The 115343-nt window shown below is 72.0% G+C and carries 96 protein-coding genes and 2 pseudogenes (1 of these 98 running past the window's edge); 57 read left to right on the top strand and 41 right to left on the bottom strand.

Annotation, left to right across the window (positions count from 1 at the left end; translation table 11 throughout):
* Positions 1-55 precede the first annotated feature (55 nt).
* A complete protein-coding gene (locus RM779_RS10175) occupies positions 56-1597 on the bottom strand; it encodes an MFS transporter (protein WP_311617350.1) in 1542 nt (513 codons plus the stop codon).
* A gap of 212 nt (positions 1598-1809) precedes the next feature.
* Here RM779_RS10175 and RM779_RS10180 point away from each other — a divergent pair, with 212 nt between their 5' ends.
* Positions 1810-3669 (top strand): phosphoenolpyruvate carboxykinase (GTP), encoded by a 1860-nt coding sequence (locus RM779_RS10180; protein WP_311617351.1) that lies wholly within the window; start codon positions 1810-1812, stop codon positions 3667-3669.
* 47 nt (positions 3670-3716) lie between these two features.
* Here the strand turns inward: RM779_RS10180 and RM779_RS10185 are convergent, their stop codons facing one another.
* Complete coding sequence (locus tag RM779_RS10185; RefSeq protein WP_311617352.1) at positions 3717-4928, bottom strand: pyridoxal phosphate-dependent aminotransferase; 1212 nt, start codon at positions 4926-4928, stop codon at positions 3717-3719.
* Positions 4929-4998: 70 nt separating this feature from the next.
* Positions 4999-5595 carry a TetR/AcrR family transcriptional regulator gene (locus RM779_RS10190; RefSeq protein WP_311617353.1) on the bottom strand — a complete coding sequence of 199 codons (597 nt, stop codon included), beginning with the start codon at positions 5593-5595 and terminating at the stop codon, positions 4999-5001.
* Between the two features lie 64 nt (positions 5596-5659).
* On the opposite strand from RM779_RS10190, the gene RM779_RS10195 reads away from it, so the two are divergent.
* The 3 genes from RM779_RS10195 to RM779_RS10205 are packed head-to-tail and all read left to right on the top strand — an operon-like array spanning position 5660 to position 8948.
* Positions 5660-6157, top strand: coding sequence for a PH domain-containing protein (locus RM779_RS10195; RefSeq protein ID WP_311617354.1), 498 nt, complete (start codon positions 5660-5662; stop codon positions 6155-6157).
* Positions 6154-7632, top strand: coding sequence for a PH domain-containing protein (locus RM779_RS10200; RefSeq protein WP_311617355.1), 1479 nt, complete (start codon positions 6154-6156; stop codon positions 7630-7632). Before RM779_RS10195 ends, RM779_RS10200 begins: the two co-directional genes overlap by 4 nt.
* A gap of 47 nt (positions 7633-7679) precedes the next feature.
* The gene (locus RM779_RS10205; protein WP_311617356.1) at positions 7680-8948 is read left to right on the top strand and encodes an alanine racemase; all 1269 of its coding nucleotides are present in this window, start codon (positions 7680-7682) and stop codon (positions 8946-8948) included.
* 34 nt (positions 8949-8982) lie between these two features.
* Here RM779_RS10205 and RM779_RS10210 read toward each other — a convergent pair whose 3' ends face one another.
* Positions 8983-10017: a chitinase gene (locus RM779_RS10210; protein ID WP_394813264.1), complete on the bottom strand. Its 1035-nt coding sequence runs from the start codon at positions 10015-10017 to the stop codon at positions 8983-8985.
* 216 nt (positions 10018-10233) lie between these two features.
* Between RM779_RS10210 and RM779_RS10215 the strand changes: the two genes are divergently transcribed.
* The 12 genes from RM779_RS10215 to RM779_RS10270 all read left to right on the top strand — a co-directional run bounded on the left by RM779_RS10215 (position 10234) and on the right by RM779_RS10270 (position 19814).
* Complete coding sequence (locus RM779_RS10215) at positions 10234-11115, top strand: hypothetical protein (RefSeq protein WP_311617357.1); 882 nt, start codon at positions 10234-10236, stop codon at positions 11113-11115.
* A 34-nt stretch (positions 11116-11149) separates the two neighbouring features.
* Positions 11150-11896 carry a Flp pilus assembly protein CpaB gene (cpaB, locus tag RM779_RS10220; RefSeq protein ID WP_311617358.1) on the top strand — a complete coding sequence of 249 codons (747 nt, stop codon included), beginning with the start codon at positions 11150-11152 and terminating at the stop codon, positions 11894-11896.
* Positions 11897-11911: 15 nt separating this feature from the next.
* The gene (locus RM779_RS10225) at positions 11912-13135 is read left to right on the top strand and encodes an AAA family ATPase (RefSeq protein ID WP_311617359.1); all 1224 of its coding nucleotides are present in this window, start codon (positions 11912-11914) and stop codon (positions 13133-13135) included.
* Entirely contained in the window at positions 13132-13539 is a 408-nt protein-coding gene (locus RM779_RS10230) for a TadE/TadG family type IV pilus assembly protein (protein ID WP_311617360.1), read from the top strand. The genes RM779_RS10225 and RM779_RS10230 overlap by 4 nt, the downstream gene beginning before the upstream one ends.
* Positions 13536-13928, top strand: a complete 393-nt coding sequence (locus RM779_RS10235) for a TadE/TadG family type IV pilus assembly protein (RefSeq protein ID WP_311617361.1) — start codon at positions 13536-13538, stop codon at positions 13926-13928. The genes RM779_RS10230 and RM779_RS10235 overlap by 4 nt, the downstream gene beginning before the upstream one ends.
* 25 nt (positions 13929-13953) lie before the next feature.
* Positions 13954-15294 carry a CpaF family protein gene (locus RM779_RS10240; protein ID WP_311617362.1) on the top strand — a complete coding sequence of 447 codons (1341 nt, stop codon included), beginning with the start codon at positions 13954-13956 and terminating at the stop codon, positions 15292-15294.
* 2 nt (positions 15295-15296) lie between these two features.
* The gene (locus tag RM779_RS10245) at positions 15297-16259 is read left to right on the top strand and encodes a type II secretion system F family protein (protein WP_311617363.1); all 963 of its coding nucleotides are present in this window, start codon (positions 15297-15299) and stop codon (positions 16257-16259) included.
* Between the two features lie 18 nt (positions 16260-16277).
* Entirely contained in the window at positions 16278-17168 is an 891-nt protein-coding gene (locus RM779_RS10250) for a DUF5936 domain-containing protein (RefSeq protein ID WP_311617364.1), read from the top strand.
* A gap of 453 nt (positions 17169-17621) precedes the next feature.
* The gene (locus RM779_RS10255) at positions 17622-17825 is read left to right on the top strand and encodes a hypothetical protein (protein WP_311617365.1); all 204 of its coding nucleotides are present in this window, start codon (positions 17622-17624) and stop codon (positions 17823-17825) included.
* A gap of 53 nt (positions 17826-17878) precedes the next feature.
* Positions 17879-18418, top strand: a complete 540-nt coding sequence (locus RM779_RS10260; protein ID WP_311617366.1) for a hypothetical protein — start codon at positions 17879-17881, stop codon at positions 18416-18418.
* Between the two features lie 36 nt (positions 18419-18454).
* The gene (locus RM779_RS10265; protein ID WP_311617367.1) at positions 18455-19072 is read left to right on the top strand and encodes a hypothetical protein; all 618 of its coding nucleotides are present in this window, start codon (positions 18455-18457) and stop codon (positions 19070-19072) included.
* Between the two features lie 13 nt (positions 19073-19085).
* Positions 19086-19814 carry an OmpA family protein gene (locus RM779_RS10270; protein ID WP_311617368.1) on the top strand — a complete coding sequence of 243 codons (729 nt, stop codon included), beginning with the start codon at positions 19086-19088 and terminating at the stop codon, positions 19812-19814.
* 6 nt (positions 19815-19820) lie between these two features.
* On the opposite strand, the gene RM779_RS10275 is transcribed toward RM779_RS10270, so the two are convergent.
* Entirely contained in the window at positions 19821-21554 is a 1734-nt protein-coding gene (locus RM779_RS10275) for a serine/threonine-protein kinase (RefSeq protein WP_311617369.1), read from the bottom strand.
* Positions 21555-21635: 81 nt separating this feature from the next.
* Here RM779_RS10275 and RM779_RS10280 point away from each other — a divergent pair, with 81 nt between their 5' ends.
* The 6 genes from RM779_RS10280 to RM779_RS10305 all read left to right on the top strand — a co-directional run bounded on the left by RM779_RS10280 (position 21636) and on the right by RM779_RS10305 (position 28752).
* Positions 21636-22181: a DUF1990 family protein gene (locus RM779_RS10280; protein ID WP_311617370.1), complete on the top strand. Its 546-nt coding sequence runs from the start codon at positions 21636-21638 to the stop codon at positions 22179-22181.
* A gap of 268 nt (positions 22182-22449) precedes the next feature.
* Positions 22450-23211 carry an A24 family peptidase gene (locus RM779_RS10285; protein ID WP_311617371.1) on the top strand — a complete coding sequence of 254 codons (762 nt, stop codon included), beginning with the start codon at positions 22450-22452 and terminating at the stop codon, positions 23209-23211.
* Between the two features lie 229 nt (positions 23212-23440).
* Positions 23441-24229 (top strand): isoprenyl transferase, encoded by a 789-nt coding sequence (locus RM779_RS10290; protein WP_253194691.1) that lies wholly within the window; start codon positions 23441-23443, stop codon positions 24227-24229.
* 303 nt (positions 24230-24532) lie between these two features.
* A complete protein-coding gene (locus tag RM779_RS10295; protein WP_077063279.1) occupies positions 24533-25834 on the top strand; it encodes a PhoH family protein in 1302 nt (433 codons plus the stop codon).
* A 477-nt stretch (positions 25835-26311) separates the two neighbouring features.
* Positions 26312-27025 carry an aggregation-promoting factor C-terminal-like domain-containing protein gene (locus RM779_RS10300; protein ID WP_449657294.1) on the top strand — a complete coding sequence of 238 codons (714 nt, stop codon included), beginning with the start codon at positions 26312-26314 and terminating at the stop codon, positions 27023-27025.
* Positions 27026-27195: 170 nt separating this feature from the next.
* Positions 27196-28752 carry an AI-2E family transporter gene (locus tag RM779_RS10305; RefSeq protein WP_311617373.1) on the top strand — a complete coding sequence of 519 codons (1557 nt, stop codon included), beginning with the start codon at positions 27196-27198 and terminating at the stop codon, positions 28750-28752.
* On the opposite strand, the gene RM779_RS10310 is transcribed toward RM779_RS10305, so the two are convergent.
* Positions 28749-30722 (bottom strand): alpha/beta hydrolase, encoded by a 1974-nt coding sequence (locus RM779_RS10310; RefSeq protein ID WP_394813265.1) that lies wholly within the window; start codon positions 30720-30722, stop codon positions 28749-28751. The genes RM779_RS10305 and RM779_RS10310 overlap by 4 nt on opposite strands.
* A 183-nt stretch (positions 30723-30905) precedes the next feature.
* Between RM779_RS10310 and RM779_RS10315 the strand changes: the two genes are divergently transcribed.
* The 3 genes from RM779_RS10315 (at position 30906) to RM779_RS10325 (ending at position 34648) form a co-directional block, all read left to right on the top strand.
* Entirely contained in the window at positions 30906-31430 is a 525-nt protein-coding gene (locus RM779_RS10315) for a PadR family transcriptional regulator (protein WP_311617374.1), read from the top strand.
* A complete protein-coding gene (locus RM779_RS10320; protein ID WP_311617375.1) occupies positions 31427-32149 on the top strand; it encodes an ABC transporter ATP-binding protein in 723 nt (240 codons plus the stop codon). Before RM779_RS10315 ends, RM779_RS10320 begins: the two co-directional genes overlap by 4 nt.
* 192 nt (positions 32150-32341) lie before the next feature.
* Positions 32342-34648 (top strand): FtsX-like permease family protein, encoded by a 2307-nt coding sequence (locus RM779_RS10325; RefSeq protein ID WP_311617376.1) that lies wholly within the window; start codon positions 32342-32344, stop codon positions 34646-34648.
* Between the two features lie 67 nt (positions 34649-34715).
* On the opposite strand, the gene RM779_RS10330 is transcribed toward RM779_RS10325, so the two are convergent.
* Complete coding sequence (locus RM779_RS10330) at positions 34716-36434, bottom strand: hypothetical protein (RefSeq protein WP_311617377.1); 1719 nt, start codon at positions 36432-36434, stop codon at positions 34716-34718.
* 97 nt (positions 36435-36531) lie between these two features.
* Here RM779_RS10330 and RM779_RS10335 point away from each other — a divergent pair, with 97 nt between their 5' ends.
* The 4 genes from RM779_RS10335 to RM779_RS10350 all read left to right on the top strand — a co-directional run bounded on the left by RM779_RS10335 (position 36532) and on the right by RM779_RS10350 (position 42003).
* The gene (locus RM779_RS10335) at positions 36532-37851 is read left to right on the top strand and encodes a serine/threonine-protein kinase (RefSeq protein ID WP_311617378.1); all 1320 of its coding nucleotides are present in this window, start codon (positions 36532-36534) and stop codon (positions 37849-37851) included.
* A gap of 31 nt (positions 37852-37882) precedes the next feature.
* A complete protein-coding gene (locus RM779_RS10340) occupies positions 37883-39277 on the top strand; it encodes a class II fumarate hydratase (protein WP_077059314.1) in 1395 nt (464 codons plus the stop codon).
* 53 nt (positions 39278-39330) lie between these two features.
* The gene (gene fomD, locus RM779_RS10345) at positions 39331-40050 is read left to right on the top strand and encodes a cytidylyl-2-hydroxypropylphosphonate hydrolase (protein WP_311617379.1); all 720 of its coding nucleotides are present in this window, start codon (positions 39331-39333) and stop codon (positions 40048-40050) included.
* 93 nt (positions 40051-40143) lie between these two features.
* Complete coding sequence (locus RM779_RS10350; RefSeq protein WP_311617380.1) at positions 40144-42003, top strand: ATP-binding SpoIIE family protein phosphatase; 1860 nt, start codon at positions 40144-40146, stop codon at positions 42001-42003.
* A 38-nt stretch (positions 42004-42041) separates the two neighbouring features.
* Here RM779_RS10350 and RM779_RS10355 read toward each other — a convergent pair whose 3' ends face one another.
* The gene (locus tag RM779_RS10355) at positions 42042-42389 is read right to left on the bottom strand and encodes a hypothetical protein (RefSeq protein ID WP_394813266.1); all 348 of its coding nucleotides are present in this window, start codon (positions 42387-42389) and stop codon (positions 42042-42044) included.
* Positions 42386-43360, bottom strand: a complete 975-nt coding sequence (locus tag RM779_RS10360; RefSeq protein WP_311617381.1) for an SPFH domain-containing protein — start codon at positions 43358-43360, stop codon at positions 42386-42388. The genes RM779_RS10355 and RM779_RS10360 overlap by 4 nt, the downstream gene beginning before the upstream one ends.
* Positions 43361-43450: 90 nt before the next feature.
* Here RM779_RS10360 and RM779_RS10365 point away from each other — a divergent pair, with 90 nt between their 5' ends.
* Positions 43451-44134 carry a DUF1707 SHOCT-like domain-containing protein gene (locus tag RM779_RS10365; RefSeq protein ID WP_311617382.1) on the top strand — a complete coding sequence of 228 codons (684 nt, stop codon included), beginning with the start codon at positions 43451-43453 and terminating at the stop codon, positions 44132-44134.
* Between the two features lie 185 nt (positions 44135-44319).
* Entirely contained in the window at positions 44320-44685 is a 366-nt protein-coding gene (locus tag RM779_RS10370; RefSeq protein WP_171987695.1) for a WhiB family transcriptional regulator, read from the top strand.
* 216 nt (positions 44686-44901) lie between these two features.
* Here RM779_RS10370 and glpX read toward each other — a convergent pair whose 3' ends face one another.
* The gene (glpX, locus tag RM779_RS10375; RefSeq protein ID WP_311617383.1) at positions 44902-45933 is read right to left on the bottom strand and encodes a class II fructose-bisphosphatase; all 1032 of its coding nucleotides are present in this window, start codon (positions 45931-45933) and stop codon (positions 44902-44904) included.
* Positions 45934-46075: 142 nt separating this feature from the next.
* Here glpX and RM779_RS10380 point away from each other — a divergent pair, with 142 nt between their 5' ends.
* A complete protein-coding gene (locus RM779_RS10380) occupies positions 46076-46714 on the top strand; it encodes a DUF4245 domain-containing protein (RefSeq protein WP_311617384.1) in 639 nt (212 codons plus the stop codon).
* Between the two features lie 71 nt (positions 46715-46785).
* Here RM779_RS10380 and RM779_RS10385 read toward each other — a convergent pair whose 3' ends face one another.
* Complete coding sequence (locus RM779_RS10385) at positions 46786-47091, bottom strand: exodeoxyribonuclease VII small subunit (protein WP_311617385.1); 306 nt, start codon at positions 47089-47091, stop codon at positions 46786-46788.
* Between the two features lie 5 nt (positions 47092-47096).
* Complete coding sequence (gene xseA, locus RM779_RS10390; RefSeq protein WP_311617386.1) at positions 47097-48329, bottom strand: exodeoxyribonuclease VII large subunit; 1233 nt, start codon at positions 48327-48329, stop codon at positions 47097-47099.
* A gap of 61 nt (positions 48330-48390) precedes the next feature.
* On the opposite strand from xseA, the gene RM779_RS10395 reads away from it, so the two are divergent.
* On the top strand, positions 48391-49374 hold the full coding sequence (locus tag RM779_RS10395) for a 4-hydroxy-3-methylbut-2-enyl diphosphate reductase (protein WP_077059307.1): 984 nt from the start codon (positions 48391-48393) through the stop codon (positions 49372-49374).
* Positions 49375-49503: 129 nt separating this feature from the next.
* On the top strand, positions 49504-50196 hold the full coding sequence (locus RM779_RS10400; RefSeq protein ID WP_311617387.1) for a hypothetical protein: 693 nt from the start codon (positions 49504-49506) through the stop codon (positions 50194-50196).
* On the opposite strand, the gene RM779_RS10405 is transcribed toward RM779_RS10400, so the two are convergent.
* Positions 50186-50686, bottom strand: coding sequence for a DUF6542 domain-containing protein (locus RM779_RS10405; RefSeq protein ID WP_311617388.1), 501 nt, complete (start codon positions 50684-50686; stop codon positions 50186-50188). The two genes, RM779_RS10400 and RM779_RS10405, sit on opposite strands and share 11 nt — an antisense overlap.
* Before the next feature lie 154 nt (positions 50687-50840).
* On the opposite strand from RM779_RS10405, the gene ychF reads away from it, so the two are divergent.
* The 3 genes from ychF to RM779_RS10425 all read left to right on the top strand — a co-directional run bounded on the left by ychF (position 50841) and on the right by RM779_RS10425 (position 54057).
* Positions 50841-51929 carry a redox-regulated ATPase YchF gene (ychF, locus tag RM779_RS10410; RefSeq protein ID WP_311617389.1) on the top strand — a complete coding sequence of 363 codons (1089 nt, stop codon included), beginning with the start codon at positions 50841-50843 and terminating at the stop codon, positions 51927-51929.
* A gap of 792 nt (positions 51930-52721) precedes the next feature.
* On the top strand, positions 52722-53270 hold the full coding sequence (locus RM779_RS10420; RefSeq protein ID WP_311617390.1) for a Fur family transcriptional regulator: 549 nt from the start codon (positions 52722-52724) through the stop codon (positions 53268-53270).
* 58 nt (positions 53271-53328) lie between these two features.
* Positions 53329-54057 carry a class I SAM-dependent methyltransferase gene (locus tag RM779_RS10425; protein ID WP_311617391.1) on the top strand — a complete coding sequence of 243 codons (729 nt, stop codon included), beginning with the start codon at positions 53329-53331 and terminating at the stop codon, positions 54055-54057.
* Between the two features lie 271 nt (positions 54058-54328).
* Here the strand turns inward: RM779_RS10425 and RM779_RS10430 are convergent, their stop codons facing one another.
* A complete protein-coding gene (locus tag RM779_RS10430; protein ID WP_311617392.1) occupies positions 54329-54580 on the bottom strand; it encodes a hypothetical protein in 252 nt (83 codons plus the stop codon).
* A gap of 3 nt (positions 54581-54583) precedes the next feature.
* On the opposite strand from RM779_RS10430, the gene RM779_RS10435 reads away from it, so the two are divergent.
* From RM779_RS10435 to RM779_RS10445, 3 genes are all read left to right on the top strand, one after another.
* Positions 54584-56371, top strand: coding sequence for an ABC transporter ATP-binding protein (locus RM779_RS10435; protein ID WP_311617393.1), 1788 nt, complete (start codon positions 54584-54586; stop codon positions 56369-56371).
* Positions 56368-58119, top strand: coding sequence for an ABC transporter ATP-binding protein (locus tag RM779_RS10440; RefSeq protein ID WP_311617394.1), 1752 nt, complete (start codon positions 56368-56370; stop codon positions 58117-58119). The genes RM779_RS10435 and RM779_RS10440 overlap by 4 nt, the downstream gene beginning before the upstream one ends.
* Positions 58120-58240: 121 nt before the next feature.
* Entirely contained in the window at positions 58241-59206 is a 966-nt protein-coding gene (locus RM779_RS10445; protein WP_311617395.1) for an SAM-dependent methyltransferase, read from the top strand.
* On the opposite strand, the gene RM779_RS10450 is transcribed toward RM779_RS10445, so the two are convergent.
* Positions 59203-59541, bottom strand: a complete 339-nt coding sequence (locus RM779_RS10450) for a chorismate-binding protein (RefSeq protein ID WP_311617396.1) — start codon at positions 59539-59541, stop codon at positions 59203-59205. The genes RM779_RS10445 and RM779_RS10450 overlap by 4 nt on opposite strands.
* Here RM779_RS10450 and RM779_RS10455 point away from each other — a divergent pair.
* Positions 59536-60813: a GTP-binding protein gene (locus RM779_RS10455; protein WP_311617397.1), complete on the top strand. Its 1278-nt coding sequence runs from the start codon at positions 59536-59538 to the stop codon at positions 60811-60813. The two genes, RM779_RS10450 and RM779_RS10455, sit on opposite strands and share 6 nt — an antisense overlap.
* Before the next feature lie 219 nt (positions 60814-61032).
* A complete protein-coding gene (locus RM779_RS10460; RefSeq protein ID WP_311617398.1) occupies positions 61033-63450 on the top strand; it encodes a choice-of-anchor M domain-containing protein in 2418 nt (805 codons plus the stop codon).
* 180 nt (positions 63451-63630) lie between these two features.
* Here RM779_RS10460 and RM779_RS10465 read toward each other — a convergent pair.
* Positions 63631-63717, bottom strand: a pseudogene (locus tag RM779_RS10465) (Uma2 family endonuclease); the annotation flags it as partial.
* Between the two features lie 72 nt (positions 63718-63789).
* Positions 63790-64761, bottom strand: coding sequence for a helix-turn-helix domain-containing protein (locus RM779_RS10470; protein ID WP_311617399.1), 972 nt, complete (start codon positions 64759-64761; stop codon positions 63790-63792).
* A 101-nt stretch (positions 64762-64862) separates the two neighbouring features.
* Here RM779_RS10470 and RM779_RS10475 point away from each other — a divergent pair, with 101 nt between their 5' ends.
* The gene (locus RM779_RS10475; protein WP_311617400.1) at positions 64863-65894 is read left to right on the top strand and encodes a saccharopine dehydrogenase family protein; all 1032 of its coding nucleotides are present in this window, start codon (positions 64863-64865) and stop codon (positions 65892-65894) included.
* 208 nt (positions 65895-66102) lie between these two features.
* Here RM779_RS10475 and RM779_RS10480 read toward each other — a convergent pair whose 3' ends face one another.
* Together RM779_RS10480 and RM779_RS10485 are read right to left on the bottom strand one after the other, a co-directional pair.
* Positions 66103-66528 carry a hypothetical protein gene (locus tag RM779_RS10480; RefSeq protein WP_311617401.1) on the bottom strand — a complete coding sequence of 142 codons (426 nt, stop codon included), beginning with the start codon at positions 66526-66528 and terminating at the stop codon, positions 66103-66105.
* 5 nt (positions 66529-66533) lie between these two features.
* On the bottom strand, positions 66534-67502 hold the full coding sequence (locus RM779_RS10485; protein ID WP_311617402.1) for an SMI1/KNR4 family protein: 969 nt from the start codon (positions 67500-67502) through the stop codon (positions 66534-66536).
* 220 nt (positions 67503-67722) lie between these two features.
* Between RM779_RS10485 and RM779_RS10490 the strand changes: the two genes are divergently transcribed.
* The 6 genes from RM779_RS10490 to RM779_RS10515 all read left to right on the top strand — a co-directional run bounded on the left by RM779_RS10490 (position 67723) and on the right by RM779_RS10515 (position 75251).
* On the top strand, positions 67723-68859 hold the full coding sequence (locus tag RM779_RS10490; protein ID WP_311617403.1) for a substrate-binding domain-containing protein: 1137 nt from the start codon (positions 67723-67725) through the stop codon (positions 68857-68859).
* 90 nt (positions 68860-68949) lie between these two features.
* Entirely contained in the window at positions 68950-70281 is a 1332-nt protein-coding gene (locus tag RM779_RS10495) for an ABC transporter substrate-binding protein (protein ID WP_311617404.1), read from the top strand.
* A 46-nt stretch (positions 70282-70327) separates the two neighbouring features.
* Positions 70328-71332, top strand: a complete 1005-nt coding sequence (locus RM779_RS10500) for a carbohydrate ABC transporter permease (RefSeq protein WP_311617405.1) — start codon at positions 70328-70330, stop codon at positions 71330-71332.
* Positions 71329-72201, top strand: coding sequence for a carbohydrate ABC transporter permease (locus RM779_RS10505; protein WP_311617406.1), 873 nt, complete (start codon positions 71329-71331; stop codon positions 72199-72201). Before RM779_RS10500 ends, RM779_RS10505 begins: the two co-directional genes overlap by 4 nt.
* Before the next feature lie 120 nt (positions 72202-72321).
* On the top strand, positions 72322-73350 hold the full coding sequence (locus RM779_RS10510) for a hydroxyacid dehydrogenase (RefSeq protein ID WP_311617407.1): 1029 nt from the start codon (positions 72322-72324) through the stop codon (positions 73348-73350).
* A complete protein-coding gene (locus tag RM779_RS10515; RefSeq protein ID WP_311617408.1) occupies positions 73347-75251 on the top strand; it encodes a DUF2264 domain-containing protein in 1905 nt (634 codons plus the stop codon). Before RM779_RS10510 ends, RM779_RS10515 begins: the two co-directional genes overlap by 4 nt.
* A 59-nt stretch (positions 75252-75310) precedes the next feature.
* Here RM779_RS10515 and RM779_RS10520 read toward each other — a convergent pair whose 3' ends face one another.
* The 6 genes from RM779_RS10520 to RM779_RS10545 all read right to left on the bottom strand — a co-directional run bounded on the left by RM779_RS10520 (position 75311) and on the right by RM779_RS10545 (position 90197).
* Entirely contained in the window at positions 75311-76018 is a 708-nt protein-coding gene (locus RM779_RS10520) for a hypothetical protein (RefSeq protein WP_311617409.1), read from the bottom strand.
* 267 nt (positions 76019-76285) lie between these two features.
* Positions 76286-77719, bottom strand: coding sequence for a cytochrome P450 (locus RM779_RS10525; protein WP_311617410.1), 1434 nt, complete (start codon positions 77717-77719; stop codon positions 76286-76288).
* A gap of 118 nt (positions 77720-77837) precedes the next feature.
* On the bottom strand, positions 77838-80279 hold the full coding sequence (locus RM779_RS10530) for a KR domain-containing protein (protein ID WP_311617411.1): 2442 nt from the start codon (positions 80277-80279) through the stop codon (positions 77838-77840).
* Positions 80276-86323 carry an SDR family oxidoreductase gene (locus RM779_RS10535; RefSeq protein ID WP_311617412.1) on the bottom strand — a complete coding sequence of 2016 codons (6048 nt, stop codon included), beginning with the start codon at positions 86321-86323 and terminating at the stop codon, positions 80276-80278. The genes RM779_RS10530 and RM779_RS10535 overlap by 4 nt, the downstream gene beginning before the upstream one ends.
* 43 nt (positions 86324-86366) lie before the next feature.
* A complete protein-coding gene (locus tag RM779_RS10540; RefSeq protein ID WP_311617413.1) occupies positions 86367-87887 on the bottom strand; it encodes an acyltransferase domain-containing protein in 1521 nt (506 codons plus the stop codon).
* Between the two features lie 492 nt (positions 87888-88379).
* Positions 88380-90197, bottom strand: a complete 1818-nt coding sequence (locus RM779_RS10545) for a flavin-containing monooxygenase (RefSeq protein ID WP_311617414.1) — start codon at positions 90195-90197, stop codon at positions 88380-88382.
* Between the two features lie 221 nt (positions 90198-90418).
* Between RM779_RS10545 and RM779_RS10550 the strand changes: the two genes are divergently transcribed.
* A complete protein-coding gene (locus RM779_RS10550; protein ID WP_311617415.1) occupies positions 90419-91435 on the top strand; it encodes an SMP-30/gluconolactonase/LRE family protein in 1017 nt (338 codons plus the stop codon).
* Between the two features lie 14 nt (positions 91436-91449).
* On the opposite strand, the gene RM779_RS10555 is transcribed toward RM779_RS10550, so the two are convergent.
* Both RM779_RS10555 and RM779_RS10560 read right to left on the bottom strand, forming a co-directional pair.
* On the bottom strand, positions 91450-92040 hold the full coding sequence (locus tag RM779_RS10555) for a helix-turn-helix domain-containing protein (protein ID WP_311617416.1): 591 nt from the start codon (positions 92038-92040) through the stop codon (positions 91450-91452).
* Between the two features lie 293 nt (positions 92041-92333).
* A complete protein-coding gene (locus RM779_RS10560) occupies positions 92334-92903 on the bottom strand; it encodes a TetR/AcrR family transcriptional regulator (protein WP_311617417.1) in 570 nt (189 codons plus the stop codon).
* 65 nt (positions 92904-92968) lie between these two features.
* On the opposite strand from RM779_RS10560, the gene RM779_RS10565 reads away from it, so the two are divergent.
* Positions 92969-94510 (top strand): MFS transporter, encoded by a 1542-nt coding sequence (locus RM779_RS10565; RefSeq protein WP_311617418.1) that lies wholly within the window; start codon positions 92969-92971, stop codon positions 94508-94510.
* Positions 94511-94548: 38 nt separating this feature from the next.
* On the opposite strand, the gene RM779_RS10570 is transcribed toward RM779_RS10565, so the two are convergent.
* From RM779_RS10570 to RM779_RS10580, 3 genes are read right to left on the bottom strand one after another with little or no spacing between them, the layout of a single operon-like run.
* Entirely contained in the window at positions 94549-94980 is a 432-nt protein-coding gene (locus RM779_RS10570; RefSeq protein WP_311617419.1) for an SHOCT-like domain-containing protein, read from the bottom strand.
* A 21-nt stretch (positions 94981-95001) separates the two neighbouring features.
* A complete protein-coding gene (locus tag RM779_RS10575; RefSeq protein ID WP_311617420.1) occupies positions 95002-95262 on the bottom strand; it encodes a hypothetical protein in 261 nt (86 codons plus the stop codon).
* A complete protein-coding gene (locus RM779_RS10580; protein WP_311617421.1) occupies positions 95259-95621 on the bottom strand; it encodes a DUF2089 domain-containing protein in 363 nt (120 codons plus the stop codon). Before RM779_RS10580 ends, RM779_RS10575 begins: the two co-directional genes overlap by 4 nt.
* Positions 95622-95926: 305 nt before the next feature.
* Here RM779_RS10580 and RM779_RS10585 point away from each other — a divergent pair, with 305 nt between their 5' ends.
* On the top strand, positions 95927-96802 hold the full coding sequence (locus RM779_RS10585) for a serine/threonine-protein kinase (protein WP_394813267.1): 876 nt from the start codon (positions 95927-95929) through the stop codon (positions 96800-96802).
* Between the two features lie 77 nt (positions 96803-96879).
* Here RM779_RS10585 and RM779_RS10590 read toward each other — a convergent pair whose 3' ends face one another.
* From RM779_RS10590 to RM779_RS10615, 6 genes are all read right to left on the bottom strand, one after another.
* The gene (locus RM779_RS10590) at positions 96880-97260 is read right to left on the bottom strand and encodes a peptidase inhibitor family I36 protein (protein WP_311617422.1); all 381 of its coding nucleotides are present in this window, start codon (positions 97258-97260) and stop codon (positions 96880-96882) included.
* Between the two features lie 197 nt (positions 97261-97457).
* On the bottom strand, positions 97458-98372 hold the full coding sequence (locus RM779_RS10595; protein WP_311617423.1) for an SDR family NAD(P)-dependent oxidoreductase: 915 nt from the start codon (positions 98370-98372) through the stop codon (positions 97458-97460).
* A gap of 175 nt (positions 98373-98547) precedes the next feature.
* On the bottom strand, positions 98548-102903 hold the full coding sequence (locus RM779_RS10600) for a golvesin C-terminal-like domain-containing protein (protein WP_311617424.1): 4356 nt from the start codon (positions 102901-102903) through the stop codon (positions 98548-98550).
* 106 nt (positions 102904-103009) lie between these two features.
* A complete protein-coding gene (locus tag RM779_RS10605) occupies positions 103010-103420 on the bottom strand; it encodes a peptidase inhibitor family I36 protein (RefSeq protein WP_311617425.1) in 411 nt (136 codons plus the stop codon).
* A 41-nt stretch (positions 103421-103461) separates the two neighbouring features.
* The gene (locus tag RM779_RS10610; RefSeq protein ID WP_311617426.1) at positions 103462-104427 is read right to left on the bottom strand and encodes a hypothetical protein; all 966 of its coding nucleotides are present in this window, start codon (positions 104425-104427) and stop codon (positions 103462-103464) included.
* The gene (locus tag RM779_RS10615) at positions 104427-104969 is read right to left on the bottom strand and encodes a hypothetical protein (protein ID WP_311617427.1); all 543 of its coding nucleotides are present in this window, start codon (positions 104967-104969) and stop codon (positions 104427-104429) included. The genes RM779_RS10610 and RM779_RS10615 overlap by 1 nt, the downstream gene beginning before the upstream one ends.
* Positions 104970-105312: 343 nt before the next feature.
* Between RM779_RS10615 and RM779_RS10620 the strand changes: the two genes are divergently transcribed.
* Positions 105313-107118, top strand: a complete 1806-nt coding sequence (locus RM779_RS10620; protein WP_311617428.1) for a protein kinase domain-containing protein — start codon at positions 105313-105315, stop codon at positions 107116-107118.
* A gap of 62 nt (positions 107119-107180) precedes the next feature.
* Positions 107181-107786, top strand: coding sequence for a flavodoxin family protein (locus RM779_RS10625; RefSeq protein WP_311617429.1), 606 nt, complete (start codon positions 107181-107183; stop codon positions 107784-107786).
* Positions 107787-107840: 54 nt separating this feature from the next.
* Here RM779_RS10625 and RM779_RS10630 read toward each other — a convergent pair whose 3' ends face one another.
* Positions 107841-108899, bottom strand: a complete 1059-nt coding sequence (locus RM779_RS10630) for a TIGR03086 family metal-binding protein (RefSeq protein ID WP_311617430.1) — start codon at positions 108897-108899, stop codon at positions 107841-107843.
* A gap of 152 nt (positions 108900-109051) precedes the next feature.
* On the opposite strand from RM779_RS10630, the gene RM779_RS10635 reads away from it, so the two are divergent.
* Positions 109052-110251 (top strand): RNA-guided endonuclease InsQ/TnpB family protein, encoded by a 1200-nt coding sequence (locus RM779_RS10635; RefSeq protein WP_311617431.1) that lies wholly within the window; start codon positions 109052-109054, stop codon positions 110249-110251.
* A 28-nt stretch (positions 110252-110279) separates the two neighbouring features.
* Here RM779_RS10635 and RM779_RS10640 read toward each other — a convergent pair whose 3' ends face one another.
* On the bottom strand, positions 110280-110660 hold the full coding sequence (locus RM779_RS10640; protein WP_311617432.1) for an ArsR/SmtB family transcription factor: 381 nt from the start codon (positions 110658-110660) through the stop codon (positions 110280-110282).
* Between the two features lie 111 nt (positions 110661-110771).
* Positions 110772-111293 (bottom strand): GNAT family N-acetyltransferase, encoded by a 522-nt coding sequence (locus RM779_RS10645; RefSeq protein ID WP_311617433.1) that lies wholly within the window; start codon positions 111291-111293, stop codon positions 110772-110774.
* A 162-nt stretch (positions 111294-111455) separates the two neighbouring features.
* Between RM779_RS10645 and RM779_RS10650 the strand changes: the two genes are divergently transcribed.
* The gene (locus tag RM779_RS10650) at positions 111456-112328 is read left to right on the top strand and encodes a hypothetical protein (RefSeq protein WP_311617434.1); all 873 of its coding nucleotides are present in this window, start codon (positions 111456-111458) and stop codon (positions 112326-112328) included.
* Positions 112329-112452: 124 nt separating this feature from the next.
* Here RM779_RS10650 and RM779_RS10655 read toward each other — a convergent pair whose 3' ends face one another.
* Positions 112453-112872, bottom strand: a complete 420-nt coding sequence (locus RM779_RS10655) for a CBS domain-containing protein (RefSeq protein ID WP_311617435.1) — start codon at positions 112870-112872, stop codon at positions 112453-112455.
* A gap of 231 nt (positions 112873-113103) precedes the next feature.
* Here RM779_RS10655 and RM779_RS10660 point away from each other — a divergent pair.
* Positions 113104-113920 (top strand): annotated as a pseudogene (locus RM779_RS10660) (GNAT family N-acetyltransferase).
* Between the two features lie 122 nt (positions 113921-114042).
* On the opposite strand, the gene RM779_RS10665 reads toward RM779_RS10660, so the two are convergent.
* Positions 114043-115343: the 3' portion of a glycoside hydrolase family 16 protein gene (locus RM779_RS10665; protein WP_311617436.1), read on the bottom strand. The gene runs 124 nt beyond the window's last position; only the last 1301 of its 1425 coding nucleotides appear in the window; the start codon falls outside the window, past its right edge — the gene reads right to left on this strand; it ends in the stop codon at positions 114043-114045.

Below are 115343 nucleotides of genomic sequence, written 5' to 3' on the forward strand. Positions count from 1 at the left end.
GGGGTGGGGGGGGGGGGGGGGGGGGGGGGGGGGGGGGGGGGCGCGGGCGTGCGGGTCATGTGCGGGTTTCTCCCTCGGCGGGAGCTTCGACGGCCAGGACCCCGGCCGGTGCGCGCCGCTGCGGCAGCAGCAGTCCGGCGAGCAGCGCGGCGGCCAGGGCGGCGATGGCGCAGACGTACAGCGTGACGCTCATGGCGTGGACGAACGCGGTCCGCGCCGCCTCCGTCAGTTCGGCGGAGCCGGTGCGGGCCGCGAGGAGGCGGGCGGCGGAGACGGACTCCTGGCTGGTGGCGGCGGCCTCGGGGGACAGTCCGCCGGTGTCGAGGTGGCCGCGGTAGACGCGGGCGAGGAGGCTGCCGAGCAGGGCGACGCCGAGTGCGCCGCCGACCTGCCGCAGCGTCATCAGCAGTCCGGCGCCGACGCCCGAGTGGGCGGCGGGCAGCGCGTCGATCGCCGCGTCCGTGGCGGGGACGAGGGCGAGTCCGGAGCCGAGCCCGGCGACGGCGAGCCAGACGGCGGTCAGCCCGTAGCCGGAGTCGACCTGCGTGGTGCTGCCGAGCACGCCGGCGAAGCAGAGCAGCACCAGGCCGGTGGCTATCACCCCGCGGGACCCGAACTGCCGCACCAGCGGCTGGCAGCCGCGGGCGGCGAGCACCACGCCGCCGAGCATCGGCATCAGCCGCAGCCCGGCGCCGAACGCGTCGTGGTCGTGGACCGACTGGAGGTACTGGGGCAGGACGAAGATCAGCGCGGCGAGGATGAAGCCGGTCAGGGCGCCGACCGCCGCGTTCCAGCCGAATCCGGGGTTGCGCAGCAGGCCGATCCGGAGCAGGGGCGCGGCGGCCCGGCGTTCCCTGGCGGCCAGCAGAGTGAGCAGGACGACGGCGGTGGCGAGCGCGCCGGCCACCAGGGGGTCGGCGAAGCCGCGGGCCGGTCCTTCGGTCAGGCCGAGGACGAGGGCGCCGAGGCCGCCGGCGCTCAGGGCGCAGGTCAGCGGGTCGAACGAGGGCGCGGCCGGGTTGCGGGTCTCCGGGAGCAGCAGCAGGCAGGCGGCGATGCCGAGGGCGATCAGCGGCACGTTGATGAGGAAGATGGCGCCCCACCAGTAGTGGTCGAGGAGCCAGCCGCCGATGAGCGGGCCGATCGGCATGCCGAGGGCGAGTGCGGTGGTGAGGGTGGCGATGGCCCGGGTGCGTTCCCCAGGTCCGAACAGGGACGGCAGGACGGCGACCGACAGGGCGCTGACGAGTGCGGCCCCCAGGCCCATGACGGCGCGCGCGGCGATCACGAGTCCCGGGCCGTCGGCGCACATGCCGAGCAGGGAGCCGGCCAGCAGGATGACCAGCCCGGTGACGAGCATGCGGCGGCGGCCGTGGCGGTCGCCGAGGAGCCCGGCGGGCAGCAGTGCCGCGGCGAAGACGACGAGGAACGCGTCGATCATCCACTGCTGGGCGGCGGTGTCCGCGCCGAGGTCGACGGCGAGCGTGGGCAGCGCGACGTTGAGGATGGTCAGGTCGAAGCCCAGGACGAGCATGGTGACGGTCAGGGCGCCGAGCGCCCACCAGCGCCGCGGTCCTTGCGGCGGGGGATCGTTCACAGCTCACCTCCTTGGAAGTGACCATCAAAAGACAGTGACTCTCAAACCTGAGCGACTGTCAACCCTCTTCGGGGGCGCGTTGCCTCTTCCGGGTGGTCATTCGCTCACATGAGCCGCACTGGACACAGACGTGAGAAGGCGGCACCATCAGATGAGCGCCCGTCTTGTCGGATGAGCGCAGAACGTAAAACCCTCAACCCTCTGGAGCGAACGTGACGCTGACTCCAGCCGCTCCCGTCGCCGCCCATGCCCCGACTCGGCACCACAAGCTCATCACCTGGGTCGAAGAAATCGCCGCACTGACCGAACCGGACGAGGTGGTCTGGTGCGACGGCTCCCAGGAGGAGTACGACCGCCTGTGCGCGCGGCTCGTCGAGAAGGGCACCTTCATCCGGCTCAACGCCGAGAAGCGGCCGGGCTCCTACTACGCCGCATCCGACCCGACCGACGTCGCCCGGGTCGAGGACCGCACCTACATCTGCTCGGAGCAGCCGGAGGACGCCGGTCCCACCAACAACTGGATGGACCCCGCCGACATGCGGGAGACCTTCACCGGGCCACAGGGTCTGTTCCGCGGTGCGATGCGCGGCCGGACCATGTACGTCGTGCCGTTCTGCATGGGCCCGCTCGGCTCCCCGCTCTCCGCGCTCGGCGTGGAGATCACCGACTCCGCGTACGTCGCCGTCGCGATGCGCACCATGACCAGGATGGGCCGGGCGGTGCTCGACGAGCTGGGCGAGGACGGCCAGTTCGTCCGCGCCGTCCACTCCGTCGGCGCGCCCCTCGCGCCCGGGGAGCGGGACGTGCCCTGGCCGTGCAACTCGGTCAAGTACATCTCGCACTTCCCCGAGACCCGCGAGATCTGGTCCTTCGGCTCCGGCTACGGCGGCAACGCGCTGCTGGGCAAGAAGTGTTACGCGCTGCGCATCGCCTCCGTCATGGCCCGGGACGAGGGCTGGCTGGCCGAGCACATGCTCATCCTCAAAGTGACCCCGCCCGCGGGGGAGGCCAGGTACGTGGCCGCGGCGTTCCCCTCCGCCTGTGGCAAGACCAACCTGGCGATGCTGCAACCGACGCTGCCCGGCTGGCGGGTGGAGACCGTCGGCGACGACATCGCCTGGATGCGGTTCGGCGAGGACGGGCGGTTGTACGCCATCAACCCGGAGGCCGGGTTCTTCGGCGTCGCGCCCGGCACGGGCGAGAAGACGAACGCGAACGCCATCCGCACGCTGTGGGGCAACTCCGTCTTCACCAATGTCGCGCTCACCGACGACGGTGACGTCTGGTGGGAGGGCCTGACCGAGGAGCCGCCCGGGCATCTCACCGACTGGCGCGGCAACGACTGGACGCCGGCGGCCGGTTCACCGGCCGCGCACCCCAACGCCCGGTTCACCGTGCCGGCGGCGCAGTGCCCGACGATCGCGCCGGAGTGGGAGGACCCGGCGGGGGTGCCGATCTCCGCGATCCTCTTCGGCGGGCGCCGCGCGACCGCGGTGCCGCTGGTCACCGAGTCCCGCTCCTGGCAGCACGGCGTGTTCCTCGGCGCCAACGTCGCCTCGGAGAAGACGGCGGCGGCCGAGGGCACCGTGGGCGAGCTGCGCCGGGACCCGTTCGCGATGCTGCCGTTCTGCGGCTACCACATGGGGGACTACTTCGCGCACTGGCTGCGGACGGGGGAACGGGCGCCCGACCAGGCGAAGCTGCCGCGGATCTACTACGTCAACTGGTTCAAGAAGGACGCCGACGGGGTGTTCGTCTGGCCGGGCTTCGGCGAGAACATCCGGGTGCTGAAGTGGATCGTCGAGCGGCTCGACGGCCGGGCGGCGGGCGTGGAGACCCCGATCGGCACGGTGCCCGCGCCGGCGGCGCTCGACACGGACGGGCTCGATCTGACGCCGCGGCAGCTGGCGTTCCTGCTGGAGGTCGATCTGGAGGTCTGGCGCCGGGAGGCCGCCCTGATCCCCGAGCACCTGCACACCTTCGGCTCCCGCGCCCCCGAGGAGCTGTGGGCCGAGTACCGGGCCCTCACCGACCGCCTGGACCGCGTGGAAAGGACAGCGCGCGCGGGCTGACGGGGAACGGGCCCCGCACAACGGCGTGCGGGGCCCCGCCCGCGAGGTCAGTACTGGTTGTAGCCGTCGAGGAACGAGCCGATGCGCTGGACCGCGTCGGCCAGCTCGCTGGCCCGCGGCAGCGTCACGATGCGGAAGTGGTCGGGCTCCGGCCAGTTGAACCCGGTGCCGTGCACGATCATGATCTTTTCGGCCCGCAGCAGGTCGAGGACCATCTGCCGGTCGTCCTTGATCTTGTACACCTTCGGGTCGAGCCGCGGGAACGCGTACAGCGCGCCCTTCGGCTTCACGCACGTCACCCCGGGGATCCGCGTCAGCATCTCGTAGGCGGTGTCGCGCTGCTCCAGGATGCGCCCGCCGGGCAGCACCAACTGCTCGATCGACTGGCGCCCGAAGAGGGCGGCGGCCACGGCGTGCTGGGCGGGCACATTGGCGCACAGCCGCATGTTCGCGAGGACGGTCAGGCCCTCGATGTAGTTGGCCGCGTGCTCCTTCGGCCCGCACACGGCCAGCCAGCCGCAGCGGAACCCGGCCACCCGGTAGTTCTTCGACAGGCCGTTGAACGTCAGCGTCAGCAGGTCGGGCGCGATGGCCGCGGTCGAGGTGTGGACGGCGCCGTCGTACAGGATGCGGTCGTAGATCTCGTCGGAGCACAGCACCAGCCGGTGCCGCCGGGCGATCTCGGCGAGCTGCTCCAGCATCTGGGTGCTGTACACGGCGCCGGTGGGGTTGTTCGGATTGATCACGACCAGCGCCTTGGTGCGGTCGGTGATCTTCCGCTCGATGTCGGCCAGATCCGGCATCCACTCGGCCTGCTCGTCGCAGCGGTAGTGCACCGCGGTGCCCCCGGCCAGCGAGACGGAGGCGGTCCACAGCGGATAGTCGGGGGCCGGGACGAGCACCTCGTCGCCGTCGTCGAGCAGCGCCTGCATCGACATCTGGATCAGCTCCGAGACGCCGTTGCCCAGGTAGATGTCCTCCACCGACAGGTGGATGCCCTTGGTCTGGTAGTGCTGCATCACCGCGCGGCGGGCGGACAGCAGCCCCTTCGCGTCCCCGTACCCGTGGGCGTCCCCCACGTTGCGGAGGATGTCCTCCAGGATCTCCGGCGGGCAGTCGAAGCCGAAGGCTGCCGGATTGCCGGTGTTCAGCTTCAGAATGCGGTGGCCCGCCGCCTCCAGCCGCTGTGCCTCTTCGAGTACCGGGCCGCGGATTTCGTAGCAGACATTGGCGAGCTTGGTCGACTGGATCACCTGCATGCCCGCCACCTTACGACCGTGAAACGCGGGGCGCTCTGTGTTTTCGCCCACGCGGGTGGTGCCCCGCAGGTCAGCGCGCGTCGTCCCGCGGTCCGTGGGACAGCAGGCCGCCCTCCAGCGTTCTGGTCACCGCGGCGATGGCCTCGTGCCGGGGGAGGCTGCCCTCCTCCACCGCCTCCCAGCCGGCGCCGAGCATGTACCACAGCGTCCGGAAGAACCACTCCATGTCGGTCTCCGCGGCGAAGAAGCCCGCCGCCCGGCCGCGCATGTACAGCTGCGCGGCGGGCAGGTTCGCCCGCTCCCAATGCGGTCCTTCCCACTCGGCGGAGGTCAGCTGCGGCTCGTTGAACAGGAAGTTGACCCGCGGTCCGAGGTCGAACAGCGCGACGATCAGGCGCCGGAACGCCTCGGCCGGCGGCCCGTGGTCCAGTGCCGCGTCGCGCAGCGTGCGGTGGGTCGACTCCGCGCAGTCCTCGAACAGGGCCAGGACCAGGGCGGCCCGGTCGGGGAAATAGCGGTGCAGCGTGCTGCGCCCGACCTCCGCGGCCTTCGCGACATCGCCGAGCGAGGCCGCCCGGTCCTCCGCGAACACCGAGAACGCCGCGTCGAGGATCGCCCGCCGGGTGCGCGCCAGCGTGCCGGGGGCGTTGGGCGCCGTTTCTGCCATGCCGGAATGGTAGGCCGCGAAACCGTCGTGACAAGAGCAGTTCCTTCATGGGACAGTCTGTCTCATGGTGAATCGCGAAGTCCTGCTGCGGCCGCCGCGGTACCGCGTCGAGCGGCGGGCGATCCTGCTGTGGGCCGCCCGTGCGCTCGGCGTCGTACTGCCCCTGGCCGGCGCCCTCGCCGCCGCGCACGCGCTCTGGGACGCCGTCCGCCCCTGGACCGGCCCCGGCCTGCTGGCCCTCGCGGTCGCCGGGCCCGTCTACGCCACCGGCATGCCGCTGTGGCGCTACGCCGTCCACCGCTGGGAGACCACGGACGACGCCGTGTACGCGGCCGCGGGCTGGTTCGTGCGTGAGTGGCGCATCGCGCCCGTCTCCCGCATCCAGACCGTCGACACCGTGCGCGGCCCGTTCGAGCAGCTGCTCGGTCTTTCCACGCTCACCGTCACCACGGCCTCCTCAGGCGGCGCCATCCGCATCAGCGGCCTCGACCCGCAGCAGGCCACCCGGGCGGCCGAGCGCCTGTCCGAGATCACCGGCCGCACCCCAGGCGACGCGACATGAGCTGGCAGCGGCTCGACGCGCGCATGATCCTCGCCGACGCGCTGCGCGTGCTGGTCTCCCTGCTGCCCGGCGTGCTCGCCCTGCTGCTCACCGGTTTCGAGCCCGAGCCGCTCGCCATCGGCCCGCTCGCCGGGCTCGCCGTCTGGGGCGTGGCCGGCGCGGTCGCCGACGTCGTCCGCTGGGCCACCACGCGCTACCGGATCACCGACGCCTACGTGGAACGCCGCACCGGCCTGTTCGTCCGCACCCACAGGTCCGTCCGCCGCGACCGCATCCGCAGCGTCGACACCAGCGCCCGGCTGATCCAGCGACTGGCCGGACTGCGCCGCGTCACCATCGGCGCGGGCCAGATGAACACGGCCATGGAGGCCGCGTTCACCCTCGACGCGCTGTCCAAGCGCGACGCCGAAGCGCTGCGCCTGCGCCTCACCGGCAGCGCGCCCGAGCCGTCGGCCGAGCCGATGGCCGCCTTCCAGTGGCGCTGGATCGTGTACAACGTGACCGGCATCTGGGCCCTGGTCACCGCCGCGGGGCTGCTGTGGGGCGGGTACTGGACCGCCCAGTCCTTCGGGCTCGATCCGGGCGCCTGGCTGAACTCCCTCGCCGACTGGGAGGAGCTGGGCCCGGGCCCGACGGCCGCCGCCGCGTTCGCCGCCGCCGTGCTGCTCGGCGGCGTCGGCATGGCCTGCTCGTTCGTCACCGAGAACGCCCACTTCCGCCTCGACCGGATACCCGGCGAGGAGGGCACCGTGCTGCGCACCACGCGCGGCCTGTTCAAGACCCGCGAGGTCACCCGCGACGACCGCAGGCTGCGCGGCGTCACCGTCTCCGAGCCGCTGCTGTGGCGCTGGATGGGCATGGCCGACACCACCGTGATCACCACCGGGCTCTCGGTCTGGAGCAGCAGCGCCTCCGTCCTGCCGCGCGGCCCGGTGGGCCTCGCCCGCCGGGTGGCCGCCGCCGTCATCGGCGACCCCGCCCTCGGCACGCCCCTGCGCCGTCACCCGCGGGCCGCGCTGCGCCGCCGTCTGCTGTGGGCGGTGCTGACCGCCTCGGCCGGGGCGCTGCTGGTGCTGCCGGCGGGCCGCACCCCGGGGGCCGTCACGTTCGCGGTGCTGCTGCCGCCCGCCCTCGGGCTGGCCTGCGCCGGCCACCTCGCGCTCGGCCACGCCGCCGCGGGCGACTACCTCGTCGTGCGGGCGGGCGCCATGACCCGCGCCACCTCGGCCCTGCGCCGCGACGCGGTCAGCGGGGTGCGGGTGCGGCAGTCGCTGCTCCAGTGGCGGCTCGGTCTGGCCGGGGTGTGGGCGACGACCGCGGCGGGCGAAGGCGCCTACGGCGCCAGGGACATGGCCGCCGCCGAGGCGGCCGGCCTCGCCTCGGCCGCGCTGCCGGGGTACGTCGAGCAGTTCCGCGGGGGCTCGTTGCCCGCGGATCGCACTCCGTTGACCCTCTCTGTACCCGGCGCTGGGTAGGGTCGGGCCTGCCCGTGTACGCATTCACTCGGTCACCCGGAGTCGACATGACCACGCCGTTCGACATGCTCGCCCACGAGATCGTCGATCACCGCTTCAAGGGGCTGCCGCCCGACGCGGCGGGCCGTTCGGTCGGCGCGCTCGCGGCCGAACGGCGGGACCTGTACACCGGTGGCTTCACCACCCCGGTGCTCACGCTGTCCGCCGAGGCGGTCGAGCACAACATCGGCTCGATGGAACGGTTCGCCGACCGCCATGGCCTGGCGCTCGCCCCGCACGGGAAGACATCGATGGCGCCGCAGCTGTTCCGGCGGCAGCTGGCGCGCGGCGCCTGGGGGATCACCGTGGCCGTGCCCCACCAGGCGCGTGTGGCACGGGCGTTCGGGGTGCGGCGCATCTTCCTGGCGAACGAGCTGGTGGACGCGGCGGCACTGGCGTGGCTGGCCGGGGAGCTGGACGCGGACCCGGCGTTCCGCTGCCTGGTCTACGTGGACTCCGCCGCGGGCGTCGCGCTGATGGACGAGGCGCTGCGCGCCGCGGGCGCCGGCCGCCCCGTCGAGGTCGTCGTCGAACTCGGCGTGCCCGGCGGGCGTTCCGGCGTCAGGGACCCGGCCGGGGCGGCGGCGGTCGCCGACGCCGTGGCCGGGGTGGACACGCTGCGGCTGGTGGGCGTCGCCGGGTACGAGGGGGAGGTCCCCGGTGCGGACGCCGCGTCGGTGCGGGCGTGGCTGGACGCGCTGTGCGCGCTCGCCGTCGAGTTCGACAAGGCGGGCCGGTTCACCGGCCCCGAGGACATCGTCGTCAGCGCGGGCGGCAGCGCCTGGTTCGACGTGGTCGCCGAGGCGTTCGGGCGGCTGCCCGAACTGTCCCGCCCGGCCAGCCGGATACTCCGCTCCGGCGCGTACGTCAGCCACGACGACGGCAGGTACCGCGAGGTCACGCCGTTCAACCGGGTGCCGCAGGAGGGCTCGCTGCTCCCGGCGTTCCGGCTGTGGGCCCAGGTGGTCTCACGGCCGGAGCCGGGGCTCGCGCTGATCAACGCGGGGAAGCGGGACATCGCCTACGACCTGGGGCTGCCCGAGGTGCAGGCGGTCCGCACCCGCGACGGACGCGTGCGTGGCGGCGGTGGCCTCGCGGTCGGCCGGCTCGCCGACCAGCACGCGTTCGTCACGGGTGCGGCCGCGGTGGTGCCAGGGGTGGGCGACTGGGTGGCCCTCGGCATGTCCCACCCCTGCACCATCTTCGAGAAGTGGCCGCTGATCCCGCTGGTCGCGGGGGACGGCACGGTCACGGACTACATCCGCACCTTCTTCTGAGGGGCTTCTGAGGGGAACGGCGTTCCCCTCCCGGTCACGGCAGTCCGTGGACGTGCGGGCCGACGGCCTGGGACCATGCGTTGCCGCTGTGCGCGTCCCAGTTGACGGACCACGTCATGGCGCCGCGGAGGTCGGGGTAGGTCTGGTCCGGCACGAAGCTGCCGCAACTGGTGCCGCGGGTCAGGCAGTCGAGCGCGGCGTTGACGACGTCGGGGGTGACGTAGCCGGAGCCGGCGGCGTTCGGTGAGGCGGGGACGCCGAGGCCGACCTGCGAGGGGGCGAGGCCGTTCTCCAACTGGATACAGGCCAGCGCGGTGAGGAAGTCGACGCTGCCCGAGGAGTAGACCTGTCCGTCGCAGCCCAGCATGGAACCGCTGTTGTAGTACTGCATGTTGACGACGGTGAGGAAGTCGCGCGTGTCGAGCGCGAGCTGGAAGTACTCGGTGCCGGTGCTCTGCATGTCCAGGGTCTGCGGCGCCATGGTGTAGACGAGGCCGTCGCCCGCGGCGGCGTGGATGGCGTGCATGGCCTCGCCCATGTACTGGGCGTTGATGCCGTGTTCGAGGTCGATGTCCACGCCGTCGAAGCCGTACTCGTCCATCAGGGCCAGGGTGCTGTCGGCGAAGGCCGACGCCGAAGCGGCGTCGGTCACCGCGACGTGCCCGTTCTGGCCGCCGACGGAGATGATCACCGACTTGCCCTCGGCCTGCTTGGCCGCGATGTCGTCCTTGAACTCCTGCTCGGAGCCGTAGCCGACGGCCGGGTCGAGGGTGAAGTCGATCTGGCCGGGCGTCGCGGTCGACTCGGCGAACGAGACCGCGATGATGTCGTACTCGTCGGACACCTCGCTCAACGGCTGGACGACGGACCCGTTGTCGAAGTTGTGCCAGTAGCCGGTCAGCGCGTGGCGCGGGACGGCGTTCGGCGCGATGTCGCCCGCTGTGTCGTCCGCGACGTCGTCCGCCGGGTCCGCGGCGCCGGCCATCATGGCGGGGCCCGCGAAGGCCACGGCGCCGGCCAGGGCCGTGGCGCCTAGCAGCTTGGTGATACGGGGAAGGATGCTGGTCACGCTCGCCTCCGTAGCGTCAGGGGTGGGGGTGCTGCGTGGAGGTACGGTGGCCACCGTTGAGGAGCCAGATTGGTCCAGACCAGCGGCGCTGTCAATGGCCTGGACCGAGCCCGTCCCCCGCGGTCCGAGCTGTTCCACCCCGAGGCGGAGTCGATAGGCTGCCCAACTGGCAGACTCACCTATAAACGAGACGGGTGTTCAGCCCGGGGGAGCGGCATGCCGATTGCCATTGCGGTCACCAGCGCGGACCTCGTCCTGCCCCCCACCGACCAGCACACCCCGGGCGCCCACGTGCTCAACGCGCCGGAGCGGCAGGACTTCACCGCCGCCCTCGCGGAGACCAGCGACCTCGTGGGCCGGCACGGGCACGTCATCGTGCTGTACCCGACCACCACGCCGCTGTCCTACGTCCAGCGCCTCCACGCCGTGCGGGCCATGCTGGAGTCCGACCGGATAGCCCTGCTGCCGAGCGCCCTGCCGCCGCTCGGCACCGCGGTGCTGGTACGCCAGCTCCGGCAGCTCTCCGCCTGCGACTTCAGCCCCGGCGTGCTCGGCGCCTCCGCGCGCCTCCTGGCGCACTACATCTACGCCGGCGCGCTGCTCGCCTCCGGCAGCCGGCTGCACCGCGTCCCCGTGACGCTGCCGACGCACAACGGCAGCGGCCGGCCCGGCGGCCAGTGCGCCGTGCTGGCAGGACCCACCCCGCAGCTCGTCAGGGCCGACGGCGACGTGACGCTCGCCGGACCTCAGTTCTCCACCACGCTCACGTACGCGCCCGGCACGCTGGGCAGCGAGTGGGTCACCGGCCGGCTGGCCGAGCAGTGGCAGGTACAGGGGCTGCATCCCGTCCCCATGCCCGCCGAGTCCGCCGCCTGGTGGGCCACCGGAAAGCTGGTGGAGTTCGCCGCGGCCATCCCCGATGTTTCCCTGCTCTACCAAATGGTGAGCCAGATGAGGCAGGAAGCCTGCCACTGGTGCGGCCTGACGCTCATCGGCGACCGCTGCGCCTTCTGTTCGGCGCCGGTGGCGCCGCCGGAGCGCGCGCCGCGGGCCATAGGGACACAACGGCGCAAGGCGCTCGCGCCCGGCGCGGGATGACCCGCACACACGACGGAGAGGGTGGACACGCTTCATGAACGCGCGCCAGCGACGCGGCATTCTGCTGCTGCTCGCCTCGGCCCTGCTCGCCCTCGCGGCGTTCGCCGGGGTACTCGCGGTGATCAACGACGTGGAGTCGAAGGTCGGCCCCGAGACCACCGCGTACGAGCTGAGCGAGGATGTCGAGCCGTACCAGGAGGTGACGGCCGAGCACGTGCGCGAGGTGAGCATCCCCGAGCGCTACGTCCCGGACTCCGCGGTCACCGACCTGGGCCAGATAGACGACCGCGTCGCCGTCGGCCCGCTCCGCGAGGGCTCCCTGCTCCAGACCGACATGCTGGCCGAACGACCCGAGCTCGACCCGGGCCAGCAGGAGATCGCGGTCATGATCGACGCCTCCACCGGTGTGGCCGGCAAGATCTATCCCGGCGCCGCCATCAACATGTACGCCGCGTTCCGCGTCGAGGAGGGCGGCGACTCCGAGCAGGAGACCGAGATCGTCCAGCTGATGGTCAACAACGCCGAGGTCATCGAGGTCGGCGACCTGACCGAGGTGGAGGACGAGGACAGCAACCGGATGGCAGCGGTGCCGATCACCTTCGCGCTCGACAACACCGACGCGCAGCGCGTGACGTTCGCCGAGGCGTTCGCCGAGCAGGTGCGGCTCGCCCTCGTGGCGCCGGGCGACGAGGAGGAGGTCCCGGTCGAGGAACGCTCCTACTCCATCATCGGCGACATCGTCGGCACCCCGCACGCCGGGCTCGACGGGCTCGTCCCGTAGGAAGCAGGGGACCCGATGACGACGCGCATTCTGCCCGCGGTGGGCGATCCCGACACCGCCCGCTCCCTGATCACCCTGCTCAGCCAGCTCCCGGACAGCGAGCCGCTGCGCTCCGTTCCCGACTCCACCGCGCTCCTCGACACGCTCGCGGCACTCACCCACCAGTCGGTCGCCGAACTCCCGGACGTCGTCGTCGTCCACGAACACATGGGGCCGCTGCCCGCCCTGGAGCTGATCCGCGAGGTCGCCCTCCGCTTCCCCGCCGTCGGCGTCGTCCTGGTCTCCGCCGACCCGACCGCCGGGCTGTACTCGGCGGCCATGGACGCCGGGGCGCGCGGCCTGGTCGGCATGCCCCTGTCCTACGACGAACTGGCCGCCCGCGTCTCCGCCGCCGCGCAGTGGGCCGCCGGGATGCGCCGTCACCTCGGCGCGGGCGAGGAGATCCCGGCCGGTCCCGGCGGTCGCATCATCACCGTGTCCGGCGCGAAGGGCGGCGTCGGCGCGACCCTGCTCGCGACCCAGCTGGCGCTGGCCGCCCAGACCGCCGGTCCGTTCGAACGCGGCGCGATCCTGATCGACCTCGACCTGGTGTGCGGCGACGTCGGATCGTATTTCGACGTGCAGTTCCGCCGTTCCGTCGCCGACCTCGCCGGTATCCAGGACATCTCCCCGCAGGTGCTCACCGAGGCCGTCTTCGTGCACGAGACCGGCCTGTCCATGCTGATCGCGCCGGCCGAGGGGGAACGCGGCGAGGATGTCAGCGAGGCCACCGCGCGGCAGTTGCTGACCGCCGTCAGGTCCCGTTACGACGTCGTCGTCGTGGACTGCGGCGCCCACATGAACAGCGCCAACGCGGCGGCCGTCGAAATGGCGGACGTCGCCGTCCTCGTCACCACCCCCGACGTCATCTCCGTCCGCGCCGTCAACCGCATGGTGCGCATGTGGGACCGGCTCCGCATCCGCAAGGCCGCCGACACCCTCACCGTCGTCAACCGCCACGGCCGTTCCAGCGCCATCCAGCCGCAGCTGATCGCCCGGATCACCGGCACCCACGTCGCGCGCGGCGTGATCCCGGCCGGTTTCCGCGAGTTGCAGGAGGCGCAGGACGCCGGCCGTATCCAGGACCTCGACGGGCGCAGTCAGGTGCGCCGCGCGATGTGGGCCGTCGCCGCGGAACTGAGCCTGACCGCCCCCGAGCCCGCCGCCTCGGGCGGCAGACGCCGCGGCAGGCGGTCATGAGGGCGCGGCTGACGGGCATGAGGGCGCGGCTGACCGGTTCCGACCGCGACCGGGGCGCGCTGTTCGTCGAGTTCGCCGGGCTGTTCCCGCTGATCCTGGTGATGGTGGCCGTGATCTGGCAGTGCATCCTCATCGGCTACACCTTCTCCCTCGCGGGTAACGCGGCCGACCAGGCCGCCCGCGCCGCCGCCGCGGCCGACGGCGACGCCGAGGGCGCCTGCGTGGCCGCGGCCACCGAGGGCCTGCCGGGCGCCTGGTCGGCCGACGTCTCCTGCCCGCTGGAGGGCAACGTCCGCGTCGCGCACGTCGACCTGCAAGTCCCCGTGCTCTTCCCCGGCGCGCTCAACCTCCCCATGACCATCTCCGGCAGCGCCGGCGCGGCGGAGGAGAACAGGGAACGATGAGGCGCGACGCGGAGGAGCGGACCGGGCGGGACGACGAGGAACTGCCGCGCGACGCGGGCGTGACCGCCGTCGAGTTCGCCGGCTGGCTGCCGCTGCTGGTCCTCGTCGCGCTCGCCGGGCTTCAGCTCGGCATCGCCGGGTATGCCGCCCAGCAGGCGGGCTCCGCGGCCCGCGCCGCCGCGCGGACCGCCGCCCAGGAGGAGATCGAGGACCAGTGGCGAGCCGCGGGCGAGGCCGCCGTCAGCGACTGGCTGACCGTCACGTTCGACCCCGTCGCGCTGTGCGGCGAGGAGGCCAGCGTCACGGCCAACGTGAACGTGCGCTCCGTGCTGCCGTTCATCGACGGGTTCGGCGAGGTCAGCAGGACCGTGACCATGCCGTGCGACTGAGACAACCGAGCTGAAGGAGCGAGCGATGGGCCTGAAGTCCCGCGTCAACGCCCCCGACCGGCCCGCCGCCGCGGGACCTGGCGACGGGCGGCTCGTCGCGACCTACCGCGCCAAGCTGCTGGAGGAGATCGACCTCGCCGAGATGTCCTCCCTGGACCTGAACGAGCGCCGCGACCGGCTCGAACGCGTCCTCGGTCATATCCTCAGCCGCGAGGGCCCGGTGCTCTCGACGCAGCAGCGCGCCCTCCTCATCCGCCGCGTCGTCGACGAGGCCCTGGGGCTCGGCATCCTCGAACCGCTGCTCGAAGACGCCTCCATCACCGAGATCATGGTCAACGGCCCCGACCAGATCTACGTCGAACGCGGCGGACGCGTCGAACGGCTGCCCCTGCGGTTCGCCTCCGAGGAACAGCTGATGCAGACGATCGAACGCATCGTCTCCACGGTCAACCGCCGCGTCGACGAGTCCAATCCGATGGTCGACGCGCGGCTGCCCACCGGCGAACGCGTCAACGTCATCATCCCGCCGCTCGCCCTCAGCGGCGCCACCCTCACCATCCGCCGCTTCCCCCGCGTCTACACGCTCCCCGAGCTGATCGGCTTCGGCACCCTCGACGAGCACCTGGTGATGCTGCTCTCCGGCCTGGTGCGCGCCAAGTTCAACATCATCGTCTCCGGCGGCACCGGCTCGGGAAAGACCACCTTGCTCAACGCCCTCAGCGGCCTGATCCCCGAGGGCGAACGCATCGTCACCGTCGAGGACGCCGCCGAACTCCAGCTCCAGCAGAGCCACGTCATCCGCCTCGAATCCCGGCCGCCCAACATCGAGGGCAAGGGCGAGGTCACCATTCGCGACCTCGTGCGCAACTCCCTGCGCATGCGCCCCGACCGCATCATCGTCGGCGAGGTCCGCGGCGGCGAAACCCTCGACATGCTCCAGGCCATGTCGACCGGCCACGACGGCTCGCTGGCCACCGTCCACGCCAACAGCGCCGAGGACGCGCTGCTGCGCCTCCAGACCCTGGCCTCGATGTCCGAACTCCAGGTCCCCTTCGAGGCGCTGCGCGACCAGATCAACAGCGCCGTCGACATCCTGGTCCAGCTCGTCCGCCACCCCGACGGCTCCCGCCGCCTCGCCGAGATCGCCGTACTGGCCTCGCACGGCCGTGAATCGTTCCGCATCGCCACCGTCGCCGAGTTCCGCGCCGAGCCGATGACCTCCGACGGCCGGGTGCACGGCCGCTTCCGCCACCACCCGATCCCGCGGGCCGTCGCCGACCGGCTCTACCTGGCGGGCGAGCAGATCCCGCAGGCATTCGGCGTTCACCTGGACGACTCCCACCTCACCACCCGCGAGGCGAGCTGACCATGGGCAACCTCTCCCTCCTGGCGACCGGCCTCGCCCTCCTCGCCCTCGTGTGCGCGGTCGCCGGTTTCCACGTGTACGCCGGCGGCCGGGCCCAGCGGCGGGCCCTCGTGCGGCGCCTCGCGGGCCCCGACACGGGGCCGGTCCAGGCCGCCGCCCTGCCGGGCCCGCCCGGCCGCAAACGCCGCTTCGACGCACTCGACCGCCGGCTGCGCGGCACCGAGCCGGGGCGCCGCCTGCGGCTGAAGCTCCAGTCCACGGGCCTGGACCTCACCGTCGGCGAGTACGCCGCCTACGCCCTCGCCTCCGTCGCCGCGCTCTGGCTGATCGGCTCCGCGGTGCTCGCGCCGTTCTTCGGCCCGGTCTTCGCCGCCGCGGGGCTGTGGGGCAGCAACGTCTTCCTCAACTGGCAGCGCGCCAGGCGCACCGAACGCTTCATCAGCCAACTGCCCGAGCTGGCCCGGCTGATCGCCAACGGCACCGCGGCGGGACTCGCCATGCGCACCGCGCTGTCCATGGCCGCCGAGGAGATGGACGACCCGGCCGGTGCCGAACTGAGCACCGTCGCCAACCAGCTGGCCGTGGGCCGTTCCCTGGAGGAGGCGCTGAACGAGCTGGGCGAGCGGCTGCCGTCCCGCGAGCTGAACGTGCTGGTCACCACCCTCATCCTGGCCAACAGGGCCGGCGGCACCATCGTCGCCTCGCTGCGCAACCTCACCTCGACCCTGGAGGAGCGCAAGGAGACCCGCCGCGAAGTGCGCACCATGCTCGCCGAGATCAACGCCACCGCCGTCACCGTCCCGCTGCTCGGCCTCGGCGCGCTGCTGATGATCAACGCCATGTCCCCCGGCGCCCTCGGCCGCGTCACCGGCAGCCCCGGCGGCCAGATCGCCATGCTCGTGGCCCTCGGCCTCTACATCGTCGGATTCGTCGTCGTGCGCCGCTTCGGCCGCATCGACGTCTAGCCCACCCAGGAGGCCACCGTGGGACTTCTGCTCGGACTCGCCATGGGCGCCGCCGTTTTCGGCATCCTCGCCGCCGTCCGCCTGCTGCGCTCCGGCACGCCGCTGCCCGCCGACCTCGCGCTCGCCCTGGAGGTCGGCTCGTCCCGCGTCTCGACGGCGGGCTCCGCCGTCGACCGGCTCGGTATGCGCTTCGCGCCGCTGGTGCTGCGCCTGATGGGCCGGCGGAACGTGAACCGCAAGCGGCGCAGGATCGACCAGGCGGGCAACCCGGACGGTCTGACGATCGACAGGTATGCCGCCCGGCGCGCGGTGTACGGCGCGTTCGGGCTGCTGACCGCCGTCGTCTTCTTCAGCGCGGGCTGGCCGTTCTTCTCGCTGTTCGGCCTGGCCTTCGGCGCGTTCGCCGCGGATGCCGCCATCTGGCAGGGCATCAGGTCGCGGCGCGACGTCATCGACCGCACCCTGCCCGACTTCCTCGACGTGCTGGCCGTCGTCGTCTCCGCCGGACTCGGCTTCCGCCAGGCCCTGGACCGGGTCTCGGCCCGCTACGAGGGTCCGTGGGCGGACGAGATCCGCATCGCCCTGCGGCAGATGGACATGGGCGTCTCGCGCCGCCAGGCGTTCGACGAGCTGCGCCGCCGTAACGACTCGGAGCCGGTCAACCAGTTCGTCACCGCGCTCCAGCAGGGCGAGGAGCTGGGCGCCCCGATCGCCGAGACGCTCATCCAGATCGCGCGCGACATGCGTCGCACCGACGCCCAGAACGCGCGCCGCCGCGCGGCCCGCGCCATACCCATGGCGACGCTGGCCACGCTGGTGTTCATGGTCCCGGCCACCATGATCATCATCGTCACCGGCATGATCCTCGGTTCGGGAACGGACTTCACCGGCATCCTCGACGGCGACTGACCGGCGCGGGGGCGGCGCTTGCCGCGCGCGGGGCCCGCGAGCGCGCGCCCCGCGCGCCCTTCGGGCACCGCCACCGCCCGCCGGGAACGCGTTCGATGCCGCGGCGGGCGGCCGGGCGGCGGCGCGTATAACGTTCCCGCCCCCGTGGTTTCGGTTCCCCGGCCGATGGGCACTGTGCCTCATGCGCGCGCACGGGAGGGGTGCGCCCAGCCGTCGACGGCAGCCCCGTGCCCCCGCCTTCCGCTGGACCTCTCTGCCCAAGCCGCGCACTCTGTGGCACAGTCAGTGCCGATAGGTGTACGCGTTGGCCCGCTGGGAGGGGGTCGGGCATGGTGCATCCCGCCTTCATACGGGCGCCGTTGCGGCACAGCTGCCGCCCGACACCCATATCGGGCCGGAACAAGGGCCAGGAGAGGCCGGCTGAACCGGCGTCAGCCGGAGGAGAGGGACGCCATGAGCAGGCTGCTGTCGACCTGGAGACACACCATCGGGGAACGGCTGCGCGGCCGTTACTCCGACCGCGGGGCCGGATTCGTGGAATACGCGGGACTGCTGCTGCTGATCGCGTCCATCGTGGGTCTCGTGGTGGGTCTCGGAATCGACAATCAGGTCGCCAACGCCGTGCAGAACGCGGTGAACGAGATTCTTTCCGGCTGACCCCCCGCGGCCCGCGCGGGGACGCCGGAGCCGTCTTCCCGCTGTACATATGGATGGTGACCGGCCTGCTGCTGGTCGCCTTCACCTTCTTCGTCTTCGCGCGGGCCGCCGTGCTGCGCGGCGGCGGGCAGTCGGCCGCGGACGCCGCGGCGCTGGCCGCGACCCAGGAGGCCAGGGACGACCTGTACGAAAGGTTCCTCGATGCGGTCGGGGAGGACGCCGACGAGGACGCCGACCTGGAGGACATCCTGGCCGGGGAGGATCTGCCCCCGGCCTGCGGCCCGTCGGCGTCCCGGCTGGCGGGCCGCAACGCCGCCGGGGTCGACGACTGCGGGCTCGCGCAGGGCGGCACCGGCTACACGGTGCGCGTGCGGACCACCGAGACGGTCGGGGACACGGTGATCCCCGGCACCGAGGCGCAGCACGGCTTCGCCGGGGCGACCGCCGTTCTCGAGGGCCTGTGCGAGGTGACGACCGAGGAGCCCGACCGCGTCGAGCTCGAATGCGAGGAGGAGGACTGGTCGTTCGACCCCGCCGACGAAGAAGACCTGCCCGAAGCTCGCGATCTTTTCCGGGTCTATCTAGAAGACTGACCACCGACATGCTGACGCACGAAGGACCGGCGCCCGATGGATCTCCGTGAGAACAAGTCCCGACTCATCCTGATCGTGGTGGCGCTCGGCGCCGCCCTGGTGATCGCCGTGGCCAGCTGCGGGGGCGGGGGTGGCGACGACGACGGTGATGCGCGGGAGAGCGAGGAGAGCGCGGACGCCACCCCGGACGACGGCGCGAACGCCGAGGGCGAGGAGGGCGGGGACGAGGAGACCCCGGACGGTGACGAGGAGGAGCCGGCCGAGCTGCTGGCCGAGGTGACCGGCGAGGAGAGCATCACGCTCGCCATCACCCGCGCCGAGCGTGAGGCCGGCGGTTTCCTGACCGTCGAGGGGACCGTCACCAACGGCGGCGGGGGCACCTGGTTCGACGTGGGCTGGGCGGGCCCGGAGCGGGAGCTGTCCGAGAACGGGTTCTCCATGGCGGGCGCCTCGGTCGTGGCCAACGAGGAGGGCAAGCGCTACCTGATCCTCCGCGACACCAGCGGGCGTTGCCTGTGCACGGGCTTCGGGACCGGCATCGAGGCGGGCGCGACCGTGCCGTGGTTCGCACAGTTCCCCGAGCCCGAGGAGGGGACCACCGAAGTCTCGTTCCAGGTGGGCAACATGCCCCCGGCCACCATCCAGATCCGCTGAGGGGAACGCAGAGATGACGTACGGACTGCACCGTTCCTGCCGGGTGGGTGCGATCGCGCTGTCCGGCGCGGCCGTCATCGCGCTCGGCACGCCCGCGATGGCCGAGGACGACCCCCCGCCGGGCTATGTGGAGCCCGTGCCGCCCGAGATCGATCCGGAGTCCGCCGGGCTGATGCTCGGCGACGGCGCGACGCTGGCCGACCCGCGGGTGCTCGACATCAAGTTCATCACCGAGGACCTGGCCTCCGGCGAGACCGGCGAGACCGGCGAGACCGGTGAGGAGGACCCCACCACCGGTGGCGGCACCGGTGGGGAAACCGGCGGCGCCGAGGACGGCCAGGCCCCCGCCGGCGGAGGCGAGCAGCGCGAGGAACGGACGGGCGGCACCCACAAGTTCACGCTCCAGACCGACGTGCTGTTCGCGGAGGGCAGCGCCGAGCTGGGCGACGAGGCGCAGACGGCGCTCCAGGACGTGGCCGCCGCGATCGACGCGTCCGGGCCCGCGGAGGTCAACATCTTCGGGTTCACCGACGACCAGGGCAGCTACGAGAGCGGCCGGGTGCTGTCCGACGAGCGCGCCTGGAACACGCAGGACGCGCTGCTCGACCTCATCGAGAATCCGACCGAGATCCAGTTCAACGTGCGCGGCTACAGCGAGGACTACCCGCTGTACGACAACACCACGGAGGAGGGCCGGCAGGGCAACCGCCGGGTGGAGATCTCCTGGCCGACCGAGGAGTGAGGGCCGTTACTCGTTGGGCTTCCACTGGGTCGCGGTCGTCACATACGTGGGCAGGTCGCGGTTGGTGGGGTTGACCTCCACCCGGTCGATCCACAGCAGTGTCAGCGTGCCCGTGGCCGTCTCCACGCAGATGCCCATGCCCTCCGTCAGGCTGCTGCCCCGCAGGATGTCGTCCGGCGGAACGGGATTGGCCAGCGGCGCGTCGTGCGCGGCGGCGTAGCACTGCTCCGCCGTGGGCTCCCGGATGTCGATCGTGCCGACGAACAGCTCGGGCGTGAACGAGATGCCGTCGTTCACCACCGAGTCGTCGTCGCAGAACATGTACCGGATGGCCGAGTCGAGGCCGCGGAACTCGAAGTCGCCGTAAGCGACGGCCTGGACGGTCAGCTCCTCGGGGTCGAACTGCGTGACGTTCGCCTCGTAGCACTCGCCGCCCACGACGTTGTGCTGTTCGTGGAAGATCGGCGCGCGCAGCGGCAGTGAGACGTCCTCCTTGGCCACGTAGTAAGGGGCGTCCGGATCGGTGTGCTGCGGCGGGCGGTCGCCGTCCGCCGGCTCGTCCGCTGGCTCCTCTCCTTCTCCCGCCGCGCCGCCCGCGGCATCGCCCTGGGGCGCTCCGCCTTCTTCGTCCCCGCCTGCGAGTTGCAGCGCCAGGACGCCGGCGGTGATCACCGCGAGCACCGCCACCACGGCCAGCGCGATCTGCCCGCGGGGCCTGGACCGGCCGGCCGGCTCCGGCGGCCGCGCGGGCATGGGCACCGGCACCGGCGTCGGTGGCCCGGCGGGCGGTGTCGGCGGCGTGGGTGCGGGCGTGGGCGCGGGTGCGGGCGGTGGGGCGTTCAGCCGCTGGGTGACCTCGTCCGCGACCGGCGCGGGCAGCCAGCTCTCCTGCCGGCGCAGCGTCCGGCCGGGGGCGAGCGCCCGGCACGCGTCGATGACCTGCGCGGGCGTCGGCCGGGCCGCGGCCTCCTTGGTCAGGCAGGCGGCGATCAGCCCGCGCAGCGCCTCCGGGGCCGTGGCGAGGTCGGGCTCCTCCTGAACGATGCGGTACATGACCGCGTGCGCCGCGCCCTCGCCGAACGGATGCGTGCCGCCTGCCGCGTAGTGCGCGACGAGGCCGAGCGCGAACACGTCCGTCGGCGGCCCCGCCGAGGCGCCGGTGATCTGCTCGGGTGCCATGTACGAGGGCGTGCCCACCCGCACGTCGGTCCCCGTCAGGGCGGTGACGTCGGCGGCCCGCGCGATGCCGAAGTCGATCACCTTGGGCCCGTCCGAGGCCAGCAGCACGTTGCCCGGCTTCAGGTCGCGGTGGATGATCCCGGCCGCGTGGATCGACTGGAGCGCCTCGGCCACGCCGCCCACCAGCAGCAGCACTGTTTCCGGCGGCAGCGGCCCGTAGGTGCGCACCGCGTCCGAGAGGGAGAGGCCGGGAACGTACGCCGTGGCCAGCCACGGCGCGGAGCCCTCGGTGTTGCTGTCGAGCACGGGCACGGTGTAGACGCCCTGCACGCGGCGCGCCGCGCGCACCTCGAACTCGAAGCGCCGCCGGAACTCCGGATCGTCGGCCAGCTCGCTGCGCACCACCTTCAGGGCGATCGGCTGGCCGCCGCGTGTATAGGAGAGGTACACGCTGCCCATGCCGCCGGAGCCGAGACGCGCCTGGAGCGCGTAGCCCGCGACCTCCCGCGGGTCGGCGGGGCCGAGCGGTTGCGAGTGCGACGGTGTGCGGTGTGCGGTCATGCGTCCTTCCCCCCGGATCGTGGACGGCGTGAGGTGCATCGTAGGGCGGCGGGGTCCGGCACGAGGAACAGGGGTTCACGGATGAGCACGGATGACTTCACCTACGGTCACGTGGGCTGGACCCGGTCGGCCGAGGGGCCGCCGCCGGACGGGTTCCACCTGCTGCGGGCGCGCACCCGCCTCGGGAACGGCCCCGCGGTGCGGGCCGCGGCGGCGTCCGCGGTGCTGGGCTGGCGCATGCACCGCGCCGCCGGACTGGCCGTCGCGGCCGAGGCCGCCGAGGCCGCCGAGGGGGTGCGGGTCGCCGTCGGCATCGGCGTGCGGCGGCTGCGGCTGTGGGCGCCGTGCCGCGTGGTGTGGACGGTGAACGAACCGGACCGCGCCGGGTTCGCCTACGGCACGCTGCCCGGCCACCCCGAACGGGGCGAGGAGGCGTTTCTCGTCGAACGGCTGCAAGACGACTCGGTATGGCTGACGGTCCTGGCGCTCAGCCGCGGCGCCGTCTGGTATACGCGGGCGGCCGGCCCGCTGGGCCGGGCGGTGCAGCGCGGGGCCGCCCGCGGGTACGGCCGCGCGCTGCGCCGCACCGTCCGCGGCGCGGGAAAAGCGCATGGTGAGCCCAGTTGAACAGCCGGTCGAACGGTGTACCGGCACCTCACCGGGCTGTGCGCGCGAGGGGGTAACGGGCTTCCAGACGGTGCGGTAGGGTTCCCCTCGTGTTGGCAGATGCTGACATCTTTGGCGCCAGCGTCGTCACTCCCACCCCGACGACGACTGGCGGGGCGGACCGTGAGCCACCCCCCCGCTCCGGTCCGGCCCCATTCCACGGGCCGGTCTGCCCTCCCCCCCCATTCGGGCAGGCCGGCCCGCCGCACGTCCGCATTACGCTCGGGCCGTGCACCCCCTTCTGATCACCGCCGCCGCAGGTTACGGCGCGCTGGCCGGGCTGCTCCTGGCGCGCCCCGCCTACCGCCTGTCCGTCGAACCGGGCAGGCCCTGGCGTTCGGCCTGCCCCGCCGGACACCCGCTGGCGGACGGGCGGCGCGGTCTGCTCGGCCGGTTCGGCTGGCTGGGCCCCGCCCGCTGCGCGGACTGCGGGGCGAGTGCCGAACGCTACGGGGCGCCGGCCGTGCGGCCCGCCGCGGTGAGCGCCGTCTGCTGCGCCGCACTGGCCGCCGCGGTGGGGGCGCGGCCCGAACTGGTGGTGTGGCTGCTCGCGGTGCCGGTCGTGGTGCTGCTGGCGGTCGTCGACTTCGCGGTGCAGCGGCTGCCGGACGTGCTGACCCTGCCGCTGGCCGCCGCGGTGGCCGCGGGGCTCGGGCTCGCCGCCCTGTCGGACGCGGCCGGCGGCAGCTGGGGCCGGGCGCTGCTGGCCGGGGCGGTGCTGAGCGGCGTTTATTTCGTCCTGTTCCTGATCAACCCGCGCGGCATGGGCTTCGGGGACGTCAAGCTCGCGATGCCGGTGGGGATCGCTCTTGGGTGGTACGGCTGGGCGGTTGTGTTCCTGGGCACGTTCGTGGGCTTCCTGCTGGTCGCCGGGTACGGGTTGTCGCTGGTGATCGCCCGGCGGGCGGGGCGTGCGTCAACGGTGCCGTTCGGGCCCTTCATGGCGCTCGGCGCCCTGGTCGCGCTCCTGCTCGGCGGACTCGCGACCTGAATCTTGACGGAAGGTGCCCCCGGCAAGGGCATTCATGCGTTACCGTGGAATCCCCCCCTCGGGCCGGTCCGTATCCCCCCCCCCCACGGACCGGCCCGCTTTCATTCCCGCTTTCCCCGCCCCGCCTGCGCCGCGCCGCGCCGTGCCACCGCTGGCCGGAATCCTCCGTTCCGGCGTGCGGCCCGGTGGAGCGGCAGTAGAGTTCCGGACACCCAGGGGAGTCAGGGCCATGGAGGGGCTGACACACACGATGAGGAACAAGCTGCGCAGGCTGGCCGTCAGGCTGTACGCACGGCGGGTGGAGGGCCGGCTCGACACCGACAGGAGCGCCAAGCACATCGGCGTGATCCTCGACGGGAACCGGCGCTGGGCCAAGGCCGCGGGCAGCACGACCAAGCAGGGGCACGAGGCGGGCGCGGCCAAGATCCGCGAGCTGCTCGGCTGGTGCGCCGAGACGGACGTCGAGGTCGTCACGCTGTGGCTGCTCTCCACGGACAATCTCAACCGCGAGGCGAACGAGCTGGCCACGCTGCTGTCGATCGTCGAGGGCGCGGTGCGGGACCTCGCCGAGGACGGCCGCTGGCGCGTGAACCACGTGGGGGCGCTCGACGTGCTTCCCGAGCGCACGCGTGAGGTGCTGCGCCGGGCGGAGGAGCTGACCAAGGACCGCAGCGGGATACTCGTCAACGTTGCCGTGGGCTACGGGGGCCGCCAGGAGATCACCGACGCCGTCCGTTCTCTGCTGGCCAAGCGCGCCGCGGAAGGTCAGACGCTGGACCAGGTCGCCGAGGGCCTGGGCGTGGAGGACATCTCCGAGCACCTCTATACCCGTGGGCAGCCCGACCCGGACCTGGTGATCCGCACCAGCGGGGAGCAGCGGCTGTCCGGATTCATGCTCTGGCAGAGCGCCCACTCCGAGTACTACTTCTGCGAGGCGTACTGGCCGGCGTTCCGCAAGGTGGACTTTCTCCGCGCCCTGCGCGATTACGCCGCGCGTCATCGCCGTTACGGAGTCTGACCGGTTCTGGCCGGTTTCAGGTGGTGATGCGGGGGGACCGGGCGGGGCATTCTTCGCATGAGATGCGCAGGGAGCGGGCATATTCTTCCCGGACCGCGCATCCGTGTGGTCCGCCGGGAGGCCCTTTGCGCACCACAACACCCCCTTTTCAGGCGGGGACAAGGGCCGGTACCGGTCCCGTGCGCCACGGGCCGGGGCCGGCCGTCTTGATCCCAGGCGCCCTGGGCGCCTTGTTCCCGCACCTCATTCGAGGGGGTTCGTCCACTCGTGGCCACCAGCAAGAAGCGCTCGCACGACCGGCGCATGTACGTCCTGGACACCAGCGTTCTCCTCGCCGACCCGGCGGCCATCACCCGCTTCGACGAGCATGAGGTCGTCCTTCCGGTCGTTGTCATCTCCGAGCTAGAGGCGAAGCGTCACCACCCGGAGCTGGGCTACTTCGCCCGGCAGGTCCTGCGCCGGCTCGACGGGTACCGCGTACGGTTCGGGCGGCTGGACACGCCGCTGCCCATCGGCGATCTCGGCGGCACGCTGCGGGTCGAGCTGAACCACTCGGACCCGACCGTGCTCCCGCCGGCGATGCTCAACGAGCGGGGCCGGCTCGCGGACAACGACTCGCGCATCCTGGCCGTGGCGCGCAACCTCCAGGCGGAGGGCCACGACGTCACCGTCGTGTCGAAGGACCTGCCGCTGCGCATCAAGGCGTCCTCGGTGGGCCTGGCCGCGGAGGAGTACCGCGCGGAACTGGCCATCACCGACTCGGACGGCTGGACCGGCCTGGTGGAGATGCCGATGAGCGCCGAGGCCGTGGACGAGCTGTTCGCGACGGAGAGCCTGCACGACGAGACGGCCGCGACGCTGCCGGTGCACACCGGCCTGGTGATCTCCTCCGAGCGCGGGCGCGCGCTCGGGCGCGTGGCGCCGGACGGGCGCGTGCGTCTGGTGCGCGGGGACCGGGAGGCGTTCGGGATTCACGGGCGGAGCGCCGAGCAGCGGATCGCGCTCGACCTGCTGCTGGACCCGGAGGTGGGCATCGTGTCGATGGGAGGCAGGGCCGGCACCGGCAAGTCGGCGCTGGCGCTGTGCGCGGGGCTCGAAGCGGTGCTCGAACGGCGCCAGCACAGCCGGGTGGTCGTCTTCCGGCCGCTGTACGCCGTCGGCGGCCAGGACCTCGGCTACCTGCCGGGCACCGAGGCCGAGAAGATGAACCCGTGGGCGCAGGCCGTCTTCGACACGCTGTCGGCCGTGACGACGCGCGAGGTCATCGAGGAGGTGGTGGCCCGCGGCATGCTGGAGGTGCTGCCGCTGACCCACATCCGCGGCCGGTCGCTGCACGACGCGTTCGTCATCGTCGACGAGGCCCAGTCACTCGAACGGAACGTGCTGCTGACGGTGCTGTCCCGGATCGGGCAGGACTCGCGGGTGGTGCTGACGCACGACGTGGCACAGCGGGACAACTTGCGCGTGGGGCGCTACGACGGCGTGGTGGCGGTGGTGGAGAAGCTGAAGGGCCACCCGCTCTTCGCGCACGTGACCCTGACCCGTTCGGAACGGTCGCCGATCGCCGCGCTCGTGACGGAAATGCTCGAAGACGACCGTATTTAACGGCTTTTCGGCCCGCCCGCACCCGAAAGGCGCGGGCGGGTCGAAGTCTGCGCACGACGGACCAATTCCGTGAATCGGGTGACCGGCCCCAAAGCGCCCGGCGCGCCGGGTGTTCGCGCCGGATAAGCGCAGGCGGGCGGGTCACGGAACGGTATCGGCGGTTTGGCAAGCCCTATCGGCCTGTGAGCTTTCCCACAGAGGGCTGAATTGCTTCCGGGTGTGCGGGTCCGGCAGTGTGTGCGTCTGTCAGGCCCCGCATACGGCACCGAGTGTCTCCCAAGGACACCGCAAGGACTGCGTTTTACAACTGAACAGCCGCTCGCCGTATGCCGCCCGAAGAACACGTGGACCCCGCGCCTCACCGCGCGCGGCCCCGACCGGGCCAGCGCCTCCTGCGTCAATACCTGAGGAGGCCCGAGTCAGGGGCACGATTGCGCCCGGCGGGACATCCGGCGGGCGATGTCGGAAGGAAACCGTGTGACCGGGATTTCGGTCCGGGGATTCGCAGTGGCGTCCGCCACCGCGGTGACCAGCGTCGGCGCTGCCGTCGGTGTCGCCTCGGGAGACGATCAGGGCCGCCCTGCGGAGAACATCGAGGCCGTCGCGGCCGACGCGACGCTGCTCGCTGAGATACCCGCCGGCACGAATGCCGATCTGCACACCGCCTCGCTGACGCAGCAGGTCGAGTCGCAGAGCAATGCCGCCGACGCCGACGCGCGGCGTGCCGCGCAGGAGGCCGCGCGCATCCAGGCCGCCGAAAGCGCGGCGGAGCGCCGGGCGGAGGCCGAGCGAGAGGCGCAGGAGCAGGCCGAGCGCGAGGAGGCGGAGCGCGCCGCGGAAGAGGCACGGTCCGCCGCCGCCGCGAGCGAGTCCGCCACGTTCCCGGTGCAGTCCTCGTACACGAAGTCGGAAGTGCAGGCCATGGCCCGCCAGATCGTGGCGGCCGACCAGTTCCAGTGCTTCTCCAACATCGTGGACCACGAGAGCGGCTGGGACCACACGGCGACCAACCCGTCCTCGGGCGCCTACGGCCTGATGCAGGCGCTGCCCGGTTCGAAGATGTCGTCCCAGGGCTCCGACTGGCAGACGAACCCGGCGACCCAGATCCGCTGGGGTGTGAACTACATGGAGGACCGCTACGGAAGCCCGTGCGGTGCCTGGGAGTTCTGGCAGGCCAACAACTGGTACTGACTGGTACTGGCTGGTATTGAGAGGTGCCGGTACGGCACGCCGTGCGAAGTCCCCGTTCCGTTGCGGAACGGGGACTTCGTCGTTGTCCGGTGCGGTCCCCGGCGTGGCGCGGTGCACGGTAACGTCGTGCCGCGCACCGCGTGAGGAAACTGGGGGCGGAGGGAAATGGGATGTCAGCACTGGGCCGGGTAAGGGCCGGTTTGTCGCGTGCGGGGAGACGGGTATCCGGCTTCCGGGCGGCCGCCGAACGCGAGCAGGAGCGCCGTGAGCACGAGGCCGGCCAGCAGGGGGAGGCCGAAGCCGAGGCGGCGGGCGTCGTCGAGGACACCGGCACGGGCCCCGTGCCCAGGGAGCGGCTCCAGGCCAGGGCGCGGCGCGTGGTGAGCGGTGAGGAGCCCGCCGCGGCGGAGCCGCCCGGCCTCGCGGGCCCCGCCGGCCCGGGCGGCGAGCCGCCGGCCGTGCCGCCGAGCGGTCCGCCGCCCGGGCCGCGGCCCAAGCCCGCTGAGGCGATTCCGTGGGGTGTGCGGGTGGCCGCCGAGGCCGGGTGGCGGGCGCTGGTGCTCGCCGCCGTGGTGTGGATGCTCATGCAGGTGGTCAGCTCGGTCAGCCTGCTGGTCATCTCCTTCGCCGCCGGCCTGCTGATCACCGCGCTGCTCCAGCCGTTCGTCGGCTGGCTGAAGCGGATGGGCTTCAGCCGCGGGGCGGCCACGGCGGTGACGGCGTTCGGCGGTTTCGCCGTCATGGGCCTGATGGGCTGGTTCGTGGTCTGGCAGGTGATAGACAACTCCGAGGATCTGACCGGCCGGGTCCAGGAGGGCATCGAGGAGCTGCGGGACTGGGTCCTTGAGCTGCCGTTCGACATCACCGAGGAGAATCTCGACGGCTGGGTCGACGACATCAACGAATGGATCAGCGACAACAGCGACACGCTGACCTCGGCCGGGCTCGAAGGCGTCAACTACGTGGTCGAGTTCTTCACCGGTGCCGGTATCACGCTGTTCGTCGTCCTGTTCCTCCTCTACGACGGCCGCGCAGTGTGGCACTGGTTCCTGCGTCTTGTGCCGCGGGCGGCCCGCGAGGGCGTCGCCGGCGCCGGGCCGCGCGCCTGGATCACGCTGACGGGCTACGTGCGCGGCACGGTGATAGTGGCGCTGATCGACGCGGTCGGCATCGGGCTCGGCCTGTTCTTCATCGATGTGCCGATGGCCGTACCGCTGGCCGTGATCGTCTTCGTCTCCGCGTTCGTGCCGCTGGTCGGCGCCATCGCGTCGGGCGCGCTCGCCGTGCTGGTGGCGCTGGTGACCAACGGCGCGGTGGACGCGCTGATGGTGCTGGGCGTGGTGCTGCTGGTCCAGCAGATCGAGGGCAACGTCCTCCAGCCGTTCATCCTCGGCCGGATGGTGCGCGTGCACCCGCTCGCCGTCGTGCTCGGCGTCGCGGCCGGGTCGATGCTGGCCGGGATTCCGGGCGCGATCGTGGCGGTGCCGCTGATCGCGGTGACCAGCACGGTGGTCGGCTACCTGCGGGCGTACCAGGAGGAGGCGGACCGGCGCGCGAACCAGGAGAGCAGCGGCGCCACCATCGCCGAACTCGCCCCCACCACCGCCCCCCCACCCGGCGACCCCGCGTCACCCCCGCCCACGGGCCCGCAGACACCGGGCCCGCAGACACCGGGCCCGCAGACACCGGACGACCGGGGGCCGGGCGGGCAGGGGCCGGAGGTCTAGCCGGCCCAGCCGTGCTTCGGGGGGTGGCGGACTTCGAGGAGCCAGCTCAGCCGGTCGGTGTCCGTGGCGGTCCAGCCCTCGGGCGGCGCGATGGCCGCCCAGGCGTCGACCGGGTTGGAGCCGTAGCGGTGCCCGTGGGGGGCGGGCGCCCCGTAGGAGACCGCCATGTCCACGGTGGTCTGCCAGAACGTGACGAACGGGAACCAGTCGATCGACGAGGTGACGTCGGGCCCCAGCGGCTCGTTCAGCCATTCGGGCCGCTTGAACAGCAGGTCGGGCGACCACCACACGACGGGGTCGGACGCGTTCTGGAGGTAGACGATCCGCGGCTCCTCCCAGACCTGGCCCTCCGGCAGGAGCAGGTCCGAGTCGGGGAACTGGGCGAAGCGCACGTTCCGTCCCGCGTCGTAGACCGGGCGCCACACCGGGCTGCCCGGCTCGCGGTTCTCGGTCAGCTCGCTGTGGATCGGGCTGAAGTCGGGCGGGCCGATCATCAGCGCGCCGTCCGTCCTGGCGATCATGTCGTCCAGGCCGTCGAACGCCGACTCGACCGCGGAGACGGCCAGGCTCTCGCCGAACACCAGCAGGGTGGGCCGTTCGTCCGCCGGCTCCTGCTCCCACCGCGCGTGCACCGCGTCGAACAGCGCCTCGGTCGCGAGGCCCGCCTCGTTCCTGTCCACCATGAACGAGGCCCAGCTCGGCAGGTACGAGTACTGCATGGTGACGACGGCCGTGTCGCCGCCGTGCATGTACTCCAGCGCCTCCACCGTCGTCGGGTTGACCCAGCCGGTGCCGGTGGTGCCGGTGACGGCCAGCACCGCGCGGTCGAAGGCGCCGGTGCGCTCCAGTTCGCGCACGGCCAGTTCCGCGCCGTCCGCGTAGTCGTCGTAGGCGGCGCGCCCGACGTAGGCGCGGATGGGATTCTCGGCCTCCTCGCCGGTGAAGCCGGCGATCTCCTGGCCCGAGATGGCGCTGCCGGTGAACGTTCTGCCCTTGTTGCCCAGATCGTCCCAGTCGATGAGGGAGTCGGGGCTGCCGGACAGCATCGGTGAGTAGGGCCGCATGACGCCCGGGTCGGTGCTGCGGTCCTTCGCGGCGGCCAGCCGGTCGGCGACGCCGAGGATGCCGCGGTCCCAGACGACGTCCCTGGTGCCGATGACGACGATCGTGGTGGACATCGCCAGGCCGAGCGCGACCGCGACGGGCCACGGCACGAACCGGTTGAGCAGCCGGGTCAGCAGCCGCGTGCCGAGGCGGATGCCGCGGGCGGCCAGCAGCAGGAGGGCGAGCACCGCGAGGGAGATCAGGGCGATCATCAGCGAGTGCCAGGTGAGCGTGGGCGGCAGCCCCTGGAGCCGCCGCAGCTCGCGCTGCATGTCGGCGCTGCTGCCCAGCAGGTAGGCGACCACGCACGGCAGGAGCAGCAGGTACGCCAGCCAGCAGCGCGCCCGCACCCGTCGGCTCGGCTGCCAGGGCGAGAGCAGCCGGAACAGCCAGGAGGCCAGCGCCCCGAGGCCGTAGCCGATGGCGGCGGTGATGCCGCCGATCGCGCCCTGGTAGTACCAGGGGCGGGGGACCAGCGAGGGCGTCAGCGACAGCCAGAAGAAGAACGTGGCCGCCAGGCAGGCGGTCAGGTCGGGCCAGCGCCTGACGATCCAGGTGGAGCCGGGGCGTTCCCAGTAGGGCTGCCGGACGAACGCGACCGCGAGCCGGCGGGCCGTGAGGACGGCCCCGCGGGCCTCCTCGGCGCGTCTGCCGGCCGCGGTGGCGGGCCGTTCGTCCGCGGTGGCGGGGCGTTCGTCCGGGGTGGCGGGCCGTTCGTCCGGGGTGGCGGGCCGTTCGTCCGGGGTGGCGCCGGGGTCGGCGACATCCGGCTCCGCGGCGTCGGCCCGGATGGCGCCGGCCCTGTCGGCGGCGCCGGAGCCGGACCTGTGCTCCGGATCGGCGTCCGGCGCCGTCTGTTCAGTCACTTCGTCTCCGCCTCGTCCGCCCCGGCGTCCTGCCTCTTCACGCTAGGGGATCAGACGCGGCGGCGGCAGGCGACGTTGCGTGCTTGGGTCCTTTCCGTGCTGCGCGGGTGACGACACCGTCGGGTACGGTGCTATGCCCACGTCTATACACCGCATGTATACCTGGTGTGTATAGTGCGGGGCATGTCCATCAGCCACACGCTCCTCGGCCTCCTCGAAGCCGGACCGCGCCACGGGTACGACCTGAAACGCGCCTTCGACGCCCGCTTCGGGCAGGACCGGCCACTGCACTACGGGCAGGTCTACTCGACGATGTCCCGGCTCCTGAAGAACGGCCTCGTCGAGGTCGACGGCATAGAGGCGGGCGGGGGACCCGAGCGCAAGCGGTACGCCATCACCGACGCCGGGGTCACCGATGTCGAGGGCTGGCTTGCCACCCCGGAGAAGCCCGAGCCCTACCTCCAGAGCGTGCTGTACACCAAGGTCGTCCTCGCGCTGCTGACCGGACGCAACGCCGACGCGCTGCTCGACACGCAGCGTGCGGAACACCTGCGCCTGATGCGCGGGCTGACCCGGCGCAAGGCCACCGGCGACCTCGCCGACCAGCTCATCTGCGACCACGCCCTGTTCCACCTCGAAGCCGACCTGCGCTGGCTCGACCTCACCGCGGCCCGCCTCGACCGGCTCGCATCGGAGATCCACACATGAGCAGTACCGCATACGACCCCGCACCGCCGGCCGCGACCGCGGAGACCCCCCTGCTCGCCGCGACGGGCCTGCACAAGACGTACGGCAGCACGCCCGCCCTGGCGGGCGCCGACTTCTCCATCCGCGCCGGCGAGACCGTCGCCGTGATGGGGCCCTCGGGTTCGGGCAAGTCCACACTGCTGCACTGCCTGGCGGGCATCGTCCCGCCGGATCAGGGCACCGTGCGCTACAACGGCCGCGACCTGGGCAGCCTGTCCGACGGCGAACGCAGCGCGCTGCGCCGCGCCGACTTCGGTTTCGTGTTCCAGTTCGGCCAGCTGGTACCCGAGTTGACCTGCGAGGAGAACGTCGCGCTGCCGCTGCGGCTGACCGGCACCGGGCGCAAGGCCGCCGCGGCCCGCGCCACCGAGTGGCTGGCCCGGCTGGAGGTCGACGACGTCCGGCACCACCGGCCGGGACAGATCTCCGGCGGTCAGGGCCAGCGCGTGGCCGTGGCCCGCGCGCTGGTCAACACGCCGCGCGTGCTGTTCGCCGACGAACCGACCGGCGCACTCGACTCCCTCAACGGCGAACGCGTCATGCAACTCCTCGTCGCCGCCGCGCAGGACACGAAGGCCGCGGTGGTGCTGGTCACCCACGAGTCCCGGGTGGCCGCCTATTCCGACCGCGAGGTCGTGGTCCGCGACGGCCGGGCCCGCGATATGGCGGGGGCACTGTGAGCGGCGGGCGTGTGGCCTGGCGGCCGCGGTCGGGGTGGGCGCGTGGGTGTTGCCGCGCGGCCGGAGAAGCGAACGGGGTGGTGCTGTGAGCGGCGGGCGTGTGGCCTGGCGGCCGCGGTCGGGGTGGGCGCGTGGGTGTTGCCGCGCGGTCGGAGAAGCGAACGGGGTGGTGCTGTGAGCGGCGGTGGGCGAGTGTCCTCGTGGGCGCGGGAGCTGGCGGTCGGCGCGCGGTTCGCCCTGTCCGGCGGGCCGGGCTGGACGCGCACGCTGCTGACCGCGGCGGGGGTCGGGCTCGGCGTCGTCGTGCTGCTGCTGGCCGCGTCCGTGCCGCACGCGGTGGCTGAGCGGAACGCGCGCGACGACGCCCGCTCTCCCGTTTCCCTGGGAGAGGAGGTGCCGCCCGGGCCGGACACGGTGCAGTACATCTTCGCCGGCACCGAATACCGGGGCGACTCCGTCGGCGGCATGCTGCTGCGGCCCGACGCGGGTGCGGACACGACGGCGGAACCGCCGCCCGGCCTCGACGCGTTCCCCGCCCCGGGCGAGATGGCCGTCTCCCCGGCGCTGGGCGAGCTGCTGGATTCGCCGGAGGGCGAGCTGCTCGCCGAGCGCTTCGACCACCGGCGGGCCGGCACCATCGGAGCCGAGGGGCTGAAGGGCCCGAACGAGCTGCTGTACTACGCGGGCACCGAGGCGCTCCCCGAGGAGCGCGCGTTGCGCACCGACACCTTCGGCGTCGACGCCGCGGGCACCGAACTGCCTGCCGTGCTGGTGCTGCTCATCGTCGTCATCTGCGTGGTCCTGCTGATGCCGGTGGCCGTGTTCATGGCCACCGCGGTCCGGTTCGGCGGCGAACGCCGCGACCAGCGGCTCGCGGCGCTGCGCCTGCTGGGCGCGGACACCGACATGACGCGGCGGATCGCGGCGGGCGAGGCCCTGGTGGGCGCGCTGTTCGGGCTGGTGGCCGGCGTGGGGGCGTTCCTCGCGCTGCGGCAGTTTCTCGGCTCCATCACGGTCTGGGAGTTCAGCACCTATCCGGGCGACATCGTTCCGTCCCCGCTGCTGCTCGCGCTGATCCTGGTGGCGGTGCCGGTCTCGGCGGTGGCCGCGTCGCTCTTCGCGCTGCGGGGGATAGCCATCGAGCCGCTGGGCGTGGTCCGGGAGAGCTCCGTGCCGCGCCGCCGTCTGATGTGGCGGCTGGCCCCGGGGGTGCTGGGGCTGCTGCTGCTCCTGCCGTTCGTGGGCTCGTTCGACAGCGGCAGTTCCGCGGAACAGGGGCGGGTCGCCACGGGTATCGTGCTGCTGCTCGCGGGCACCACGGTCCTGCTGCCGTGGCTGGTCGAACGGATCGTCGGGCGGCTGCGCGGCGGTCCCGTCTCCTGGCAGCTCGCCACGCGGCGGCTCCAGCTCAGCAGCGGTACAGCGGCGCGTACGGTGAGCGGCATCACGGTGGCGGTCGCCGGTGCGATCGCGCTGCACATGCTGTTCTTCGGCGCGCGGGCCGATCAGACGGTGGTCACCGGCGACGACCCGGACCGCGCACAGATCGAGGTCAGCCGAACGTCCGCGGACGGCGGCGACATGAGCGCACTGGTCGGCCGTCTTGAGTCGGCGCCCGGGGTCACGGACAGCTTCGGCAGCGTGGCGGGGGATGCGATCACGGAGGCGGGTGACTTCACTCCCGTGCTGGTGGCCGACTGCGGAACGCTGCGGGAGTCGGCCGTCCTTCCCTCGTGCGCGAACGGTGACGTCTTCCTCGCGAACGGCAGCGACGTGCCGGAGTCCAGCCTGCCCGCGCCCGGGGAGCGGCTCAACCTCGCCGTCAGCTGGGAGACCGGCGAGGTGGCCGGCGAGCCCCGGTGGTGGACGGTTCCCGAGACGGTGCCCGTGGTGGAGTCGAGGCCGGATGCGAGCGGGCAGGAGCACGTCGGCATCCTGGCCACGCCGGCCGCCATCGACCCCGGACTGCTGGCGGACCCATGGACCGAGGTGCTGCTGCGGGTCGATCCGCACGAGGCCGACGTCATCGAGCACGTCCGGAATGTGGCCTGGGAGATGAGCCCGCCCGCGCAGGTGTGGGAGCTGGAGTCGGAGCGGGTTTCGGACGAGCTGCTCGACGTCCAGCAGGCCCTGCTCGTCGGCGCGACCGGGATCATGCTGCTCATCGGCGCCAGCATGATCGTCTCGATGTTCGAGCAACTGCGGGAACGCAGAAGGCTGCTGTCCGCGCTGGTCGCCTTCGGTACCCGGCGCGGCACGCTGGCCGCGTCGGTGCTGTGGCAGACGGCCGTGCCGGTGGTCCTCGGCCTGGCGGTGGCCGCGGCCGTCGGAACGGGGCTCGGCGCGCTGCTGATGAGCATGGCCGATCTCCGGCTGGGCGGCTGGCTCGCGTTCCTGCCGATGGCCGGGGCGGGGGCCGCCACGATCGCGCTGGTGACCCTCGTCAGCCTCCCGCTGCTGTGGCGGCTGATGCGCCCCGATGGGCTGCGCACCGAGTGACACCCGGGCCCGGCCGCCCCACGCGGTTTTCCGCGGGGCGGCCGGGCCGCGGGCCGCGCCCGCGGTCTCAGCGGCTCACGGGGCGTGGCAGCCGGTCGAGGCCGCGGCGGACGCGCGTGAGGTCCTGGCGGAGGCGGACGACGTCCTGGCGCGACGTGACGTTCGCGTGGGCGTCGAGCAGGCGCTCGTACTCGCCGCGCAGCCGCTTCAGCGCCCGCAGATCGCCCGGGGACGCGGGCGGCGGAACGTCCGCCAGGTCGTCGCCGAGCCGTATGAGGTCCGCGGCGGCCGCCCGCGCGGCCAGCTCCGCGGTGGCCAACTCGCTGCGGACGCGGGCCGGCGGCATGGCCGCCAGCCGCCTGCGGCGGGCGGCGGCGGCCCTGGCCCGGCGCTGGCGCCGGGTGAGCCGCCTGCCGAGCACGCGCGCCAGCAGGGCCGCGACCGACAGGAGAAGCAGCAGCTCGAAGGGCCCGAGGGCCACTCCTGCGAGGGCGCCGAGTGAGGGGCCGAAGCCGTCCGCCGACTCGATGCGTCCCAGCAGGTCGGTCAGCGTCTCCCCGATGAACGCGTCGCTGCCGTGCGCCCACCCGGCGGCCTCGACGAACGACGCCTCCCCGGTCGCGGAGGTCGTGCTCATGTGGCCGCCGTGGTAGGGGGCGACGGTGAACACCGCCACATTCTGCCCGTCGGCGGCGACCAGCTCGGCGAGCGCGCTCTCGGGCCCCGGCAGCGGATCGCCGAAGCGGAGGTCGAGCACGGGCTCCGGAAGGAACGCCACCCTGGCCGACGGGTCGGCCGCCGTCAACTCCTCGGCGTGCTCCGCCACCTCCTCCGGCGTCGTCCGCCAGTCGGATATCCCGGGGTGCACATAGACGGCGGTGTCCGCGAGCGCCGCCCGAGCGGTCTCCGCGGGGTCCACGGGCGAGAGCAGCGCCGCCAGCAGGGCCAGCCGCTGTGGCACTTGGTCCACCGGCACTTCGGTGATGGCCGAGGCGCCGATGACGGTCTCAAGATCGTATATCTCGTACGGCACGTCGGGACCGGCGCCGAAGACGGCGGAGAAGGCGCCGTCGTCCTCCCACTGGATGAGCACCGCGACGCCGTCGTCGGGCAGGTCGGTCAGCATCGACGCCTGTGCCGCCTCCAGGTCGCCGCCGACGCCGGAGACCAGCGCGGCCCGTATCCGCGGCACCTCAGCGAAGGAGTCGCGCAGCAACTGCACGTCCAGCGCGGGGAACGCCGCGGTGACGGCGGGGTCGACGAAGAACGGGTCGTCGTCCGAGACGGCGGCGACCGAGGGCCGCAGGTCGTCGTCGAGGGCGTCGGGCAGCGACAACAGGAAGTTGCCCGAGGGGATGCCGATGCGGTGCGCGTCCTCGGCCTCAAGGTCCTCGCGGGTCACCGGCACGCCCGTCACGGCCCAGGCCCTCGCGGTCACCGGGCTGTCGCTGACAGGTGAGGACACCTCGTTGTACACGAGGTAGACGCCCCGCTCACCGACGCTCGCGGCCAGCTCCTCGGCCGCCGCGTCGCCCTCGCCCATCTCCTCGGTGAGCATCGCGACCCGGATCGGCGTCTCGGCGGCGGCGTACCGGGCGCGCATCAGCTCGACGGTCCGCTCGTCGATGCCCTCGTAGTCCTCGGCGACCCACACGCCGGGGCCGTCGGCCAGGGCCTCCGCCGCGGCATCCAGCTGCCCGGCGGCGTGCGCCGGGGGCGCGATGAGCAGGCCGAAGAGCAGAACGGACCCGACCAGTCCCGCCAGTGCCGCCACGGCGCCGCGCATGCCCCACCCCCTGCCCCGCCGACCCGGTCCCGGGCCATGCTGTGAAATCCTAAGCCGTCCTACTGACAATCGGTCAGACACGGCGCATGGGGGACGGATGGCGGTGGGGGACGTCGTCGAGGGCCGGTACCGGCTGCTCAGCAAGCTCGGCGAGGGCGGCATGGGCCAGGTCTGGCGGGCGAAGGACGAACGGCTCGGCCGCGATGTGGCGATCAAGACCGCGACGGACGGCGCGGACAGCGAGCTGGTGCGGCGTCTGGAACGGGAGGCCATGGCCATCGCCGGGCTCGCGCATCCGCACATCGTCATGGTGCACGACCTGTTCACCGGCACGTTCGACGGCAGGCCCGCCGTCTTCCTGGTGATGGAGCTGGTGCCCGGCCGGTCACTGTCGGAGCGCCTGGCAGAGGGCGTGCCGCCGCGGGCGGACGCGCTGGAGTGGGCCGCGCAGATCGCGGACGCGCTGGCCGCCGCGCACGCGCCGGGCACGGGGATCGTGCACCGCGACCTCAAACCGGGGAATGTCATGCTCAGCCACGGCCGAGTGAAGCTGCTGGACTTCGGCATCGCGCGCTTCGCCGAGGGCCTCGGCGAGCAGCGGCGGTCCTCGATCACGGCCACCGGCACCGTGATCGGAACGCCCGACTACATGGCACCCGAACAGTGCACCGGCGACCCCGTGGACGCCGGTACCGACCTGTACGCGCTGGGCTGCGTGCTGTTCGGGATGCTGACCGGCCGGACGGTGTTCCCGCCCGGCGGCACGGCGATGCAGGTCATGTACCGGCAGGTGTACCAGGAGCCCGAGCCGCCGAGTGCGCTGCGGCCTGACGTTCCCGCGGAGGTCGACGCGCTGGTGCTGCGGCTGCTCGCCAAGGACCGCGCGGACCGCCCGGCGTCGGCCGCCGAGACCCGCGACCTCCTGCGCGATCTGCAGCGCGCCCCGGCCGCCCCGCCCGCCCCGGCCGCCCCGCCCGCCCCGGCGGCCCCGGCCGCCCCGCAACCGGCGCCCGCGACGGCGCCCACCCTCGGTCCGCGCGCCCGCCCCGGCCCCGGCGGTACGCGGCGGGAGCGACGGGAGGCGGCGCCGCGGGGCCCGGAGGAGGGGCGGCAGGCGCCGCCCGACCGGACGGCCGTCGCTGACCGGCTGCGCCCGAGCGAGGCCGGTGAGCTGCGGCGGCGGACCGAGCGCGCGCTGAAGGAACGTTCGCCCGCGCTGTGGGCCGCGCTGATCCCCGAGCTGGCCGCCTACTACGGTCCCGACGGCTGGCCGACGGAACGCGCGTGCGTCCAGCTCGGCTCGCTCGACTCACCGGTGCGCACCGCCGTCGCCGAGCAACTGAGGCGCGAGCACGGCGCGCGCCGCACCCGGCGCGCTCGTCGGGCGTTGGCGGGCAAGCGGATAACCCTCGACTGAGCCCGCCCGGCAGACCGGTAGATTCGTCCTTATGAGTGGTACGAACGAATACCGCGTCGAGCACGACTCGATGGGCGAGGTGCGGGTGCCCGCGGACGCCAGGTGGCGGGCGCAGACGCAGCGTGCCGTGGAGAATTTCCCGATCTCGGGTCAGCGCATCGAGCGCTCCCACATTGCGGCCCTCGCCCGGATCAAGGCGGCGGCGGCCACTGTCAACGCCGAGCTGGGCGTCATCGAGAAGGACATGGCCGAGGCCATCGTCCGGGCCGCGGAGGAGGTGGCCGAGGGACGCTGGGACGAGCACTTCCCGGTCGACGTCTTCCAGACGGGCTCCGGCACCTCCTCGAACATGAACACCAATGAGGTGCTCGCGACGCTGGCGACCGAGCGCCTGGGCCGCCCGGTTCACCCCAATGACCACGTCAACGCGAGCCAGTCCTCCAACGACGTGTTCCCCTCCTCCATCCACATCGCGGCGACCGGCGCGGTGACCGGCGAGCTGGTCCCCGCGCTCACGCACCTGGCCGAGGCGCTGGAGCGCAAGGGCGCGGAGTTCGCGGACGTGGTGAAGTCGGGGCGCACGCACCTGATGGACGCCACCCCCGTGACGCTCGGCCAGGAGTTCGACGGGTACGCCGCCCAGGTGCGTTATGGCATCGAGCGGTTGACGGCCTCGCTGCCCCGGCTGGCCGAGCTGCCGCTCGGCGGCACCGCCGTCGGCACGGGCATCAACACGCCGCCCGGCTTCTCCGCCGCCGTCATCGCCGAGGTCGCCCGGACCACGGGGCTGCCGCTGACCGAGGCCCGCGACCACTTCGAGGCCCAGGGCGCCCGTGACGGCCTGGTGGAGACCTCGGGCCAGTTGCGGACCATCGCGGTGTCGTTCACCAAGATCTGCAACGACCTGCGCTGGATGTCCTCCGGGCCGCGTACCGGCCTCGCGGAGATCGCGCTGCCCGACCTCCAGCCCGGCTCCTCGATCATGCCGGGCAAGGTCAACCCGGTGATCCCCGAGGCCGTGCTCATGGTGGCGGCCCAGGTCATCGGCAACGACGTGACCGTGACCACCGCCGGCGCCTCGGGCAACTTCGAGCTGAACGTCATGCTGCCCGTGATCGCCAAGAATGTGCTGGAGTCCGTCCGGCTGCTGGCCAACGCCTCCCGCCTGCTCGCCGACCGCACCGTCGACGGCATCACGGCCAACGTGGAGCGAGCCCGCGAGTACGCCGAGTCCTCCCCCTCCGTGGTCACCCCGCTCAACCGCTACATCGGCTACGAGGCCGCCGCCAAGGTCGCCAAGCGGGCGCTCGCCGAGCGCAAGACGATCCGCGAGGCGGTCCTCGACGGGGGGTATGTGGAGCGCGGCGAGTTGACGATCGAGCAGCTCGACGAGGCGCTGGACGTGCTGCGTATGACCCGCCCCTGAACCCGGCCGCCGGATGCGCCCGCGGTCCGCGTCGACCCGAATACCATGTGTAGATGACAACGGGAAGAGAGTCGGCAGGCGGCGCGCATCCGTGGCGGCCGGGGGACCACATCCTCTGGCGGTACCGGGCCAACGGGTCCGACGCGTTCCACATCTGCCGTCCGGTCACCGTTGTCCAGGACACTCCCGGGCTGCTGGCCGTCTGGATGGCGCCGGGGACCGAGTGCATCAAACCGGAGCTGGCCGACGGCACCGCCGTTCACGACGAGCCGCTGGCCACGCGCTACACCAAGCCGAGGACGGCGGTGCGCTCGCGCTGGTTCGGCGCCGGCGTCCTGAAGCTGGCCCGGCCGGGTGAGCCGTGGTCCGTGTGGCTTTTCTGGGATCGGGGGTGGCGCTTCAAGAACTGGTACGTCAATCTTGAAGAGCCCCGGAGCCGGTGGCCGGGCGGGGTGGATTCCGAAGATCACTTTCTCGACATCGCGGTCTATCCCGACCGCAGCTGGGAGTGGCGGGACGAGGACGAGTTCGCCCAGGCGCAGGAGGCAGGACTCCTGGACGCCGGGCAGGCGGAACGGGTCCGTGCGGCCGGAAGAGAGGCGATCCGCCTCATCCGCGTGTGGGGACGTCCGTTCTCCGAGACCTGGGCTTCCTGGCGGCCCGATCCGCGCTGGCGGACCCCGCAGCTGCCCGGCGACTGGGACCGGCCCGCCACCGGCCTGGCGCCCGCACCGGCGGCCCGCAGCCTGCCGCCCCACCCGAGAGCCTCTTGATGCATCCCCTGCCGAGAACCGTAGGATCGACCCCCACAACCACACAACGCCCCCACCCCGCACGCTAGTTCCCGCCTGGATGGACTCCCCCTCGTGACGGACCCGACCCCACCGCAGCCCGTGGCTCGTACGGCGGACGTATCTCCTTTCGCCGACAGCTCGGGGCTGCCGCACGCCCGCTCCGAGCCAGAATCCGCGGAGCAGCCGCCCACGCGCCCCGCCTCGGGCGAGGGGCTGAACGGCGGGATGGGCGACACCGACCGGCTGCGGTTCGTGGGGGCCGCCACCCGTCGTATCGCCCGGGGCATGGACCTGGACGAGATCGTGCTCGGCCTGTGCCGCGCCTCGGTGCCGACGTTCTCCGACGCGATCCTCGTCTACCTCAGGCATCCGCTGCCGGTCGGCGACGAGCAGCCGGTGACGCCCTGGGTGCTGAAGCTGCGCCGCACCGACCGCATCCCTGAGGCGCTCGCCCTCGGCTCGGTCGGCGATCTGCGCGCGGACGGCTCGGGCCCGGTGCTGCCGATACTGGCCAGCGCGACCTCCCTGGTCGAGGTCCGGGGCAACGGGCCGCTCGCCGAGGTCCTGCGCGGGGTGCGGCCGGTCTTCGTGGAGTCGCAGGTGCCCAGGGCCGCGCTGCGCGAGCTGACCGGCGCCGTGTCGCTGCCCGAGGGGCAGCGCGCGATCGTCGCGCCGCTGCGCGGCCGGCGCCGGGTGATCGGCGCCGCCGTCTTTCTCCGCAGGCCCGATCGTGAATCGTTTGAGGCGGAGGACCTCCAGGTCGCCCAGCAGCTGGCGACCCACTCGGCGCTGGGCGTCGACAAGGCGGTGCTGTACGGCCGCGAGGCGTCGATCGCCGACGAGTTGCAGCGCACCATGCTTCCCGACGACCTGCCGCAGCCCACCGGTGTGCGGCTGGCCAGCCGTTACCTCCCGGCCGCGCAGTCCGCCCGCGTCGGCGGCGACTGGTACGACGCGATCCCGCTGCCCGGCAGCCGGGTGGCGCTGGTCGTCGGCGACGTGATGGGCCACTCGACGACGTCCGCGGCCATCATGGGCCAGCTGCGGACCACCGTGCAGACGCTGGCCGGTCTCGACCTGCCGCCGCAGGAGGTGCTGCACCACCTCGACGAGCAGGCGCAGCGGCTGGGCACCGACCGGATGGCGACCTGCCTGTACGCGGTGTACGACCCGGTGGCGCACCGCATCACGGCGGCGAACGCGGGCCATCCGCCGCCCGTTCTGCTGCACGTCGACGGCTCGACGGAGGTGCTTGAGCTGCCGCCGAACGCGCCGATCGGCGTGGGCGGCGTCGACTTCGAGACCGTGGAGCTGGCCGCCCCGGCCGGGGCGACGCTCGTGCTCTACACCGACGGCCTGGTGGAGTCGCGAAGTCGGGACGTATGGACCGGAGTGGAACATCTACGCGAGAAGCTCGCCGAGATCTCGCGGCTGGTCCGGCCCAACTCGGCGGCGCCGCTTGAGCCGCTGTGCGACGAGATCCTCGACATCGTGGGCCCGGGTGACCGGGACGACGACATCGCGCTGCTGGCCGCCAGGTTCGAGGGCATCGCGCCGGACGACGTCGCGTACTGCCGTCTCGACCCGCGGGCCGAGTCGGTGCGCGAGGCACGCCGACTGGTCCGCGAGAGCCTGGCGCGCTGGGATCTCGGCGAGCTGGAGGACTCGGTCGAGCTGCTGGTCAGCGAGGTCGTGACGAACGCGGTCAGGTACGCGGAACGGCCGGTGTCCGTACGGTTGCTGCGCACCGACGTGCTGCGCTGCGAGGTCGGCGACGACGTTCCGCAGCTGCCGCGGCTGCGGCAGGCGGGCCCGGCGGACGAGGGCGGACGCGGCCTGTACCTCGTTCAGCGACTGGCCCGCCAGTGGGGCGCGACGCGGCTGAGCACCGGCAAGCTGGTGTGGTTCGAGATGGCGCCGCCGCTCTCCTGACTCCGCCCGCCTGACCCCGCCCGCCTGACCCCGGGCCGTCAGCCGGGGCGTGTGCCGCCCGGGCCCTCGGGCCGCCCCGCCTGCCGGGGCTCCTCCGCGCCTTCCGCGCCTCCCGTCTCCCGCATGTCTTCCGCCGTCCCGGGCTCCGCCGTCTCCGCTGCGTCCCCCGCGGGCCGGCTCTTGGCCGGCCGGCCGCGCCCGGGGTGCGGCCTGGCCCCTCTGGGCAGGCGCCCGGCCTCCTTGAGCGCCTGGCGCAGCAGGTAGTCGATCTGCGCGTTGGTGCTGCGCAGCTCGTCCGCCGCCCACTTGCTCAGCGCATCGTGGACGGCCGGGTCGAGCCGCAGCAGCACCTGCTTGCGCCCGCGGCGTGCGGAGCCCTCCGTCACTGGTAGAGCGATCCCGTGTTCAGCACGGGCTGGGGGGCGCGGTCGCCGCACAGCACCACGAGGAGGTTGGAGACCATGGCGGCCTTGCGCTCCTCGTCGAACTCGACGGCCTCCAGCTCGGCTATGCGTTCGAGGGCGGCCTCCACCATTCCGCAGGCGCCCTCGACGATGGTCTCCCGGGCCGCCACCACCGCGCCCGCCTGCTGGCGCTGGAGCATGGCGGAGGCGATCTCGGGGGCGTAGGCGAGGTGGGTGAAGCGGGACTCGATGATGCGGACGCCCGCCGCCCGGACGCGGGCGGTCAGCTCGACGGCCAGCTTCTCGGTGATCTCCTCCGCGTCGCCGCGTAGCGAGAGCTGGTCCGCGCCGTGGGCGTCGTAGGGGTATTCGATCGCGATGTGCCGGACGGCCGACTCGGTCTGGGTGCCGACGAACTCGATGAAGTCGTCCACCTCGAAGCTGGCCTGCGCGGTGTCCTCGACCTGCCAGACGATCACCGCGGCCAGTTCGATGGGGTTGCCGTCGGCGTCGTTGACCTTCAGCACGGCCGTCTCGTGGTTGCGGACGCGGGTGGAGATCTTGGCGCGGGTGGTCAGCGGGTTGACCCAGCGCAGGCCGTCGTCGCGGATGGTGCCGGTGTAGCGGCCGAAGAACTGGACGACGCGTGCCTCGCCCGGCGCGACCATGTTGAGCCCGGTCATGAGGAACACCGATCCGAGGAACAGCAGTCCGCCGACCACGATCGTCGGCACCCCGAGCCCCGGCGATCCGGTCGCGGTCACGGGGATGCCGATGACGGTGACGCCGAGCCCCAACAGGGCCCCGAGACAGGTGAGCAGCAGCGCCAGACCGCCGGGAACGCTGTGCGCGTGGGCCTCGCGCACCCGGGGGGCGGGCATGTCCGGGGTGTCGGCGGTGCCGGCGGCGGGTGTGGTGGTGGTGTCGGGTGCGTCGGGTGCGTCGGGTGTCATGCGATCCTCGCTCCATGGGTTAGCAATCTGATATCACTTTAACGTACAGGGGCTAGTCGCGATGTATCGCGTGTCTGTAGGCTTGGGCCCGTGAACGCTGAGAATCCGCCCGCCGTGCCGCTGGAGAAGCAGCCTGTCCGGGCCTCCGACACGGACCGTGACCGGATAGCCGACATCCTGCGCGAGGCGCTGGCCGAGGGGCGGCTCGACGCCGAGGAGCACTCGGAGCGGATCGAGGCGGTCTTCAAGGCCAAGACCCTCGCCGAGCTGGAGCCGCTGATCCGGGATCTGCCGGCGGGTCAGCGGCCCGCCCCCGGGCCGCCGCCGCCCCAGGGCGCCTACCGGCCCGCCCCGCCACCCCACGGGTCCCCGCAACCCGTCCGCGCACCGCACGGGGTGCACGTGGCCAGCGCGAAGAATGTGGTGGCCGTCCTCAGCGGCGCGACCCGGCAGGGGCGTTGGCGCGTCGGCGGCAAGATCAATGCGGTGGCCGTCTGCGGCGGCGTCGAGCTGGACCTGACCGAGGCGATATTCGAGCAGCAGTACATCGTCATCAATGCGACGGCGGTCTGCGGGGGCATCGAGATCAAGGTCCCGGAGAACGTGAGCCTGCGCAGCGCCGGCAGCGGCATCATGGGCGGTTTCGAGGTGCGCGAGGCGGAGTCGACCGAGCCGCACGCCCCCGTTGTCGTGGTCCAGGGGGTCGCCATCTGGGGCGGGGTGGAAGCAAAGCACGTTCCGGGAAAGCGGGTGCGCGACCTCGGCCGCGAGTGACCCGGGAGGCTGATACGACCGGCGACGTTGTCGCTCCGTGCATAAGCGTGCGCACAGCGGGTAGGGCTGGGGGGACCGTCACTCGTATGGCCGCACGGCGGGAAGGGTGAACTGCGGCTTCCCCCTTGACGGGTGAGGGTCCACCAGCCAGGAGCGACCTCCGTAGCCGTCGTCAGGAGTTGACCGTGCTGCAATCGTCACCGCCACAAGAGTCCCAGTGGTCATCAGCCGGCCCCACACAGCGCAGTTCCAGAGATGTTGCTGGACCCTGGCACTCGGAAGCCGCCTGTCGGCGGGATGAGGCGGGGCTGTTCTTCGCCCCCTCTCAGGAGCCGACCGCGGCCAGGCTCTCGCGGGAGCAGGCGGCGAAATCGGTGTGTGCCCGGTGCCCGGTACTCCTCGAATGCCGCGAGCACGCCCTGCTCCAGCCGGAGCCCTACGGCGTCTGGGGCGGCCTGACGGCCGCCGAGCGCCGCGTGGTGCTCAGCCGCCGACGGCGCCGCGAGGCCGCCTCCGGCAGCCGCACCACGGATATCACCCGCATCGCCTGACGCGCCCCGCCCCGGAGGCCGCGCCCCGTTCCGCCCCCCGGCCCTCAACCCGCACGCGCGACCCGCACGCGCGGAAGGTACCCCACGGGCCGGGCCCCGCCCGGGCGTGCTTCCACCACCGGCCCCCGCCCGCCGGCCGCACGACGCCGCCGGGCGGTGGTGCCGCGCCGCCCTGCCCGCGGGCACCCATGGGCACCCGCGGACGCGGTTGCCGGATCAGCGGCCGGTGTCGAAGTCGATGGCGCTGTAGGCGCGCAGCTTGGACAGCCGGTGCGTGGAGTCGATCTGCCGGATCGTGCCCGAGCGCGAACGCACCACGAGTGACTGGGTGGTGGCCGTTTCCGCCCGGTAGCGCACACCGCGCAGGAGTTCGCCGTCGGTGATGCCGGTGGCGACGAAGAACACGTTCTCGCCGCGCACGAGATCGCCGGTGTGCAGGACCCGGTCCAGCTCGTGGCCCGCATCCAGCGCCGCCTTCCGTTCGGCGTCGTCCCTGGGCCACAACTTGCCCTGGATCGTGCCGCCGAGGCAGGTGATCGCGCACGCCGCGATGATGCCCTCCGGCGTGCCGCCGACGCCGAGGAGCAGATCCACGCCCGTGCCCTCGCGGACGCTCATGATCGCCCCCGCCACGTCGCCGTCCTGGATGAACTTGATCCGGGCGCCCGCCTCGCGCACCTCCTTGACCAGGTCCGCGTGGCGCGGGCGGTCCAGGATGCACACGGTCACGTCGCCGGGCGAGCCGCCCTTGGCCTTCGCCACCCGCCGGATATTGACCGCCGGCGGGGCGTCGATGTCCACGAACTCGGCGGCCTCCGGGCCGGTGGCCAGCTTGTCCATGTAGAAGACGGCGCTCGGGTCGAACATCGCGCCGCGCTCCGCCACGGCCAGCACGGAGACGGCGTTCGCCATGCCCTTGGCGGTGAGCGTCGTACCGTCCACCGGGTCGACGGCCACGTCGCATTCGGCGCCGGAACCGTCGCCGACGCGTTCGCCGTTGAACAGCATCGGTGCCTCGTCCTTCTCGCCCTCGCCGATGACGACCACGCCGTTCATCGAGACGGTGGAGATCAGCGCGCGCATGGCGCGCACCGCGGCACCGTCCGCGCCGTTCTTGTCGCCGCGGCCCACCCAGCGCCCCGAGGCCATCGCCCCGGCCTCGGTGACGCGGACCAGTTCGAGCGCGAGGTTGCGGTCGGGAGCTTCGGGTGCGACGTCGAGCGGGGGCGGGAGATGGTGATCAGTCATCGGAAACGACCTTTCTGCGGCGGGTCGCGCTGAGGGTGCCTTCGACTGTAGCGGCCCGGAAACAGATGAGCAGCACCGCCTTCGGATGAGCGAACCCGGGGGCGGGTGCGAGGCCCGTCCCGGTATGCGGGACGATGGGAGGGTGGCGAACGACGTGACGACGGACGTGACGCCGGACGACGTGCCGGCGAAGGACACGGGCGCGGACACCGGCGCGGACGCGGACGCGGCCCCGCCGCAGGACGGGGCGCGGCCGGGGAAGCGGCAGCGCTTCGAGTCGGTCCGGAACATGGTGCTGTCCATGGCGGTGATCTGTGCCGGCACCTTCGCGCTCGTCGGGCTCAACCCCGAGGACCAGCCCGAGGGCGCGACGCCGACCGTTTCGTACGAGGTCGAGTCGGCCACCGCCGCCCGCGCCGCCCCCTACGACCTGCTCGTGCCGGAAGGGCTGCCGGAGGACTGGCGCGCGACCTCCGTCCGCTACGAGCCGCTGGGCGACTTCGGCGCGACGTGGCGGCTCGGCTTCCTCGACCCGGACGAGGAGTACGCCGCACTGACCCAGGCCGACGGCGACGCGGCCGGCTTCGTCGCCGACGTGACCAGGGACGCGGAGGACACCGGCGGGACCGAGCAGGTCGAGGGCCGGGACTGGGCGCGCTGGGAAGGGCCGAAGTACGACGCGCTGGTGCTCCAGGAGCCGGGCGTGACCACCGTCGTCATGGGAACGGCCGGTTTCGAACGGCTTGCCCAGTTCGCCGGGGCACTCGAAGTCGTCGAGTAGGCCGTCGAGTCGGCCGTCCGTCCGGGGACAAGAAGCAGGAGACAGGGAGGCCGGGAGGAGCGGGAAGCGACCTACTCGTCCGCCTCGTCCGCCTCGCCGGTCCGCTCCTCGTCCGCTTCCTCCGCGGCCTCGTCGCGCGCAAGTGCCGCGTCCAGCCGCGCCCGTGCGCCCTCCAGCCACTCCCCGCAGATCCTGGCCAGCTCCTCGCCGCGCTCCCACAGCGCGAGCGACTCCTCCAGCGTCGCCCCGCCCGCTTCGAGCCGTCGCACGACGTCGATCAGCTCGTCCCTGGCCTGCTCGTAGCCCAGCGCCGCGTCCGACGCGGCCCCGCCGGTCCCGTCCGTCGTCGTACCCGTCTCGTCTGTCGTGCCCGTCATGCGCGTCACCCTATGCCGCCCGCCGGGGGCCGCTCGCCGACCGTCACCGCGAAGGCGCCCCCGGTCACCCTCGCCCGCAGCACGTCACCATCCGCCACATCCTCCGGCTCCCGCACCGCCGCTCCGTCCGCCCGCTGGAGGACGGCGTAACCGCGGCGCAGCGTCGCCGCCGGGGACAGCGCGACGACGCGCGCCCTGGTGTGCTCCAGATCGCCGCGCGCCCGGTCGAGCAGATGCGCAAGCGTGCGCCGGGAGCGCCCGAGCAGCGCCTGGAGCTCCTCCGCACGACCGTCGACCATCCGGTGGGGCTCGGCCAGCACCGGCCGGCTGCGCGCCGCCGCGAGACCGCGCTCCTCCCGGTCGATCCGGGACGCGAGCACCCACCGGGCCCGGTCCCGCAACTGCCGCGCCCGCGCCAGCTCCTCGCCCACGTCGGGCACGACGCGCTTGGCCGCGTCCGTCGGCGTCGACGCCCGCAGATCGGCCACCAGATCCAGCAGCGGCGAATCGGGCTCGTGCCCGATCGCCGAGACCACCGGAGTGCCGCAGGCCGCGACGGCACGCACCAGCAACTCGTCGGAGAACGGCAGCAGATCCTCGACGCTGCCGCCGCCCCTGGCCACCACGATCACGTCCACGTCCGCGTCCGCGTCGAGCTCCCGCACCGCCTCGATCACCTGCGGCACCGCATGCACTCCCTGCACCGCCACATTCCGCACGGAGAATTGGACCGCGGGCCAGCGCAACCGCGCGTTCCGCAGGACGTCGCGCTCCGCGGCCGAGGCGCGGCCCGTCACCAGGCCGACGCAGCGCGGCAGGAACGGCAGCCGCCGCTTGCGCGCCTCCGCGAACAGCCCCTCCGCGGTCAGCGCCCGCTTCAGCCGCTCGAGCCGCAGCAGCAGCTCGCCCACGCCGACGGCGCGGATCTCCGCCGCCCGCAACGACAACTCCCCGCGCGGCGCGTACCACTCGGGCTTGGCGAACACCACCACGCGGGCGCCCTCGCTTATCACGTCCGCCACCTTGTCGAACACGGCCCGGTAGCAGGTGACCCGCACCGAGACGTCGTGCGCCGGGTCCCGCAGGGTGAGGAAGACCACGCCGAAACCCGGTCGGCGCGAGAGCTGGGTGATCTGCCCCTCCACCCACACCGCACCGAGACGGTCGATCCACCCCCCGATGAGCCGGGACACCTCGCCGACGGGAATCGGCGCCTCCGCGGACGTCTGCACTGCCATGACGACCACGCTAGCGCCGCGCACTGACAGCCGGGACCGGCCGCACCCTTACGATGGGCCCATGGCCAACGACACAGACCGCCGCCGTGTCCTGCTCGCCGCGCCCCGCGGATACTGCGCGGGAGTGGACCGCGCCGTCATAGCTGTCGAGCGCGCCCTGGAGCAGTACGGTCCGCCCATCTACGTCCGCCACGAGATCGTGCACAACAAGTACGTGGTCCGCACCCTGGAGAAGAAGGGCGCCATCTTCGTCGAGGAGACGGCCGAGGTGCCCGAGGGCGAAATCGTGATCTTCTCCGCGCACGGCGTCTCCCCCGAGGTCCACCGCGAAGCGGAGCGCGGGCGGCTCGCCACGGTCGACGCCACCTGCCCGCTCGTCACCAAGGTGCACAAGGAGGCCGTCCGGTTCGCCAAGGAGGACTACGACATCCTCCTCATCGGACACGAGGGCCACGAAGAGGTCATCGGTACCAGCGGCGAGGCGCCCGAGCACATCACCCTGGTCGACGGCCCGCAGGATGTCGCCGACGTCGAGGTCCGCGACCCCGGCAAGGTCGTGTGGCTCTCCCAGACCACGCTGTCCGTGGACGAGACGATGGAGACCGTCGACGCCCTCAAGGAGCGCTTCCCCAAGCTGGTCAGCCCGCCGAGCGACGACATCTGCTACGCCACGCAGAACCGCCAGACCGCGATCAAGCAGGTCGCGGCCGACTCGGACCTGGTTCTCGTCGTCGGCTCGAAAAACTCGTCGAACTCCGCGCGCATGGTCGAGGTCGCCCTTGGCGCGGGCGCCGGTGCGGCCCATCTGGTCGACAACGCGGGCGAGATCGACGAGGCGTGGCTGGCGGGCGTGACCACGGTGGGGCTCTCCTCCGGCGCCTCGGTGCCCGAGGTGCTGGTGGACGAGGTCCTGGAGTGGCTGGCCGAGCGGGGCTACGGCGACGTGGAGATCGTTCAGCCGATGCAGGAGCACATCCAGTTCTCCCTGCCCAAGGAGCTGCGCCGCGACCTGCGGGCGGAGGCCGCCGCGAAGACCAAGCCCTAGCCCCGGCCTTAGGCCGGGCCTGGGCCCGGCCCGGGCTCCTGCACCTCAGTTGTATCCGCTTTATCCCTGGTCACAGCTGTCTCGTCCCTAGGATCGGCACGATCCGTACAGCGACCATGACAGATGTTCATGACGAGGGAGATTTACGTGTTCATGCGGAAGTCCGCCTGGCTCCGTGCCGCCGCCCCGGCCGCCGTGCTGGCGCTGGCGCTCACCGCCTGCGGTTCCGACGACGACTCCGAGGACGCCTTCACCCCGGGCGCCGAGGAATCCGAGCAGACCGAGGAAGCGGCCCGGGCCGACGATGACGCACCGGCGGGGGAGGCCGATGCGGCCGAGGAGGAGGAAGCGGCGGCCGGCGGAGCCTCGGGCACCCTGGGGCAGGGCGAGCCGAGCGGGCCGGTGCCCTATGAGGAGGGCGGAACCGTCGCCGACCTGACGATCACGGCCGATCGGGTCGACGTGGGGGCCAACGCCGACCTGGCGAGCCTCAACACCTCCGCCGACACCAGCGGCCAGCGGCCGGCGTACGTGTACGTCACGTTCGCCCATGCGGGCGGGGACACCCTGGAGTACCCGCGGCCGATCTCGGACACGAGCCTGTTCCTCACCGACGGCTCCATGGCCGGCTTCGTCACCGCCTTCGGCGACCTGGGACTGCCGAACGGCTGCCCGGAGGGATCGGGCGACAGCCCGCCGACCATCGGCCCCGGCGAGGAGATCACCATGTGCAAGACGTTCCTCATCCCGGAGAGCGTCGAGCCCGGTGAGGTCACCTGGGAGTCCGGTGAGACCGAGCTGACCTGGCAGCTCAACGGCTGACCCGGCCACCCCCGCGGCGGCGGGCGAGGCGGCGGCGGAGCAGATCCGAACCCTTGCGCACCAGCGTGATCACCACCGCCGCCAGCGTGCCGAGAAACACCCACGGCGCGCGCAGCGCCAGCTGGGTCACGGTGTCCGCGGGGCCCGCCGAGGCGAGCAGGCCCGTGGCGAACGCGATCGGTGCGGCGATCGGGGCGCAGACCAGGTCCGCGGGCCTGACCCAGACCGCGGCGGCCACGCAGGCCGCGACGAACAGCACGCCGTAGAGCGTGGGGGCCCCGCCGAGCAGCTCGCAGCACCGGGCCGCCGCCACCATCGTCACCGTGGCCAGCACGCCGCAGCCGAGCCCGGTGAGCCGCGGCCGTGGCAGCCGGCGCCGCTGCCGCGGCCCCGGCCGCGGCGCCGGGCGCCCCGCGGGGCGCGGCACCCGCGTCCGCACCGCGGCCTGCGGGCGCCGTGCGTCACGGGTCGTGTGCGTAGTGTGTTCCACGCCCCCACGGTAATCCGCGGGCGGTGAAGGAAGAGGTGATGGACACGCTTGCGGGCCATATGACTGTCCGCCCGGGGCAGGCGGGGCCGTGCCGCGGCGCCCGTAGACTGGTTCACCGGCCCTCAGCTCACCCCCTCGTTCCGGGAAGTCACACGTGTCGCTCACGATCGGAATCGTCGGCCTGCCGAATGTCGGCAAGTCGACCCTTTTCAACGCCCTGACCAAGAATGACGTGCTCGCGGCCAACTACCCGTTCGCCACGATCGAGCCCAACATCGGCGTCGTGGGCGTCCCCGACGCCCGCCTGGCCCGGCTCGCCGAGGTGTTCGGCTCCCAGCGGGTCATGCCGGCCACGGTCGACTTCGTCGACATCGCGGGCATCGTGCGGGGCGCGAGCGAAGGCGAGGGTCTGGGCAACAAGTTCCTGGCGAACATCCGCGAGTCCGACGCGATCTGCCAGGTCATCCGCGCTTTTCACGACGAGAACGTCGTACACGTGGACGGCAAGGTCTCGCCCAAGAGTGACATCGAGACGATCGACACCGAGCTGATGCTCGCGGACCTCCAGACGATCGAGAAGGTGCTGCCCCGCCTCCAGAAGGAGGCCAGGGTCAAGAAGGACAAGCAGCCGATGGTCCGCGCGGTGGAGGAGGCGAAGGCCATCCTGGAGGACGGCCGGACCCTGTTCTCGGCCGGTATCGCCCAGGGCACCGAACGTGCCGAGCCCCTGCACGAGCTGCACCTGCTGACGGTGAAGCCGTTCCTCTACGTCTTCAACGTGGACGAGGACGAGCTGACCGACGAGGCGTTCAAGGCGGAGCAGCGGGCCCTCGTCGCCCCCGCCGAGGCCATCTTCCTCAACGCGAAGCTGGAGGCCGACCTGGCCGAGCTGGACGAGGAGGAGGCGCTGGAGCTGCTCCAGACCGTCGGCCAGACCGAGCCGGGCCTGGCCACCCTCGCCGGCGTCGGCTTCGACACCCTCGGCCTCCAGACCTACCTGACGGCGGGCCCGAAGGAGGCCCGCGCCTGGACGATCAAGAAGGGCGCAACCGCCCCGGAGGCGGCCGGTGTGATCCACACCGACTTCCAGAAGGGCTTCATCAAGGCAGAAGTGATCTCCTTCGACGACCTGATCGACGCAGGCTCCGTCGCAGAGGCCCGCTCCCGCGGCAAGGCCCGCATGGAGGGCAAGGACTACATCATGCGCGACGGCGACGTGGTGGAGTTCCGCTTCAACGTGTGACGGCTGCCATGGGGCAGATGTGCAGGTCACAGCGAGGCCATCCCGCCACGGGTGGTCCCGCTGTCGTCCCCGTGCTGGATCGGTGCTGGATTTCCTGACGTCTCGTCACCTGTCGTCCTCCCGGGTCAGCCCCACCGTGCTGGGTTCGTGCTGGGTGCCCAGCAGGTCCGGCTCATGGTCTTGGTGATGCCGGAAGTCGAGGGCGATCGAGAGACAGCCGCTGGTCGGCGTGTGCGCTGATGAGCTGGGCGATGGGTTGTGGTTCGACGGAGTCCCACTGCTCTACGACGGCCAGGGCGCACAACTCCCCGCTGCCGGCGAGCCGTTCCAGCGCTGCGCGCTCCGCGAGGATCTCCTACCCGACCGCTCTGCTCCCGCGGGGAGGCGACGAACCGCGCCTTCCCGCGCGGTGGTGAGGTCAGTGGTGGAGCGCGACGCTGCGGGGCACCGCGCGCGGCGGGGCGTCGACGGTGGCACGCCGGGCGTCGGCGTGCAGCCCGGCGACGATCACGACGGGGAGCATCGCCGTGCCCCGCGCTGTTCGTAGCGGCGGCGGAAGCGTTCGACCCGGCCGGCGGAGTCCACGGCTGAGGAGATCTCGACGTCGAAGACCGGATAAACGTTGCCGTCTTCCCACTCCACGGTGGGCGTGTCCGTGCGGGAGACCAGTGTGGAGCGGGTGAGGAAACGGGAGTGCCGGTGACCGCCCGGGCGATTAGATAGACATGATAATCGTTATCGTCTACGGTGAGGAGGGTCGATTGGTAGCCAGATCCTGCGGGGTGATCCGCCATGGTGCGCCGGCGGAGTGAGCGGCGGTCGCGCGTCACGCTCAGTGCGCGGACGGCCCGACGTCGCGCGGTGGTTGAGGACATGCTCGCGGACTACGGCGAGTTCGTGTCGGCGCAAGAATTGCACTCCCTGGCGGTGGCTCGGGGAGTGCGGGTCGGCCTTACCACCGTTTACCGGACTCTCCACGACATGGAGATCCGTGGCCGAACGGATGTCGTCCTCGACGCAAGCGGCACACGTCAGTATCGAGCGCGGCCCTCCGCCGGGCACCAGCACTACCTCATCTGCCGTTTCTGCGGCACCAGCAGGGCCCTCGACTCGGCCGCGCTGGAGGACTGGGTGCGGCGCGTCGGCGCGGACTCGGAGTTCGCGTTTCTCGAGCATGTCGTCCAGCTCACCGGAGTATGCGTCCTCTGCCAGACAGCTCCGAACGAGGCGGAACCCGCGCGGAGGGAGTCGGCAGCCGAGTCCGAACTCGATACCGATACCGGTACCGGTACCGGTACCGGTACCGGGCAAGTCCACTCGGGGACCGCGAGGCAACGCTGAAGGACTTCTTCCCACTCCGCCACGTCAACGCGAGAAGCATCGACCTCCAGGAAGTGCTGTGACCGATTCGTACGCCATGTCCGCGCCGTTCATCGACCCTCTGATCGCCGGCTTCTGGCAGCAGGTCGGGCATTCGCTCGCCGCCGAACTCAGGCGGCTGTCGGCTCTCAGCGGTCCCGTGATCGACCTCGGCGCGGGCGCTGGGCGGGGGACGCGGATCGCCGCGGCCGCGCTGCCCGAAGCCCCGCTGCTCGCCGTCGAACCGTCGGCGGCCATGCGCACGGCCCTGTTGGCGCGGCTGATGGATGATCCGCCGCTCGCCGCCCGCACAACCGTGGTGGCTGAGGGGGCGATGGAGTACCCGTTCCCCGAGCGAGTGCGCGCCGTCCTCGCGATGAACATGATCGGCCATCTGACGCCCGACGAGCGGCGCTCTTTGTGGGCGCGGATCGCCACATGCCTGGACCCGGGAGGAATAGTGGTGGTCAACAACCCACCGCCGACGGTTCCTGCGACGGTCCCACGCGTCGCCGGGCCGGTCGTGCGAGTGGGCGCGTATGACTACCGCGGGTGGTCCGAGGCTGAGCCCGCCGGTGACCAGAGCGTGGTCTGGCACATGGCCTACGAAACCCTTCACCAGGGCCGTGTCCTTGCCCGCGTGGACGTGGACTACGACTGGTGGGTGGTCACCGACGAGGAGTTGCGCGCGGAGTGGGCGGCCTGCGGACTCAGCTCCCGGACGCTCGGGGACACGGATGTCCATCTTCTCGGCCGCCGGACCTCCTAGGTCCTGTCCTGTCGATCTTGTCGGAGCAGCCCGCTTGGCCGTACTCGCGCGATGCGACAACGCAGCGAGGTGCCGTAGCTGGGCGCACCTCCCTGGGGGCACCTCCCAGACGAAGTCTGGGGGAGGAGTCTGGGGGAGTCGTGGGCCCGGCAAGATCGGCAGGACAGGGCCTAGGGCGGGGTCAGGGGCGGGCCTCTGCCGGAAGAAGCGCGGCAAGGAGGGCGCGCAGAGCGTGATGGGACGGGCCGGACAGTGGCGGCCGGTCCGCGGCTCAGGCGCGGTAACGGGCCAGCGCCGGGAACTGGGCGGGTGGCAACGCGTCCACCGCCGACCCCACGGCCGCTCTGGCCGAGGGCTTTGCGAGGGCCTTCCTCGTCGTGGGGGCGTGCGCCCCGGCCGCGGCACTGCTCGCGGTGTGCCTCGTGCCTCGGCTCGGCACGCCCGAGACCGAGAACGCCTGATCCTCCCACCATCCGTTCAGCAGCGGGGCCACCGCCGGCCCCGCCTTCCCAGGAGGTCGCATCCCATGTCACCCCCCGACGCGGCGGGTCACCACGAGAACCCGGGCGCCGCTCCCCAGGCGAAAGTCGCACTCGGCGACCTGTTGGCGCCCGTGCGCTCCCGTCTCCTGCTCGCCTGCCTGCTGGAGGCGATCGGTGCCCTTGCCAAAGTGGTGCCGCTGATCGCGCTCGTGGAGCTGGCACGCGAGCTGCTGCGCGACCCCGTCCGCGAGGAGCGCGTCTGGGCCGTGGTCGCCGTCGCCGCCGGGGCGCTGCTGCTGCGCCTCCTCACCAGTGGTGCCGCGCTGACCCTCACACATCTGGCCGACAGCGCCTTCCAGTTCGACGTCCGGCGACGCGCCGCGCGGCGGTTGGGCCACGTGCCCCTTGGCTGGTTCACCGACCGGTCCTCGGGGCGGGTCAAGAAGGCCCTGACAGACGATGTCGCCGACCTCCACCACCTCGTGGGCCACGCCTACCTCGAACTCACCACCGCGATCGTGGCGCCATCCGCCGCGCTGGTCTACCTCCTCGTATCCGACTGGAGGTTGACCCTGTTGACTCTGCTTCCCGTCCTGGTGGGGGTCATCCAGTACTCGCTCATGATGCGTGGCCAGGAAGAGCAGATGGAGCGTTACCAGCGTTCGATCGCCGGTGTGAGCGCCGCGGCTGTCGAGTTCGTGGACGGTATCGCCGTGGTCAAGACGTTCGGGCAGGCCGGGCACGCGCACACGCGTTTCACACGCGCGGCCGAGTCGTTCGTCACCGACTTCTGGGAATGGGTCAGGGGAATGCTGCGCGGCTCCACCGTGGCCGAGCTGGCCCTGGCGCCGTTCACCACCCTGCTGGCCGCGCTGGTGGCGGGCGCCGCGTTCGTCCAGGCCGGCTGGGTCCCACCGGCGGACGTCCTGCCGTTCCTGGTGGTGGGTGTGGCCGTGGCCGGTCCGTTCCTTGAGCTGAACTACGCCTACCAGCACCTGGTCAGCGCCCGGCATGCCGCGGGCAACATCCAGCGGCTGCTCAGCACCGAGACACTCCCGCCGGCCCCGGACGCGCCCGCCATCCCCGTTGACGCCCGGGTGCGCTTCGCGGGGGTCCGCTTTGGTTACTCCGGCGGCGCCGAAGTGATCCGTGGCGTGGACCTGGATCTGCGCCCTGGCACGGTCACCGCGCTGGTGGGCCCCTCGGGTGCCGGAAAGAGCACGCTGGCCGCGTTGCTGGCGCGCTTCTGGGACCCCACGGAAGGGCACATCACCATCGGCGGTGCCGACCTGCGGGAGATGGCGCAGCTCACCCTGTACCAGCAGGTGGGGATGGTGCTCCAGGACATCCGGCTGGTGCACGACTCGGTCCGGGAGAACATCCGCATGGCCCGTGAGGGCGCCTCCGAGGAAGAGGTGATCGCGGCAGCCCGGGCAGCCAACATCCACGAGCGGATCATGGCCCTGCCCCGTGGCTATGACAGCGTCCACGGCGAGGACGCCAACCTCTCGGGAGGTGAGGCCCAACGCGTCGCGATCGCCCGGGCGCTGCTCGCCGACACCCCGGTGGTCATCCTGGACGAGGCCACCGCCTACGCCGACCCCGACTCCGAGACGGCCATCCAGAACGCGCTCTCCCGACTGGCCGTCGGCCGCACACTGCTGGTCATCGCCCACCGGCTACGCGCGGTGACCGACGTGGACCAGATCTGTGTGGTGAACGACGGACGGATCGTGGAGCGCGGCGACCATCATTCGCTGCTGGCCCGAGAGGGCCTCTACGCGGAGCTGTGGGGCGCCCAGGAGGCGCTCGCCGAAGGGCGGACATCGTGATCCGAACACTGCTGAGCCTCGGGGACCGGCCCGGAGCCCGGCCCATTCGCACGAATCTGATCAGCCTGGTGATCGAATCGGTGCTGGCCGGAACCGGCTACGCGTGCATGGTGCCGGCGTCGGAGCGCGTCCTCTCCGACCGGCCACAGGACGCCTGGCCATGGATCATCGCCGTCGCCGTGCTCTTCGCCTGCTACGCCGTCGTCCGCTACCGCGCCCAGCTCGCCGCCTACCGCGCCGCCGTCGGCTTGGCCAGGCAGCTCTTCCGCCGGCTTGGCGACAAGGTCGCCGCGCTGCCACTGGGCTGGTTCTCCGACCCGCGCCGAGTCGGCGAGCTGAGCCAGCTCTCCAGCCGGGGCATCGTCGACGTGATGGGCGTACCCGCGCACCTGCTGCGCCCCGTGGTGGCTTCGGTGGTCACGCCCGCGACCTTGCTGGCCGCGCTGTTCGTCTTCGAGTGGCGGCTCGCGCTGGTCGCCCTCGCGGGTCTCCCCCTCGTGGCCGTCGTGGGCCGTTGGGCCGGCCGGCTGGTGGCCCGGCTGGATCGCGTGCAGAAGACGGCCGCCACCGCGGCGGCCGGCCGGGTGGTGGAGTTCGCCCAGGCCCAGGCCACACTCCGTGCTGCCGGCCGGACCGCTTCCGGGCACCGGCTGCTGGAGGAGGCCCTCGCCGAGCAGAGCGCGGCGCAGCGTTCCACCACCGTGATCGCCGCGCCCGCGCTGCTCTCCACCAACCTCGTGATCCAGCTGCTCCTGGTCGCCCTGCTCGCGGCGGGCGCCCAACTCGCCCTGGGCGGTGAGCTGGGAACGGCCGAGCTGGTGGCGCTGCTGGTGCTCGGCGTCCGGCTGGTCGAGCCCTTGATGACGGCTGTCGAGAACGGGGCCGCCCTCCGCATGGCCGGCAATGCCATGGCGCGGTACCAGGAAATCCTGGCCACGGCGGAGTTGCCCGCCCCGGAGGCCACTCCCGCCGGGGAGGGACCCGCCGAGCCATCCGTCGAACTGCGCGGGGTGACCTTCGGCTACGGCGGCGAACCGGTCCTGCGCGACGTGAGCCTCGTGGCGCGGCCGGGCACGATGACGGCGCTGGTGGGGCCCTCCGGCTCCGGCAAGACCACGGTGCTGCGACTGATCGCCCGGTTCTGGGACGTGGACGAGGGTTCGGTCTCGATCGGGGGCAGGGACGTACGGGAGCTGGCCACCGAGGAGTTGATGCGCCACATCGCGCTGGTCTTCCAGGACGTCTACCTCTTCGACGGCCCCATCGAGGAAAACATCCGGATGAGCCGACCGGAGGCGAGTGACGAGGAGTTGCGGAGGGCGGCCGAACTCGCTCGCGTCACCGAAGTGGTGGACCGGCTACCCGATGGCTGGCGGACGCGGGTCGGCGAGGGCGGCGCGGCTCTCTCCGGCGGAGAACGTCAGCGGATCTCGATCGCTCGCGCCTTGCTGAAAGATGCGCCGATCGTGCTGCTCGACGAGGCGACGGCGGCCCTGGACGCCGCCAACGACGCCGCCGTGGCGGCCGCGCTCGCCTCGCTGCGCACGGACCGCACCCTGATCGTGGTCGCACACCGGCTCCCTACGGTGCGCTCGGCCGACCGGATTCTGGTGCTGGACGGCGGTCGCGTGGCGGAGGAGGGAGACCACGAACAACTCCTCCAACACGGCGGCCGATACCGGACGTTCTGGGAGGAGCGCACCCGCTCGGTGGGGTGGCGGCTCACCTCGCCCACTCCGAGTGAGTAGTTGCCGGCAGCAGCGATCGGGCGGCGCGTTCGGCAGGCTCAGCCACCTCGCCCCCGGCGTGCCACGGCGATTACCCACACAACGTCACCAATCAGTAAGGGATGGAACCACCATGAGAGAAATGACGACGGACATCGTCACGACGTATCTGTTGACCAACCGCGCCTTCGCCGCCCCGGCCATCGAGGAGGCGATACGCTCCCTCGACCTTGGTGGCCGACGGCGTTTGCTCGACGCCGGCACGGGCGCGGGGGGCGGGCTCGTCGCCCTGGCCCGGGCGGCGGACCCGGACGCGCGTGTTCTCGGCGTGGACCAGAACGCCGACGCGCTTGAACTGGCCGCCGCGTATGCCGAGAAGGAGGGCGTCGCCGACCGGGTCGAGACCAGGCGGGCGGATCTGCTGGAGGTGCTGGCGGAGACTGTACGGTCGGGCGCGGGGTTCGACGTGATCTGGGCGAGCGACGTGATCTGGCCCGGCAACTTCCCCGACCCCGAAGCCGCGGTGGCCGCCCTGGCCGGGGCGCTCAACCCGGGCGGAGTCCTGGCGCTCTTCAGCAGCGGTTATTACCAGGCCACGTTCTTGCCCGGTCACTCCTGGATGCAGCAGAGACTGCGCGTCGCCTCGCAGCTGAACTGGAGCCTTCCTGGGGAAGGGCCCACGCAGAACGAGCGGCTGGTGCACTGGACGCTGGCAGCCGGGCTGCGCGAGCCCCGGGTGCGGCTGATCCCCCGAGTGGTCTTCCCGCTGGAGGAGGACCCGACGGCGCGTCCCTATCTGGAGCGGGTGGTCTGGCCCGAACTTCTCGACGCCGCCCGGGAACGGGGCAGGGAAGCCGGGATGAGCGAGGAGGAACTGGTACGGGCCGCCGCGCTCATGACGCCGGGCGATGACGGCTACGTCCTCAACGAGCCCGGGTACCACCTACTGCACCCCATGCTGCTGGTGACGGGAAAACGCGAGGGCGAGCCGGGCGCCCCTGGCCTCTCAGCGGTGGAGGACGCCGATCTCCGGGACGCCGGGGGCTCCGCCGGCACTGACCATACGGCTGCTCAGACCCGCCTCCTCGGCCAGCGCTCCCAGCGTTAGGTTCTCCAAGAAGTACGCGTCGGTGGTGCTGCGAACAAGACGCCCGTCGCGGAAGACCTTCCACGAGGTGTGCCACCGCATGAGGTTGTCCGCGACGGGCTCGGCCTCCGGAAGACGCTGCGCAGCACGAGCGCCGCGTCCAGCCCTCCGTCGCCATCCGCGACGATCACCGCTCCGCTGTACAGAGCCCGTTCGCTCGGCTCGGCCTCGTCTATCCAGTCGCGGGCCCGCCGCTTGGGGATGCCCGACGCGGTGACGGCGGGCGTTGGCGCGGGCCGTGGGGGTACTATGCATAAACGGTAATCATTTTCAATAAGGCGAGGTTCGCGATGCACCAGTCCGGTCAGGCCGGGGGTCCCGGCACCGCCGAGGCGGCAACCGCCCGCACGAGTACGGACCCCCGGCTCCCCGTGACCGTGCTCTCCGGTTTCCTCGGTGCCGGCAAGACCACCCTGCTCAACAACGTGCTCGGGAACCGCGAGGGACTGCGAGTCGCGGTGATCGTCAACGACATGAGTGAGATCAACATCGACGCCGCCCTGGTCCGCGATGGAGGGTCGCTCTCCCGTACTGAGGAGCGACTGGTGGAGATGACCAACGGGTGCATCTGCTGCACGCTGCGAGACGATCTGCTGGAGGAGGTGGAACGGCTGGCGCGGGCCGGCCGCTTCGACTATCTGCTGATCGAGTCCAGTGGTATCTCCGAGCCCATGCCTGTCGCCGCGACCTTCTCCTTCCCTCGCGACGACGGGGCGACGCTCGGTGACCTGGCCCGTCTGGACACCATGGTCACCGTGGTGGACGCCGCGAACTTCCTGACCGAACTGGGGCGCGGGGACGCCCTGGTCGATCGCGGGCTTGACCAGTACGAGGAGGACGAGCGAACCGTCAGCGACCTGCTCGCGGACCAGATCGAGTTCGCCGACGTTCTCTTGCTCAACAAGGTCGATCTCGTTCCGGTGGACGAGGCCGACCGCCTGGAGGCGGCCCTGCGGCGGCTCAACCCCGCGGCCCGGGTCCTGCGTACCTCGCATGGCCGCGTCCCGGTCGGCGAGATCCTCGGCACGGGCGCCTTCGACCTCGCGCGGGCCCAGGAGGCGCCCGGGTGGCTGGCGGAGCTGAACGGCGACCATGTGCCGGAGACCGAGGAGTACGGCATCTCCAGCCTCCTCTTCCGCGCGGACCGCCCCTTCCATCCGGGCAGGCTGTGGCGGTTTGTGACCGAACACATGGATGCCGGCGCGTTCGGCACGATCCTCCGTTCCAAGGGGTTCTTCTGGCTGGCGACCCGGCCCGCCCTCACCGGGCTGTGGTCCCAGGCGGGCTCGGTGGCGCGGTTCGAACCGTCAGGCGTCCGCGCGGCACCCGCTGCCGGGGGCCTCTCCGACGGCCAGGAACTCGTCTTCATCGGAACCGGGTTGGCCCGCGCAGAGCTTCACGCGGCGTTGACCGCCTGCCTGTTGGGCGAGGAGGAGTGGCGTGCGGGTCCCGAGTCCTGGGCCCGGCTTCTGGACCCCTTCCCGGAGTGGGACGCGCCGCCCGCACATCACGAACATGCTCTTCCGGTGCACGACGCCCTGTTCGTCGGACTTCGGAACGAACGCTGACAAGGGTGAACGATCGGCATCGAGGGCGGCCGGAGTCGGAGCGCGAAGTCCTTGGGCCGGCCACGTCGCCATGCGATACTAGTTATCATTTTCATGTAGGCGTCTTTCCCTTGAGGCGCTCCCGCCGCTGGACCTGCCGGTCCCCTGCCGGCCATCAACTCTCTTCCATCCCTTACGCCATGGCCCGCACCCCCACGGGCCGACAGGAAGGAACGCTCGTTGACATCCCGGCTCATACGCCGTTCCGTGGCATGCCTGGCGACCGTGATGGTCGCCACTACGGCGATAACCTCGCAGAGCACACCAGCGCTGGCGGCCGAAGGACCGGCCCCTGATCCGAAGGAGTACCGCGTCCTCCAGGATCTTCACACGGACGCGGTCGCGACCTTCCTGGATGACACGACCTTCGACCTCGGCAGCAAGGCGGATGTGCCCGAGGGCACGGGCACGCGATTCGCCGCCGACGAGCTGTGGTTCCACGTCGACGACGACTCGGCGACAACGGTTCCCGAGGGCTTCGAGTTCATCGCGCCGGAAGGGGCCCCCGTCTGGCTGGCAACGGAGGCCAATCCCGGAGGCAACCAGTTGTGGCCCGGCTTCTCCACGGAGTCGGTACCGGCGGGCGCGATCGACGACGACCGGACCACGTTCACCCTCAACGAGGTCGAGGGCCCCGGGGACCTGGAGGTGTTCACCACCGGCGGGCCCGGTTCCGTCAACCGGCTGTGGTCCTCCGACGAGAACGAGGACTACGCGTCGTTCGATGTTGGACGGACCCATATGCATGCGAACTGGGCGTTCACCGAGGCCGGCACCTACCACCTCACGGTCGAGGCCGGGGTGTCACGCTCGGGTGAGCCCGTCAGCGCGAGTGCCACCTACACGTTTGTCGTCGGTCAGCTCCCCGAGACCGCCGCCACCGGTTCCACTCTTACCTCCTCGGCCACCGAGATCACGGTCGGGGAGAGCATCGATCTGACGGCATCGGTGACTCCGGCATCCGTAAGCGGCTACCTGGAGTTCCGCGCCGGGGGCACCGTACTCGGCCACGAACCGGTGACCGACGGCCAGGCCACACTGACCACCGACGCGCTCGGTCTGGGCAACCAGCGCGTCACCGCGCACTTCGTTCCCGAGGTGACGAATCTGGCCGAGCCGTCGACATCGGAACCAGTCGCCATCGACGTGACCGAGCCGGGCGGCGAGCCGTTCCGCATCGACGGGCTGGCGGCGTCGTACCAGCCCGGAGACGAGCTGGTGGCCGACGCCGTGGGAGTCGCCGCTGGTGAGGACCAGAGTTTCCGCTGGGTCATCCGTCCGGTCGGCTCGGCCTCCAGCGGTTACGTCACCGGTACGGGCCCGCAGCTCGTCCAGGCCGTGTCCGCGTCGGACGACGGATACGAGATCAAGGTCCAACTGCTCACGGGCAGGACCGTCGAAGCGGAGACCGCCTGGAGGCCGATCGCGGTCGAACCGGTCGGCGAAGTGCCGGTACTCACCCCCGCGGATGAGGGACCGGTCCACGCCGGGAACACGTTCGAGCTTGAGCTCTCCGGTCGGGAAGCCGCGGAGGGGGAGACGCTGGAACTCGTCAAGCGGTTGGACAGCCCCTGGTTCGACGCGGCGAACGGTCAGAGCACCGTGACCTTCCCCGAGCCAGACCGCGTGGCCGTGACCTCCACCATCACGGGGGAGGCCGAGTACGCCGTCCGCGTGATCAGGGACGGACTGGCCATCGCCCAGTCGGCCCCGGTGACTGTCGAGATCAACGAGCGCGAGGTGTTGTTCGAGGGGCTGCGGTCGCTCTACCGAGAGGGCGCCACACTCCAGGTCAACGCCTCGGTGTACCCCGAACTCGAGGGCGCCACCTACTCGTGGCGCATGCCGTATGACACGGTGCTCAAGGAAGGCACCGGTCCCGAGGCCCTGTTGTTCGAGAAGACGATGACGATGGCCGACGACGGCCAGTGGCTCCACTTCGTCATGACCAGGGGAGACGTCACCATCAGCGAAGCGGTGCAGCTTCGGGTGACCGATGCTCCGGCCGAGGAGCAGATCCTCGCCTTCGCCAACCTCGCCGACCACTACCACCAGGGCGGCGCCATCGACTTCTCGCTGATCGCCGACCCCCCGATGAGCGACGGGGACACGGTCGACTGGGAATGGAGGTGGCCCGGTACCGAGGAGTGGAGCCCTCTTCCCGACACTTCCGGACTCGAGCACGTGCTGGTCGCCGAGCAGGCGCTGGACGGGGTGGAAGTGCGGGCGACTCTGACCTTCGGCGACGACGCCGCCTCTCCGATCACGGCCGACCCCGTGACGGTGTACGTCGACGACCACGGTGCGCCGCCTCGCCAGACGGTAACGGTGGCGGGGGAGACGGCGTATGCCCCAGGCGACACCGCCACGTTGACCGCCGAAGTCGAGCCCGGGACCGTGCTGACGGGCTACCAGTGGTTCGAGAAGGCGCCGGATGCCGAGGAAGCTGTCGCCATCCCCGGAGCGACCGGGCCGGAGTACACGTTCACCACCGCTGCCGAGCAGGACGGACACGAGTTCAGCGCCGCCGTGGTCACCCCGACCGGGGAGGTCGCCTACGGGCCTGCCGCCCCCGTGACCCTCACCGTGGCGCGGTAAGAGGCCGTTTCACTCGGTGAGCTAGGCCCTGTCCTGCCCGTACGGGCCCCACGTCGTGGGGCCCGTACGTCGTCGCTCCCGCGAGAGGGCCGGGCACGGCCGCGCGGTGAGGAACCGGGAACTCGGCTGGTGGGACTGTGGTGCCCTGTGATGTCGGCCGGTGTCGAGTTCGGCTCCGATGGCGAACCACGTGCGGTCCGGGTCGTAGGGCGCGGTCGTCACCAGGAGGTCCGGCTCCGGCCGGTCGCGTTCGTCGAGGCGGATCGTCTGATTATTCCGCCGCAATGTGTAGCGGCCCGCTTGGCCCGGAGTGTGCGGCCTGCTCGGTGGGGGCACAGATCAGTCTTCGGCCGGTTGAACGGGGCCGGGGTGGGACCGGGACCGGAAGGTGCGGCGGTAGGTGTCGGGGGGCACGCCGACGGTGCGGTTGAAGTGTCGGCGCAGCGTCGTGGCGGTGCCCATGCCGGTGGCTGCCGCTATGGCGTCGACACTGTCGGTGGTGGTCTCCAGCAACTCCTGGGCGCGGCGGACCCGTTGAGTCAGCAGCCAGCGCAGCGGGGTGGTGCCGGTCGCCGCGTGGAAGTGGCGGGCCAGATTGCGGGAGCTCATCCGGGCCTGGCGCGCCAGGTCCTCCACGGTCAGCGGTCGGCCAAGCCGTTTGATCACCCAGGGGAACAGTGCGGCGAGCGGGTGGTCGTCCCGGGTGGGAACGGGGGCGGCGACGAACTGGGCCTGGCCGCCGGCCCGGTGCGGCGGCACGACCAGGCGGCGGGCGACGGCGTTGGCGACCGCCGCGCCGTGGTCGAGGCGGACCAGATGCAGGCACAGATCCAGCGCGGCGGCCTTGCCGGCGGAGGTGAGCACGCTGCCGTTGTCCACGTAGAGCACGTCCGGATCGACCATCGCCCGGGGGCAGCGGGCGGCCAGGGCCTCGGTGTGCGCCCAGTGCGTTGTCGCGCGCTTCCCGTCCAGCAGGCCGGCGGCGGCCAGCACGAACGCGCCCGTGCAGAGGGAGGCCACCCGTGCGCCTGCCTCGTGGGCCGCGCGCACCGCTTCGACCAGGTCGGCGGGCGGGTCCTCGTCGACGTCCGCCCAGGCGGGAACGATCACGGTGCCGGCGTGACGGAGCCGGTCGAGAGCGTGATCGGGCTCCAGCCGGAACCTGCCGACTCGCACGGCGTTCGACCCGCAGACGGCGACGTCGTACCAGGGGACGGCCGCGCCGGCCGGTGCGGCGTCGAAGACCTCGTACGCCACGGACAGTTCGAAGTGCAGCATCCCGTCGGTGACGGCCAGTGCGACGGTACCCATGTCCGAAATTGTATGGGCCATGGCATTCCAGACACTCGCGGTGGTCCATCGCCAACGCCAGGATGTCCACCGTTGGGCATTCGAGGACAGCGGGAGAACTGATGAGACCGGGTCACACAGTGGCGGTGTTCGGCGCCTACGGGCACACCGGGCGTTTCGTGGTGGCGGAGTTGCGTGATCGAGGGTTCGTCCCGGTCCTGTCCGGGCGCGACGCGGACAAGCTGCGGGCGCTCGCGGCGTCCCATCCGGGGCTCGACGCCCGGCCGGCTTCGGTGGACGACCCGGCCTCGCTCGACCGCGCGCTGGCCGACGTGGCTGCCGTGATCAACTGTGCCGGACCCTTCGCCGCGACCGCCGCCCCGGTGATCGAGGCGGCACTGCGCGCCAGGGTTCCGTATGTGGATGTGGCGGCCGAGATCGAGGCCAACCTCGACACGTTCACGCACTTCGCGGATCGCGCCCGCGCCGCGGGCACCGTGGTGATCCCCGCGATGGCCTTCTTCGGCGGCCTCGGCGACCTGCTGGTCACCGCGGCGATGGGCGATTGGACAGCGGCCGACGAGGCGCATGTCGCCTACGCGTTGAGCAGCTGGCACCCCACAGCCGGGACTCGCGACGCGGGCGCGGTTTCCGGGCAGCGCAGGGGCGGTCGGCGCGTCCGTTACCGCCACGGACGGCTGGAGTACCACGAGGACGCCCTGCCGACCCTGAAGTGGCCCTTCCCCGAGCCGATGGGGGCGCGGGAAGTGATCGGGGAGTTCACCATGGCCGATGTCGTCACCGTCCCCAGCCACCTGGCCGTCCCCGAGGTGCGCACCTACATGACGGTCGAGGCGGCCCGCGACCTGGCGGCTCCGGACACCCCGGCGCCGACGTCGGTCGACCAGCGCGGGCGGTCCGCGCAGACCTTCCTCGTCGAAGCCGTCGCGCGCTCCGGCGGCGTGGAACGGCGCGCCGCGGCGAGCGGCCAGGACATCTACGCCGTCAGCGCGCCGCTCGCGGTGGAAGCGGTCCACCGCGTCCTCACGGGGCAGACCAGGACGGTCGGTGTCGCCTCCGCCGGCGCGATCTTCGACGCGCCCGACTTCCTCCGCGCCCTGCCGGCGCGCATGTCACTCGAACCGCGCCGGTAGCGGACAGCCCACCCGCTCCGTACGCCGGGCTGTAGTGGTGGGCGACCGGCGGCGGGCCACGTCCCGCCCGCTGCCTGCCAGGTGGCCGCCGGTCCGGTGCCCGACGGCGAGGTGCGCGTCGCGATGACCACCGCCGGGCCGCGGCTCGGGCGCCTGCTGCGCACAGGCACGCGTTGGACCACGTTCACCAGTGCGGACCCGCCCGTTCTCAGCTGCCGCGCGCTCCGCCGGGTGGGGAGGCGATGGCTATGGCGCCGCCCATGAACAGGCCGACGACGGCGCCCACGAGCCCGCCGCCCACGTACCCGGGCACACCGTGCGGGCTGCCCGCCACCACGCCGGCCGCTACGCAGAGGAGGCCCACGACGGCGCCGAGGGCGACCAGGCGTCTGCGCTTCCTGGTCTCGCAGGCCGGGCAGCCGAAGAGGTCCTGCCGCTGTGGGTTGTACCGTGCGCCGCACCGTGCGCAGGTGGACCATGCCCGCTCCTCGGCCCGGGCGAGCATCTCCTGGTACCGCTTTTTCCGTTCCGCGCAGATGGGGCAGGGCACCTGGCGGTCCCGGTAGTTCGACAGGGTGGTGGGGTAGCGGCCGCCGCACGTCGTGCACCGGCGGTATCCGACGGGCTTCTCCATCGGTGTCACCGACCGCGGGCGCCGAGGAACCAGTCGCGGAAGAACACGGGTGCGCGCCGACCCCTGCGCAGGGCGTACAGCCCGCCTTCGCTCACGAGGTGGTCGGCCCACATCCGCCCCGCGAGGGGCCCGCTGACGACCAGCCAGATCGCCTCGCCGCAGCCCAGCGAGTGCAGGCACAGTGCACCGCGGGTCAGCTCGCCGACCGGATCGCCGTCGTAGGGCGGCTCCTCGTTCTCCCACTTGGCCAACTCGGCCAGGTACGCCTCGTCGCTCGTGAAGTCCTTCCGCCGCGGCTCGTCGTCGGGCGGCACGTCGACCTCCTGCCCGGGGAACGGCTCGGCCAGGCGGGACAGCGCGGTGCGCGTGCCGATGCCGTCCCAGCTCCATCTCCCGGCCGCGTCCCGCAGCAGCGGAGCGACGTCGGGGACGGGCATGCCGCCCGGGATGCCCGCCGCCACCTCCAGCAGTAAACTCCGGTACTCCTGGGGCAGTCGCACCCCCAACTGCTCCTCCGCCTCCGCCAGCTCCGTGGGCGTCAGCGGCTGGGGGAGGTGCAGGTCGGCCCGAAGCGCGTCGAGCCACAGCCGCTCCCGCCACCCCGCCCACATCGGCGAAGCCGCGCGCTCGTCCGCCTCATCGCGCTCATCGCGCCCCCGTTGCCGCCGGCTCGACCCGCGTCCCTTCGACCACGGGTCGAGCCACTGCGCCTGCTGCTCGGGCGTCGACCGGCGCAGCCGCTCCAACTCGCCCCTCAGCTCGGCGGCTTCGCGGCGCCACCGGCGTGCGGAGTCCTCGAATCCCGCCCGCGTGGACGGCGTTCCCTTGCGCGCCCGTTCGTGCTCGCGCTGCTTCCGCTCCCACTCGCGCATCTCCCTGGGCCACCACGCGGCGGCGCCCAGGTCCCGGTAGACGGCGTCGAGCTCCCGCCACGCCTCGACGAACTCCTCCACGTACTGCCCCAGCGCAGCCATGCCCCGCCCGCCTTTCGTGTCCCCCGGCATCCCCCAGCATGCCCGTTGCCGTCCCCGGTCGGGAGCCCACATATCGCCGGGGAGGACGGCGGCTCCGCGGCCGCACCCCACCTGACGGGTGCGGCTCCGATCGATATCCTGTCGCGCGAAGCGTTCAAACGCTCAATGCGAAACGTGCAACGGAAACGGACACGGGATACGACACGGCGAGGGAGTCGTCATGCGGGAGCCGGTCGATGTGAGGCGTCAGCGGATTCTGGCGGCCGTGCAGTCGCACGGTGTGGCCCGCCTCGCCGATCTTGCCTCGGAGTTGGACGTCTCGGTGGTCACGATACGCCGGGACGTCGAGGAACTGGCGCGCGCCGGAAAGTTGCGGCGCGGGCACGGGGTGGCGCGCTCGGCCGCGCCCCCGAAGGAGGAGCCGGCGGCTCCTTCCGGGCCGCCGGCCGGGGGCGGCGCGATCGCCCTCGTCGTGCCGGAGCGCCACGGGTACCTGTACGAGACGCTGCACGGCGCGCGTCCGGTACTGGAGGAGGCCGGAATGCGGATCGCCCTGCACATCGCGCCGAGCGCGGCGCACAGCGAACAGCCCATCGTGGAGCGTGCGGTGGCGGGCGGCGCCGCCGGGCTGCTGATCGCCCCGCGCTGGCGCAGCGTGGCGGCGGAGGAGGCCGGCTGCCGCTGGCTGTCCCGGGTGGCGGTGCCGACCGTGCTGATGGAACGCCGGCCGCGGCCCGGCAGCGTGCTGCACGCCGTGGACTCGGTCTGCTCCGACCACTGGTACGGCGTGCACCTCGCCGTGGACCACCTGGTCTCCCTCGGGCACCGGCGGATCGTGCTGGCCGCCCGCGACGACAGCCCGTCGGCGCGCGCGATCCGCGCCGCCTTCGCCGACATCGCGGCCGGGCACCCGCTGGTCGAGGACTGGTCGGTGGCCCTCAGCTCCCCGAACGCCGTGCCCGAGCGGGACGGCGGACACGGCGCGGGCCAGGCCGAGGCCGAGGCCGCCGTCGACCTCGCGGCGCTGCTGCGGCAGCGGGGCGCCACGGCCGCCGTGCTGCACAGCGATGTGGACGCGCTGATGCTGGTGCAGCAGCTGACGGACAGTGGCGTGCGGGTTCCGCGGGACTGCTCGGTGGTGGCGTACGACGACGTGGTGGCCGCGCTGGCCGGTCCGCCGCTGACGGCGGTGGCGCCGCCCAAGGCGGAGATCGGGCGCCTGGCCGCCGAGTTGCTGCTGCTGCGGCTGGCGGCGAACCGGCAAGCGGCCGGGCCGGTGCGCCGGGTCGAGCTGCTGCCCGAGTTGATGGTGCGCGGCTCCGCCGTACCTCATCCGGCCGCCGGGATGACTGATTGATCGTTTGAAACTTTTTTGATCGGTCTATTGACCGCTACTGCTCATGCGATCAGGATGCCCGTGTCCGGAAAACGACCCGGGGAGGCGTCCATGCCCGGTCGACAAAGCCGTCGATCCGTGCTCGCCGCGATCGCCGCGCTCCCCCTGACAGGTGCCCTCGGCGCCTGCAGCGGAAGCGGCAGTGGAGGATCAGGCGGCACGAGCACCACCACGCGCATCACCTTCTGGTCCGCCGCCCGCGGCAGCCAGGAGGTGGTGGACGCGTTCAACCGCACACACGATCGTGTCCAGGTCGACTACCAGCAGGTCCCGACCGGCGGCCAGGGCGGCTACGCCAAGCTCAGCAACGCCGCCCGCGCGGGCAACGCCCCGGACGTGGCCACCATCGAGTACCCGGAGTTGCCCGGCTTCGCCATCGACGGCGTCGCCAGCGACATCACCTCGCTCATCAGCGACCGGCTGCGCGCGAAGCTGCTGCCGCAGACGCTGGGTCTGACCACGTTCGAGAGCCGGACCTACGGCGTGCCACTGGACATCGGGCCAATGGTCATGCACTACCGCGCCGACCTCTTCGACCGCTACGGCCTCACCGTGCCCCGCACCTGGGAGGAGTTCGAGCAGACCGCGCGGGCGGTGCACCGGAAGGCGCCCGACCGGCGGCTCGCCCTCTTCCCCACCGACGGCGCGATGAACTTCGCCGCCTACGCCTGGCAGGCGGGCGCCCAGTGGTTCGACACCCGTAGCGGCGCCTGGAACGTGTCGCTCGCCGACCGGCCGACCCGGCGCGTCGCGGCGTACTGGCAGCGGCTGGTCGACGACGACCTGGTCTTCATGAACGCGGGCGAAAGCCGGCAGTACGACGCCCAGGTCGGCGACAGCCTGATTCTGACCAGGCTCACCGGCGCCTGGGACGCGGGCGCGCAGATGAACGAACGCCCGGGGCAGCGCGGCCTGTGGCGGATCGCGCCGCTGCCGCAGTGGGACCAGGACCGGCCGGCCGTCGGCTCCCACGGCGGCTCCACCTTCGCCGTCACCAAGGACAGCCGGCACCCGGAAGCCGCCATGGGGTTCGTCGAGTGGCTGGTCTCCCACCCCGACGCGCTGCGCGCCCGGCTCTCCAGCGGCGCCAGCAGCGCGTACCCGGCCGCCCCCGACCTGGTCGCCGTCGGCCGCGAGGCCTTCGACCGCTCCTACTACGGCGACCAGGACATCTACAGCCTGTTCGACGAGCAGGCGCGCGTCCTCCGCGAAGGCTGGGCCTGGGGGCCGAGGATGACCGCCACCAGCCGGGTCATGCAGGACGGCTTCGCCCGGGCCAGCGGTGGCGAGGGCACGATCATCGACTCGGTGCGCGACGCCCAGGCCGGCACCATGCCCGACCTGCGGGCGCTGGGACTGTCCACCAGCGAGCACAGCACGTGAGCCCCCACCCCACCCGCGGGTCGTACGCAAGGCAGGTGACACCCCCATGACCCCCTCCGCCCCGGCGACCCCCGCGGTCACGACCGCTCCGCCGAACGGCACCACCGGCGACGGCTCCCGCCGTGTGCGGGCCCGGGACCCCCGCAAGGCGGCCCGCCGCCGGCAACTCGGCGCCTGCGGCCTGCTGATGGCGCCGTTCTTCATCCTCCTGGTGACGGTCTTCCTGATCCCCGTCGGGACCGCCGTGTGGCTGAGCTTCTTCAGCGAGGACCAGCCGGGCCTCGGCTTCGGCCCGGAACGCACCGTCTTCGTCGGCCTGCGCAGCTACGCCGCCGTGCTGAACGACCCGACGTTCCTGTCCGGGCTCGGCACGGTCGTGCTGTACTGCGTGATCTACATCCCGCTGATGGTGCTCGGCGCCCTCGCCCTGGCGCTGCTGCTGGACTCCGGCGTCGTACGCCTGCGGTCGTGGGCGCAACTCGGCCTGTTCCTGCCGCACGCGGTGCCCGGCATCATCGCCGCGCTGATCTGGCTGTACCTGTACACGCCCGGCATCAGCCCGGTGATCGAGGTGCTGGGCAAGGCCGACATCACCGTCGACTTCCTGGGCGTGCACACCGTCCTGCCGTCCATCGTGAACATCGCGCTGTGGAGCAACCTCGGCTACAACATGGTGATCTTCTACGCCGCCCTCCAGGCCGTGCCCCGCGAGGTCGTCGAGGCCGCGGTCGTCGACGGCGCGGGCCCGGTCCGTGCCGCCGTGCAGGTGAAGACGCCGCTGGTGCGCCCGTCGATCGTGATGGTCGCGATGTTCACCTTTATCTGGTCGTTGCAGCTGTTCACCGAGCCGATGCTGCTCAGCCAGTCGTCACCGATGATCAGTTCGCGGTTCTCGCCGAGCATGTACATCTACGACGCCGCCTTCACACGCAACAACTACAGTCTGGCCGCGGCCGCCGCCGTCGTGCTCCTGATCTGCACGATCGCCCTGTCCTACGGCGTGACCCGCTGGACCAGCCGCGTCAACTCCGCCGAGGAGGCCACCCGATGACGGCATCGGACACCCGCGGAACGCCGCTGCTGCGCCCCCGCCTGCTGGGCCGTTCCGCCGTGAACGCCGTGGTCGGCATATCCGTGCTCTACACGCTGCTGCCGGTGCTGTGGCTGGTCCTGGCCGCATCGAAGGACCGTGACTCCCTCTTCAGCAGCGATCTGCTGTCCCTCGACGGCTTCTCCTTCGTGCAGAATCTCCAGGACCTCTTCGCGATGGACGGCGGCCTTTACGGACGCTGGTACGTCAACAGCCTGCTGTACGCGCTCCTCGGGGCCGCCATCGGCGCCCTGCTGAGCGTGGCCTGCGGCTACGCCTTCGACAAGTACCACTTCCCGCACAAGGAGAAGCTGTTCGGTCTGGTGCTGGCCGCGGTGATGGTGCCCCAGACGGTGCTGGCGCTGCCGCTGTACCTGATGGCATCCGAAGCCGGCGTGGTGAACACCTTCTGGTCGGTCTTCATCCCCGTCCTCTTCAACCCCTTCGGCGTCTATCTCGGCCGGATCTTCAGCCAGGGCTACGTGCCCGACGAGGTGCTGGAGGCCGCCCGGGTGGACGGCGCCGGCGAGCTGGCCACCTACCTGCGGGTCGCGTTGCGGATGCTCGGACCTGGTCTTGTCACGGTCTTCCTCTTCCAGCTCACCGCGATCTGGAACAACTTCTTCCTGCCCATGGTGATGCTGTCCGAGCAGGACCTGTACCCGGTGAGCCTCGGCCTGTACCAGTGGAACAGCTCTGCCACGGTCTCGCCCGAGTACTTTCCCGTGGTGATCATGGGCTCGCTGCTCGCGGTGCTGCCGCTGATCCTGGCCTTCGTGCTGCTGCAACGATTCTGGCGCTCGGGGCTCACGGCGGGGGCGGTCAAATAGCCCGAAGTCGTCAACGCCTGCGACGACTTTCACGTCATGTCAGCCGTTACGTCAGTTGTCACGTCAGTTGTCACGTCAGTCGTTGCGCCAGCCGTCATGTCAGCCGGACCCGGGAGACAGATGCCCACCTCGCCCACCGCCCCCGCCCGCCCGCGCGCCGCCCTCGCCATGTCACGGCAGGCCGCGGCGGCCGTCCTCGCCCCCGCGTCCCTGGCCGCGCTCGCCGAGGTGTGCGACCTGGAACCGCCGCCCGCACTGGACGACCTCACCACCGACCGGGCCCGCGCCGTGCTCGCGGACGTCGAAATCCTCGTTACCGGCTGGGGCTGCCCGCCCCTGGACCAGGCCGTGCTCGACGCCGCACCACGGCTGCGCGCGATCGTGCACACCGCCGGCTCGGTGCGCCACCACGTCACCGAAGCCTGCTGGGAACGGGGCATCGAGGTGTCCTCGGCCGCCGCCGCCAACGCCCTCCCGGTCGCCGAGTACACGGTCGCGATGATCCTGCTCGCCGGCAAACACGTCGTCGAACGGGCCCGCGCCCTGCGCGCCACCCGGCGGCGCGAACACCCGCTCACCGGGCTCGACGGTGTCGGCAACTACGGCCGCACCGTGGGCATCCTCTCCGCCTCGCTCGTCGGCCGCCGCGTGATCGACCTGCTGCGCCCGTACGACCTGCGGCTCCTGCTGCACGATCCCTACGTTCCTGACGAGGAGGCGGTGGCCCTCGGCACCCGCCCGGTCGGCCTGGACGAACTCTTCGCGCAGAGCGACATCGTGAGCATCCACACCCCGCTGCTGCCCGCCACCCGGGGGCTGGTCAGCAGGGAACTGCTCGCCGCCATGCGCCCCGGCAGCTGCCTGATCAACACCGCTCGCGGCGCCGTCGTGGACCAGGACGCGCTCACGGATGTGCTGTCCCAGGACAGGATTCGGGCGGTGCTTGACGTGACCGACCCGGAGGTGCTGCCGTCCGACCACCCGCTGTGGGACCGCGAGAACGTCCTCATCACCCCGCACCTCGCCGGTTCGCAGGGCAACGAGTGGCGGCGGCTGGCCGCCCTGGCCGTCGCGGAGACCCGCCGCTGGGCCGCCGGCGACGGCTTCGCCCACCCCGTACGACGCGAACGACTGGAGTTCCTGGCATGAGCCCATCCCCGCACCCCGCGCTGCGCCTCCCCGAGGAGGACCGCGATCTGAGCCCGTACACCGGCTACGCACGTGCGCACTGGGAGGCCGCCGCCGACGGGCTGCTCGACGCCGCGTGGCGGTGGGCCACGCCCGGCCGCGCGCTGCTCGACCTGCCCGGCCGGCCGTCCCGTTCCGGCGTGCGCTCGGACGGCCTGGAAGGGTACGCCCGTACCTTCCTCGCCGCCGCGTTCCGGGTCGCCGGCGCGGGGGGCGAGGACCCGCACGGGTGGCTCGAACGGTACGCGGCGGGGCTCGCCTCCGGAACGCGCGCCCCCGGCCGGGACGACACCGAGTCCTGGCCCCTCATCCTCGACCACCACGTCCAGGGGCAGCCCATGGTCGAGTCCGCGTCCGTGGCGCTCGGGCTGCGGCTGACCCGGCCCTGGCTGTGGGACCGGCTCGACCCGGCCGTGCGGGACCGCGCCGAGGAATGGCTGCGCGGCGCGCTCCGCCATGTCCCCGCGGCCAACAACTGGTACCTCTTCCCGTTCACCGTGGCCGGCTTCCTGGAGTCCGTGGGGCGCGGGGACGCCGAGACGGCCCGCGCGCGGGAGCGCGCACTGGAGCTGCTGGAAACCTGGTACCGCGGCCAGGGCTGGTACGCCGACGGCGACGGCCGCGCCTTCGACCACTACAACGGCTGGGCGCTGCACGCCTATCCGGTGCTCGACGCCCACCTGGCGGGCGACCGCCTGGCGGCGGACGAGGACCGGTACGGCTCCCGGCTGCGCGAACACCTGGCCGGTTTCGCGTACTTCTTCGGCGGCGACGGCGCCCCGCTGTACTTCGGACGTTCCATGACGTACCGCTTCGCCGCCGGCACGGCCGTCGCGCTGGGCGCCGTCACCGGCCACACGCCGCTCGCGCCGGGGGTGTCACGGCGCCTGCTGAGCGGCTCGCTGCGCTACTTCCTGCACCGCGGCGCGGTCGGCGAGGACGGCCTGCTCAGCCTCGGCTGGCACGGACCGCACGAGGCGACACTGCAGCGCTACTCAGGGCCCGCCTCGCCGTACTGGGCGTCGAAAGCGTTCGTGTCGCTGCTGGCTCCGGCGGACCACCCGCTGTGGACCGCGCCCGAGGAGAGCGCCCCCGGCGAGGCCGCCGACCGGGTGCTGGCGCTGCCCGCCCCCGGCCTGCTGGTGCACAGCACCCGGGCGGACGGCATCGTCCGGCTGCACAACCACGGCAGCGACCATGTCGCCCCGCACCAGGGCGAATCGGCCGCGGAAGAGGACCCGCTGTACGGCCGGCAGGCGTACTCGACGCGGACCGGGCCGACGGCGCCGGCCAACGTGCCCGACAACCACCTCTGCGTCGAGGTCGCCGGGGTGCCCAGCGTGCGCCGCCGCATCCACCCGCTGGGCGCCGGCCACGGCGACGGCTGGGGCTGGGCGGCCTCCTGGCACCGGCCCGTCTTCGCCTCGGGCGCCCGGATGGTGCCGGCTCTGCGGGTGGAGAGCGTCACGGTGGCGCGGGGCCGGTACGAGCTGCGCGTGCACCGCGTGATCGGGGCGCCGCCGGGGTCCCGGGTCGCGCAGTCCGGCTGGGCGACCGGACCGGACGAGCCCCTGGTCTCGGCCCTGCACGGCCTGCACGGCTGGACGGACCTGGCGGAACGCCGGGCCCCGCAGGGCACGGCGTTCACGCGCACGGCGGGCGTCCCGCGCCTGACGGCCGCGGTGGAGGGCACGGCGCTGTTCGCGGCGCTGGCCACCCTCACGGCGACGCCGGAGCCCGCCCCGCTGCCGACCGCCGTGACCCGGGTGTCCGTCGACGGCGCCGTGCTGGAAGTGCGCTGGGCGGACGACGGCTCGACCACGCGCGTCGGCTTCGAGCCCCTGACGGTGGAGCACGGTTGACCGCGAGCCGGACCGGCCCGCGTGCCCCGTCGGCGGTGATCAGGAACCAGCGGTCATCGTCACCATTCGATCCGCTGGGCGACGCCGTCCACGATTGTCGCGGTGGCGGACAGCTCGCCTTCCCGCACGACCTCCTGCAGGATCTCGGCGTCGCAGTCCGTCTGCTCGATGTCGTAGGTGCCGCAGTTGTCGCTGCCCATGACCGCCGTGTCCTCGGTGACGAGGAAGTGACGGTCCTCGATCGCCAGCAGGTCTTCGTTCACATACGACACCGGGCCGGTCACCGAGACCTCCCACCCGCTGAGGGGGTGGTCGATGCCGGGGCCGTCGACCCGCAGCGCGGCTCCGTCCTGGATCTGCACCAGCACGGTCATATCGCCGTTCTGCGCGGCCTGCTCCAGCTGATCGGTGGTGCACTCCCTGTCCGGGACCTCCGGATCGGCGCAGAACGCGCCCCCCACGACCTCCGTGTCCTCGGCAACGTAGAAGGCCTGGTCGTCGACCCTCAGCTCGCCCGGCGCCAGGTAGCTCAGCGGGCCGGCGACCGCGCCGGTGAAGCCTTCGCCCTCCGGGATGACCTGTCCCTCTTCCCCGCCCTCTTCCCCGCCGGAACCGCCCGCGGAACCGGAACCACCCTCGGAGCCCGAACCCCCGCCGGAACCGGCGACTTCGTCTTCGTTGCACGCGGTGAGGAACAGGCCGGCGGCGGTCATGAGACCGATGGCGGCGAGCGTTCCGGTGCGGCGAGTGCGGTTGACGAACTTCACAGGTGCCCCTTTGTGCGCGATTTCCTCGTTGCTCGCCCTGCGAGACGCGGCACACCGGAACGTCGGTTCTGCGATCCCGGATTCTGTTGCACGGTCGCGACGATCTTCGATGTCCGCGCTGTGACGCCCCGGCGAACGGGGCGCCGCCGGAGTGTTCGTGGGGGGCGACCGCACGGGTGGAACGAACGGTCCGGGCCGGTCGGCCGCCCCTCCGCCACCGAGCGCCATGACATCCAGGTTGCCGGGCAGAAGGCCGCGATGCGGCCGTTACGCGTCGCCGCCCCCGAACGGGCAGGACGCCGGCGGCGCGTCTGCCGCGGGCTGCGCGGGGGCGGCGGGCTTGGGACGCGGTTTGGGTACCACGCGGATGTCGTTGACCGGACGCAGGGAGATCACCGGGGAGCCGTAGCCCAGGGGTGCGCCCGGTATGCGGCTCAGCCGGAACCTCTGGTTGATCATCGCGACGATGACCCGCAGTTCGAGCAGCGCCATCAGATTGCCGACGCACTGCCTCGGGCCCGCACCGAACGGGAGGTAGGCCAGGCGCGGCCGTTCCCGCACGGCCTCCGGGGTGAAGCGCTGCGGATCGAACGCCATCGGATTGGCCCACCAGCGGGGATTGTGGTGCGAGGCCAGGGGCGACAGCAGGATCGAGGCGCCGGCTTCGATGTCGTAGCCGCCCAGGACGTCCGCCTCGACCGCCGCGCGGGGGTAGCTCCAGATCGGCGGGTGCAGGCGGAGACTCTCGTCGATGACCATTCCCGTGTAGGTCAGGGACTCCGCGTCCTTCGCGGTGGGCGTCGCGCCGCCGAGGACATCGGCGAGCTCGGCGTCCAACTCCTCCTGCACGTGAGGGTGTTCGGCAATGGACAGCAGCGTCCAGCACAGCGCGACGGACGTCGTCTCGTGCCCGGCCACGTAGATCGTGACGATCTCGTCCTTGATCTGCTGGTCCGTCCAGGGACGGCCGGTGGCGGGGTCGGTGGCCCGTTCCATGAGGTCGATCAGCGGGCCCTCGCCGGTCCTCGCGTACGTCTCGCGCACCTCGGTGACCAGGCGGTCGAAGACGCGGTGTATCCGCTTGATCTTCCGGTTCCGCTCGGTCGGCACCCACGAGGGCAGCAGCTCCGAGGGAACGCCGCTGCGGAACATCACGGCGACGACATCGTCGACGGCTTCCTTCAGCTCTTCCGTGAACGGGCCGGCGTCGTAGGCGAACAGTGACCCGCTGAGGGTGACCAGGGTGAGTTTGAGCATGTCGCCCATCAGGTCGACGGGCTCGCCCGCGGCGGCCTTGCGTTCCCACTCGTCGAACAGGGTCTCGGCCGCGGCCACGAGGTTGGGCATGATGGCGGGAACGGCGTTGCGCAGGAACACCGGCTGCACGGCCCTGCGGTGCGCGAGCCGGAACTCGCCGTCCGTCGTGAGCAGTCCCTTGCCCATGATGACGTCGAACAGTTCGTACAGCGGGCCGCGCACGTAGTTGGCGTGGTTCTGCACCAGGACCCGGTTCACCGCTTCGACCTCGGTGACCTGGTAGACGGTCATCGGCCCGAGCCGCATACGGACGATCTCGCCGTGATCACGCTGGAGCCCCAGCAGGAATTCGGCGGGGCTCCGCCGCCAGGAGCTGAGACTGCCGATCAGGGGGGCGCCCTTGGGGCCGGGCGCGATCCGGGGACCGGACTGGACGGTGGTCATCGTTGGTGTCCTTCCTCGGCCCGCGCGCCTCCCGGGTTCTACGGGTACCGGAAGAGCCGGTGCGCGAGCACGTTGTCGAGAACGGTTCGGGGTCGGGTGCCGCGGTGCACGGGGTGTGTCAGTCCGGTCCCGGGGGCGTGCCGAGCGGCCCCGGCGGACCGTGGACCGTCATGACCGGCTCGCCGGTGTGCGCGCGGCTCACCCGCCACACGCCGACGGCGGCGTCGCCCTCGATGCGGCTGGGACCGCGTTCGGCGGCGTGCAGGGTCAACTGCCCGATGACCAGGGGGTCGCTGGTCGCCGTCAGCGGACCGCCCTGACCGGCCCAAAGACGCAGCAGGTTCTCCAGCGGGGCGACGGGCACGACGACGGGCACCTCGTGCGGGGTCACCCACAGGTCGCCGGGGGCGCAGGGGGCGACCTCGGCGACGTGCCGGCCGTTCACGTCCCGCGTCCAGGCGCAGAGCGGCACCACGGCGGAGCGCCACAGCAGGCGCGGGCGGCCCGAACTCCAGGTGGTGGTGCGCGGCTCGGCGGGCAGGGCCGCCGGGGCGGCGGGGCCGCCGTCGCCGTAGACCAGGCGCACGTTCGCCTCGGGGCCGGTACCGGTCGCGTCGCCGGCGCGACGGAACCGCACGCGCACCACCCAGTCGCCGCCCTCGTACCCGCCGCGCGCCTCGCGCAGCAGCGTGCCGCGGGGCCCGTCGAGGCGCAGCAGGCCCACCGGCACGACGACATCCTCGATGCGGGTGAGCCGCAGGGCGGGGTAGTCCTGCGGCACGACCCACTCGCCGCCCCGCGCCGCGCTTTCCAGCAGCATGCTCAGCGGAACGGCGGGCACGCCGTCGACGCGGAAGTCGCCCGCCGCGGGGACGCGGTCCAGGTCGAAGGCGACCGTGCTGGTCAGCCGGCTGTGCGGGGTGAACGCCGAGACCGTGCCGAGGTGGAAGACCCGCGGGAACGTGGTGGCGTACCCGGGCAGCACCGGCACCATCGGGTATCCGGTGACCTGGGCGGGGTTGATCGCCCTGCCGAGCGGGCCGACGAACGTCACCTCGCCGCGCGATCCCGCCAGCAGTTCACCGCGCCACCTGGCCAGACCGTCGGCGACGCCGAGCGCGGACATGTAGCGCAGCGCGGCGGTGAAGTTGGCGATGAGGCCCACCCGGTCCCAGGTGGGCCAGGCCAGGGTCATCACGGGAAAGCCGGCGCGGCGGGCCGCCCACGTGCCCAGGCGCGCCAGCCCGTCGTTGGCGGCGGCGTACGCGACCTGTCCGACCATGCCGCCGAGCCGGCCCGAGAGGGAGCCGACGGAACAGAAGAACTTCAGCGGCAGGTGCCGGACTTCCTCGAAGAGGTGCAGGAAGCCGTCGATCTTGGTGCCGACGGTGCGCAGGAACTCCTCGTCCGTGGTGCGAGGCAGCCGGACCGCGCTGTCCACACCGGCGTTGTGGATCACTCCGGCCAGCCGCGCGCCCTGACGGCGGACCAGGTCCCGTACCTGCGCGGGGTCGGTGATGTCGCACTGCGCGTACGCGATGGGCAGGCCCTCCCGCGCGGCGGCGGCGAGGTGGGTGGCCACCTCCCACCGGCGGTGGGCGCGCGCGAGGTCGTCGCGGATGCGGCCCGGCGGGGCGGCGGGGGGCCGGCCGCGCCAGGTCTGCCGTTCGAAGTCGCGCCAGCCCTGCTCGTCGAGGCCGGACCAGGGGTCGTCCGCGGAGGGCGGCGGTTCCCGCCCGGTCACGACGACGGACACGCCGTCCCGCTGGGCGAGTTCACGGGCGAGCCACCAGCCGATGCCGCGGGCGCCGCCGGAGATCAGCACCGTGTCGCCGGGGCGGAGGTGGACGGCGGGCGATCCCGCGGTCTCCTCGGTGGGGGTGAGGGTGAGGCGGTCGCCGCCGCGTCGGCCGACCTCGATGGGGCCGCGCCTGCCGAGTTCGGCGGCGACGACGGCGGGCAGGTCCGCGTGGGCGGCGTCGTCGACGTCGACGACGCGGGCGTTGCAGTTGGGGAACTCGCGGTGCAGCGTCTTGGCCAGCCCGGCCCAGACGCCGCCGAGCGGCTGGGCCGGGTCGTCGTCGGGGTGCTGCCCCATGCCGCCGCCGAGGTGGGTGACGGCCAGGTAGAACAGCCGGTCGGCGGCGCTCTCCCCGGCCCAGTCGTCGTAGACGCCGCGCAGCGCCGTCACCGTTTCGGTGAGCGCGTCACGCCAAGCGCCGGCCGGCTGTTCCGGCGGGGTGCCCTCCATGGTCAGGTCGACGATGGCGTCGACGGGCGTGCCGTCGTGGCCACGCCGCACCAGGGCGCCGTGGCCGGTGAGCGCGCGTTCCACCGCGGCACCGGTTTCCGGCGCGCCGTTGATCAGCAGCACGCGCCGGCCGGCGAGCCGGGTCGCGGCGTCCGGGTCCGGCGTGGGCAGCGGCGGCAGTCCGGTGAGCCGCCAGATCAAGCGGCTCACGGGCCGGACGGCCGCGTCAGCCGCGTCGGCGGTGTCGGCGGTGTCGGCTGTGTCGGCCGCGTCGGCGGTGTCCAGCGCCGGGCCGGGGTCCCCGCTCATACCGCATCCTCCGTCCTGGCCGCGGGCGAGATGCCCGTGGCGAGGTCGACGTGGCCCATCAGCGTGGCCGACAGGTCCTTCATCTGGAGCAGCAGGCGCCCGTCCGCGCGGACGGCGGCGAACCGGCTGCCGACGGCGAACCGGCTGCCGATGCCGCCGTCCGCGCCGCCTCCCGGGGGTGTCACGTACAGCTCGACGGGGTCGCCCGAACGGGCCAGGGCCTGGTCGGTGGTCTCCTCGTACAGGTCGATCCTGCGGATCGACAGCGGCGCGGCGACCGGCATTCGGGGCCCGTCGGGCCCGTTCTCCAGGTGCAGCACGCCGGTTCTGGCCAGCCCGTCCATCAGGACGGCGGGCACGGTGAACCGGGCGAACGCCGGGTCGTCGAGCGGGATGCGGGGGGTGTAGCGGGCCCGCTTGCCCCACGGGTGGAGGCGGGTGGCGGTGGTGGAGCGGAACGGGCCGGTCAGGTGCACCGGGGCGTCCGGCAGGTGGTAGGGGTCGGGAACGGGGATCTCGGCCCCCGTCTCCCACGGGTCCCAGCGGGGCGCCTCGGGGAAGGCGTCGTCGAGCAGCACCCGGGCCAGGAAGTGCGGCCGGTCCCGGATCAGGAGGACGCCCCTGGGCGACACGACGTCCTCGGTGATCCGTACCTGGACCGCGGTGACCTCGCCCGGCCGCCGCACCAGTTCGGCGTGGATGCGCTTGGGGCGTGTCGCGCCGTTCCCTGGGACGCGCAGGAAGTGCTCGAACACGACGTCCTCGAAACCGATGACCCGCTTGCCCGGCACCACCTGCCTGGCGGCCTCCGCGGCGAGTTCCGTGACGAACGTCCCCGGCAGCGTGGCCTCGCCCCGCACGGTGTGGTGCGCCAGACAGGCGTCCGTGGTGGCGAGGTCGAAGGCGCATTCGAAGACGGCCGAGGTGGCGTCCGCCGAGACACGGCGGCGCAGGAAGAAGCCGGCGTCGGGCTCCTCCGTGCCGCCGAGGTAGCCGGGGTAGAAGCCTTCGACGGTGGCGCGTTCGGCGTCGCCCAGGTGGACCACGGAGGCCCGCCGCGCGTCCGAGTGCAGTTCCTGCATGAAGTGGCACACGCCCTCGGGAACGCTCATGCTGCTGTAGGAGCCGCCGCGTTCGTGGTAGGCGCGGGTCAGCTCGTCGGTCGCCATGCCGACGTCGCTCCACCACGTCCAGCCGAGGGTGAACTCGTCACCGGCTCCCGCGGCGCCCTCCGGCCCGCGGGCGGCCCTGGCCCAGCCGGCCGCGGTGGCGAGGAAGTCGTTGGCCGCGGCGTAGTCGGCCTCGCCCCGCTGCCCGAAGTAGCCGAGCAGGGAACCGAAGTTGCACCACAGGCGGGGCGGCGCGGCGGCCAGGGCCTGCTTGAGGTGGAGGTAGGCGTTCAGCTTGAGGTCGCGGGTGGCGGTGAACTCGGCGAAGTCCTTCTCCTTGATGAGCGCGGAACGTTGCACCCCGGCCGCGTTGACGAGCAGGTCGACGCGCCCGTGTGCGGCGAGGACCCGGCCGAGCGCGGCGGTGACCGCGGCGCCGTCGCGCATGTCACAGGTGAGGTAGGTGACCCGGTCGGCTCCGCTGTGCGCGGTCATCGTGTCGAGGTTGCCGCGCGCGGCACGGGCGTTGAGCAGGCGGTCGAAGTCGCGGTTGATGCCGGCGACGGTGCGGCCGTCGCGGCGGGCCAGCTCGGTGGTGATGAAGCGGCGCCGGCCCGCGCGGAATTCCTCGTCGGTGCCCGCGAAGACGTCGGCGGGGTAGCGGTCGAGCGCGTTGCTGCCCAGGATGTACAGGTGCGGACCGAAATGTTCCGCGAGTGCCTTGGCGACCTCGGCCGTGATGCCCCGGGCGCCCCCGGCCACCACGACGACGGAGTCCGGGCCGAGGACGGCGGGTCCTTCGGCGGCCGGGGTGATCTCCTCCTCCCGCAGAACGGGCGTTCTGCGGGTGCCGTCGATGTCGTGGACCACGGGGAAGCTGCGGGCGGCCGCGCTCTCCTCCTCGGCGCGCGCGACGGCCCGGCCGAGGTCGGCGGTGGCGCTGAACAGGCCGTACACCAGGCATTCCGGGCGTTCGAGACAGGCGCTCTTGAGGAGCCCGGAGAACAGGCCGGTGGCCGGGTGCGGGACGCCGCCGGGGGCGGCCGCGATGAGCAGGGTGACGAACGAGGCGCCGGGCGTGTCGAGGTCGTCGTACAGGTGCTGGAGCGCCAGGTAGGCGGTGTCGTGCAGCGCGACCAGGGCGCGTGGCCGTTCGATGAGGGCACGTTCCGGCGGGGCGGAGCGGCTGACGTCGCTGACCACCCGCAGCTGCACCGGCGTTCCGTTGGCGGCGCCGATGGCTTTCCGTACGGCGGTGGGCGTGACCTCGGGCAGGTGGTGCCAGCCGGGGCGTGCCGCGCCGAACGGCACGGTCGACAGCACGGTGATCCCCGCGTCGCCGGGGGCGACGGAGGCGAGCGCATCGGGGGTGTCGGTGAGAACGACGGCGCCCGGCGGCAGGAACGGCACGCGGTCGCGGACGGGGCGCGCGGGGGTGTCGGCCAGCGTCGCCACATGCCGCCTGACGTGGAACGGGCGCCCGGGGGCCGTCGCGCCCGGGAGGGCGAAGGCGGCGGGCAGGGGGCGCCGCCGAGCCGCCTCGGGGGCGGCCGGGGTTCCCGCGGCGTCGTCGGGGGCGTCGTCGGGTGCGATGGTGAGGGTGATCCCGGCCGCGGCCGCCGCCTGGCTGTCGTCGGCGGCCACCCGCACGACGGTGCCGGCGGGCGCGCGCAGCGCCCTCAGCGCCGTGACGGCGCCGGCCGCACCGAGATAGCGGGCGTCGCCGGGCGCGGACGCGCCGCACGGCAGCAGACGGGCCGGAACACGGCCCGGTGTGCCGACGGCGCCACCGGTGTCGGCGGTGTCGGCGGTGTCTGCGGTGTCTGCGGGGCTGTCCCGCAGGGGCTCGTCGACGCGGGCGAGGATTCTCAGGCCGGCCTCGCGGGCCCGTGCCTCGGTGGTGAGGCCGAGGAGGAAGGCGCCCTCGGCGAGCCGGTCGGCCCCGGGCGGCAGCAGGTCGCCGATCAGTGCCCGGTAGGCGGGGCGGCTGTTGCCGTTGATGCCGCCGGCGAGCGCGAAGCCGAGTTCCCCGGTGCGCAGGTAGCGGCTCGCGGTGGTGATGGCCGACAGGGCGGAGGAGAACCCGGAGTCCATCGTCATGTTGGGGCCGTGCAGATCGAAGTGGTTCGCGACGCGGGCCGAGATGATGTTCGGCATCTGGCCGGGGAAGGAGTCCTCGGTGGAGGGCGGGATCATCTTCCGGACGCGTCGGCGGAGTTCGGCCATCACCTGCGGAACGGCCGCGGAGCCGACCCCGGCCAGCGCCTCCTCGATGTCGTCGAGGTATGTGCGGTCGGCGTACTCCATGGCGGCGCGGGTGGGTCCCATATGACCCACGAAGACGCCGGTCGTGGCGGCGTGCTCGGCCCAGAAGTCCGGCATGTCCTCGCGCAGCCGGTGCCCGCACTCCAGGATCATCAACTGGCAGCGGTCCAGCGCCTGGATGGTGCGGGGCGGCAGCCTCACCTTGCTGAACGGCGGCGCGGGGTAGGAATCGCCGAACGTGTCGTCCGGCGGGGCCCCGCCGTCGAGCCAGTCGGCCACGTCCTCGGCGGTGCCGAGGCCCGGCACATGGGCCGACCAGCCGACGATGACGACGCGGCTGTCCGGGTCGGGAGCCCGGGACACCGCGGCCGGGGCCGCGGCCCGGTGTTCGGCCACGACCAGGTGTGCGTTGGTGCCGCCGAAGCCGAAACCGGAGACGGCCGACATGCGCGGCCGGTCGGGCAGCACGGGCCATTTCTGGTGCTCCGGCGTGATCTCCAGGGCGGTCTCGGACAGCCGGAAGTCCTCGCGCGGCCTGCCGAGACGGAACTGCCCGGGAATCGTCTCCTCACGCATGCCGAGCAGGTTCTCGATGAGCGAGACGACACCGGCGGCCCAGCCCGTGTGCCCGATCAGTGACTTGTTGGACGTGACCGCCGTGGCACGGCCCGTTCCGTAGTGCTCGCGCAGGGCGGTGAACTCGGCGAGGTCACCGGCCGGCGTGCCGGTCGCGTGCGCGTTGACCCACTGCACGTCCTCCTCGTCGAACGCGGGCGTCCCGCCGGTGCGGCCGTCGGCGTCGGTGTCGGCGCCGGACGCCCTGCGCAGCGCGAGGGCCTGGCCCCGGGAACTGGGCGCGTAGATGGCCTTGCCCTTGCCGTCCGACGAGGAGCCGAACGCCCGCAGCACCCCGTGCACGCGGTCCCCGTCCGCGCGTGCCCGGCTCAGGCGCTTCAGGACGACCAGGGCGGCGCCGTCGGCGAAGACCACACCGTCGGCGTCCTCGTCCAGGGCGTGCACCCGGCCGCGCCTGGACAGGCCCTGGAGCTTGGAGAACAGCACGGTGCCCCGCGGCCCGAGGGCGAACGCGCCGCCGCAGACGGCGATGTCCTGCTTGCCCATCAGCAGCCCCTTGGCCGCGATGTCCACCGCGTAGAGCGAGGAGGAGCAGGCCGTGTCCACCATGTGCAGTTCGGTGCCGCCGGGCAGCAGTCCCGCCATGGCCAGTTCGCCCACGCGGTGGGGCAGGAAACGGGAAGGGTTCCGTGCCCCGCGCCAGTAACGGCGGCCGAGGGCGTCGCGCACCTCGGCGCGCAGCGCGTCTCGTTCGCCGGGGGGCAGGGGCAAACCCTCGATGATGTCGCCGGTCAGGCCGCCGACGCTGTCCAGCACGCCCGCCTCTTCGAGGTGCTGGCTGCCGTCCGGGGTGTAGCCGACGACGAACGAGTACCGGTCGCCGTCCGCGCGGCGCACACCGGACATGGCCTGCACCAGACTGTGGCGCAGCCACTGCGTGGTCAGCTCCGGGTCGCCGGCGTCCTCGGGCATGCCGTCGACGGAGCCGGGCACGGGCACGAACCCGGTGATGAACGCGCTGCGGTCGGTGTAGGACTTGTCCTCTCCCTCGGAGCCCGCAGAATCCTCGGAGCCCTCGGAGACGAAGTTGTCCGCGCGCCAGCGGTCGTCGGGCACGCGCACGAAGAGTTCATCGCCGCTGAGGCGCAACTGCCAGAACTCTTCCGGGCTGTTGGCGCCCGGTACCGCGAGGCCCATGCCGACCACGGCGATCGCGTCGTCGTCGTCCGGAGCGGCGGTCCGTTCCTCGGCAAAAGCCGGTGCCGGTGCCGGTGCAGGCGCGGGTGCAGGGGCCGGTGCAGGCGCGGGTGGCGGGGACAGCAGGGCCGCGCCCAGGGAGAGTCCGCCGTCGGCGAGGACGACCTGCCCGGTGATCCAGCGCGACGCGTCGGAGGCGAGGAACGCGACGACGTCCGCGAACTCCTCGGGCGTGCCGAGGCGGCCGAAGGGCGTCGCCTTCTCGATCGTCTCCCGCATCTCCCGTGCCCGGGGGAACTTGTCCGCGACCTCGCTGGTGAGCATCGCCGCCGACGCCGTGTTGACGCGGATGCCCAGCGGGGCGTACTCCACCGCGAGGTAGCGGGTCGCCGCCTCGGCGGCGGCCTTGGCCGGGGCGCACGCCGAGTAGTTGGCCATCACCATCTGGGAGCCTCCGAGCGCCGAGACGGTGACGATCGCACCTCCCCCGTCGGCGGCCATCAGGGGCGCCGCGGCGCGCGCGCAGCGCAGCCCACCCCGGTAGTTGGTGTCGATGGCCTTGCCGATGTCCTCGTCCGTCACCTCGTCCAGCGGGGTCAGTGCGCCATTGGCGGCGTTGTTGACGAGAATGTCCAGGCGCCCGTGGCGTTCCCCGATACCGGCGAACATCCGGTCGACCTGTTCCTGGCGCAGCACGGAGGCCCGGGCCAACTCGACGGACGCGCCGGCTGCCAGGAGCTCGTCCCGGGTGCGCTTGGCCTCGTCGTGCGAGTGGAAATAGTTGAGAACGACGTGGGCTCCTCGCGCGGCGAGGGTGCGGACGATCGCCCTGCCGACGCCCTTCGCGCCGCCGGTGACCAGGGCCACCTTCCCTGTCAGATCCTTGACGGGGGTCATGGAACGGCTCCTTACGGAGTGGGTCCTGGGTGAGGAAGGGGCGTCAGTCCGCCGCGGGAACGGGCTGCGGGGCGTGCCGTTCGTTCAGGTGCTCCCACACGAAGTCGGTGATCTTGCCCATCGTGTCGTAGACGGACATCCGCAGGGCGGGGTCGCGCGGCGGCAGTCCGTACTGCCGGGAGACGCGGGAGAGCAGTTCCACCTGCTTGACGGAGTCGACGCCGAGTTCGGCTTCGAGATGGACGTCGTCCTCGAAGACCTCCTCCGGATACTCCAGCGTGTCGGCGTACAGGGCCCGCAGTTCGGCGAACAGGCGCTCACGGTCCATGGAGGGCGGGCCGGTGGCCTCGGCGACCGCGGCGGGTTCGGTGACCGCGGCGGACTCCCGCACGTTCGGGGTCGTCTCGGCGGGCGCGGCCCCGTGCCGTTCCCGGAACGCCCGCACCTCGTCCCGGACCAGCGCGAGCAGCGCGGGGCCTCGTTCGGTCCAGTACGCCTGGAACACGTCGGCGGGCACCGAGGGGGCCAGCAGTTCGCCGAGCGAACCGCCCGGCCCGCCGGACGCGAGGCCGGCTTCGCGCAGCGCGTCCAGGGTCCGGTCCAGGGCGACCTCGCCCTGCCCGTCGAGCGTGAGCGTCGGCAGGGCACGCACGCCGGGGTCGGCCAGGACGCGCCGTACCAGCTTGGACAGGACGGGCTGGCCGCCGGCCTCGACGAACGTCCCCACGCCGTCCTCGTGCAGGCGCCGCACGCCGGAGGCGAAGCGCACCGGCATCGTGAAGTGCGCCGCCAGCAGGTCGGGCAGCGAGCCGTCCGGCTCGTAGTGGCGCTGGAGGATGGGCGAGTACACCGGAAGTGTCAGCGGACGCTGCGTCAGCTTTGCGACCTGCGCGGCGAACTCGGGAACCACGGGGGCGAGTGCCGGATTGTGGAACGGGAACGGGGTGTCGATCTCCGCGGCGCCGACGCCCAGTTGCCCGGCGATCACCACCACCTTGTCCAGCGCCTCGGCGGGCCCGCTCACCACGGTCTGCTCGTCGTGGTTCTCGGTGGCGATGGCGAGCCCGGGGTCGTCCAGCAGGTCGAGGAGCCGGCGGGTGCGGTCGGCGCCGGTGGTCAGGGCGACCATGCGGCCGGCGACGCCGCCTTGCCGCTCGATCACGGTGACGCGGGAGGCGACGATCCGCGCGCCGTCCTCCGGCGAGAAGCCGCCGGCCGCGACGAGGGCCGTGATCTCACCGAGGCTGTGGCCGGCCAGGACGTCGGGGCGCACACCGTGTTCGCGCAGGATCTCGTAGGCCGCGAGACCGGCGCCGTAGATCGCGATCTGGGAGGCCCACGGGGCACTTTCGAGCAGGTCCCGCAGCTCCGTCTCCCGGGTGCCGAGGACCAGGTCCGATATGCGGTGCGAGAACAGTTCCTCGGTGACGTCGTCGAGGCGCGCGAAAACGGCGCCGACGCGCGGGTGGCGCGCGGCGGCGCTGCGCAGTGCGGCGCCGTCGAAGCCGCCCTGTCCGGGGAAAAGCACCGCGCACTTCGCGCCGGAGGACCGTGAACTGTTCATGCTGCGCAGCTCCATGGGGCAGGTGGTGGGGGGAACGAGGGGCGGCGGGCCGTGCCGCGCGACGAAGGCGCGAGTCACCGCGCCCGGGGACGAGAGGAACGCGCCGAGGACGCCGGGCGTGCCGTCGTCCCGGCCTGGCGGTCCCGTTCCGGTCTTCGCGAACCGGCCCGCGCCGTCGGATGCGGTGCTCCTGCCGTCCGTGGCGCGGTATGCCCTCGACCATTCGGAGTCGCGTGCCCGAAGTCACCTGTCGGCGCGCATGGTTGTCGGCGCGTCGGCCGCGCCGGGGGGCGGGGGGCGCCATCGCGACGTCTGGTCCGGTCGACGACCGGGCGGGTCGCAGTTCCGTGGCCGCGTCTGCGAGGTAGTACAAGGACTGTCTCCTGGTCGCCCACTGAAGCCGCCCCGGGCCGGGAGACCGCCCACGCGGCGACGCCCGCTTCCCCGGGACGCTACGCGTGCCGGAGACGGCCCCCCAACCCCTGAACGCCCCTAACGGGCCCGGACCTTGGCCCGGAAGACCTCGTCCATGGATGTCTCGCGCCAGCGCTTCAGCAGTGCATGGAAGGCGAACGCGCCGTGGGGGTAGGCGCTCGGGCCGTTCGGGCGGCCGCCTCCTTCGCGGTTGTAGTAGCCGGGGGTGCACTCGGCGTGGAACCACGCGTGGTCCGGGGCGTCCTTCGCCAGGGTCGCCAGCCAGGCGTCCTCGGTGCGGCGGGACGGTTCGATCAGCGCGGCCCTGGCTTCGGCGGCCGCGACGAGGGCGGCGATGTGGACGGCCTGCTCGTCCAGGACGTGCGTGAAGTTCACGCTGCTGGCGTTCTGCAGCGATCCCATGAGGAGGAGGTTGGGAAAGCCATGGCTGGTGAGGCCGTGCAGGGTCCGCGGTCCCTGCCGCGCCCAGGCGTGCAGCAGTTGGGTGCCGCCGCGGCCGTGGACCGGGAGCTGCCCGGAGTGGACGCCGGAGACACCGACGGAGAATCCCGTGGCGAAGATCAGGCAGTCGAGTTCGTAGGCGGTGTCACCGACCACGACGCCGTGTTCGGTGACGCGCTCGATGCCGTGGGTGTCCGCCGTGTCGACCAGGGTGACGTTGCCGCGGTTGAACGCCGGGTAGTAGTGGTCAGAGAAGGCGGGGCGCTTGCACGCGTACCGGTACCAGGGCTTGAGCTTCTCCGCCGTGTCCCGATCGGTGACGGTCCGTTCGACGCGGGCGCGGAGTTCGTTCATCTTCGCCGCGTCGGCCGCCTCGTACTCGGCTTCGAACGCCGATCGGTCGCCCTGGCGGTCACCCTGGCGGCGGAAGCTCGGCAGCAGCTTTTCGAGCAGGGCTGCTGATTCCGTCCAGCCGTCCGCCACGAGATCCCGGTCGGCTGCCTCCCCCGAGACGATGCGCAGGAAGTTGTCCCGGCGCTCGCGCGCCCAGCCGTCGTGGTCGGCGCCGACATCCCGGGCCGTGGTGGGGCGGTTGGCGCGCACGTCCACACTGGAGGGGGTGCGCTGGAAGACGTAGACCTGACCGGCGTCCTCGGCCAGCATCGGAACGACCTGAACGCCGGTGGCGCCCGTGCCCACCAGCCCCACGCGCTTGTGCGCGAGTCCGGTCATGCCGCCGTCCGGTGCGCCGCCGGTGTAAGCGTAGTCCCACCGCGAGGTATGGAAGGTGTGCCCTTTGAAGTCCTTGATGCCGGGAATGCCGGGGAGCTTGGGCTCGGAAAGGGTGCCGGTGGCGGTGACGACGTACGTGGCCCTGAACGAGTCGCCGCGGTCGGTGGCCACGATCCACGACGCGGATGCCTCGTCCCAGGTGAGCGAGGTGACCGCGGTGGAGAACAGGGCGTGCGCGTACAAGTCGAACCGCTGGGCGATGCGCATCGCGTGGAGCCGGATCTCCTCGCCGGGTGCGTACTTCCACTTCGGCACGTATCCGGTCTCGTCGAGCATCGGCAGGTATACATGCGACTCGATGTCGCAGTGGACGCCCGGGTACCGGTTCCAGTACCAGGTCCCGCCGAAGTCGCCGCCCTTCTCCACGATGCGGACGCGCTCCACACCCTGCTGCCTCATGCGCGCCCCGGCGAGGATGCCGCCGAATCCGCCGCCGACCACGGCGACGTCGACGGTGTCGCGCAGCGGTTCGCGCTCGGGCACCGCCCCGGCGTACGGGTCCGCGGCGTAAGTGCCGAACTCGGCCTCGGCGGCCTGGTACTGGCGCCCGCCGTCGGGACGGACGCGCCGTTCACGTTCGACGCGGTAGCGCCGCCTCAGTGCGGCGAGGTCGCCGGCGCCCGGCGTTCGGGGGATCGTCATGGGGGCCTCGATCCTTGCTGTGCTGCGTGTTGCCCTGCTGCGTCCTCTGGGACCGCTTCATGGCTCGGCAACCGGGCTGGGGGAGCCCGCACTTGCGTGGCCTGCGACTACTGTAGCAACTACCGGACAGGGCTGTCCGGTTAGGCGTCGGCACACCCGGACGCGCACCGTCCGACCGGGGAGTGCCGCGCGCACGGAACGGACAGGAAGAGTGATCCCCCATGCGACGACCTGCGATCCGATCCCTTGCCGCGCTCGCCACGGCCGGGGCGCTGGCGCTCACCGGATGCGGCGCGGAGGCCGGTGACCCGAGCGGCGAGGCGGCCGCCGGCGGCCAGGGAAGGACCATCCACGCACATCGGGTCATGCAGCTGACCGAGGTGCACGAGGAGACCGGAATGACCCTGCTGGAGGGCCCCGTCCTCGACGCGTACGGACACCTGATCGTCGTCGACGTCACCGCGCCCGCGGGCGAGCCGAAGGTGATGCGCGTCAACGTCGGGGAGAAGGAGGCGGAAACAGTCTTCACCGACAGCCGAGGGGCTTACACCTCGGCCCAGTTCAGCCCCTACGACGACCGCCTCTACCTCACCGACTACGCCCATGGCGAGGTCGTGAGCCTGGCTTCGGACGGCAGCGATCCGCGGACCTTCTTCTCCGGCGAGGTCGACGGAGCGCGGATGAACCCCGACGACATCGCCTTCGACCCGGAGGGCAACCTGTATGTCAGCGACTCACGAGGTCTGTCCGAGGGCGAGGCGAACGGCCGGGTGGTGCGCATCGACCGGGACGGCGAGGCCACGGTTCTGGCCGAGGGGCTGGCGGCGACGAACGGAATCTCGTTCGACCGGGACTACGGCGGCCTGTGGATCAGCGAACTCGTGGAGAACCGGATCTCCTACCTCCGTCTTGACGACGAGGGGGTGGTGACGTCCCGGCACACCGCCATCCGCGTCGACGGCGGCATCGCCCAGACCGACTCGATCGCCGTGGACGCGGACGGCAACCTCTACCAGGCGCTGCACGGCCGGCCGGCGATGATCGTGTACGACGAGCACGGCGAGCGCCTGGCCACGGTCGAGGTGCCCGATCGCGGCGAAGCGCTCGAGTCGGCGACGAACGTGGCGATCACCCCCGGGGGAACCACGGCGTACATGACCGTCAGCGGGCCCGCCGGAGGCTACGTGTACTCCTTCGATGCCTTGGCGGAAGGCACCCGCCAGTCCAACGGCGGCTGACCGTCCTCCGGCACTCACCCGCCGTGGGGGCGCACCGGTCCCACCTCGACGCCGAGCAGCCGCCAGGCCGCCAGCGCCCGGTGTTCCTGCTCCTCGCGCGTGGGACCGGTGACAGCACCGGAAACCATGGCAACGGCGAGCATGAGGTCGTTCGCCGCGCCCAGCCGGTGACCGTCCGGCAGCAGTCCCCGCAGGGCGCGTTCGACACGCTCCGACAAGTCCCGGGCGTAGGCGTGGGTGCCGACCCGGCCGTTCGCCGTCTCGGCGTGCACGAGGCTCACGAAGGCGGCTGACTCCGTCATGTGCCAGGTCACCACGCCGAGCACCACGGACAGGGTCGCGTCCTCGGCCGCGGCCGCCTGCTCGATCTGCCGTACGTTCTCCTCCAGCACCGCCGCGGCCACGGCGTTCCGGTCGGGAAAATGCCGGTACAGAACGCCCTGCCCGACCCCGGCCCGGCGCGCGATCGCGGAAAGCGGGGCGCTCAGGCCATGCTCCGCGAAGATCTCGCGGGCGGCCGCGATCAGCGCGGTCCGATTGCGGGCGGCAGCCTTCGGCCCCTGATTCGCGGGCCGCCGCCCCTCTGCCGTGGGTCGCCGTGTCACTTCGGAAGGGTACCGGCCGGACCCGGAACCGCAGCAGGGCCGACGCGGCAGGACGACGCAGGACAAACTCCTAGGTCCTGTCCTGTCGATCTTGTCGGAGCAGCCCGCGGCGTCAGATGCGGTGCATCGCAAGGCGGAGGATCGCAGCTCGTACTTGGCCGTACTCGCGCGATGCGACAACGCAGCGTGGGGGCACCTCCCAGCCGCCAGGCTGGGGGAGTGCCGTAGCTGGGGGCACCTCCCGGACGGAGTCTGGGGGAGTCGTGGGCCCGGCAAGATCGGCAGGACAGGGCCTAGTCGTCCGCCGTGTCGATCATGTCGGCCAGGGCCCGCAGGCCTGCCGCGATCTGGTGGCCACTGGGCAACTGCTCCGGATCGATCAGCCATTGCACGATCAGTCCGTCGGCCAGCGCACCGGAGACCGTCGTGACGGCGCGGGCCGTGTCGGTATCGAGGCCGGGGCGTACGGCCTTCGTGCGCTCGATCCCTTTGGCCACCTGGCCGGCGTGGAGCCTCGCGAACTGCTCTCGCAGCTGGGGCGAGCGTTGAATCTGCGACCACGCCTCGACATGCGCGATCAGCAATGGCTTGTGTTCGTCGAACTCGGCCAGGCTGCGCTGCCAGGCGTCGGGCAGGTGCCGGGGGTCCTCGGTGCTCAGCTGCCCCAGCAGGTCGCTCAACTCGGCGATCGCTTCCATCAGCGCGGCGTCGAGAAGTGCCTCTTTGGAACCGTAGTGGTATCCGATCGAGGCCAAGTGGGTGCCGGGAGCGGCGGCCACGATGTCGCGCGCCGTGGTCCGGGCGTAACCGCGCTCGGACAGGCAGCGCTTCGCTCCTTCGAGCAGATCCTCGCGACTTCCCATGAGTGTGAGCATAGCGTGTACGGCTGTACTAGACATATGTCTTTGACGCTTGTACACATGGCGGCATGATCTCCACCTCGACCAAGGCGAGCCGCAAGGAGTGGGTCGGCCTGGGTGTCCTGACCGTGCCCGCCCTCCTGGTGTCCATGGACCTGTCGGTGCTGTTCATGGCCGCTCCCCGCATCAGCGCCGAGCTGGAGCCCAGCGCCGGCCAGTTGCTGTGGATCATGGACATCTACGGCTTCCTGATGGCCGGGCTGCTCATCACGATGGGCACCCTGGGTGACCGGATCGGCAGGCGACGGCTGCTGATGCTCGGCGCCGCCGCCTTCGGGGGCGCCTCGCTGCTGGCCGCCGTCTCCACCGGCCCCGAGATGCTGATACTCGCCCGGGCGTTGCTCGGCGTCGGCGGGGCGACCCTCGCCCCGTCCACGCTGGCGCTGATCCGCAACATGTTCCGCGACGACGTGCAGCGGCGCACCGCGGTCGCGGTCTGGACAGCGGCCTTCGGGGCCGGCGTCCCCATCGGCTCGATCATCGGCGGCCTGCTCGTCGAGCACTTCTGGTGGGGATCGGTCTTCCTGATCAACATTCCGGTGATGGCGCTGCTGCTGATCCTTGCCCCGCTGCTGTTGCCGGAGCACTCCGATCCGCACCCCGGACGCTTCGACCTGCTCGGCGCGGCACTGTCGATGGCGGCCATCCTGGCGTGCATCTGGGGGTTGAAGAAACTGGCCGAGGACGGGCCGGCCGCTTGGCCGTTCGTCGCCATCGCCGCCGGAACGGCCATGGGCTACCTGTTCGTCCGGCGTCAACGCGCGGCCGTTCAACCGCTGATCGACCTCCGTCTGTTCCGGCGTCCCGCGTTCTCGGCGGCCATCGGCTCCAACGTCGTACTCACCGTGGCCTCGGCCGGAGTCAGCATGCTGGTCGTCCAGCACCTGCAACTCGTGCTCGGCTACCGGCCGTTCGTGGCCGCGCTCTGGATGGTCCCCATGGTCGGCATGACGATGGCCGGCATCGTGGTGGGCACTGTCATCGTGCGCCGGCTGCGTCCCGGATTCGTCATCGGCGCCGGACTGGCGTCTGCCGCCGTCGGCTTCGGCCTGCTCACCCAGCTGGAGGCCGACGACACCGTCGGGGCGATCCTGACCGGCTACAGCGTGCTCGGATTCGGGATGGGCATGGTCATCACCCTGGCCTACAACCTCGTGGTGGCCACCGCACCGCCGCGGAAGGCCGGCGCGGCAGCCGCTCTCAACGAGACCGGAACCGAGCTGGGCGGCGCCCTCGGTATCGCCTTCCTCGGCAGCATCGCCACCGCCGTGTACGAGCGGGACATCACCGCGGCCCTCCCGGCGGACCTGCCCGCGGGCGCAGCCGACGCGGTCGGCTCGACCCTGGGCGAGGCACTCGGCACGGCCGAGCAACTACCCGGCCACCTCGCCGGACCGGTGGTCCAGGCCGCCACCACGGCCTTCACCAACGGGATCAACGCCGCTGCGGTGGTCGGTGCGGGACTGCTGGCCGTCAGCGCGGTCGTGGCCGCCGTCGCGCTGCGCGGCGTACGCATCGACGACGACCACTCCGGGGGGCAGGGGCACTGACGCGCGTGCGCGGTGCCGCGTCCGGGGCCGCGGCGGCGTCACTCGCAGAAGACCTGCACCGTGGCGTCGGGGTCGTCGACGTCGACGGTGACGTCGTCGAGTTGCTCGATGAGCTCCTCAAGCTCCTGCGGCTTGAGCTGAGTGAGGTCGATCGGTACCCCTGACCTGTCCAGCTTCGCGTTGACCTTGGTGAGCGCCTGCGGCGGGACAAGGCTCGTGAGCCGGACCCCGGCGCGCAACAGCTGCAGCGGGACCCGGACGTTGACGCGGCCCGGCCCGTCGCCGCCGGGGTCGCCCGCCCAGTTCACCACCACGCGCAGGTACTTGGGCCGGGGCTTCGGGCGGGACGCGGATCGCGGCGGTGACTCGGGCCGCTCTCGTTCGAGGGCGTCGATCAGCCGCTCGGCCTCGTCCGCGGTGACCTTGCCCTCGGCCAGCATCTCCAGGATCTGGCGGCGCTGCTCATTCATCGTTGCTCCTTCTCCTCCGACTCATCTGACGCTTACCAGCACGGCTGTTCGGCCGTACTCGATCTCGAACCGGGTGCCGGGCAGCGCCCACAGCAGTTGCCCGGTGCCGCGCAGCGCGCCCACCGGGCTCACCCGGGTGGCGAGGCATGCGACCAGCCCGGCCGGCACGGCGAGCAGCAGCAGCGGTGACAGCACAAGACCCACCGGCAGGACAGGGACGTACAGCCGCCGCCGGCGGCCGTCGGAACGGCGATAGCGCACCGTCACCAGCTGCGGGATCATCGCGGCCGCTCCAGCTCGGCAAGCGCCTCCTGCGCGCTGATCTCCCCCCGCCGCAGGCGGTCAACGACGTCGGCGCCGGTGGGCGCCGGGTCGGTGTCGACGAAGTCGAGGTGCTCGGCGATCCGTTTGAGCCGGGACTTGATCGTCGGGTAGCTCACCCCGAAGATCCGCTCCATCTCCTTGATCGAACCGTGCGAACGAACGAACGCGGCAACGAACACCTGGTCGTCGATGCTGAGTTGAGCCAGCTGCGGCGGCTCGAACTGCCCCTCGACCGCGACGCCGCTGCCGGCGAGGCGGACCCGCTCGACCGTGAACGGCTGTCCGCGCGTCAGATCCGTCAGCTCCTGCCAGTCCACCCTCGGCTCCCTCACTCTCGGCGACACGTTTGCCATTCGTTTGTACATTAATTTTTTTAAGGTACCAACCCTGAAAGCTTGATTTTTTCAATAAGTGCTTCAGGTGTGGCCCGGCCCGGGGGAGCCGCCGCGCCGTGGCAGGATGCGGCAGGTACAGATCCGTGGGGGACGGGGGATCGCGGTGGACGAGCTGCGGGAGAACGATCCGGCCGTAGTGGGGGAGTACCGGCTACTGGCCCGGCTGGGCGCCGGCGGTATGGGGCGGGTGTATCTCCGGACGGGCGGCCGGCGGCCGGATGGTCGCCGTGAAGCTGGTGTATCCCGCGCTGGCCGAGGAGCCCGATTTCCGCGTCAGGTTCGCCCGCGAGGTGGCCGCGGCCCAGCGGGTCGGCGGCCGGTGGACGGCGCCGGTGCTGGATGCGGACACGGAGTCGAGCGTGCCGTGGGTGGCCACCGGCTACGTGCTGGGCCCGGCACTGCGGGAGGTGGTCGACTCGCTGCACGGCCCCCTGCCGGAGCCCACCGTCCGGGCGCTGGCCCGGGGGCTGAGCGAGGCGCTGCGCGCCATCCACGCCGCGGGGCTGATCCACCGGGACCTGAAGCCCCCGAACGTGATGGTGACTCTGGACGGCCCACGCGTCATCGACTTCGGTATCGCGCAAGCGGTGGACGCCTCGGTGCTGACCAGGACCGGCTCGCTGGTCGGCTCGCCCGGCTTCATGGCGCCCGAACAGGCGCGCGCCGAGCGACTGACCACTGCCGCCGACGTCTTCAGCCCGGGCGCGGTGCTGGTGCACGCGGCCACCGGGGTGGCGCCGTTCTCCGCAGGCGAGGTGCCCGCGCATGTGGTGATCTACCGAATGCTGCACGAGGAGCCCGACCTCGGCTCCCTGTCCGGCCCGCTGCGCGAGCTGGCGGTGCGCTGCCTGGCCGAGGACCCGGCAGCGCGGCCCACCGAGACCGGCTCGGGTAACGAGGCCGAAGGGCTGGTGATCGCCGCAAAGCAGCTGGACATCGTCCCGTTCGGCATCGGGGTCGGCGCGAACGAGCGCGGGCTGCGGGACGCCATGCAGGAAGCGGTGCAGACGCTGATGGACGACGGCACCTACGAGGAGATCCTGACGGGGCACGGCCTGGCGGACTGCGTCCTGACCGAGGCGACCGTGAACGCCGGGAGATGATCGAGGCGGGTAGGCCGCCAGGCGGTGCGGACGGGTGCCCCAGCCCTGGGCCGGGCTGGGGCGTGCGGCCTTACACGTCAGCAGCCGCCGCCGACGCGGAGAGAGGTCATCTTGTCATTGAAGTGCGAGGCCACCGCCGCTTCGGACTTGCCCGCCCCGATAGAGAACATGCAACCCGTGTAGTTGGAGTGCTCGTACACGCTGACGGTTTTGCCCGTGCGGTTCCAGTACGAGGTCATCCGGTCGTTCATGTAGTTGCCCACGTTGGGGTTCGACGAGGTGTAGTGCCTGAAGTCGCCGCGGTAGCTGGACTGTTCCCAGACGCAGAATGAGCCGTTCGGGCACTGATTGGGGTCCGCCGCCGCCGGGTGGGCGGTCAGCGAGGTGGTTCCAGCGGTAAACGTCAGGATGGCAGCGACGGCCCACAGGCGCGGGGTGATGCGCTTGAGTCGCAACACGTTCTCCTCCGGTTCGGTTGTCCGTGGCCGATCCCACGGACCCGGCGGAACAGTAGGGACGTAAGCGATGTTCTGCCTATAGCAGCCACTGGGCGGAATAACGGGCGGAAACGCTCTCCAGTCCGCCGTCCAGGGCGAGTTGGCGCAACGGGATACCCGCGGTGCTCCACCCGAAAGGGTGACAAGGACCCGCGGCGCTACAGGCCGGCGAGCTGACCGCCGTCGACCGGTACCGAGGTGCCGGTCTGGAACGCGAAGGCGTCGGAGGCCAATGCGAGAGCCGCGGCGGCGATCTCCTCGGGCTCGGCCATCCGCTTCATCGCGTCGACGCCCTGCTCGGCGAAGGCGGCCTTGGTGAGCCGCCATTCCTCGTCCGAGATGCCCTCGGGGCGGTGCGCGTCCAGCATCTCGGTGTCGGTCATGCCGGGGGCGACGGCGACGACCCGGATGTGGTGGGCGGCGTTCTCCAGCGCGGCGGCCTGGACGAGTCCCGTTACGCCGTTCTTGGCCGCCGTGTAGGAGGCGAGACCTGTCCTGGTGGCGAACTGGTTCGTGGAGCCGGTGACGAGGATGACCCCGCCGCCCGCCTCCCGCATGTAGGGGATCTGGTACTTCATGGCGAGGAAGACGCCACGGATATTGGTGCTCGCCACGTCGTCCCATTCCTCGATCGACACCTCGTGCAGATCGGTGAACGGGAGCTGGATGCCCGCGTTGTTGAGGGCGATGTCCGGGCCGCCGTACCTGCCGACCGCCCGTTCCACGAACGACCGCACGTCCCGCGGGCGCCGCACGTCGGCCTTGAGGTAGGTGGCCTCGCCGCCGCTCTCGCGGATCTCACGTTCCACCGCACGGCCCAGCCGTTCGCGGCGCCCGCAGAACGCGACCTTGGCGCCCTCCCGGGCGAAGGCGATCGCGGCGGCCCTGCCGATGCCGGAGGTCGCTCCGGTGATCAGGACCGACTTGCCGCGGAACCGTTCGCCGCCGCCGTCCCGGTCGGCCGCGCGAGCGGTGCCGGCCATGGCGGCGGTGCCGCCGAAGGCGAGTCCCGCCGCGGCGCCCACCGCGCCGCGCCGGCTCATCAGGACGTCTGTCTTCCCGCTTCGTCCCATCGCGATCCTCACCTCGTGTTCTTCCGCTCGTCAGGGGTCGTCCCCCACGCTGCGGCCCGCTGCTGACCGCCTGCTGGAAGGGCCGCTGGAAGGGCCGCTGGAAGGGCCGCTGGAACGACGGCCTGACCGTTCCCCGCCCCGGCGGGCGGCCGGGGCCGCCCGCCGGAACGCGGGACTACTCCCAGTAGGGGGCCGAGGTGCACAGCTCCCCGGACGGGTTCACCCCGGCACCTTCGCTGAGGTCGATGCCCCACGGGTTGCCGCCCTGGCCGCTGGTGTTGCTGCACCTGCCGTACGGCGTCTCCGCGGGGTCGCCGCCGGGCGCCGAGCCGGGCAGGGGGTTGGAGAACGACTCGAAGTCGCCCCGGCCGACCGGGTTGGCGCCGACGTGCGGCTCGCCGTCCGTACCGATGCCCAGACCGTTGTGGTACAGGTACTGGTCGGGCATGAAGCTGGACCGGAGCAGCGGATAGCCGCTCGGGGGCCTGAGGTCCCCGTCGCACGACCAGAAGTGCAGCTCGTGCCAGATGGGCGGCGCGCTGCGGAACAGCGAAGCCAGGCGGTCGTCGAAGAAGTTGCCCGCGATGTCGTCGGCCACGTCCGCGACGGCCACCGGAACGCCGGGGGTGGTCGCGACCTCCCCGGACCACGCCTCCGCGGCCTCGACCACGCCCGTTCCGTCCGCGAGGGCAGGCCGGTATCCGATCGAGCCGCCCGCCGCGTACTGAACGGCCACGCACTCCGCGGGCACGGTATCGGAGGCGGGAATCCCCTCGTCGTTGATCAGGAGCGGTCCGCGGCCCACCGGCTCGTAGGCGCGGCCGGGCAGGATGCCGTCGCTGTTGGTGTTGGTCGTCCTGGTGACCCCGTCGTGCTCGTTGAGGTCGACCGCGCTGTAGTTGAGGTCGGGCGGTGCGATGCCGTAGTCCTCCTCGATGGCCGCGAACGTGTCGCTGACGAAGTCCGGCAGGTGGGTGTCGCCCGTGCGGTCGTCGAACTCCGCGTGTTCCGTTCCTTCCAGGATCAGGTTGTCCACCGTGACGTAGCTGACGGTGACGCTGGTTTTGATCTTGTAGGAGCCGTCGTCCTCGTCGATGTGTTCCGGTCGCGAGGCGTCCGGCCGCTGGGTGTAGGGGTTGGAGAAGTTCAACCAGGCCGGGATGCTGCTGCCCGCCGGGTGCTGCACCGGATCGGTCCCGGCCCGTTCGGCTTCGGCGTTCCAGTCCGCCATGGCCGTGCGGGTGGCGGGTGCGATGCACTCCTCGTCGGGGGAGCCGGTGCAGGCGGGCAGGCCGAGCACGGCCTCGGTCCTTTCCAGGGCCCAGTTGTAGAGCGAGCCGCGATCGGCGAACGGGGTGCCGAGGAAGTCGGCGCTGCCGTGCGCGTCGAGGTTCTGGTTCTCGTCGAAGTAGGCCACGGACTCCACGGTGTCCTCGACGTAGTCGCCGTCGACGGGGAGCACCATGGCCGCGTCGAAGGCCACGTTGTCCTCGCCCGCCGCGCCGGGGACCATGTTGTCCAGGCGGATCTGGGGCGCGTTGTCGAAGTCGAACGCGCCCAGCACCACCCAGCGGTTGCCGGTGCCGTGCTGCTGGATGGTGCGGACCTTGGTGCCGTCGGCGGTGTCGATCTCGTAGCGCGCGTACCGCGTGCGGGCACCGTGGTCGGGCAGGTGCACCGCGACGATGCCGGGGCCGGTCACCGGGCGGTTGAAGTCCCAGGTGCCCTCGACCCGCAGCCGGCTGCCGTAGGCGTCGGGGTGACGGCCGTGCGCGAAGAAGAAGTTCGCGCCGAAGCCGCCGCCGATCTGGTGGAAGTCGACCTTCGCGGGCCACACCCGGTCCCCGCCGCTGGTCTCACCCGCGCCGAAGTCGGCCGTGAACGTGCCGGAGTTGGTCCACTCCTTTGCGCAGCCCGGCCGTGCGGACGGTGCGTTGACCGGCAGGTTGTCAATGACAAGCGCGTTGTACGGTATCCCGGACAGCGAGCAGTTCGGCGGGTAGGCGGTGCCGTCCGCCTCCTCGGGATAGGTGTTGTTGAACCGCACCAGCTCGTTCCCGCAGGTGTAGTCGCAGTCCGTCTTCCAGACGGCGAGCTGATTCCACCAGCACCGGGAGTCCTCCCGGCCGCACGGCCCGTCCGCGGACTCGATCGCGCGCGGGTCGCACGCGTTGGCCACGGTGCAGAACAGGTCGATCGGCGGCCGGACCCCGGCCCTGTGGTACCGGTCGCTGCCCTCGGTCAGCGCGTCGCCCTCGATGCCGTTCCACCAGGCGGCGCGGTAGCCCGTGACCAGGGACCCGGGCGCCTCCAGCGCCTCAAGCGGGTGGGCGGCGAAGCCGAGCACCTTCTCCTGGTACGGCCAGTCCTGCGGGTGCGCGGCGTCCCCGTACTGCGGGTTGCCGAGGCGGTCCTCCATGAAGTTGTCGCGGGCCGGGTCCCATTCGGGGTTGGCCGGGTTGTTGAACCAGCCGACGCCCCAGGCGCCGCCGTGCTGACCCGCCTGCGACTGTGGGTAGAAGCCGGAGTTGTACGCCCAGAGCGCGAACACCCAGTTCTCCAGCTTGGCCGGATCGCCGTTGTTGGCGATCAGGCCGGCGTCGCGCGTCTGGTTCCACTTGTCGCTCAGGATGGTCAGCCCGGCCGCGATGTTGGCGGTGTAGTCGAGCGCGACGGCCCGCTGCTTCTGGTACGGCCAGGCGGCAGGCCCGCCGTCCTCGTGCCCGGCCAGCCGCATGTGGTCGGTGACCTGCGTGATCCCGTAGCCGCAGTCGGCCTCGGACCAGACGATGTCCCAGTCGTTCCCCGAGTCGCCGTCGTACAGGTCGAGCCCGTAGTAGTTGCCGATCAGCGGGTTCCCGGTCACCCCCGCCATGGTGTAGCGGGACGCCTGCCACATGTTGGACTCCTGGGCCGTGACGCCGAGCAGCACCTGCGCCGGGACCCGGCCGCCGCCGGAAAGCGAGGGCAGCGGGAACATGCCGGAGGATTGCGGCTGGTAGGCGGGCATGCCCAGGTTCTTCCAGTTCGCCGGCCGTGAGATGTGGTCGTTCAACTGGCCCTGGATGGCCCGGTTGACCGCCCACTCCACCTGCCGCGGCTTCGGCTGCATGGCCTGGTCATCGGCGCTGTTGCGGGGGACCGAGCAGGTGCGTTCGCTCTCCACCAGCTCGTCGCGGGCCGCGAGCGCCCCGGCCTGCTCCTCGTTCCCGCTCGGGTCGTGGCCGGTCTCCTCGGTGGTGACCGCGCGTTCCGGGGCGACGGTGAACGCCAGCTCCTCCTCGGTGGCCAGCGCGGTCATCCCGATGGTGACCGGCCGGGAGTCCCCGGCGTCCTCGGGTGCGATCCGCGAGTCCCGGCCGTCGGCCCAGCCGACGCCGGTCAGCAGGGCCCTGCCGTGCGTCGACGCGGTCGCCTCCCGTGGCGTGCCGGGCAGCACCCGTACGGCGGCGGGCAGTTCGTCGGTGGCCGCCTCGAACCCGCCGGTCAGCCAGACCTGGCCGGCCGCGGTGCTGGTCAGGCCGGAGCCGGTCAGCGGGCCCTCGGCCAGCGTCCGCGCTTCGGCCCCGGCCCCGGCCCCGGCCCCGGCACCGCCGTCGCCGTCGCCGTCGCCGTCGCCGAGCCGCCCGGCGGTCAGATGCCTGGCGCGGGCGGTGTCGCCGCTGCGGTCGAGGAAGACCAGGCCGCCGTCCGCGTCCGGGGTGAGCCGGAACGGCACGCCGTCCGCCTCGGCCACGTCCGTCAGCTCGCCGGAGCCGGAGACAGCCACCACGCGGCCGGCTTCGGCGGCCAGCACGGCGTCGCCGACGGGAACGGCCGAGGTCAGCTGCCGCGACACCTCGACGGGCTCGGCCAGTTCGGCCGTGGCCACGTCGAGCACCGTCAGCCGCGTTCCGCCGAGGTCGTCGCCGCCGGACTGGGTCAGCACCGCCGTGCCGCCCGCTCCGCAGCCCGGGTTGTAGTAGGACAGGGACGTCCGGACCGGCAGGCGGGTGACCTCGCCGGAGGAGAGGTCGACGACCGCGGTGAAGGCGCCCCGGGACATCAGCGCCGGCTCGTTGGTGAACGTGCGGGGCGCGTACACCACCACCGCCCGGTCGCCGTCACCGGTCACGCAGGCGTTGCCGATCCAGGAGTCGGCGTCGAAGCCAGGCTCGGACAGGGTGGCGGCGGTGCGCCAGGCGTATCCCTCGCGGCCGTCGGCCACCAGCAGGTGGAAGCCGGTGGCGTCCCCGCTCGTCGTCCACGCCAGGTCCTCCGCCGACTCCCAGTCCTCGCCCAGCAGTTCGGATCGCTCCGCGGGTTCGACGGCGTCGGCGGCCGGTACTTCGGGCACGGCCGCGTCGGCGGGCGTGGCCGGTTCGAGCTGGTCGTAGATGTCGGTGACGGACCGCGGGGAGGCGTCCGGCGTCCCCGCGGCGGGGGACTGGAGCAGGCCGACGAGCAGGGCCGCGCTGAGCGCGCCGAGGCCGAAGGCCCGATGTCGGCGCCGCCGCGGCCCACGGCGTGGCGGTCTGTGCCGGTGTGACATGAAGTCGACTCCTTTTCGGCAGGCAGGGGCCCTCCGGCGGCCGAACGCCGCCGGAGGGCCGGGACTTGAGGGGAACGGGGGCGGCCGCACGCGCGGCCGCGCCGGCTCAGACGGAGCAGCCGGAGGAGCTGGTCTTGTGGGACAGGACGCGCGGCATGGACTTGAAGCTGACCTGGAGGCCGGCGGCGCCCGAGGTCAGACAGGTGCGCCCGCCGCCGTAGTTGGCGTCGGGGTAGTGGCTCACGGACCCCGCGGCGTTCGGCATGACGCGCAGGGAACCGACGGGCCGGGAGCCGGCCCAGGAGCACTTCAGGTCGCCGCTGCGCCAGTCGGGGTCGTTCTGCGCGCCCGGCCATGCGCAGCGCTGGCCGGTGCCGCCCGCGCCCGTGTAGAAGCAGACGGATTTCGTCGGGCACTCCCAGGCCGCCGCCTCCACGGCCTGGGCCTGCGCCGGGGCGCCGAGCATCAGGCCAGCCATGAGGCCGGTGGTGCCGAGGGCGGTAAGGATCTTGCGCATGGGGTCCTCCGTAAGTTGTCAGGCGGCCCGGGAGGGCCGTGTCAGCCGGCTGCCTGGCCGGTCAGTTCGGCGGCGTCGGCCAGCACGCGGCCGTTGCGTTCGGCGGCCTCGGTGAGCGCCTGCCGGTTCTCCTCGATCAGCCGCTCCTGGATTCCGCTCTCCGTCTCGAACCAGATCGCGACGAGCCCGGTCTCCTGCTTGCAGCTCACGTCGGCGACCGCGAGGTCGCGTTCCGCGGCGTCCGCCGCGGGGGCGAGGGTGTCGTAGTGGGCGTCGGTGTCCCAGACGGTGTTCAGCGCGTAGCCCTGCCCGGCCATGCAGTCCGACCAGGCCGCCATGGCCCCGGTCACCGCGGCGGTCTCCTGGGACTCGGTGAAGCTCTGCCCGCTGATCTCCTCGGCCAGGTCCGCGTTCAGGCCGCCGGCCGCGTCCGCGGCCTCGGCGAGGCAGCCGCCCGCGGGCACCGGGTCGCCGCCGAAGGCGGACAGCGCTCCGGCACCGGTCCGTCCGGTGAGGACGGCCTCCTCGTCCGCCGTGCGCGTGGCGGCGGACGGCTCCGCGGTCGGTGACTCCGGAAGGTGGTAGCCGTACCGGCCGGCTTCCTCGATGTCGGTGAGGCCGTACCGCCGCGGCATGTTGGCCGAAGTGTTCGCCGGGGGCGGCGCGGTGCCCAGCGGCTCGGTCCGCCAGCCGGCGAAGCCGAACCTGTTCATGCAGGCGGTCTCGGCCGTGTCCCTGGCCAGTTGGGCATCGATCGTCTCGGCGTACGTCGGCAGGTACGCCTCGATCGGCAGCGCCAGGCCCGCGGCGAGGCCGCTCTCCGGCACCTCGGCGGGCCAGTCCTCTTGGACGACGCGAGGGCCGGTGGCGTGCTGCGGCGCCTGCCCGGTGCCCGGCGGGGCGGCGGGGGCGTCCCCGGCCGCCGCCGGCCGGCCGCAGCCGGCGGCGGCGAGCAGGGTGAGCAGGGTCAGGGAAAGAGGTACGAGCAGACCGCGGGTCGCTCTCATCAGAGCCTCCTGCTGCTGGCGTTGTCGTTCTTGAGAGCGGGGACGAGATTTTCCGAACCCTCGATGGTCTGCGAGGTGCCCTGATATCCGGTGTTGTAATAGATGCGGTGGTGGCGGCTGTCCGCGTTCACGGCTCCGGCGGCGTCATTCTTCAGCGAGTAGCCGGAACCAGTGGCCGGGCCCCCGCACTTGTGTCCGTTCGCGCCGGACCATCCGGTGTCGTCCCAGATGCGGCCGTGCGAGAACTGATACAGGACATCAAAGGTGGTGGTCCCGTGCTGGATCGTGTGCCCGTTGTGCGAGTACAGATTTTTGTTGGTGATGAAACAAGGGCTGTCGAAAACCCCGTCGTTGCCGCGGCTGTTGTAGAAGATGGCCATGCAGGCGGTGGTCATGGTGCACTGGTCGTCCTCGTAGATGGCCTGCACACCCACGCTGCCCTCGGTGCTCTCCCGGGCCTGTCCGCTCGCGGGCGCCGACAATGCCATGGATATTGCCGCCAGCGACAGCACTCCTGCGCGGAGCGCGCTGCGTCTCGCCACGTGAATTCCTCCAGATGTCAGACTATGGCTTTCCTGTCGATTCGCCGTCGGCCGCGGTATTGGGCAAGATGTGAAGTTACTGTGACCACCGTCCGGGGTCAAGGAGTTGAGATGCCTGCGTAAAGCGCTTGTTCTTTTATTGATTGCGAATTGCATCTCTTTTATAGGTGCCCCATTCCGTTGCCGAGTGCCTCGCGGGGGCGGAACCGGTGCTCGGGCGGCCCGGCGCGCGACCGGGCTGATCTACCGGCGCGTAAGCGGGAGTTGAGCCGTGACCTGACCTGACGCTGTCATCTACGCTGTTCACCTGCCACGTCGTTCGACCACACGGGGGGTGCTCGGCATGGACCACGCCGTGGGACCGGGAAAGCTGATCGGCGGGCGGTACGAGCTGACGGAGCCGATCGGCAGCGGCGGGTTCGGGAAGGTCTGGAAGGCACGCGACCAGCGGCTCCAGACGGACGTGGCGGTCAAGGGACTGCTCCTGCCGCTGTCCGCGTCGCCCACCGAGCGGGAGGAACGGCTCAAGCGGGCCGAACGCGAAGTCCTCAACGCCGCCCGGCTGCGCGACCACCCCAACATCGTGAGCGTGCACGATGTCGTCGTCGAGGACGAGATTCCGTGGATGGTCATGCAGCTCGTCGTGGGCCGTGCGCTGAACGCCCGCGTCCGGGAGTCAGGACCACTGTCCGTACGCGAGGCCACCGACGTGGCCAGGGCCCTGCTCAAGGCGCTCGACGCGGCGCACCGGGCGGGGATCGTGCACCGTGACATCAAGCCGGCCAACGTCATGCTCGCCGACAACGGCGAGATTCTGCTCACCGACTTCGGGATCGCGACCCACGACACGGACGTCTCGCTCACCGTCACGGGCAGTGTCGTCGGCTCGGCCCCCTACATGGCACCGGAACGTGTCCACGGCGAGAAGGGGCAGGCGCCGAGCGACCTCTTCTCCCTGGGGGTGACGCTGCACGAAGCCGTCGAGGGCGCCTCGCCTTTCGACCGCGACTCCACGCCCGCGTCGCTGCACGCGGTTGCCTACGAGGACCCCCCGTCGCCGCAGCGCGCGGGGACGCTGACGCCCCTCATCACGCGGCTGCTGGCCAAGGCGCCCGAGGACCGCCCGACGGTCGCCGAGGCACTCGCCCTGCTCGACTCCCCGATGCCGGACGTCACGCCGTCCGAGGTCACGTCGCCGCACGCCGCCGCCCCGCCGACCGCGGTCGTCACGGAGACGTCGTTGACGCCGCCCGAGGCCATGCGCACGGCAACGGCCCTGCCGCCACCGCCGGTCATACCCCTGCCGCCTGTCGCACCGGTCGGCGGCACCCCGGCGCCGGCATCATCCGGTGGTTCGGTGCAGAAGTGGCTCGGCTGGCTCGTGGCCCTCGCCCTCGGCGTGCTCGTGGCCGTGCTGGTCACCGTCAACCAGGGAGAGGACTCGGAGACCGGCACGGGCTCGTCGGCCGGCGGGGCGTTCAGCAGTACGGGGCCGGTTTCGATCGGCGATCTCGAAGAGGTGGAGTCGAGGATTGATGTGGTGGGTGTCGAGGGGAACGCTCCGGGGTCTTTGGGGGTTTCGGTGGATGTGACCCATTCGCATATCGGGGATCTGGAGGTGGAGTTGGTGTCTCCGGATGGCACGGTGTTCGAGTTGGAGGCGTTTGAGGGGCCTCATGAGTATTCGGTGGATGCTTCCGCGGTGGGTGCCAGTGGTACGTGGACTCTGCGCATCGACGACACCGCTGCGGTCGATGAGGGGACTCTTAACTCGTGGTCGTTGAGTTTTGGGACGAGTTCGGTGGGGCAGCAAGGTTCTTCGGGTGGCGGGTTGTTCAGTAGTTCGGGGTCGGTCTCGATTGTGGACAATGAGATGGCGGAGTCGAGGATTGATGTGGTGGGTGTCGAGGGGAACGCTCCGGGGTCTTTGGGGGTTTCGGTGGATGTGACCCATTCGTACATCGGGGATCTGGAGGTGGAGTTGGTGTCTCCGGATGGCACGGTGTTCGAGTTGGAGGCGTTTGAGGGGCCTCATGAGTATTCGGTGGATGCTTCCGCGGTGGGTGCCAGTGGTACGTGGACTCTGCGCATCGACGACACCGCTGCGGCCGACGAAGGGACCCTCAACTCCTGGTCCCTGCGATTCTGACGTCCGCTCATCCACCCGGATGGCCACGTTCGGTTCCGGAGGAGGCGGGTACCCGGCGGCATGTGAGAGCCATCGTGATCAACTGCACCCTCAAACCGTCACCACAGCCGTCGAACACCGAAGCGCTGGCACACGTGGTCATCCAGCAATTGGAGGGGCACGGCGTCGGAACGGAATTGGTGCGCGCCGTCGATCTGGACATCAAACCGGGCGTCGAGAGTGATATGGGCGGCGGTGACGACTGGCCCGCCGTGCGCGAACGGCTGCTCGCCGCGGAAATCCTCGTCATCGCGTCCCCCACGTGGCTGGGACGGCCCTCCTCGGTGGCCCAGCGGGTCCTGGAACGGATGGACGCCATGCTGTCGGAAACCGATGACCAGGGCCGTCCGGTGGCCTACAACCGGGTCGCGGGGGTGGTCGTGACCGGCAATGAGGATGGCGCCCACCACGTCATCAGCGAGATCCACGGGGCTCTCGGCGACATCGGCTACACGGCGCCTGGACAGGCGTGGACCTACTGGCACCTCGGCCCGGGGTCCGGGCCCGACTACCTGGACGACCAGCGTGGCCACGACTTCGCGGAGAAGTCGGCCCGCTACATGGCCGCCAATCTCGTCGGAACGGCGCGGGCCCTGGCCGTCACCCCGCTGGGCCCGCCGCCGGGCTGAGGCACCTGCCCGGCGCCCCGGCTCGGGGCGCCGGGCCGCGGGGGCCGCCGGAGGTCAGGGGGTGCGGCCGATGAAGCCGAGCAAGCGGGTCTGCACGTCGGCGCTCTCGGGCACCTCGACCCGAGGGCCGTACTGCCCGCTGCCGCGGAGCACCTCGTCGAGCGGCATCATCCCTTCGAGCAGCTGGGCGCACTTGCCGGGGTCGAGCTTCTCGTCCTGGCCGGTGGCCCGGGCCAGGTCCCAGATGTGCATGAAGACATCGGCGGTGTAGAACCGGTCGACCGCCTGGTCCAGCGGGACCTCCCCGATGTGCGGGTTCGACAGCATCTTCTCCGCCGTGGCGGGATCGTCGAGAAGGGCCTGTACCGCGTCGTTGTGGACCGTCCAGGCCGCCACCGGGTCGTCGTCCACCGACGGCCCCTTCGGCAGCTCGATGCCGGCGCCGTTCCTCAGCAGGTCGGGGAACCACTCGACGAGGTGTCGCACCACGTCACGGGCGACCCATCCCTCGCACGGCGCCGTGTTGTCCCACGCCCCCGGAGGCACGCCGTGTACCCGGTCGGTGAAGACACGTGAGATCCTGCGGTGCTCATCGGCTGCCTGCGTGCCGCGGAGCAGCTCGTCGAGCCGCTCGTGGCCCTCTCGGACGCCGCCCTCGGCGCCGCTCGCGAGCATCGCGTCGCGGGCCTCGACGGATTCCATGAGCGAGGTGGCGACCAAGCGGGTGCGGCCACCGAGGTCCTCGAAGGCGGCCGTCTCCAGGCTGACGCCGTCCGGCACGTCCTCGAAGGTGCAGGTCTGCACGATCCGCTCGTTGGGGCGCACCTCGTGGAACACGCCGTAGAAGCCGTACTCGGTCCCGTCGTCGGCGCGGTGCACGTAGCGGTACGACCCACCGCTGCGCGCGTCGTACCGGTCGATCCGCATGGTGAGCTGACGCGGGCCGAGCCACTGAATGACCAGGTCGGGGTCGGTGTATGCCCGGAACACGCGCTCGGGCGGAGCGTCGAACTCCCGGGTGATCACGAGGGTGGGAAGCGCCGGGTCGGCCGCGATCTGCGTTTCGCCGCGACGGTCGGTGCCCGTGCCGTTCGTGGTGTTCGTGCTGTTCATCAGAGTCCTTTCGCGGAGACCCCCGCGTTTGCGCGGGGGGAGGAAGTGAACCTCTGCGGTGCAGGAGGAGGAGGGGCGCATCGCCGCCGGGGTGCGCCGTTCACCGCCCATCACCCGCAATGGTCACAAGCTGGCACGTTAGTGTGTGATCCATGCCGACCGTGCACGTGAAGCGGGCGTTCAAGTACCGCTTCTATCCGACCCCGGAGCAGGCCGCCGAGCTTGCCCGGACGTTCGGGTGCGTGCGGAAGGTCTACAACCTGGCGCTCGCCGCCCGCACGGAGGCGTGGGCCAGGCAGGAGCGGGTCAACTACAACCAGACGTCGGCGATGCTGACGGCGTGGAAGAAGACCGGGGAGCTGGCCTACCTCAACGAGGTCTCCTCGGTTCCGCTTCAGCAGGCATTGCGGCACTTGCAGACGGCATTCAGCAACTTCTTCGCCAAGCGGGCCAGGTACCCGCGCTTCAAGAGCCGCAAGACGTCGCGGAAGTGCGCGGAGTACACCACCAGCGCGTTCCGCTTTTGCGACGGCAGGATCACCCTGGCGAAGATGGCTCAGGCGCTGGACATCGTGTGGTCCCGTCCCCTGCCCGAGGGTGCGAAGCCCTCGACGGTGACCGTCTCGCAGGACGGCGCGGGACGCTGGTTCGTGTCCCTGCTGTGCGAGGACCCGGCCGTCGAGCCGCTTCCGGCCGCCGATACGGCGGTCGGGGTGGATGTCGGCCTGGACCACCTGCTGACGCTCTCCACCGGGGAGAAGATCACCAACCCCCGGCATGAACGCCGTGACCGGGCCCGTCTGGCGAAGGCGCAGCGGGACCTTGCCCGCAAGGCCAGGGGCGAGGGAGCGAACCGGGCCAGGGCCCGCAGGAAGGTCGCCCGCATCCACGCCCGGATCGCCGACCGGCGCCGTGACCTGCTGCACAAGCTGTCCACCCGACTCGTCCGCGAAAACCAAGTGGTCGTGATCGAGGACCTGTCCGTTCGGAACATGGTGAAGAACGGCACGCTGGCCCGCGCCATATCGGATGCGGCGTGGCGCCAGTTCCGCACGATGCTGGAGTACAAGGCCCAGTGGTACGGCCGTGAGGTGATCGCGGTCGACCGCTTCTTCCCCTCCTCCAAGCTGTGCTCGGCCTGCGGCACCCTCACCCGGGCGATGCCGCTGAACGTCCGCACCTGGACGTGCGAGACCTGCGGCACGGCCCACGACCGGGACGTGAACGCGGCGAAGAACCTCAAGGCCGCCGGGCTGGCGGCGTCTGTCTGTGGAGCCGGTGTAAGACCTCAACGGAGAACTCCGGGCGGGCAGTCGGCAACGAAGCAGAAACCCTCACGGCGCGAGCCATGAGAACCCCTCGTTCACGAGGGGGAAGAAGTCAAGATGCCGCTTCCTCCGTCCGGGTGTCGGTGCCGGTGCCGGTGCCCGGCACGGACCGCTCGTCCAGCTGCTCGAGAACGGCGTCCAGCCGGCGGAAACGGTCCTCCGCCTCGCGCCGGTACCGTTCGATCCACTTCGTCATCAGGTCGAAGACCTCCGCCCGGAGGTGACAGGGCCGCCGTTGGGCGTCCCTGCTGCGGCTGACCAGGCCGGCGTCCTCCAAGATCTTGATGTGCTTGGACACGGCCTGCACGGTGACGTCGTACGGCTCGGCCAGCTCGCCGACCGTTGCGTCCCCGGCGGCGAGCCGGGCCACGATGTCGCGCCTGGTCGGGTCGGCCAGCGCGGAGAACACGCGGGAAAGCCGGTCGTCGGACACGTCACACCTCCCGCCTTCAACCGATTGGTTGAATAAAGCTTAGGGTGGGGCCTCGGATGTGGTCAACCGTTTGGTTGTGTAAGGCGTTTTCCCTCGTGCCCGGGGTGCCCCTCAGGTGATGGCGGGGCTGCGGCGTTCGATGAGGGTGACGTTCCGCCACCGGCCGTGGTGGCGGCCGACGCGTTCCCGGGTGCCGATGACGCGGAATCCGACCCGGGTGTGAAGTGCCAGGCTGGCCGTGTTCTCGGGGAAGATGCCCGACTGGATGGTCCAGATGCCGGCGGCCTCGGTGGAGGTGATCAGCGCGTCCAGCAGCGCGCGGGCGATGCCCTGCCCGCGGGCGGCCGGGTGCACGTAGACGGAGTGTTCGACAACGCCGGCGTAGGCCGCGCGCGGCGAAACGCGGCTCACCGCGACCCAGCCGGCGACCCGGCCGTCGGCGCCGAGGGCGACGAAGCGGTGGTCGGGCAGTTTCGCCCGGTCGAAGGCGCTCCAGGAGGGCACGGCCGTTTCGAAGGTGGCGTTGCCTTCGTCGATTCCGGCCTGATAGATGGCCAGCACGTGAGGGGCGTGGTCCGGCCGCATCGGCCCGACGGCGGCCGTGGCGGAGCCGGCGGTGGAGGTGTCGCGCATGCACGCTTCCCTACTAGGCGTCGCTCCACGTTGGCACACGTCGAAGCAGCCCGGCGAGTTGCCTCCACCATTCAGTCACGAAACCCGCCCTATGTGCGGCAACTTGTAAGATGATCAGTCTCATTGCGTGAAGAGGGCTGTGTGAGAACGTCATTACGGCGCGTGGTAATCGGTGGGGCGGTTCTGGTGTCGGTGGCCGGGTGCGGCAGCCAGCGGCTCGACCTCCCCGCCGACGCGGCAGAGGGCACCGCGACCCCCCGGGCGGCCGTGGAGCGGCCGGAACCCGAGCCGGAGAGCGAATCGGGGGGCGAGCCGGAGAGCGACGCGGACGCGGTCGAACCCGAGGCGCTGCCCGAGTCGGAAGACGAAGCCATGGAGTGGCTGGAACGTTCCGCGCAGGCCGTCGCCGACGTCTCGGAGGTGCACTCCAGTGCGGTGATGGAGACCGGGGGTCGGCAGGTGACCATGGAGACGGTCGTCTCCGGAGATCGCTGCACGCAGAGCATGGAGTTTCCGGATATCGGTGCCACGGAGCACATCCACATCGGCGACGAGGTGTGGATTCGGCCTGCCGAGCTGTACTGGTGGGGAGCCGAAGGCGGCCAGGACACGGTTGACGCGTACGCGGGCGCCTACGTCCGTGGTCCGCGGGACCATCCCGATTTTGCGGGCAGCGGCTCCGGCTGCGACGCCGGTCTCGCCCAGCTGGCCGGAGACGATCCGGACACCGAGTACAGCTACCGGATGGGGGAGGAGACCAGGCATGACGGGCAGCGGGCCGTGACCATCCACGTGACGGAAAGTCACCCATTGGGCATCGCCACCGGGACGTTTCTGATCGCGGCGGAGGGCGAGCCCTACCTGTTGCGATTGACGAACGACATGGAATTCGAGGCAGTCGGCGGCCAGCGCATGTCCGTCAGCGTCGACTGGACGGACTACGGTCGGCCCACCGCCATCGACGCGCCGCCCGCCGAGCAGACCGTTCACATCGACGACCTCGCGGCACACGACAACCCGTTCCCCCTCGGCTGAGGCCCGGGGCCCGCGGCGCACCTGCGGCAGGCGTCCGTTCCGGCGTCACCGGCAGGAAGGCCGGAACGCCGGAACGCCGGAACGCCGGGCCGCGGGCGGGCCCGGCCCTCTCGCCTGCCCGGCGCTACTCGTTGGGATCGGCGGCGCTGATGTCGGCCAGAGCCGAATCGGTGTCCCGCTCGACGGCCAGGTCGCCCAGGGAGACGATGCCGACCGGCTGGTTGTTCTCGACCACGGGAAGGCGCCGGACGGCCCGGTGCCGCGCGAGCGTGATCACGCGGCTCACATCGTCGTCGGGGGCCACGGTGAGCAAATCCTCACTGCATGCCTCGCCCACCGTGCGGCCGCCGACGCCGTCCCCCTCCGCCAGGACCCGTACCACCAGGTCACGGTCGGTGACCAGCCCTCGCAGATAGCCGTCCTCTATGACGAGCACGGCCCCGATGTCCTCATCACGCATCCGCTGCGCGACATCCACCACCGGAACGTGCGGGGCCACCTCCACGGGATCGGCCGTCATGATGTCCCGGATCTGCTGTGCCATGTGCTTCCTCCTCGCCGATGCTGTGCGGGTGCTGTCGCAAGCCCGCCCCTACCGGACCGATCGGACCTACCGGACCGATCGGCCCGGCCGGAGTGAGCGGCAGCGCGCCCCGGGTACCCCGATCTCCCGGCGCGCCACGCCCCGGCGGGCCCGGATGTGCGGCCGGCCGGCGGCGGGATGAGCCCATGATCCCCGTGCGCGGCCAGGGCCGCGTCTGACCCGGAGCCTGCCTTGACCAGCGACACGAACGACCTGATCTTGCGTCCGATCACCGGACGCGAAGAACTCGGCCTCTTCTCCCGGCTGCCCTACCTCCTCAACGAGGAACTGGCGGACGACCTTGCCGCCCGCCGCAGGCGTCCGGAGCGGATGTGGGTCGCCCTGCGCGGTGACCGTCCGCTCGCGCGGGCGGCCTGGTGGAGCCGACCGGCCGGTGACACACCACGCCCCGACGGACTGGCGGGCGAGCGCGGCCACCAGACAGGCCGTCGAGGACCGGATGGCGATTCTGGAACGGACCGGTGCCCGGCTCCTCGTCGAACGGCTGCGGCTGGAATGGCGCCCGGGATCGCCGGTTCCCGAGCCCAGCGGGCGCCTTGCCTTCCGGCCGGTCCACGACGCCGGGGAGCTCGTGGATCTGATGGCCTCGGTCCTGGAGGGGACGCTGGACGCCCACAGCCGCGCGGTCCTGCCCCGGATGTCCGCCCGCGAAGTGGCCGTCAGGCACTACGAGGACGAACTCGCGCGCTACACCAGCCCGCGGGACTGGTGGCGCGTCGCCACACTGCCCGATGGCGAGCCCGTCGGATTCGTCATCCCGGCCCGCAACGACTACAACCCGATCATCGCCTACATCGCGGTCCTGCCCCGGCACCGCGGCAACGGCTACATCGACGACATCCTCGCCGAGGGCACCCGGGTCCTCGCCGGGCAGGACGTCCCCCGCATCCGCGCGGCCACGGACCTCGGCAACGTCCCCATGGCGGAAGCCTTCCGGCGGGCCGGATACCTCAATTTCGGCCGCGTGATCCACATGACCTGGAATTGACCGAGTGCGGGGGCGGGGTCATTCCTTCATTCTTTCCATCGAATCTTCACGTGCCCCAGGGGGGTGTCCGGCCGTCCCCCGCGGGGGACGGCCGGACGGAAAAGGTCACTCGCGAAAAGGGGTCACTCGTAGGGGATGCGCACGAACGACTGGTTACCGGTGCCGAGAGCGGAGGTGCCTCCGCCGATGGCGTTCCATACTTCGACCCTGACCCGGCCGCCCGCCAGATTGCCGTGACTGCCACTGGCAGAACGCAATCCGCGGGCTTCGGTGTAGTGCTCCCAGCCGGGGACCGGATCGGTCGCGAAGTACGCGTAGGTCTCCACCCGTTCCCAGCTGCCGTCCCCGGTCCTGTCGTAGGAGACGCGCACCTGCTGCCCGTTGGCTATCGAGGTGCCCGCGTCCACGAAGAGGTCGAAGGCGGTGGCGCCGCCGTTGTAGGCGCCGGTGACGTTCGAGGCGGTGAACGTTTGCGGCTGGTGCGGCGTGCCGTCGTGGTTCCCGCCGCCGGCGGACGCCAGGGTCACGGAGGAGGCCGAACCGCCCGCCGTGCCGAGCGCACCGCCCTCCCGCAGGTGCAGGGTGGAACTCGGGCCAGGCGGCTCGGTGCCGCCACCGCCGCGTGTCCACACCGCGACGTAGTCGACCAGCATGGGACGGCCGGGAACGGTGGCCGCCGTCGGGGTGGCGTGGCCCGCGACGCCGTCGGGGAAGGCGCCGCCCATCGCGACGTTGAGCAGGATGAAGTACCCCGCGTGATCCGTCATGTTGGACCAGGTGGTGGCGTCGAGCTGGTTCTGGGAGACGCTGTGGTAGAGCTGGCCGTCGACGTACCAGCGCAGCTGGTTGGGGCTGGCCGAGCGGTCCCACTCGAAGCTGTAGGTGTGGAACGCGGACTGGCAGGTGCTGCCGGGGCAGGCGCGACTGGCGCCCAGGCCGTTGTTCTCGTTGCAGGGTCCGCCGGGAGCGACCCCGCAGTGCAGCACCCCCCAGACGGAGTTGATCCCGTTGACGTTCTCCATCACGTCGAACTCGCCGATACCCGGCCAGTTCCAGTAGTTGCCGCGGTAGGGGGAGCCCAGCGCCCAGAACGCGGGCCAGTAGCCGAGGGCGGCGGCCCCGGTGACGTTGGGCATCTGGAGGCGGCTCTCGATCCGCAGCACGCCGCCCGCCGGGGCCTTGAAGTCCGCCCGGCGGGTTTCGATGCGGCTTGAGGTCCAGTTCCCCGCCGCGTCCCGCAGCGGCGTGATGCGCAGGTTGCCGCCGCCGTCGAGGCTGACGTTGGCGGGGGAGTCGGTGTAGGTCTGGACCTCGCCCGTTCCCCAGGCGTCAGGGCCGCCGGGATATGAACGGCCGGTGTCGATCTGCCAGTTCGTCGAGGAGGGCAGGGAACCGGACGAACCGGTGAAGTCGTCGCTCCACT

Origin of the sequence: Streptomyces johnsoniae, assembly GCF_031845565.1 — a bacterium.
Classification (GTDB): Bacteria; Actinomycetota; Actinomycetes; order Streptomycetales; family Streptomycetaceae; genus Streptomyces; species Streptomyces johnsoniae.

What these genes read in the sequence shown, in the direction of transcription:
- RM779_RS10630 (WP_311617430.1), bottom strand. Translation starts at nt 108,899, where the DNA reads ATGAACAGCACGAACACCACGAACGGCACGGGCACCGACCGTCGCGGC.
- RM779_RS10455 (WP_311617397.1), top strand. Translation starts at nt 59,536, where the DNA reads ATGCACCAGTCCGGTCAGGCCGGGGGTCCCGGCACCGCCGAGGCGGCA.
- RM779_RS10560 (WP_311617417.1), bottom strand. Translation starts at nt 92,903, where the DNA reads ATGGGAAGTCGCGAGGATCTGCTCGAAGGAGCGAAGCGCTGCCTGTCC.
- RM779_RS10360 (WP_311617381.1), bottom strand. Translation starts at nt 43,360, where the DNA reads ATGACACCCGACGCACCCGACGCACCCGACACCACCACCACACCCGCC.
- RM779_RS10275 (WP_311617369.1), bottom strand. Translation starts at nt 21,554, where the DNA reads ATGACCGCACACCGCACACCGTCGCACTCGCAACCGCTCGGCCCCGCC.
- RM779_RS10340 (WP_077059314.1), top strand. Translation starts at nt 37,883, where the DNA reads ATGAGTGGTACGAACGAATACCGCGTCGAGCACGACTCGATGGGCGAG.
- RM779_RS10510 (WP_311617407.1), top strand. Translation starts at nt 72,322, where the DNA reads ATGCCCACCTCGCCCACCGCCCCCGCCCGCCCGCGCGCCGCCCTCGCC.
- RM779_RS10575 (WP_311617420.1), bottom strand. Translation starts at nt 95,262, where the DNA reads ATGATCCCGCAGCTGGTGACGGTGCGCTATCGCCGTTCCGACGGCCGC.
- RM779_RS10485 (WP_311617402.1), bottom strand. Translation starts at nt 67,502, where the DNA reads ATGGCTGCGCTGGGGCAGTACGTGGAGGAGTTCGTCGAGGCGTGGCGG.
- RM779_RS10225 (WP_311617359.1), top strand. Translation starts at nt 11,912, where the DNA reads ATGACGACGCGCATTCTGCCCGCGGTGGGCGATCCCGACACCGCCCGC.
- RM779_RS10395 (WP_077059307.1), top strand. Translation starts at nt 48,391, where the DNA reads ATGGCCAACGACACAGACCGCCGCCGTGTCCTGCTCGCCGCGCCCCGC.
- RM779_RS10490 (WP_311617403.1), top strand. Translation starts at nt 67,723, where the DNA reads ATGCGGGAGCCGGTCGATGTGAGGCGTCAGCGGATTCTGGCGGCCGTG.
- RM779_RS10305 (WP_311617373.1), top strand. Translation starts at nt 27,196, where the DNA reads ATGTCAGCACTGGGCCGGGTAAGGGCCGGTTTGTCGCGTGCGGGGAGA.
- RM779_RS10610 (WP_311617426.1), bottom strand. Translation starts at nt 104,427, where the DNA reads ATGAGAGCGACCCGCGGTCTGCTCGTACCTCTTTCCCTGACCCTGCTC.
- RM779_RS10295 (WP_077063279.1), top strand. Translation starts at nt 24,533, where the DNA reads ATGTACGTCCTGGACACCAGCGTTCTCCTCGCCGACCCGGCGGCCATC.
- xseA (WP_311617386.1), bottom strand. Translation starts at nt 48,329, where the DNA reads ATGGCAGTGCAGACGTCCGCGGAGGCGCCGATTCCCGTCGGCGAGGTG.
- RM779_RS10595 (WP_311617423.1), bottom strand. Translation starts at nt 98,372, where the DNA reads ATGGGACGAAGCGGGAAGACAGACGTCCTGATGAGCCGGCGCGGCGCG.
- RM779_RS10235 (WP_311617361.1), top strand. Translation starts at nt 13,536, where the DNA reads ATGAGGCGCGACGCGGAGGAGCGGACCGGGCGGGACGACGAGGAACTG.
- fomD (WP_311617379.1), top strand. Translation starts at nt 39,331, where the DNA reads ATGACAACGGGAAGAGAGTCGGCAGGCGGCGCGCATCCGTGGCGGCCG.
- RM779_RS10330 (WP_311617377.1), bottom strand. Translation starts at nt 36,434, where the DNA reads ATGCGCGGCGCCGTGGCGGCACTGGCGGGACTGGTCGGGTCCGTTCTG.
- RM779_RS10505 (WP_311617406.1), top strand. Translation starts at nt 71,329, where the DNA reads ATGACGGCATCGGACACCCGCGGAACGCCGCTGCTGCGCCCCCGCCTG.
- RM779_RS10495 (WP_311617404.1), top strand. Translation starts at nt 68,950, where the DNA reads ATGCCCGGTCGACAAAGCCGTCGATCCGTGCTCGCCGCGATCGCCGCG.
- RM779_RS10545 (WP_311617414.1), bottom strand. Translation starts at nt 90,197, where the DNA reads ATGACGATCCCCCGAACGCCGGGCGCCGGCGACCTCGCCGCACTGAGG.
- RM779_RS10550 (WP_311617415.1), top strand. Translation starts at nt 90,419, where the DNA reads ATGCGACGACCTGCGATCCGATCCCTTGCCGCGCTCGCCACGGCCGGG.
- RM779_RS10635 (WP_311617431.1), top strand. Translation starts at nt 109,052, where the DNA reads ATGCCGACCGTGCACGTGAAGCGGGCGTTCAAGTACCGCTTCTATCCG.
- RM779_RS10255 (WP_311617365.1), top strand. Translation starts at nt 17,622, where the DNA reads ATGAGCAGGCTGCTGTCGACCTGGAGACACACCATCGGGGAACGGCTG.
- RM779_RS10475 (WP_311617400.1), top strand. Translation starts at nt 64,863, where the DNA reads ATGAGACCGGGTCACACAGTGGCGGTGTTCGGCGCCTACGGGCACACC.
- RM779_RS10290 (WP_253194691.1), top strand. Translation starts at nt 23,441, where the DNA reads ATGGAGGGGCTGACACACACGATGAGGAACAAGCTGCGCAGGCTGGCC.
- RM779_RS10430 (WP_311617392.1), bottom strand. Translation starts at nt 54,580, where the DNA reads ATGCGACCTCCTGGGAAGGCGGGGCCGGCGGTGGCCCCGCTGCTGAAC.
- RM779_RS10570 (WP_311617419.1), bottom strand. Translation starts at nt 94,980, where the DNA reads ATGAATGAGCAGCGCCGCCAGATCCTGGAGATGCTGGCCGAGGGCAAG.
- RM779_RS10565 (WP_311617418.1), top strand. Translation starts at nt 92,969, where the DNA reads ATGATCTCCACCTCGACCAAGGCGAGCCGCAAGGAGTGGGTCGGCCTG.
- RM779_RS10200 (WP_311617355.1), top strand. Translation starts at nt 6,154, where the DNA reads ATGAGCTGGCAGCGGCTCGACGCGCGCATGATCCTCGCCGACGCGCTG.
- RM779_RS10445 (WP_311617395.1), top strand. Translation starts at nt 58,241, where the DNA reads ATGACGACGGACATCGTCACGACGTATCTGTTGACCAACCGCGCCTTC.
- RM779_RS10205 (WP_311617356.1), top strand. Translation starts at nt 7,680, where the DNA reads ATGACCACGCCGTTCGACATGCTCGCCCACGAGATCGTCGATCACCGC.
- glpX (WP_311617383.1), bottom strand. Translation starts at nt 45,933, where the DNA reads ATGACTGATCACCATCTCCCGCCCCCGCTCGACGTCGCACCCGAAGCT.
- RM779_RS10270 (WP_311617368.1), top strand. Translation starts at nt 19,086, where the DNA reads ATGACGTACGGACTGCACCGTTCCTGCCGGGTGGGTGCGATCGCGCTG.
- RM779_RS10385 (WP_311617385.1), bottom strand. Translation starts at nt 47,091, where the DNA reads ATGACGGGCACGACAGACGAGACGGGTACGACGACGGACGGGACCGGC.
- RM779_RS10420 (WP_311617390.1), top strand. Translation starts at nt 52,722, where the DNA reads ATGGTGCGCCGGCGGAGTGAGCGGCGGTCGCGCGTCACGCTCAGTGCG.
- RM779_RS10435 (WP_311617393.1), top strand. Translation starts at nt 54,584, where the DNA reads ATGTCACCCCCCGACGCGGCGGGTCACCACGAGAACCCGGGCGCCGCT.
- RM779_RS10335 (WP_311617378.1), top strand. Translation starts at nt 36,532, where the DNA reads ATGGCGGTGGGGGACGTCGTCGAGGGCCGGTACCGGCTGCTCAGCAAG.
- RM779_RS10470 (WP_311617399.1), bottom strand. Translation starts at nt 64,761, where the DNA reads ATGGGTACCGTCGCACTGGCCGTCACCGACGGGATGCTGCACTTCGAA.
- RM779_RS10190 (WP_311617353.1), bottom strand. Translation starts at nt 5,595, where the DNA reads ATGGCAGAAACGGCGCCCAACGCCCCCGGCACGCTGGCGCGCACCCGG.
- RM779_RS10655 (WP_311617435.1), bottom strand. Translation starts at nt 112,872, where the DNA reads ATGGCACAGCAGATCCGGGACATCATGACGGCCGATCCCGTGGAGGTG.
- RM779_RS10530 (WP_311617411.1), bottom strand. Translation starts at nt 80,279, where the DNA reads ATGAGCGGGGACCCCGGCCCGGCGCTGGACACCGCCGACGCGGCCGAC.
- RM779_RS10320 (WP_311617375.1), top strand. Translation starts at nt 31,427, where the DNA reads ATGAGCAGTACCGCATACGACCCCGCACCGCCGGCCGCGACCGCGGAG.
- RM779_RS10480 (WP_311617401.1), bottom strand. Translation starts at nt 66,528, where the DNA reads ATGGAGAAGCCCGTCGGATACCGCCGGTGCACGACGTGCGGCGGCCGC.
- RM779_RS10215 (WP_311617357.1), top strand. Translation starts at nt 10,234, where the DNA reads ATGCCGATTGCCATTGCGGTCACCAGCGCGGACCTCGTCCTGCCCCCC.
- RM779_RS10265 (WP_311617367.1), top strand. Translation starts at nt 18,455, where the DNA reads ATGGATCTCCGTGAGAACAAGTCCCGACTCATCCTGATCGTGGTGGCG.
- RM779_RS10500 (WP_311617405.1), top strand. Translation starts at nt 70,328, where the DNA reads ATGACCCCCTCCGCCCCGGCGACCCCCGCGGTCACGACCGCTCCGCCG.
- RM779_RS10400 (WP_311617387.1), top strand. Translation starts at nt 49,504, where the DNA reads ATGACGAGGGAGATTTACGTGTTCATGCGGAAGTCCGCCTGGCTCCGT.
- RM779_RS10535 (WP_311617412.1), bottom strand. Translation starts at nt 86,323, where the DNA reads ATGACCCCCGTCAAGGATCTGACAGGGAAGGTGGCCCTGGTCACCGGC.
- RM779_RS10540 (WP_311617413.1), bottom strand. Translation starts at nt 87,887, where the DNA reads ATGAACAGTTCACGGTCCTCCGGCGCGAAGTGCGCGGTGCTTTTCCCC.
- RM779_RS10620 (WP_311617428.1), top strand. Translation starts at nt 105,313, where the DNA reads ATGGACCACGCCGTGGGACCGGGAAAGCTGATCGGCGGGCGGTACGAG.
- RM779_RS10280 (WP_311617370.1), top strand. Translation starts at nt 21,636, where the DNA reads ATGAGCACGGATGACTTCACCTACGGTCACGTGGGCTGGACCCGGTCG.
- RM779_RS10240 (WP_311617362.1), top strand. Translation starts at nt 13,954, where the DNA reads ATGGGCCTGAAGTCCCGCGTCAACGCCCCCGACCGGCCCGCCGCCGCG.
- RM779_RS10185 (WP_311617352.1), bottom strand. Translation starts at nt 4,928, where the DNA reads ATGCAGGTGATCCAGTCGACCAAGCTCGCCAATGTCTGCTACGAAATC.
- RM779_RS10600 (WP_311617424.1), bottom strand. Translation starts at nt 102,903, where the DNA reads ATGTCACACCGGCACAGACCGCCACGCCGTGGGCCGCGGCGGCGCCGA.
- RM779_RS10230 (WP_311617360.1), top strand. Translation starts at nt 13,132, where the DNA reads ATGAGGGCGCGGCTGACGGGCATGAGGGCGCGGCTGACCGGTTCCGAC.
- RM779_RS10515 (WP_311617408.1), top strand. Translation starts at nt 73,347, where the DNA reads ATGAGCCCATCCCCGCACCCCGCGCTGCGCCTCCCCGAGGAGGACCGC.
- RM779_RS10245 (WP_311617363.1), top strand. Translation starts at nt 15,297, where the DNA reads ATGGGCAACCTCTCCCTCCTGGCGACCGGCCTCGCCCTCCTCGCCCTC.
- RM779_RS10195 (WP_311617354.1), top strand. Translation starts at nt 5,660, where the DNA reads ATGGTGAATCGCGAAGTCCTGCTGCGGCCGCCGCGGTACCGCGTCGAG.
- RM779_RS10645 (WP_311617433.1), bottom strand. Translation starts at nt 111,293, where the DNA reads ATGCGCGACACCTCCACCGCCGGCTCCGCCACGGCCGCCGTCGGGCCG.
- RM779_RS10605 (WP_311617425.1), bottom strand. Translation starts at nt 103,420, where the DNA reads ATGCGCAAGATCCTTACCGCCCTCGGCACCACCGGCCTCATGGCTGGC.
- RM779_RS10525 (WP_311617410.1), bottom strand. Translation starts at nt 77,719, where the DNA reads ATGACCACCGTCCAGTCCGGTCCCCGGATCGCGCCCGGCCCCAAGGGC.
- RM779_RS10260 (WP_311617366.1), top strand. Translation starts at nt 17,879, where the DNA reads ATGGTGACCGGCCTGCTGCTGGTCGCCTTCACCTTCTTCGTCTTCGCG.
- RM779_RS10315 (WP_311617374.1), top strand. Translation starts at nt 30,906, where the DNA reads ATGTCCATCAGCCACACGCTCCTCGGCCTCCTCGAAGCCGGACCGCGC.
- cpaB (WP_311617358.1), top strand. Translation starts at nt 11,150, where the DNA reads ATGAACGCGCGCCAGCGACGCGGCATTCTGCTGCTGCTCGCCTCGGCC.